We start from the raw sequence: 115,343 nt of genomic DNA, 5'->3' as shown, positions 1-115,343 counted from the left end.
GACGGGGGCATCCAGATCCAGCAACCCTCGCTGGGCCAGCAGGTGCGCGGCGGTCGCGGTGACGCCCTTGGTGGCCGAATAGACCAACTGCAGGGTGTCGCGCTGCCACCGGCGCCCCGCCTCCCGATCGGCAAGCCCACCCCACAGATCCACCACCGGACGCCCGTCGTAGTACACGGCAACGGCCGCACCCACCTCCGCGCCCCGCGCGAAGTTCGCCGCGAATGCCTCCCTTACGGGTTCGAATCCCTGCGCCACCGTCCCGTCGATCATCATGGCCATATAGTCCCCCATCCCCCGACCCCCGCCCCGGCGCTGGCGCGCCGAGGCGGGGAATAAGTGGCCGTGCCCGGCGAGAAATCAAAGGCGGCACCCAAACCGGATCAAAGGCAGCCCCCAGAAAGGGAAGGGGGTACAAGACGACCGGTCAGTGGTGGTGACCGCGGTGGTCGTGCGGGTCGTGGCCATGCTCGGCGTGATCCGAGCCGTGCTCGGTGTCGGCGGCGCCGCCCATCATGCGCAGCATGGGGATGCCGCCGGTGCGCACGAACCGGAGCACCAGCATCGCGGCCAGCAGCAGGAAGGCGATGTTCAGCCAGGTGGTGTAGTTCCAGCGGATGCCCTCCTCCATCACCATGGCGTGCCGGTGTTCCGGGATGAGACCTGTTGCGCCGAAGAGGATTTCGACCACATAGCCGGCGGCGACCATGGCAACGTAGAAGGTGGCGAGAATGGTCAGCATCATGCGGAGGCCGTAGTACTTGCGGTAGATGTTGAGGATCGGCAGGATCAGCAGGTCGGCGAAGATGAAGGCGACCACGCCGCCGAAGCTGATGCCGCCGTTCCACAGCACCGCCGCCAGCGGCACATTGCCGATCGAGCACACGAATGCGGCGACGGCCACCAGCGGACCCACGATCGGCCCCCACACCGCCGACAGCAGCGGGTGATCGGTCAGGAAGAAGTTCTGCCAGAACGTAGTCGGCACCCACGCCCCGATCGCGCCCGCGATCAGCAGACCCACGATCAGATCCCGCAGGATCGCGGCCCACTCCATGACGAATACGTGCGAGACCGCCGTGAAGCCGCGCGGCGACAGCAGCCGCCGCAGGAACGACCCCCCGCCGGTGACCGACATATCCATGGCCGCATGGCCTTCCATCGATCCGGCCAGCCCGCGGTCGGCCTGCGCCCGCGCCGCCTCCACCAGCCGCGATCGCACGAAGATCCGGAACAGCACCGCGATGAACACGATCATGATCGGCCCGCCGACGAATTCGGCGGCGGTGAACTGCCAGCCCATCAGCAGCGCCAGAATGATGCCCAGCTCCACGACCAGATTGGTGGAGCCGATCTCGAACGCCATGGCCGCGGTGAAGTTCGCGCCCTTGCGGAACAGCGAGCGGGCCAGCGCCACCGCCGCATACGAGCACGACGACGACGCGGCCCCCAGCACCGAGGCGAGCGCGAGCGTGCGGGGCCGGTCATCACCCATCAGCCGCACGATCGTCGATTTGCGCACCACCGCCTGCACCACGGCCGACAGCGCGAATCCGAGGATCAGCGCCCACAGGATTTCCCAGGTCATCGACCCCGCCAACGCCAGTGCGTGGGTTATCGCGTGCACCCTGACCTCCCTTCGCGCCTGCGCACGGCCCATGCCGAACGCTCTCGCCGAAGTTATACCCCCTAAGGGTATGAATCAAGGACCGTGGACGTCAGAACGGCCTTGCGCAGGGCAATACCCCTGCCGTGCCGCCCTAGTCAGGCGAATTCCGTGCGATGGGCCAGCACCCACTCGCGGAAGCTCCGTGGCGGCCGACCGATCACCGCCTCGACGGTGGGATGCACCACCGAGGTGAACGATTCCAGCGCGGTGGCGCGCAACGCCATGATGGCATCGGCCATCTCGGCGTCGACCCCGGACCGCAGCAGCGCCGCCCGCGCCTCGGCGGCAGAGGTCTCCACATAGTGCAGCGGCCGCCCGATCACCTCGGCAAGAATGCCGGTCTGCTCACCCGGCCCGAGCGCCTGGGGCCCGCTGAGGGTGTAGACCTGCCCCTCGTGCCCCGGCTCGGTCAATGCCGCGACCGCCACGGCGGCAATGTCGCCGGGATCCACCACCGCGATCCGGCCCTGTCCGAACGGCGCATAGACGGTGTCTCGGTCGCGAATCGTCGCCGCCCAGTGCAGGGCGTTGGACATGAAGCCCAACGGCCGCACCATCGTCCACGCGACCCCGCTCTCCCGCACCGCCCGCTCCCCCGCGCGATGCCAGGTCGGAATCGGGTCGGTTGCGGTGTCGTCTCCGGTGCGCCCGGACGACAGCTTCACGATGTGCACCACCCCGGCCGCCGCGGCCGCCTTGGCGAGATTCGCATCGTGCCGGGGGATTTCGGGCCCGGCCGACAACAGGAACACGCGCTGTATGCCCTCCAGCGCGCCGACGAGGCTGCCGGTATCGCCCAGATCCGCGCCCACCACCTCCACTCCCTCGGGCAGCCGGGCCGTCTCGGGCCTGCGGGTCATTGCCCGGACAGCAACACCCCGCGCCCTCAGCTGCTCGACAACGGCCCGCCCGACGGTCCCGGTAGCTCCGGTCACGAGAATCACAACACCCTCCTCTACTCACTGCCTGCGGAAAATCCGCAGCGCAGTCAGCGTGCTGGTGTGCCACGATTCGAACCACTCAGCTACCGGCAACCCGCCGAAATATTCCACGCTTCGAGGGGAGGCGGCGGGTTTCCTGCACATCCAGCATCATGAACCGATGACTCGCTACGACTCGACCGGACGGACGTACACGCGCACGCGGCAACCCGACCCTCGCATCGCGGCGCGGATCGAGGACGCGCTGCGGGGGATGGCCTCGGTGGCCAATATCGGTGCGGGCAGCGGGTCCTACGAACCGCAGCACACGGTGGTCGCGGTGGAGCCGAGCCGGGTCATGATCGATCAGCGGCCGCCCGGCGCCGCACCGGCGGTGCAGGGCGTGGCCGAAACGCTACCGCTGCAATCGGTTTCGGTGGACGCCGCGCTAGCGGTGCTCACCGTGCATCACTGGACCGACCTGGACCGGGGCATCGCGGAGATGAAGCGGATCGCCCGCCGCCGCATCGTCGTCCTGACCTGGGATCACCGTGTGTACCGCGAATTCTGGCTGCTGCGGGAGTATCTGCCCGCCGCGGCCGAGACCGACGGCATGCTCGCCGTGGAGCTGGACGAACTGGTCGATCGCCTCGGCGAGGTCACGATCACCCCCATCCCCGTGCCCTTCGACTGCGCCGACGGCTTCGGCGGCGCCTTCTGGCGTCGCCCACACGCCTACCTCGATCCGACCGTCCGCGCCGGCATGTCCATGCTCGCCCTCACCCCCGAATCCGAGCTGCGCGAGGGTCTCTCGCGCCTGCGCGCGGACCTCGACAGTGGCGCCTGGGTCGCCCGGCACCCCGACCTGCTCGCCCGGACCACCCTCGACCTGGGCTACCGGCTGCTCACCGTGCGGCTGTAAGGGGCGGTACCACGGCCGTATCCCCGCCCAGCGCCACGTCCCCCGCCGATGCGGCAACGCCGTGCGCACCACCACGCGGGCGAGATTTCCGGACACCAGGATCGTGACGGCGACGGCGGCGGTGCAGACGACGACGGCCGTCACGAACATCGCCTCGCTGTAGCCGTCGACGTTGGCGGCGACACTGCCGGTCGGCGCCGAATCCGGCATTGCGGCCACGATCGGCGCCAGCATGCTCAGTGACAGCCCGAAACCCACCTGCCCCATCGCGAATTTCGCCGCGGCCGCCGAACCCGCCTGGCGCGGCGGGACCGCCGACATGATCAGCACCGCCTGCGCGTTCTGCGCGCCCATGGCCCCGAACCCGATCAACGCACCGGCCACCGCGTACAGCCACACCTCGGTGTGCTCGTCGACGAACACCAGGCCCACGGTGCCCAGCCCGCAGCACATCAGGCCCGACGCCAGCACCGCCCGGGCCGACATCCCGTTCTCCTGCGCCTGCCCGGCCAGCACCGCGCCCAGCAGCATGCCCAGATACAGCGGCACCACCGACAGCGTGACCGTCAGCGCCGAACCGTTCAGATAGTCACCCAGCAGCCGCGCGGTCTGGCGGGTGTAGGCGGCATCGACGAAACCGAACACCACCCCGGCCAGGCAGGCCGCGCCGAAGGGCAGCGAGTCGAACACCTCCGCCGGAAACACCGGCCGCGAAAATCGCCGCTCCGTGCGCAGAAATATCGCGAACGCCGACAACGACACCGCGGCCGCGCCGAGCACCACCGAATTCCCCCACCCGTGCAGCCCGGCGTACTCGATGCCGCCGACCGCGGCCACCAGCGCCACCGTCGCCCACAGCAGCCCACCCACATCGAATCGGCGGGGTGCCGCGCGCGGTGCGTCCGGCACCGTGAGCCAGGCCAGCAGCACGCCCGCCGCCGCGATCCAGGCCGTCAGCAGATATCCGTTGCGCCAGACGGTTTCGACGCTCAGCACGGTTCCGGCGATACCGCCGGACAGAATGCCGACCGCCTCGATGCCCAGCCACACCCCGAACACCCACGGCAGTTCGCGGTGGAAGAACAGGGCCGGAAGCAGCGCCAGGGCCGTGACGAACGCGACGGCGGTCGCCGCACCGGTGATCGCGCGGCCGAGGATGAACAGCTCGGCGGTGGGTGCGTAGGCGGTGATCGTCGCGCCGACCACGACGCCGACACCGCCGTACAGCAGTAGTCGTCTGCGCCCGGTCCGGTCGCCGAGCACTCCGGCGCCCAGGACGCACGCCGCCGCCAGCAGCGTCCCGATACCGGCGGCCAGCGCGGCGGCGCGGGGGGCCATCTCGAACTCCTGCTGCGCCTGCACCACGGCCGACGCATGAGTAACTGTATCAATGCCAAACAGGCAGGAAAGCAGCGCGACAGCGCACAGCACGATGGTCCGACGCTCCCGCCGACCACGCATGTGTACCGGCCAGAACTGCAGAGTCGGCGTTTGGAATGTCGACACGCGCACCCTTTCCGTGAGACTTCACCCCTGTTGCCGACATATTGCCCATAACGACTGCAGATTTCCGGCAAGCGTCGTTGGCGCGTCGTGAATCACCAGGAATGCACGGGGGGTTTCAGCGTGATGTCAGCGCGGCTTCAGGCGCCCCGCGGCCACCAGCACGCGGTAGGCCGCGGCCTTGCGGGCACAGTGGGCCACGGTGCAGTCGAGATGCTGTTGCATCGTGCGGTGCGCCTCGGGGACCGCCAGCGGATGGTCGGGGGCGCTGTGCGGCACGGCCGGCTTCACCGATTCCGCGAGTACGCGCTCCCGGATCTCGGCCACCGTGCGCCCGTGTGGAATTCGCTGGGGCCGCATGCTCATGATCACACCCGCCAGCGCGCCGGCCATGACCATTGTCGCGGCGAAAACCTGCCATCCGCCCATCACTTCACCTCTGCGTGACAGTTGTTCATGACTCTCTCGTGTTGTTGCGAACTTCCTTGGACAGGGAGGTATTACGGGTAGTTGGCCGGTACGAGGTGGACCGAGACGTCGTTGTGGCCCACCCGGGCCGCGCACAATCGACCGGCGACATAGGCGCCGGCCGCCTCGTCGGTGGTCCAGACGCTCGCACACGGTCCGGAAGGATCGTTGGCCAGTGCGATCGCCTCGTCGGCGTCGGCGACCCGGACGACCGGCAGCACCGGCCCGAGGGTCTGGTGGTTCAGCACGCGCATCGACGGATCGACCCCGGCGAGCACGGTCGGCGCGAACAGGTGCCCCGCCCCCGTCCCGCCGATGCGCGCCACGGCACCCTTCGCCCGCGCGTCGCGCACCTGTTCGTGGACCTGGCGCACATGGGCGGAGGAGGTCATGACGTCCACGCGGGAATCGTCCGGATCGGCGGCGCCGAAGGCGGCCACCTCGGCGACCAACCGATCGACGAAGGCGTCGTAGCAGGCGGATTCGACGAAGACCCGCTCGATGCTGTGGCAGTTCTGCCCGGATTCGGCCAAGCCCCCCAGCGCGATCCCCGCCGCCGCCCGGTCCGGATCGGCATCGGCCAGGACGATGGCCGAGGATTTGCCGCCGAGTTCGAGACGGCACGGGACGAGCCGGGCCGCCGCGCGCAGCGCGACCACCTTTCCCACCTCCGGTGAGCCGGTGAAGTACACCTGGTCGACGGCGTCGACCAGCGCCGGTCCCGCCTGATGTCCGGCGACGAAGTCGAGCACCGGCGGCGCGCCGACCTGCGCCCAGCCGGTGATGACCGCGCGCGTCGTCAACGGCGTCACCGCCGACGGCTTGACCACCGCCGCGGATCCGGCCAGCAGCGCCGGAACCGCATCGAACATCGCCGTGGCCAGCGGGTAGATCCAGGACGCGAGTACCCCTGTCACCGCGCACGGCCGGTAGCCGATCGCCAGCCGCAGCGCCACATGCGAGACGCCGTTCGGGCGCGGGCGCTGCCCGCCGAGGAAATCGGCGCCGCGGGTGCGGTGGTAGTCGATCGCGTCGATGGCGAGCCGGAACTCCCGCACGGCATCCGAAACCGACTTGCCGGTTTCGGCGGCCAGCAGTTCGACGAGGACATCCCGGTTGTCCAGCAACCAGTCACGGAACCGGGTCATCCAGTGCACCCGCCCGACGACACCCAGTGAGCGCCAATGCAGTTGCGTCTCGCGCAGGCAGGCCACCACGGCCCGGACCCGGTCGGGACTGTGCATGGGCAACGTTCCCAGCACCGTCCCGTCGGCGGGCGCGGCCACGGTGATCCAGGCGGTGCAGGTGGTATTCGAACGGGCGGACAGCATTCGGGGGCTCACTCCGGCGCATCGAGGGTGGCGGTGCCGCACCGCGATCGCGCAGCGCACGGGCCAAGTGGACGAATGCCCGGGTCGAAAGGGTGCGCCGATCACGATGCGGCATGAGAGAAACCGTATGGCTATCGTGAAGGCTCAACCAGTGCGCAATGGGCCAGAAATCGGCGAATATGGGACGCGCGAGCGGGCGATTCTGGGACGATTTCGGTGTGGATGATGCCTGGGTTACGGATGAGCCACTCCGACTGCGATCCATCACCGGCGCCGCGCTGTTGGCGGACTTCGCGGTGACCCGCGGCCTGCCGGTCCCCGACATCCTGCGGGAGACGGGAATTTCGGAGCAGCAGCTCCAGGATCCCACCGCCGAGATCACCCTCGCCCAGGAAATCACGCTGACCCGCAACGTCGTCACCGGCATCCAGGACGAGCCCGGGCTGGGCCTGATGGCCGGACTGCTGTGCCACGCACCGAGCTTCGGCGTGCTCGGCTTCGCGGTCATGAGCTGTGCCACGCTGCGGCAGGCGGCCGAGGTGGGCCTGCGCTACGCCGATCTGTCGGCCACCCTGGCCCGGCACTGGCTCGAGGATCACGGCGACGAGGTGTGGATCGTGCGCGACGACCGCACCGTGCCCGAGGATCTGCGCCGGTTCGTCCTGGAGCGGGATCTGGCGGCGATCGGGACCATCCAGCAGGATCTGCTGCCGACCAAGGTGCCCACCGCGCGCGTCGAACTCGCCGTGGAGGCACACCCGATCTACGAGATGTTCGGAACCCTGCTGGGCGTGGACACCATCGTCTTCGGCGCGCCGCGGTCGCGGATGATATGGCAGGCCAGCACCCTGGAAATGCCGCTGCCGCAGGCGAATCTGGCCACCCAGCGCTACTACGAGCAGCAGTGCGCGGATCTCATCCAGCGCCGCCGCGGACGCACCGGCATCAGCGGCGAGGTGCGCCGGCTGCTGATCCGCCACGGCGGCGTCACCGACCAATCCCATATCGCCGCCGACCTGGATGTCAGCGTCCGCACCCTGCGGCGCCGGCTCGCCCAGGAGGGCACCACATTTCGCGAGCTGAGCAACGAGACGGTGGGCATGCTCGCCGAGGAATTGCTGATGGCCGGTTTGACCGTCGAGCAGGTGGCCGACCGCCTCGGCTACTCCAGCGTTTCGGCGTTCACCTCGGCGTTCAGGTCGTGGAAGGGTCAGTCACCGGGACAGTTCGCCCGCGCCAACCGGGGCCGTGTCACCGCACGGGTATGAACGAGGTCGATTTCACCCGCGTCGAATCGGCCCGGCAGCGCATATGGACGCGCGACACGTTCGATTTGTAGCTAATGACCCGCTAATTGCAGGAAGAGACTTATTCTTCCTCAATGACAACCAGCAATAGTGTTTACGAAGGGCCGCTGCATCAGCTGGCCCGTGGCGCGTGGCAGTCGTTGCTGGTCATCGGCATCTTGTCGGTGATCGTCGGCATCCTGGTACTGGCCTGGCCCGGGCCGACACTGGCGGTGGCCGGCATTTTGTTCGGCATCTATCTGCTGGTCTCGGGCATCCTGCAATTGGTTGCCGCATTCGGGCCGCACGTCGGCACCGGTTTACGGGTGCTGTCGCTGATCAGCGGTGTGTTGTCGTTCATTCTGGCGTTTTTCTGCTTCCGTAGCATCGGCGACGCCGTGGTACTGCTGGCATTGTGGGTGGGTATCAGCTGGATGTTCCGCGGTATCGCCTCATTGGTGGCGGGGGTCGAGGCGCCGCCGGGCCTGCCGGGCCGGGGCTGGACCATTTTCTACGGCATCGTGCTGATCATCGGCGGTATCGCCCTGGTGGTGTGGCCGATCCACTCGATCGCCGTGCTGACCCTGGTGGTGGGTTGGTGGCTGATCTTCATGGGCATCATGGAGGTCGTCTACGCGTTCTCCATCCGCTCGGCCGCCAAGAACAGCCCGAGCACCCTCTGAATTTCTCCACATCGACTGCGCCCCGGGCCGATATGCCCGGGGCGCAGCGCTTTTCGGGGTCTGGACGCCCTGACTATAGTCGAGTATCGTGCGGTCACGACAGCATCGGCGGAGGGAGGCCACATGCCGCAATTCGACCGCGACGGCGTGCAGGTGATCACCTGCGACATCTTCGGCACGACCGTGGACTGGTACACCGGGATCGGCCAACAGGCCGCGGAGGTCTTCCGTTCCGCCGGTGTGGATCTCGACGCCGAGAACTTCGCCAACGAGTGGCGCGATATGTATCTGCCCGCCATGCAACGGGTTCGCGACGGCGAGCGCGAGTGGGCCTATCTCGACACTCTGCATCGCGAGTCGCTGGACAAACTGTTGGCGGACAAGGGAATCGGCGCGGAACTGGACGAGGCGGCCCGCGCGCGACTGGTGCGGGCGTGGCATCTGCTGCCCGCCTGGCCCGACGCCGCGGCGGGCCTGGCCCGCCTGCGGCAGCGATACACCGTCGCTGCCCTGTCCAACGGCGGTTTTGCGCTGCTGACGCGGCTGGTCAAGGCGGCCGGGCTGCCCTTCGACTGCATCGTGTCGGCCGAGCTGGCGCGGTCCTACAAACCCGCGCCGCAGGTGTACCGGACGGCGGCCGACCTGCTGGACGTCGATCCCGCGCAGGTGCTGATGGTGGCCTGCCACCGCTGGGATATCGACGGCGCGCGGGAGACGGGCCTGCGCACCGCATTCGTCGAGCGTCCCCGGGAAAAGGGCCCGCACCGCACCGCCGACCGCGCCGAAGACACGGTCAGTGATCTGAGTGCGAAGAGTTTCGGCGACCTCGCCGAACAGCTGGGCTGCTGAGGCCGTCCACTCGGTTTCCTCACCCTGGCGTGAGACCCGCGTCGCGGGCGAACAATGCGGCCTGTACCCGATTGCCGACCTCGAGGGCGGCGAGGACGCGGCTCACGTGGGCCTTCACGGTGCTCTCGCGCATGCCGAGTCGCTCGGCGATCTCGGCATTGGTGGCGCCCTCGCCGACCCAGGCCAGCACATCGCGCTCGCGCGGGGTGAGCCGGTCCAACCGAACCCGTGCCGAGACCGCCTGTGGGCGGGTGGTGCGGTGGTAGCGGTCGATGACCCGGCGGGCTGCGCTCGGATGCAGGATGGCCGAACCGGCGGCGACCAGGTGGATCGCGCGCAGAATCTCCGCCGGATCGGTGTCTTTCAGCAGGAAGCCGTCGGCACCGGCGGCGAGCGCGTTGTAGACGTATTCGTCGAGGTCGAAGGTGGTCAGGGAGATGACGCGGGGCGGGTGCGGCAGCGCGCGCAGCCGGGTGATGGCGGCGATGCCGTCCACGCGCGGCATCCGGATATCGACCAGCGCCACATCGATGCGATGCGCGGTGGCCCGCGTGACGGCCTCGGCTCCGTCGGCGGCCTGCGCGACCACCTCGATATCCGGATCGCCGTCGAGCAGGTCGGCCGTCGAGGAAACGTTGGCCGAATACTGGGCCCGCTACGGCACCGACTGCGTCACCGTCAACCGGAATCCGCCACCGGCCCGCATCTGGCGCCTACAGCGCCCCGATTCACCCAACCAAAGCATGGGATACCTGCGTCTGCTCTCCGAGGCGAGACCGTGATCGCGGCCGTCCGCGCCCGCACCTGAAAACCGGTTGCCTTGCCCCCTAGGCTGACTGGGTGAACATCTGCGTCTTCCTCTCCGCGGCCGAACTCGACGAGCGCTATACCGTTCCCGCCCGTGAGTTCGCCGAGATGATCGGCAAGGGCGGGCACACCCTGGTGTGGGGCGGGTCCAATGTGGGCCTGATGAAACTGGTCGCCGACGGCGTACAGGAATCCGGTGGGCGGCTGGTCGGTGTGTCGGTGGAATTTCTGCGAGACAAGGCCCGCGACAATGCCGACGAGATGATCATCACCGCCGACCTGGCCGAGCGGAAGGCGCAACTGCTGGCCCGCGCCGACGCGGTGGTGATCATGGTCGGCGGCACCGGCACCCTGGACGAGGCCACCGACATCATCGAGCTGAAAAAGCATGGCCTGCACGGCAAGCCGATCGTGCTGCTCAACACCGCGGGCTTCTACGACGGCCTGCGCCAGCAGCTCGAGCGGATGGACGCGGAGGGCTTCCTCCCGCGTTCGCTGACCGAGCTGATCTACTTCGCCGACAACGGTGCCGACGCACTGAGCTTTCTCGAGCAGACGGTGTGAATTCCCTCAGCCCACATACCTTTTCCCGTGCAGCATCGTCGTTGTCTTGGCCACCAGCCGGTCGGTCCTCTCGGTGCGATCGAAGGTGGTCAGGGCCATGAGCGGGGCGAAGCGCTGCCGGGCCACGGCGTGGGCGTAGGTGAATTCGCGCAGGCCGTCCGGCCCGTGAATGCGGCCGAAACCGGACGCGCCGACGCCGCCGAACGGCAGCGACGGGATCTGCGGGAAGTTGAATACCGCGTTCACACTGACCATTCCGGTGCGCAGCCGGTCGGCGAGGTCCCGGCCGCGGGCCTTGGCGTACACCGCCGCGGACAGACCGTACCGGCTGGCGTTGGCACGCTCGACCGCCTCGTCCATATCCGCCACGGCGGCCACGGTCAGCGTGGGGCCGAAGGTTTCCTCGGTGACCGCGAGCGCGTCCTCGGGCACATCGACCAGCACGGTCGGCTGCACCACCTGCCCGGCGATCTCACCCACACCGCCGGTGAGCACGCGGCCGCCGCGCACGATCGCATCCTCGAGGTGCCGTCGGATCACCGCGACCTGTTTCGGCATGGTGATCGGGCCGATCTTGGCCTCGGTATCGATACCGGCACGCAGCTCTCGCGCCCGGGCCACCGCCTTGTCGACGAACGTGTCGTAGACCGCCCGGTGCACATACACGCGTTCGGTGGCGATACAGGATTGACCGGCGTTGGCCATCCCCGCCCACAGCGCCGCATCGACGGCGGTATCCAGGTCCGCGTCGGCATCGACGATCAGCACGTCCTTACCCCCGCATTCGGCCACCATGGGCGTCAGCGATTCCGCACAGACGGCCATGACCTTCTTCGCCGTCTCGGTGGATCCGGTGAAGGCGATCTTGTCCGCCCCGGCCCGGCACAGCGCCTCGCCCGTCGAGGCATCCCCGGTGAGCAGTTGCAGCACAGGCTGTTCCGGCACCACCTCCCCGAACATCTCGACCAGCCAGGCACCGACGCCCGGGCTGTATTCACTCGGCTTGAACACCACGGCATTTCCGGCGGCCAGCGCGTAGACGATGGACCCGAGCGGTGTGAACACCGGATAGTTCCACGGACCGATCACGCCGATCACCCCGAGCGGCTTGTACTCCACCGACGCGGCGTGGTTGACGGTGAGCAGCCCCACCCGGGCACGCTTGCGGCCCAACACCTTTCGCGCGTTGCGGCCCGCCCACTTCAGATGGTCGAGCACCAGCGCCGGTTCCAGAACGGCGTCGGAATACGGTTTCCCGGTCTCGTCGTGAATGATCGCCCCGAGTTGCGCCATCCGCCGGGCGAGCACTCCCGCGAATCGGGCCAGCCGTTCCCCGCGTTCGGCGTAGCCGAGTCCGGACCACCAGTCGAAGGCGGTCCGTGCCCGCTCGACGGCCGCGGCCGCATCGCTCTCGTCGTGGATCGGATAGGTGCCGACCAGATCGCCGGTGCCCGGATTGCGCACCTCGAAGGTGGGGCGTGAGGTGGTGCTCTGCACATGACTGGTTGCGGTCATCGGCTGCTCTCCTTCGCAACGGGAACGGCCGCGGCCGCGGCGCGGCGGCCACGAATGAGGTCGGCGGCCTTCTCGCCGATCATGACGGTGGGCGCATTGGTGTTGCCGCGCACGATGCGGGGCATGATCGACGCATCCACTACGCGCAGGCCGTCGATACCGCGGACCCGCAGCTCCGGATCCACCACCGCCCGCTCGTCGGTGCCCATCGCACAGGTGCCCACGGGATGGAACAGGGTCTGGGTCCAGCGCGCGATGTGGGCGCGCAGACCATCCTCGCCGAGGGCGTCGACGGACTCCGGAAGATAGGACCTCTCCAGGTATTTCGACAGCGGCGGTCGATGGGTGATATCGATCAACCGGCGCATTCCGGCCAGTAAGGTCTCCAGGTCGCGGGGATCGGACAGATACGCCGGATCGATCTCCGGCTTCCACAGCGGATCGGCCGACCGCAACCGCAACCGCCCCCGGCTGTGCACCTCGACCAGCGTCGGACCAGCGGTGAACATCGGGGCGATGGCCTCGTGGAACCCGTTGTCGTAGAAGGCCGTCGGCGCGACGTGGAACTGCATGTCCGGCGCCGGCGCCTCGGCCCGGGTGCGGATGAAGCCGCCACCCTCGCCGATATTCGAGGCCAGCGGCCCACGGCCGAATGCCTGCCACTGCGCCAACCGCGGCGGCGTCTCGAACTGGGCCAGATCCGAGGAGTCGCGGGTGCGCCATAGCATCGGCGTCGCGGGATGGTCGTGCAGGTTCTCCCCCACTCCCGGCAGATCCGCCACCACGTCGACGCCGATCTCGCGCAGATGCCCGGCCGGGCCGATGCCCGAGAGCATCAGCAGCTGCGGCGAATTGACCGTGCCACCCGACAGCAGCACCTCGGCCTCGGCGAACACGGTATGTTCCGCGGCGCCGCACACATAGTCGACGCCGATCGCGCGCAGACCCTCGAGCCGCACGCGGGTGACGTGGGCGCAGGTGCGCACGGTCAGATTCGGGCGCGACATCGCCGGGCGCAGATAGGCATCGGCTGTCGACCAGCGGCGGCCGCGGCGATGGGTCACCTGATAGCGGCCGACACCCTCCTGATCGCGGCCGTTGAAGTCGTCGGTGCGGGGCAGGCCCGCGGCCACGGCGGCCTCGATCCACGCGTCGGTGAGTTCGTGGACGAAGCGCGGATTCTCCACGTGCAGCGGGCCGTCGGTGCCGTGATAGGGCGAGCGCAGACCGGTGTTGGTCTCCGACTTCACGAAGTACGGCAGCACATCCTCATAGCTCCAGCCGACCGCCCCGAAATCGCGCCGCCAGCCGTCGTAGTCGGCGCGATTGCCGCGAATGTAGATCATCGCGTTCATCGCCGAGCAGCCGCCCAGCGCCTTCATCCGTGGCCAATAGGCGCGCTGCCCGCCCAACTGCCGTTGCGGAACCGTCTCGTAACGCCAATCCCATTGCGTACGCAGCAATTTCCCCCACGCAGCCGGAATACGAATCTCATCGGCGTCATCGACCGGCCCCGCCTCCAACAGCAGCACGGCAACCGACGGATCCGCACTGAGCCGATCGGCGAGCACACAGCCTGCACTGCCCGCCCCGACGATGATGTAGTCGAACGATTCCCGGTCGATCATCACGACCTCCACTGCAGACCGGCGCATGGGGTGACCCACCCATTGTCACGCGATCGCCCGGGACGGCAGTTCGATTGGTCAGATTCCCAGTCCGGGAAGGTCTCCCGGTTCGGCGCCGTGCGCATGGAAGTGGTCCGGGGCGACCTCGATATACAGGGCCTGTGCCTGCGCGGCGGTGCGGCCGTCCAGTTCGATGTGCGCCGCGATATGCAGTTTGCGGCCCTCGCGATGGTCCAGCCGGGCCGTCACGAGCAGCGGCTTCCCGAGCGGAATCGGTGCGCAGAAGGTCACATTCAGCTGTGCGGTGACCGCGGGCAGGCGCAGGGGCATCAGTGCCATTCCGGCCGCCTCGTCCAGTACGGTGGCGACGATGCCGCCGTGCGCCAGCCCCGGCGCTCCCTCGTGCCGCTTGTCCAGCACCAGAGTGCCGCGGATGCCGTCCTCCGCGCGGTCGAACCGGATTCCCAGGCCGCACTCGTTTCCCGAACCACATCCGAAACAGTTGGCCTGATGCGACGGCAGCCGATCGGGCGCAGGGTTACCGGACGTCATTGCGGTCGTGGTTTCTCCGGTGCCGCCCACGATCTCAGGCCGCCTCGGCCGACGTTCGGACCTGTGCCATGATCCGGTCCCGCCGCCACAGCGCGACCGTGCGGGTGATCATGCGCAGTCGCCGTGGCAACACCCGATCGATCACGCGCACCACCCGGAAGAACAGTCGCAGCAACCGCTCGTCGCGCCGAGTCCACGTGCGGCCGAGCAACTCCCGGACCTGCGGCGGCAGGACACCGGTGTTCACCCACGCCGCGAACGGCCCGACGATCCCCCACATGATCGGCTTCCACACCAGGCCGGGCACCCGCGCAGGGGCCGGTGGCCGTCGCATCACCTCGTAGACGTCGTCGACGGACGGATGATGTTCCAGGCGGGTGGTGAGCACACGCTCGAAGTACTCCTCGAAGCCCGCCAGATCCGCGGGGGCGTCCCGGTCGCGCAGGCCCGCCAGCAGACTCATCTGCCGCCATCCGGCGTACAGCTCTCGCCGCTCGGCAGGGGCCAAGCCGTCCTCGATGCGATCGGCGATCAGCGTCGACGCCCAGTACCCGGTGGCCAGCACCCAGAAATACGCCTCCGGATCCCAGGCGTGATACCGGCGCCCGGCATGGTCGACCCCGCCGATCGGCTTGTGCAGCGCGCGGATGTCGCGTCCGTAGGCGGCGGTGTCGTCACCGTAGAACGCCAAAGCCAATGTGGGCCAATAGGACCGGTCGAACCGGCGGACCGGATCCACCCGATAGATGGAATGCTCCGCCACGCCCGACCCGATCACGGGATGGGCCACCTGCAGCAGCAGCGCGGCCGGCGCGAACAGCATCAGCCGCCAGTCGGCGGCGTACCGGGCCGCCGGGGCATCGGGAGCCAATCCAGGCAGGGTCATCTCGCCCTCCGCATTGAGGAAACATTTGTTTCTCGAAGGTAGGATTTGGGAAACAAACGTGTCAACATGTGCGAGAGGTGACGGGCGACACACGATCATGGGTGAGGCTGCGCGAACCGGACGGCGTTATGGCGGTGTACCCGCGGCTCAGCGGGAGCAGAGCCGCCGCGAGCAACTGCTCGAGGCGGTGATCGCGGTGCTCGAGGGCGAGGGTGCGAACCGGCTGACCGTGCGGCGGGTGGCCGCGCGGGCCGGGCTGTCGACCCGCTTCGTCTACGAGAGCTTCGCCGATCTGAACGATCTGACCGGTGCGGCATTCGACATGGTGTCGGCGGAGCTGGCGCGAGCCCTGGGCCGGGCGGTCCAACGGGCCGGAGCCGATCGTCGCGCCTGCATGACCGCCGTCGTCGAGGCGATCGTGGACTTCTTCCTGGCCGATCCCGCCAAGGGAAAGTTCCTGTCCACCAAGGCCTATGCCCACCCCGGCGTGGCCGGACGCCGGCTGGCCCGCTCGGAGGACTACGTCGGCGCGTTCGCCGGTGTGTTACGAAACCAGTTGGGCGACAAGGCCGACGACCGAGTGGTCGAGTTGACCTCCCGCTTCCTGGTGGCCGGATTCGGCGAGACGGTCACCGCCTGGATCCACGAACCGTCGGCCTACTCACGCGACGAATTCGTCCGTGACAACGTCGAATTGTTCCTGGGGGCCTTGGCCGCGGCGGAAGGGATTGCGGGCTCAGCCGCGGCAGACGGCCGAATGGGAGTTGCCGCCGATTCGGGTGAGTAGGCCACGCGGGAGCAGGATGCCGTAGAGGGATACATCCACACTGCAGGGGTAGGCATTGACGTAGGCCCCTTCCTGAGTGGCGCGACCCAGGTCGGCCAGCATGGCAGGCACGTCGACGGCGGCCTGCTCGAATTTCGCGCCGTTGGCCAGCAGCAGGGTGAGCGCGTCGTGCACCGAGGTCTGCGCCCTCGCCAGCGTCGGCTGTACCCGGTCGACCAGCCCCACCAGACCGTCGGCGTCCGCGGCGATCTGCTCGGTGGACCTCAGCAGCGACTGCCCCTGCCGATACAACCCATCGATCAGGGAACGGGTCTGGGCCACCAGGGTCTCCAACTCGCCGCCGCGCACGGCCAGGCCGTGCATGATCGAACCGAGATTGGTGATCACGTCGGCGAGGATGGCATCGCGGCGATGAAAATCCGTCGCGAGCTCCGCCGCCTGCACGATGAACGCCGACAACGAGATCCCGTCGCCCTGCAGCGCCTGGACCAGGGTGTTCGACAGGCGGTTCACCTGCTCGGGCGACAGCACGGAGAACAGTGGCTGAAAACCGTTCAGCAGACCGGAGAGATCGAACGACGGCTCGGTCCGCTCGAGGGGAATGGATCCGCCCGCGGGCAGCGGCCGGGCGTCGGCGGCGGTCCCCGGCGCCAGGGCCACATACCGCTGCCCGATCAGATTCTGATAGCGCACAAGGGCTTTCGTATCGGTGTAGAGCGTCTGGGCGCGCTGTACGCGGAAGGTCACCTTCGCGACATGCCTACCGCTGCGCCGATCGCGGTCGAGCGCGATCCCGGTCACCTTGCCGACCCGCACCCCGGCCATGCGGACATCGTCTTCCACGCGCAGCCCGAGCACATCGCTGAACGTCGCCGTGTAGCTGTGGGTGGGACCGGCGACGCTGCGCGCCAACGTATTCCACAGCACGGTCGTGACCAGCAGCGACACCAGCGCGAAGACGCCGAAACCCAGCATCGGCCACCGCAGGGCCCTCATGAGGGGAGACCACCGAGCAAACCACGCCTCCAGGAACTTCGCCGCGAAACCCGATCAATGGCAATGATTCAGCTACCGGAGGGACTGTACTGGCAGCCCGCAACGGCGCGGTCACCGCCACGCCGGGCCCCCGAAATAAGGGGCGCAGATCCACGCACATCCGACGAATCCGGCAGCCATAGTCAGGTGATGGCCCGACGGAACACCACGCCCTTCGCCCGCATCGTCGCCGCCGGGATGATCGGGACGACGATCGAGTTCTACGACTTCTTCCTCTACGGCCTGGCCGCGGCGATCGTGTTCGACAAGGTGTTCTTCCCCTCCCACGACCCGCTGACCGGTGTATTGCTGGCCCTGGCCACCTATGCGGTGGGTTTCGCCGCCCGGCCGCTGGGGGGTGTGCTGTTCGGCCATCTCGGCGACCGGATCGGACGCCGCCGCACGCTGTCGCTGAGCCTGATCCTGATGGGCGCCGCGACGGTGGCGATCGGGCTGATTCCCGGATACGCCACCATCGGCGTCGCCGCACCCCTGCTGCTGGTCGTGCTGCGGCTGGCTCAGGGATTGGCGCTGGGCGGTGAATGGGGCGGTGCGGTGCTGCTGGTGGCCGAACACGGGTCGGAGCGGCACCGCGGTTTCTGGAGCAGCTGGCCGCAGACCGGCGGGCCACTGGGCAATCTGCTAGCGACCGGCGTGCTGGCCCTGCTCGGCAGGGGCGTCACGAATGCCCAATTCCTGGACTGGGGCTGGCGAATCCCGTTTCTGCTGTCGATCGTGCTCGTGCTCGGCGGGCTCTGGCTGCGCCACTCGGTGGCGGAATCACCGATCTTCCTGGAGGCGCAGCAGCGCGCCGCCACCGTGCGCGCACCCGTGCGCGTGGTGCTCGAGCGCCACCGCACACAGGTGCTCATCGCCGCATTGGCCGACGTCGGGGAGAAGGCGACCTACTACACCTTCAACATCTTCCTGCTCGCCTATCTGACCAAGATCGTGGACGTGCCGAAGGGCACCGCGCTCGCCGCGCTCGCCATCGCCTCGGGCTGCCAGGCGGCGGCCATGTTGGCGGGCGGCGCGGTGGCCGACCGCTACGGACGCCGGACCTCGAGTATCGTGCTGGCCGTGCTGATCGCGATCTGGGCCCTGGCCGCCCTGCCCTGGGTCGACGACGGCCGGTTCGGCCGGATCCTGGTCGTGGTGGTCGTCGGGCTGACCCTGCACGGCCTGCTGACCGGCGCCCAGGCGGCGTTCTTCGCCGAACTGTTCCCCAGCGAGGTCCGCTACACCGGCGCCTCCCTGGGCTACCAGCTGGCCACGGTGGTCGGCGGATCCGTCACACCGCTCGTGGGAGTCGCCCTGCTGCACCGGTATCCGTCGACGAGGCCGGTCGCGCTGCTGCTGTGCCTCATGCTGGCCGCGACGGTGACGGCGTTCGTGTGGGCCGGTGAGACACGTTTGCGGGACCTGCGCGCGATCGGCGCGCCCGATCCGACGGAGGTGCGCTCATGAGCCGCCCGATTCTGGCCGTCGATCTCGGCAAGACCAATTGCCGCAGTTCGTTGCGCATCGGTGGCCGGGAGGTGCGCACCACCCAGACGGCCGGGACGCGGGGGCTCGCCGATGTGGACGGCACCGCGGCGGCCTACCGCGGGATTCATCGGATCATCGACGAGATCACCGATGCCGCACCGCCTTTCGCGGTCTCCGTCGGCGCCGCCGGGGCCTGGTCGGCACCGAACGCCGCCGCCGACCTCGCCGACCGGCTCGCCGAATTGCCCGCGGTGGCCGAGGTGGCCGTGACCTCGGATGCGGTCACCGCCCACGTCGGCGCGCTGGGCGGAGGCCCGGGCGTGGCACTCGCGGCCGGGACCGGCGTGGTCGCCACGGCCGTCGACGAATCCGGCGAGCTGATCCGCGTCGACGGCTGGGGGCCCCTGCTCGGCGACGAGGGCGGCGGCGCGTGGATCGGCCTGTCGGGCCTGCGCGCCGCACTGCGCGCCTTCGACGGCCGCGGGCCGGAGACGGTGCTGGCGGCCGAGGCCGTCGAGGAATACGGGGTTCCGCTCTCCGATCTGCCGTACTACATGGGCCGACACGACAACCCGCCGCTGCTGACCGCCCGTTTCGCCCCCGTCGTGGCGGCCGTCGCCGCCACCGATCCCGTGGCGGCCGACATCATGCGTGCCGCCGCCGCTGCCCTCGCCGCCACCGTCCGCTCCGCCGCCGCGCGGACCGGGCTGCGGCCGCCGGTACCCTGTGCGATCATCGGCGGATTGGTCAACCTCGGTGCTGCACTCCTGGATCCACTCGACGCGGCCATCGCGCATCTGGTCGAGCGCCGCGCCCCGCTCGGCGGTCCGGTCGACGGTGCCGCGCTCTTGGCCGTCGATACAGATACCGCCGTGGAGAAATTGGTGATCCGCCGTGCTGGCAATTATTGACAGTTCTACTCTCTCAATCGAGAATCACTTGCAATTCGTCCGCGCTATCGCCGGGGAGCCACGATGAACGCACTCAATCTCGCCGTCATCGTCGTGTATCTGGTCGTGGTGGCCTGGGTGGGCTTGCGCGGCTCCGGAAAACAGCGCTCCAGCGACGACTACTTCATCGGCAAGGGCCAGATGCCGTGGTGGGCGGTGTGCTTCTCGGTGGTGGCCACCGAGACCAGCGTGCTGACAGTCATCTCCATCCCGGGCGGCGCCTATACCGATCAGGCATTCGGCAACGTCGAGCTGGCGATCGGTTACATCATCGGCCGCACGGTCGTGGCCTTCGCCCTGATCCCGCTCTACAAGCGGGGCGGATTCGTCAGCGCCTACCAGTACCTGGAGCAGCGATTCGGTCGCTACCTGCAAGGCGTAGCTTCAGTGACCTTCGTCTTCACCCGCCTGCTCGCCGACGGCGTTCGGCTGTTCGCCGCCGCGATCCCGGTGCAGCTTCTGCTCGACGAGTTCGGCGTCAACCTGGGCTACGACGTCATCATCGCCGTGCTGACGCTGGTGACGGTCTTCTATACCTACCTCGGCGGTATCAAGGCGGTCATCTGGACCGACGCGCTACAGATGGCCCTCTACCTCGTCGGCGCCTTCATCGCGATCGGCGTCCTGACCAGCCATGTCGGCGCCTCGGGATATTCGGATGCCTTCCACGCCGGGAAGTTCCAGCTGTTCGACACCAACTTCGATCTCGGGCACATCCTCACCAGCCCCTTCGCGCTGCCGACCGCAATCATCGGCGGTGCGCTGTTCACGATGGCCTCGCACGGCTCCGATCAGCTGATCGTGCAACGCATCCTGTCGACCAGTTCGGTGCGTGACAGCCGCAAGGCGATGATCGGCTCCGGCGTCTTCATCGCCCTGCAGTTCGCCGCCTTCTCGCTGCTGGGTGCACTGCTGTGGGCCTACAACAACGGTCGCAGCGCCAAGGAGATGGGCCTGGCCACCGCCGACAGCCTGTACCCGGACTTCATCCTGCACGGACTTCCGGTGGTGATCTCCGGACTGCTGGTCGCCGGAATCCTCGGCGCCTGCATGAGCACGCTGTCGTCGTCGCTGAATTCGATGGCCAATTCCACGGTGGCCGACATCGTGCGCAGCTTCTCCCGGCGCGAACTCTCCGACCAGATCATGCTGCGGATGGGGCGGATCATGACGCTGGTGTGGGCGGTGCTGATGGCCGGCTTCGCCATGGGCTTCAGCGCGACCACCGGCAACGTGTATCTCACCGCCCTGACCATCGCCGGATACACCTACGGCGCGCTGCTGGGTGCGTTCCTGCTCGGGCGACTCATCAAGCGCGCGAACGAGTTAGACGCAATCGTGGCCTTCGTCGTCACAGTCGCCGTGATGACGTTCGTGGTGCGGGTGATCAAGATAGACGTGACCGCCGGAGGCTCGGTCGTCGAGAAGGGGATTGCTGCGCAGTGGCTGGTCCCGATAGGGGTGCTGGTCACTCTAGCAGTGGGCGGTATAGCCAGCCGACTGCATCCCGCTCCCACCTCCCCCGAACCCGTCAAGGCAAACTGGTGAACCATGGCCGAGGATGACGACGTTCGCACTCGCCTCTTGTCGGCGATGCCGCGGCTCACACCGACCGGGCTGCGGGTTGCCCGCGTGATACTGGACGATCCGCCCGGTGCCGCCCAATTGACGGTGAACCAGCTCGCCGAACGCGCCGATACCAGCACCTCAGCGGTGGTCCGGCTGGCGAAGACGCTGGGCTACGACGGGTACCCGCAGCTGCGCCTGGCGTTGGCCGCGACCGGCGCCGAACCGGGGACACCGGTCTTCGCCACCGATATCGTCGCCGACGACCCGCTGGCCAAGGTCGTGCACAAGCTGACGGCCTTCGAAACCGAGGGCATGCTGGCGACCGCCGATCTGGCCGATCCGATCACGCTGACCGCGGTCGTCGAGGCGCTGGTGCGGGCGCGGCGCGTGCAATTGATCGGCATCGGCGCCTCCGGCCTGGTGGCCACGGATCTGGAGCAGAAGCTGACCCGGATCGGGATGTGGTGCCGCGCCAGCACCTCCGAGGACGACGCCCTGGTGCAGACGAGCCTGCTCGAGACCGAGGACGTGGTGGTCGCCTTCTCCCATTCGGGTGAGACGGCCGCCGTGGTGGAGGCCCTGCGCCGCGCCGGGACGCGCGCGACGACGGTGGCCGTCACCGCGAGCGCCCAGTCGCGGCTGGCCCGCACGGCCGCCCACACGATTCTGGTGGCCGGGCGCGAGGACGGGTTCCGGTCCGCGGCGATGGCGAGCCGGATGAGTCAGTTGCTCGTCGTCGACGCGCTGTATATCGGTGTGCTGCAACGCACTCCGTCGGCGGTGGTCGCCCTGCGCCGCACCCACGAGGCGGTGGCGGACCGCCGCGGCAACAAGGAGGCGACTTGATCGAGATCCGCGACCTCACCACCGAGGCGATCGATCCCGCGACCGTGGACCTGGACACCCTGCCGGTCGAGGAATTGCTGCGCACCATGAACGCCGCCGACTCCGGTGTGGCTTCGGCGGTGGCACAGGCGATTCCGCAGATCACGCGGGCGGTCGAACTGATCGTCGCGGCGCGCGCGACCGGGGGGCGGATGCTGTACGTGGGTGCGGGTACCAGCGGACGGATCGGCGTGCTCGACGCGTCGGAATGCCCGCCCACCTTCGGCACCGATCCGAGCGAGGTACTCGGCATCATCGCCGGGGGGCCGCCCGCGCTGACCCGGTCGGTGGAGGGCGCCGAGGACAACGCCGAACGCGGCGCGCTGGATCTGGCCGCCGTCGATTTGACCGCCGACGACGTGGTGGTCGCGCTGGCGGCCAGCGGGCGCACCCCCTATGCGATCGGGGCACTGCGCTATGCGCGCTCCGTGGGCGCCGCGGCGGTGGCGGTCTCGTGCAACCGGGACGCCGAGTTGAGCGAGTACGCCGATGTGGCAATCGAAATCGACACGGGACCGGAGGTTCTCACCGGGTCGACCCGGTTGAAGGCCGGCACCGCGCAAAAGCTGGTGTGCAACATGATCTCGACGGCGGTGATGGTCCGATCCGGCAAGGTGTACGGCAACCTCATGGTCGACCTGAACCCCTCCAACACCAAGCTGCGCGATCGGGCGCGACGCATCGTCGAGGAGGCCACGGGCGTCGACGCGGCCACCGCCGCCGCGCTGCTGGACGCGGCCGAGGGCCATTCCAAGACCGCCATCGTCATGCAATTGGCCGGTGTCGACGCCGAACAGGCGCGCCGGTTACTGGAGAACGCCCACGGATTCATCCGCAACGCCGTGGAACGATGAATCCAACAGTGCATTTCGCCGGAAACTCCTGTCAAGACCGGTAGCGTGTCCGCAAACGATTTGCGGAGGTATACGTGCACTACGTCATCGGCGGCGTCGGCCTACTGGTGTTTCTGCTGCTCGCGTGGCTGCCCAGCAATGACCGGCGGTCCGCGGTGGGCAAACTCGGAAGAGTCGCGATCCTGCTGATCGCCCAATTCGCGCTGGGGTTCGTGCTGTTGCGAACCGGGGTGGGCACCGCGGTCATCCGGGTGATTCGCGACGGTTTCCAGCACATCCTCGACTATGCCGCGCAGGGTACGGAATTCGTCTTCGGCGATGTGGCCAAGTACGGCGATACCCCGGCGTTCCTGTTCGCGGTGCTGATGCCGATCGTGTTCGTCTCGGCGCTGATCGGCATTCTCCAGCACATCCGGGTGCTGCCGTTGATCATCAAATATCTCGGCCTGCTGCTGTCGTGGGTGAGCGGATTCGGCAAGGTGGAATCGTTCAACGCGGTCGCCGCCGCGATCCTGGGCCAGTCCGAGGTGTTCATCTCGCTGCGCAACATGCTGGACCGCATTCCGCCGCAGCGCATGTACACCCTGGCGGCCTCGGCGATGTCGACGGTGTCGGCCTCGATTCTGGGCGCCTATATGCAGCTGATCGATGCCCGCTACGTCATTGCCGCCATCGTGCTGAATCTGCTGGGCGTCTTCGCGGTGACCTCGCTGATCAACCCCTACCGGGTCACCGCGGAGGAGGATGCCGAACTGCTCGCCGCCGATGTCGGCGATAAGGGCAACGGCGACGGCAATGGAAACGGCAACGGCGGCAACAATGAGCGCAGGCGGCAGTCGTTCTTCGAAATGCTGACCGAGTACATCCTGGTGGGTTTCCGGGTCGCGTTCACGGTGGCGGCCATGCTGATCGGTTTCATCGCCCTGCTGGCCATGGTGAACGGCATCTTCGCGGCGGTGTTCAACGGCACCACGTTCCAGGATGTGATGGGCCATGTCTTCGCGCCGCTGGCGTACCTCACCGGGATCCCGTGGAGCGAGGCGTCCGATGCGGGCACCTTCATGGGCACCAAACTGGTGTCGAACGAGATGGTCGCGATGCAGCAGCTGAACGAGGACCAGGGTGAGCTGTCGTCGCGGTCGATGGCGATCGTGTCCACCTATCTGGTGTCGTTCGCGAACTTCTCCAGCATCGCCATCATCATCGGCGCGGTCCGCAGCCTGAGCGAGAAGCAGGGCCTGGTGGCGGCCCAGCACGGCCTGAAGCTGCTGTATGCGGCCACCTTGGTGAGCTTCATCAGCGCCACGATCGTGGGACTGCTCAGCTGAATCCGGCCGATCCCCGGCATGCTTTTTGCCGGGGACGCGTGTACCTGTGGAAGTGGGTGTACCTAACAGTGCAGGAGACACTATGTGGAAGATCTGCAGCACTTGCGGGGTGGAACACGATGCGGCAGCGGAGATCTGCCGGATCTGCACCGACGAGCGGCAGTGGGTGCCCGCCGACGGTCAGCACTGGACGACGCTCGAGGAACTGTCCGCATCCGGCAGTTCGGTGCGGCTGCGGGAGCTCGAGCCGGACCTGTTCGGCCTCACCGTGGAGCCGAGGTTGGCGATCGGGCAGGAAGCACATCTCGTGCGCACCCCCGGCGGCAATGTGCTGTGGGATGTGAACGGCTATCTGGACGCCGATATCGCGGAGCGGGTACGCGAACTCGGTGAGGTCGTCGCGATCGTGCCCAGCCACCCACACCATTTCGGCGCGCAGGTGGAGTGGAGCCGCGCGCTGGGCGGGGTGCCGATCCTGGTGGCGGAGGCGGATATGCAGTGGGTTGCCCGCCCCGATCCGGTGATCCGGCCCTGGTCCGGCCGGATCGACCTACTGCCGGGCTTCACCGTGCGCCAGGTGGGTGGGCACTTTCCGGGCAGCGCGGTGGGGCACTGGGCGGCGGGGGCGGGCGGTGAGGGCGTGCTGTTCAGCTCCGACACCATCCACGCCAATCCCGACCGCACCACGGTCACCTTCATGCGCAGCTACCCCAACCGCATCCCGCTGTCGGCCGCCGTCGTCGACCGCATCACGAAGACGGTCGAGGAATTCGACTTCGATCGCCTCTACGACAACTTCGGCAAGATCATCGATACCGACGCCCGCGGCACCCTCCGCCGCTCCGCCGATCGGTATATCGGCTGGGTCAGCGGCGATTTCGACCACCTGACCTGACGAGGCGACGCCTATTCGTCGTCGGCGCCCGATCCGTTGGTCGACGCGGCCGAGGCGCGCTGCTGCTTCTTCGCGCGGGCGCGGCGGCGTTCGGCGCGCAGTTCGGCGAGTTCCTGCTCGAGGGTTTCGGCGATGCGGAACTGGCCGGTGTCGTAGAGGCTGAGCGGGTCGGAGTCGCTGTCGGGCTCGGACTTCCCCTTCTTGCCGTTGGTTCCGGCATCCTTGGCGACCGGTGTGTCCTTGAGATCGGACATCCAGCTCTTCGCTGACGAGGTGGACGAGGACTTCGGCAACCAGATATCGGGTTCGACCGTGGTGTCGACGGTTTCGGCGTCGCGCACCTCGGCCTTGGCGCCCTCGGCCGGCGGCTGCTCGGCGGGTGCGGTCGGCAGAGCGGGCAGCGGCGCCGGCGTCGGCCGGGTGTCCGGGGCGGCCTGGCGGATGAAGCTGACGAACGTCGGCAGGGTGCGCCGGATCTGCTCGGCCGGGTCGGGGATGTCCTTCACCTCTTCGGTCGCCCGGGCGATGGCCTGGCCGTAGCGGTGGCTGGCGGAATCGTGCACCAGCAGCGCGACACCGACCATGACCGGCGCGACCGCGTGCACGCCGACGTCGTACCAGGATCCGGACCGCAGGTAGGGGTAGGTGTTCAGGCCGATCGTCAGGGCGAGCAGCGCCAGTTCGGCGGCGACGACCTGCTTGCGGCTGTCCAGGATCCCCCACTCGGCAACCTTGTTGGTGCCGACCATGATGATCACCAGGCAGACGCTGATCATGCCTTCGAGGAAATAGCTGAACCAGTACAGCGGATCGCTCGGGCCGCCCGGCGCGATGTTGTGCTGGACATTCACCGCCGACCACAGCATGCCCGCCACCACGACACCGGCCAGCGCACGCAGCGACCAGGCTCGATGCCGGTACAACGAGGCCAGCTTGGCATGGGGGCTGGACTCACGCCGCTGCGCGGCAATCGCCTTGCGGGCCATCAGGAGATCTCGCATGTCGGCCTTCGCGATCGCTTCGGAGGTCGACCGGGCCCGATCGGACGCCGCGGCCGCCGCCTGCACGTTCTTCCAACGCTGTTCGCGTTCCTGCTCGCGAATCCGTTCCGCGAGTTCGCGTTCGGCCTTGAGCTCGTCCTCCGACAGCGCCTCGGTCAGCGCCGGGTCGAACTGGAAGGCCATCCGCCCGCGGGCCTTCTCGACCCGCCTCGCCAGATGCGTGACCTCGTCCCCTAGCGGATGCTCGACGGTCACCTCGACCACCGCCCGGTGAGATGCGGTGGCACACACGTGATCACGGGTGGAAACGACACAGGACATTAATAGTCGATTCGACCCGCAAGCGAAACTGTAGATTTGCCGAAATGCGTGTCGCATCGGCGTGGCGTGCGCGACACGCCGAGGTCGGCAACTCTAAATCAGCTGACCAGCAGGACAATTCGTCGGTTTGGGGCGGAACGCCCGACCCTGCCCTACCGACCGGTTTGTGAGTCGGCCCACGGCTAGGCCGCAGCGGCCGATGTCAACATGCGCCGGGTCGCGTCCGGGTCTGCCACATCGACGACCAGGCGGGTGAAGTCGGCGCCGGACAGCTCGATGCGCACCGCGCGGCCGTCGAAGAGGGTGTCCCAGAATTCCTTGCGCCCTTTGCCGCGGAAGGTGCCCGCCGCGATCACCCCGGGGAAGAAGGTGCCCGGTGCCCGCACCCAGGGCGGCCGCCGGTCTACCTCGGCGATCGCGACCTCGGTGATATCGGCCAGATCGAAGCTCAGCTGCTCGCGCAGTCCGAGGAACCGGTGTGCGCCGAGCACATGGACCGTCACGGTGGTACCCGAGACCTCGATTTCGACCATCTTGCACCTCACTGTCACCGCGTGCTGCGTCTTCGACAGTGACAGCCCAGCCTTGCCGCAGCCTGTGCTGCGGCTATGTTTTTTCTCAGGAAACGCAGCGGGTCCCCGACACCCCGGCTGACCTGCACACTTCTGCACCCACGGGTGCCTAGGCTCACACCCATGCGACTGAGCACACGTAATCAGCTCGACGGAACCGTGCTGTCGGTCACGCGCGGCGAGGCGATGGCGGTGGTGCGCGTGCGGCTGACCGGCGGGCAGGAGGTCACCTCCTCGATCACCCGCGATGCGGCCGACGATCTGGGACTGGCCGAGGGCTCGTCGGTCAAGGTCTTGATCAAGTCCACGGAGGTGGCACTGGGGGTGGAGTAGCACAACCCCGTTTTCACACACTCGTGTTGAAAACTATTCGACACGGGTGTATGAAATAGACCCATGCCCAAGATCGTCGACCACGCGGCGCGCCGGCGGGAACTGGCCGAGGCCGTCTGGCGGGTCATCGCCCGCGATGGTGTCGACGCCGTCTCGATCCGTGCCGTCGCCACCGAATCCGGCTGGTCGACCGGGGCCCTGCGGTACTACTTCACGACGAAGGCCGAACTGCTGGCCTTCGCGTGCGAACAGGTGATCGATCGGGTGACCCGGCGCATAGCCGCGATGTCGCCCACCGGCAGCGCACGCGAGACGATGCGCGCGGCCCTGCACGAGACCATGCCGCTGGATGAGCAGCGCGGCACCGAGGTCTCGATCGCGTTCTCGTTCGTGGCCCTCGGCCTGAGCGATCCGGAGCTGGCCCGGGTGCAACGCCACCACTTCGCGTCCATGCGCGATCTGTGCCGCCGAACCGTGGATGCGCTGGAGGCGGAGTCGGGACGGCCACGGCCGCAACCGGTTCGCGACCGCATCGCGGCGCGGTTGCACGCCGTGGTCGACGGTCTCAGCCTGCAGAGATTGGCGGGATACCTCGACACCGAACAGGTGATCGCCGAACTCGACGCCTATCTCGACGAGCTCTACCCGTAAAGACACAGACTAGGATTCGATCATGCGGCCAAGCCCTCGGCTTTCCGGTTTCCTCGCGTTCGCGCTCCTCCTGGCCGTCGTCGTCGGCACCGCGTGGGAGCTGCAACCACACGGATATCGGCCGGAATCGGCTCCCCGCAACGTATTCAGCGCCGAGCGGGCACTGCGCACGGTCGAGGCGATCGCCACCCGACCCCATCCGATGGGCACGGCCGAACACGACAGGGTCCGTGATCATCTCGTCGGCGAGTTGCGAAAGCTCGGCCTGGACACCGAGATTCAGTCGGGTATCGGCCGGTATCCGAACGCGGTGCGCCGCGATGTCCTCGGTATGGGCCGTGTCGACAATATCGTCGCCCGTCTCCCCGGTACCGATCCGACGGGCACGCTCTACCTTGCGGCGCATTATGATTCGGTCCCTTCCGGACCGGGCGCGAACGACGACGGTGTCGGTGTCGCGTCGGTGCTGGAGACGGTTCGCGCCCTGCGGGACGGCGGCACCTCGCTGCGCAACGACGTCGTGGTGCTGCTGACCGACGGCGAAGAGGTCGGGCTGCTCGGCGCGGAAGCGTTCGTCGCGGGCGGTGGCTACGACAGGCGTCCGAGCGTGGTGATCAACCACGAGGCGCGCGGGGCGGGCGGCCCGCCGCTGCTGTGGCGAACCACGCATCCCGACGGCGGCCTCATCGCCTCGGTCGCCGTCGCGGCGCCGCGTCCGAACACCGACTCCCTGTCCACCGCGCTGGCCGGAACCCAGACCAGCAGCAATACCGACTTCGCCGCCTTGGAGCCGAGCGGATTGCGGGTCATGGACTGGGCCTACGCGGGGCGAAGCGCCTACTACCACAACATATTCGACGATCCGGCACACGTGAACCCGGCGACCGTGCAGCAGATGGGCGACAACACCCTGGCTCTGACCGAGGAACTGGGCGATCAGGATCTCGCCGCGACGCCCGGCGAGGATCGGTCCTACTTCCAGCTGCCGTTCGGGTTGCTGGTGGTGCTGCCGGTGTGGGTGATGATCGCGCTCGCGGTGCTCACCCTCGTGGCCACGGGCTGGGTGATCCGGCAGGTCCGGCGCAGCGGCGAGGCCACGATCGGCCGCGTCCTCGCCTCGGTGGCGACGGCCGTGATGGCGGTGCCGATAGCCGTGGCCGCGGGGATGGGTGTGTGGGAGGCGGTGCTGGCGATTCGCCCGGAATACCGCCCGCTCTATGTCGATCCGTACCGGCCGGAGCTCTACGGTCTCGCGATCATCGCGGTCTGCGTCACGGTTCTGGTGGCGTGGTATCTGCTGGCGCGGCGGCTGTTCGGTGCGACGGCCGCGGCGGTCGGCGCGCTGGGCAGTGCGGCCGTGCTCGGGGCGGTCTTCGCGGCCCTGGCCCCGGCCGCGAGCCAGGTGCTGGTGGTTCCCGCTTTCGCTGCGGCAGTGGGGGTTTCGGTCACCTTCGCCGTTCCATCCGCCTGGCGATTGCCGGTGCTCACCGTGTTTCTGATCCCCGCGGCGGTCTTTTTCGGCGGTAACGTCTGGGCGACCCTGCAGGCCGGGGTCGCCGGTGCGGCCTTCCTGGTGGGCCCTGTTGTGGTGCTGCTCGGCGGGCTGCTGATCCTGCCGCTCACCCACAGCTGGCCGACGCGGCGCACCGTGCTGATCCCGGTGACCGCCCTCGTCGTCACCGCGGCGCTGGCCGCGGCCGGTCTCGCCGTCGATCGCTTCGACGATCGGCACCCGCGGACCGTTCAGGTCGCCTATGCCTTGAACGCCGATACCGGTGCCGCACAGTGGGTCTCACGGATATCGCCGGACGGGTGGACGAAGGATCTCGTGCACGACGCCGCGCCCGATCCGGCCTTCGCCGCGCTGTTGTCCGATGCCGTCGCGAGCGGACCCGCTCCGGCCCAGGCGCTTTCGGCACCGGTGGCCGAGGTCCTCTCCGACACCACCGATGCCGGGCAGCGCCGCGTGCATCTGCGGTTGCGCACGACGCGCGGCGCCACCTCCATCGCCCTCGACTACGACTCTCCGGTCACCTCCCTGCGCGTGGCCGGGCGCGACCTGACTCCCGTGCCGACCAAGGGCTTCCGGTTCTCCGCTCCCCCGCCGGAGGGCATCGAGGTGGAGCTGACGGCTCCCGCCGGGCCCCTGTCGCTGCGCGTGGCCGATTACACCTGGCTGCCCGATTCGGGTCTGACGGCCTTGCAGAACCTGCCGCGGGATATCTACTTCCGCCAGGACAGCAACGCCATGGTGGTCGCCACGGTGCGGGGGCTGTAGCCGCCCGCGGCCGCACGTCCGAGTAGGGGTTCGGGAATGTTCGGCGTACAAACCCACTGTGCGGGACTGCGCCTTCGTTAGAATACTGGCTGACCCGTAATGTATTTCCTTGCCCGGCAACGACTTCCATCATGAGTGGGTGTCGATAGTCGCGGTGCCGCCCCACCCGACGCCACCGCGCCTCGACGAGTTCACACGACCACGAGGATCGGTGCGCCCATGCGCATACCCGGACCGATCGCCTTAGCGGCGTTGGCAGTAGCGACCTTGACGGCCTCGGGATCGGCCGTGCATCTCCCGACACGTCCCAGCACGGTGGCGGCGCCGGAACTGGCGGCCGTGCTCGTGGCGCAGACGAATGCGCCCGACGAACGGTCGGTCGGCCTCGTTCCGGCCGCGCCCGAACCCTCGCGCAAGCTGCGCGCCATGACCCCACCCGCCGACGGCATGCCCGTCGGCACCGTTTCCCTGCACGACATCTCGCTGCCCGGTGGCGGCACCCTCGGTATTCCCGAGATCGTGCTCGCCGCCTACCGCAATGCCGAACTCACGCTGCAGTCCTCGCTGCCCGAGTGCGGGTTGACCTGGCATCTGCTGGCCGGGATCGGGAAGGTCGAATCCAATCACGCGAGCTTCGGCCGCACCGACGCCAACGGCACCACCGTCGGCGTCATCTACGGACCCGCCCTGGATGGCACCCTGCCCGGCAACGAGATCATCAAGGCCGCCGACGGCGGCTTCGTGCGCGCCATCGGGCCCATGCAGTTCCTGCCGAGCACCTGGTCGCAGTACGCCTCCGACGGCAACGGCGACGATGCCGCCGACCCCAACAACGTCTTCGACGCCACCCTCGGCGCGGGCAAATACCTCTGCTCCGGTGGAGTGGACCTGCGCGACCCCCAGCTGGAACTACGGGCGATCCTGCGCTACAACAACTCCCTCGCCTACGCCACCGAGGTCCTGAGCTGGTCCCATGCCTACAAGACCGGCGGCGCACCGACCGAGGTGGAGATCGCCCCCGGCCTCATCCCACCGAACAGCGTCCCCGATGTCCCCATGCAGGAGGGCGCCGGATCCACCATGCTCACCGATGATGTCGTCGCCGCGGCGTCCACCGAGCCCGCGCCGGGAGCCTCCACCGAACCCACACCTGGTACACCCATCGAGCCCACACCGGCACCGAATGCGACGGGCACCTCGGCCCCGTCGCCCACGATCACTGCCACACTGCAATTCCGCGGCATGCTCATCATCTCCGGCCTGCCCCCGCTGCGCTGCGCCATGGACTGCCCACCCCCTCCCCGCATACAGGACCTCTGCCTGCCGGACGGACGGCAACCCGAACATTCCCAGTCGAGTTCCTGTGCGATACAGGCCCTTCCGTCCGTACACCCGCCCGCCCCATTCCCACTCCCCACGCTGCCACCAACCCTCACACTCCCAACCCGAACCCCCACTCCCACGACACCCACTCCCACAACGGGTCCCACCACGACAAGGCCACCCCAGACCACCCCTTCGACAACCACCCCCAGCCAGCCGACCACACCCCGGCCCACCACCACACAACCGACCACCCCGCCGAGCCCGACAACCCCATCGAGCCCGACCACCCCACCACCCACAACGACCGCTCCAACCACTACCAGCCCCACACCGACACAACCGACCCACCGGCCGCCACCATCTACCACGACCTCACCCCCCGCACCCACCCCGACAAGCCGCGCCGTAACGGCAGACTCGGCCGAGCCCACGTCCCCACCCCCGGCCGAACCAACTACCCGCACCCAACCCCCATCCCCCAGCCCCGAAACCCACCAAGCACCCGCGCCCCCGCCGACAACACCTCCCCCGGCCACGGCCCAAACCCCCGAAGCCGCAACCGAACCCACGCCACCACAGCGAACCAACCCCACACCGCCGCCATCGTCGACACCCCCGCTCACCCAACCCCCACCGAGCCCGGCCCCGAAAACCCCTCCACCACCCCAGAAATCACCTGCACCCACCACCACAACCACCCCGCCACCACCGTGAGCGCAGCCAAACATGGGCGCCCGCACCACTACCGATCGGCCCCCTCGTCGGCGGAGAAGCAATGAACCACGGCTGGCCCCGCTCTGAACGAGCAATACGCCACCACCTCGGCGTCGAACCCATCGATCCGCCCAGGACCGACGATTGATCCTCTAGCAGAATGCTTCTCGGCTACGAGCGAGCGCCCGAACCTACCCCCAGCAGCTCACGCACCGCGCGGACCTCACTGCTGATGGCGTTTGCAGGCTTGACGCTGTCGAGAATTTGGAAGGCGCGGCGCGGTATCTGACCGATCCGATACTCCGACGGCGTACGGTCCCACACCTCGGCGATTATCCGACAGGCCCGATCCAGCTCCCCCTCCACGACTTTAGCGACGGCCTCATCCAGATGCAGCGCCAATCGCCCGACCGGGTCCTGCCGGCTGAACGGCAGCTCGAGAGCCCGTGTCCGCAGGACCTCGGCGTCGGATGTCGCGCCGAGCGCGGTCAAGGAGACGGACTGGTGCCAGCGCAGAAAGTATTCGATGATGTGGCACCCGTCGGCTACCGTCTCGGTTTCGGGGAGCACTGCGTACAGCCGATCGGCCTCGCGTACGGCTGCCAAAGTCTCTCGGCGGCAGGCCATCCTGGCTTGTACGCCCGCCTCGGCCAGGTAGCCGAACACCGCCGCGGCGTTCGGACGGCTACCTCCAGCCGATTGGGCCATGCGCGCGGCCGCGAGGGCGGAATCGAGGAACCGACCGTACCAGGCGCATGAAGTGCAGATATGTCCCGCGATCCACGCCTCTACGCCAACGTCATCTGCCAATTGGCTGGCACGGCGAGCGATACCGAACCATTCGAGGGAATCGTCCAGGCCCGCCACGTCGATGATCCGGATGCCGATGAACCCAGCGTTCTTGGCAAACAGGCGATACAGCCGCCGCCGGATATCCGCCGACCGGACCGACATCAGGCACGCCTTGATTCGAGCCAGATCCGCCATGCGCATCGGGACGAACTCTGTCGGCGCAGCGGTATACAGTACATATCCGGCGCGTTCGGTGAGTTCTTCGAGGTGGTCGAGATACGCCACCGCGGCCTTACCGATCGTCGCGGGATTCGACGGTGCCCTGCGATCTACGGTCTCCTCACAGCCGAACTGCGGGATCGCCCACGAGTCGGAGTAGTCGTGCCCGAAACCGAGCCTGTCGGGCCGGGTACGGTACAGAACGCACAATGCATCGAGATAACGCGACGAGGGCACGTCTCGGCCATTCTCCCACCGCGAGAGTTGCTGGTGCGCTAGCCCTTCGGACGGCACTCCACGGGACCGCAGAATCTCCTTCAGCTGATCGGCCGCACCCACCAGGGTGTATCCGCGGACGATGCGACGCGCGCGCAGCAGCGAAACACCACAGTGCCGGTGGACGGCAAACGCCGCATCACCCTCGGAACCACCTGCTGCCATGATGTTTCGCCCCAAGCGGCGTCCGCAGGAACTGTGATGCCGACCGTCCCCCATCATGTTGACCTTCCCAGCACACCCGCGGATCGATCACGACCGCCAGGTTCACCCGTCGTCCTATCAACTCGACGCTAACGCCAGCCCCACCGCAGGACGATCACACCGCCTCACTTTTCAAGCACCACGTGCACACGATTACAGGTCGGGTATCAAGCCCGTTCGGAGTGGCTTTTGTGCCTTCAGGGCCAGTACCGTCGGGGTCGGGGTGCCGCCTTCGATGAAATTGGCGAGGGTCAGGTCGTTCTCGATGAATGTTCGGAGTAGTTGCGGTAGTGGTAGGTGGGAGGCGCCCACCTTGGCACGGAGTCCTTGGTTCGTCCAGGATGTTGTGGTCCAGTGCTGGTTGGTGTAGCCGGGGCGGATGATGATGGCCTCAGGATTGCTGCGGTCGGCGAAACCGCCGCAGAAGCACGGGTGTACACCGATGTGCACGACGCTGCCTCCCGGGCGGAGCACGCGTGCGACCTCGGCCATCACCGAGGCATAGTCCGGCATGTCGGTGTGGACCATGATCGCCACGGCCACGGGCACGCTCGCATCGCGGATCGGCAGGGCGGTGGCGTCCGCCTGGGCGACGGGGAGGCGGTTCGCTGCGAACCGCAGCATTCGCCCGGACAGATCGACGCCTACGGGTTCCCACCCGAGTCGGCGTATCTGTTCGGCGAAAATCCCGGTGCCACAGCCGATGTCCAGACACGGCCCGGATCCCTCCCCCAACAGCACGTCGAGTGCATTCCGGATACCCAGCGGATCGGTGTCCGCTCCGCCTTGTGCCCGCTGACCGGCGAGAAATGTGTGCTCGTACCACTCGGCGATTTCGTCGTACGCGGCCTGCCTCATGGACCGATGAGATCACCAGTCCACCACTGATTTCCATCCCTTCGGCCATCAGCGAAACCCATCGCGAGATCGGGGAGGCCGTCAGGAATTGAGGTAGGCGAGGACTGCCAGGACTCGGCGGTGGCCGCTGTCGGTGGTGGAGAGGTCGAGTTTGGTGAAGATGTTGCCTATGTGTTTGGCGACGGCGCCCTCGGTGACGACCAGTAGGGCGGCGATGGTGGTGTTGTCGTGGCCCTCGGCCATCAGTGCCAGTACCTCGCGCTCGCGGCGTGTCAAGGCGTCCAAGGGGTCTCGGGATCTGCGGTGGACCAGTAGTTGGGAGATCACCTCCGGGTCCATGGCGGTGCCGCCGGCAGCCACCCGGCGCAGGGCGTCGAGAAATTGGTCGACCTTTCCGACCCGCTCCTTGAGCAGGTAACCGACGCCGCCCGCGCCGTCGGCGAGCAGTTCGGTGGCGTAGCTGCTCTCGACATAGGACGACAGCACCAGCACCGGCAGGCCCGGATGCAGTGTCCGCGCCTGCACGGCGGCGCGCAGGCCGTCGTCGGTGAAGGTCGGTGGCAGCCGGACGTCCACGACCACGGCATCCGGCCGCTCGGCAGTCACCGCGGCGAGAAAGTCCGGCGCGTTGTCGGTGGCCGCCACCACCTCGATGCCCGCGGTGCCGAGCAGCAACACCATTCCCTCGCGCAGCAGCGCATCGTCCTCGGCGATCACGACCCGCATGGCAACTCCACCCGCACCACGGTAGGCCCGCCGGGCGGGCTGGTCAGCTCCATCTCGCCGTCGAAAGCCTCGACGCGCCGCCGGATTCCGGCGAGCCCTCCCTCCGGGTGCTCGGTCGCGCCACCCACACCGTCATCGCGGAGGACGATCGACAGCGCGCGATCCGAGCCGGTGACAGCGAGTGAAATATGGTCAGCGGCCGAATGTTTGGTCGCATTGGCGAGCGCCTCGGCAATCACGAAGTAGGCTGCCGCCTCCACCGCCGCGGGGCGGCGTCCGACATTGTGCAGATCGACCGTGCACGGAATCGGGCAGCGGGCGGCCAGCGCCGAGACCGCGCCCTCCAGACCGCGATCCGACAGCACGGGCGGATAAATACTGCGCACGACCTGCCGGAGTTCGGCCAGCGCCGTCGTCGCGGGCGACAGCAGCCTTCTCGCCGTCAGCACCTGCAGGCGGGCCAACCGCGGGAGTTGTACTGCCAAGGCGCCCACGGCAATGGCGATCAGCACATTCAGGGCGGCCCGCGGCCACGAGTTCACCGCGAAGCCGTTGTTGGAGATCGCCCCGGCCGGAATGTGCTGCCACAGTAGCGAAGTCACCAGCTTGTAAACCGCATCGATAGGCAGCCCGACGGCTACGGCCGCCGCGACCACACCGGTCACGGCGTGCAGGATGAGCCAGCCCGTGTCGCGACGCGTCGCCGGATCGGTCAGCATGGTCACGACCCGGCGCCGCAGCGATCCCGTCGACGGCCGATACGCCTCGACGATCGGCTCCCCCAATTCCCGCCCGGCCCGCCGTCGCTCGAATCCGGCCAGCGCCCGGATCAGCCGTATCGCCTCGGGCACGGCCGGGACACCCACCCCGATCAGACACAGCGCCGCCACCACCGGCAACCCGCACACCACGAGAATCGCCAGCATCGAGGTGACACCACCGATGAGCAGATACCGGATGGCGGACAAGAGTCGTCGGAAACAGTTCATCGGCAAGAATTCTCGGTCGGCAGGCGATCCAGATCAGCGGCGGTGCCGACCCACGGGCTGGACCAGGCGCGATACGTCGAGGCGACCGGTTGCCGCCAGCACCGCCACCACGGTACCCATCACGATCCACCCGGGCCAGCCGGTCATGCCGACCCGCAGGGGGTCGATGGGCGTCTCCGAATCGGACAGGAGAAAGATCAGGCCGATCGAGGCTCCGCTGCTGGCCGAGTGGGCCAGCACCGCGGGCCAGACCGAGTCCGAGCGCATGCGCAGCCACGCGAAGATCGGCAGTATCAGGGTGGTGCTGACGAGGAACGCGCCGATCGATGTCAGCAGGGAGTGACCGGGGTACTGACCGCCCATGATGAGCGTGGGCAGGTGCCACAGCGCGAAGATCGCGGCGGTGAGCGTCAGCGCTCTCGCCGAGCCGAGCGGGGCCAGCCGGGGAAGCAGATACCCCTGCCAGCCGAGTTCCTCACCGAAGAACATCGGCAGCCAGATGATCAGATTGACCAGCTGCACACCGGCCCACGCGGCGAGATTCGCCGACGTCAGGCGCGCGAGGTCCGGCTGATAGGTCCCGGCGACTGTCGCAATGCCCAACGACGCGAGCTGAAGCAGCAGCGGTACGGCCAGCGCGAGCAGGCCATGGCGCAGCGACCGCCCGATCGGGCGCGGCCGGACCAGCCCGATGGCGGCGCGAATACTCTCCGGGCGGTGAACCCATCGCAACACGATCAACCCGGCCAAGGCGGGGGTCAGCATGGTGACGGCGATGGAGCCTTGAACGAACGGCGTCGTATCCGCGGTGGCCTGCGTCCGATGAAAACCGCTGAGCAGCAACGGAAACAAGGCCAACCATGCCCCCGCATACGCGAGAAGGACGAACAGCCCAACAGCGCGCCAAGCCACCCGGGAGCCGGCCCCCGCACTCTTCGAAGTATCGGTCGTCATGCCTCTCGACGCTAGGATTGCGCAACCGCCGAAACGATGACGCAGACTGCCGAACCCGGGGTATAGCCGGCTCCACCATGCCCCCGGGGCCTAGCACGATCAGTGTTGTTCCTGGAGTACCCGCAGGCAGGCCGCGGAGGCCCAGGTCCAGATGGCGATGCCGCCGATGAGCATGAGGCGGTAGTCGTGCAGCGGGAATGCGGCGAAACCGAGCACGAGGTAGGCGAGGACGGCGGTGAAACTGTATGCCGCCCAACGGATCCCGTAGTTGCGGGCGAAGACGAGCGCGGCCGCGATCAGCGACAGGCCCATGGCCACCGGTGCGAGGTTGTGCAGCAGGCCGTGCCGGCTGACCTCGGTCACACCGTCCGGAGTGCCGGGCGGGTAGCCGTCGGCGGGATCGGCAGGGAAGATTCCTGCCCAAATCAGGCTGGCGCCGTAGACACCCAGCAGGGTCGTGACCCACGTGCGGGCCCGGCCGAGTGGAAGGGCACGCCGCAGGCCGATCACACCGGCGACGACGAGAACTCCGCTGAGCAGGAAATTGGCGGTCTGGACCCAGCCGTGCTCGCCGAGCGCCAACAGGCTGAGCGGGTGGCGGCGCGCATCGAATCCGTATCTGGTCATCGCCTGGACGATGATCGTCGCGCTGAACAGCGGCCCGGCCGCGATACCGCAGGCCAGAAGCAGTCGAACCGTGGGGAAGGTGAAGACGGTGCCCGGCACGGGAGTGGAACGGGTGGACATGGAGATTCCTGAGGTGTGAAGAATGGTCACCCACACCGGATTTCGCGGTGTGGGTGACCGTGGAGGTGGGTCAGCCGTAGAGGGAGTGGCCGGTTTCGAGCAGGCTCTTCAGGTCGCTCAGGGTCTGGTTCCAGCCGCCGCCGGCGCCCGGGATCTCACCGGCACACTGGGCGGCGGTCTGCGGGGCGCCGGTCACATCATGGGTGACGGTCAGGATGGAGACGCCGTTGCCCTCGTCCTCGATCTCGTAGGTCAGGCGCGTGTAGTCCTCGCCGAAGAACAAGGCCCGCCAGGTCTGCACCAACCGCCGCGGCGGATCGGATTCGAGAACCTCGCCGTCGATCACGACGTCGTCGGCGCCGTGCTGCTTCATCTCTGCACTGGCCAGTGCCCGGAATGCACCGCCGGGACGGAGGTCGTACTCGACGGCCCCCTGGTACCCGAATTTCACGGTCCACTCCGGGCGGGTGATCGCGTCCCAGATCTGCTGCGGGGCGGCCTTGATGTAGACCCGATAGACCTGAACGGTCCGCTCGGCGGTCTCGGAACCGACGTCGGATGTCGTCATCGCTTGCTCCAGTTCATATTTCAGATCGACGAGCGCCGCGACGGGTCGCTCGGTGAATTTGTCGATCCACCGGTCGTGGATCAGCCGGATCGGAACCGGGTTGAGAAAGTGCAGCTTCTCCCGCCCCGAGCGGCGTGCGACCACGAGCCCGGCGTCCTCGAGAACCCGCAGATGTTTGGCAACACCGAAGCGGGTCATCTCCAACTGCGCCTCCAACTCCCCCAGCGTGCGGCCCTCCCGCGCGAACAGCAGATCGAGCAGAAACCGACGGCTGGGATCGGCGAGCGCCTTGAACACTAGGTCGTCGTCGGTCACGCAGAAAAAATATGTGACCAAATGGTCACGTGTCAAGCCCGAACCGAGCCTTCGTGCACAGCGATGAAAATCGTGAAACGGCCGGTTACTTGCGCGCCCACCACTGGTGCAGAGCGCGCAGTTCGTCACCGCGCGGATCGGACACATCGGTCGACTGCGGGAAATCGAAGGTGTGGACGAGCCGGGTGGCGGGCTCGAAGCGCGGCCAACCCGGATCACCGTTGGTGCCGAAACCGACCCAGGCGCCGTGGGTTTCGTCGGCCAGCCGCTGCGGCGGAGTGGGGCCGGTCAGGGTGTGCGCGTGATCGATCTGATCGAACACGAACGGCACCTCGAGGACGTGGCAGGCGCGCAGGTTGTCGACGCCCGAATGCCAAGCGAATTCGTAAGCGAAGGTCGGAACACCGGCCGCCGCGGTGGCCTCGGCGATCCGCATGACGTCGTAGCGGAACACCAGATCGGTGACGAGTGCCGCGAAGACATCGGCGGCCGAGGCACCGGGCCGGTGGGCGGAGTAGAGCTCGGCGAGCGATATGTCGAGCCCGTAGCGCGACAGCACGATCGGCAGGGTGTCGTCGGTGATCGCATCGGCGATACCGGTCGGAAAGGTGAAGAACCGGAAGTCGTCGGCGGTCCAGCCGACGATCAGGGGAACCGACGAACCGGGCTGGGTGACAAGGGCTTCGGTAGGCGCGATCGGAACCACATCGTCGTCCAGCACCGGATAGAAACTCATGATGCCGAGCCCGTTGGTGATCACCGACGCACCCCAGCGCTCCGGATCCGGATTCGTCATCACCTGCAGGGCGATCGCATTCTGGCCGTCCAGTAGCTGTTTCGCCCCGAGGCCGCCGAAAGCCTCGGCGGTCGGCTCGATCCCGAGTTCGTCGGCCAGCCTCCCGGCCAGCACGCGGGCGTCGGCGGCGGAGGCCACCGCGGAACCGTTGGCGCTCTGCACGATTGCCCGCCGGAACAGTCCCCGGGGGCGCGGCGACGCCACCAAGGCGACCACGCTCATTCCCCCGGCGGACTCCCCGAAGATGGTCACATTGCCGGGGTCGCCGCCGAAGGCCGCGACGTTGTCCTGCACCCACCGCAGCGCGAAGATCTGGTCGTGCAGCCCGCGATTGAGCGGCGCCCCCGGCACCGCGGCGAAGCCCGACGCCCCGAGCCGGTAGTTGATCGACACCACCACCACGCCGTCGCGGGCGAAAGCGCTGCCGTCGTAGATCTTTCGCGCATTGGAGCCGCGGACGAACGCCCCGCCGTGAATCCACACCATGACCGGAAGCCCCGCGCCACCCGGCTCGGGGGTCCACACGTTCACGTTCAGGTATTCGTCGCCCGGAATACCGTCGCTGCCGAGGAGCGCGTGGATCGGCGCCGGATACGGTGCCTGCACGCAGGTGGCGCCGTACTCGGTGGCGTCGCGGATTCCGGCCCAGTCCGGCACCGGCTTCGGCAGCTCCCACCGGGCCGGGCCCACCGGGGCCGCCGCATAGGGGATGCCGAGGAAGGTGCTCACCCCGTCCCGGGTGATCCCCCGCACCTTGCCGCCAGTGACGGACACGATCGCTTCCATGTGAACTCCTCTGTTCCCTCAGACCCGCGGGCGCCTCCCATCATCCCGCCCCGCCCGGCCGCTGTCGCCCCTACCGCGCGGTCCAGCCGCCGTCCATGACGTACGACGAGCCGGTCACCATGGCCGCGCTGTCGGAGACCAGCCAAGCGACCAGCGACGCCACCTCGTCCGGCTCGATGAGACGTTTGACGGCACTCTCGGTGAGCAGGACCTGCTCCAGCACCTGCTGTTCGGCAATGCCGTGGGCCCTTGCCTGATCGGCGATCTGCTTGTCCACCAAGGGAGTTCGGACATAGCCGGGATTGACGCAGTTACTGGTGACTCCGTGCGGAGCGCCCTCGAGCGCCGTCACCTTCGACAGGCCCTCCAGGGCGTGTTTGGCGGTCACGTAGGCGGCCTTGTACTGCGAGGCACGCAGCCCGTGCACCGAGGAGATATTCACGATCCGCCCGAATCCCCGCTCGTACATATGCGGCAGCGCCGCGCGCACCAGCAGGAACGGCGCCTCGACCATGAGTGCGAGCATGGCCCGGAACTGCTCGGGCGGGAAGCTCTCGAGGGGACTGATGGCCTGCACGCCCGCGTTGTTGACCAGGATGTCCACCTCGAGCCGCAGCTCTTCCAGGGCGGTCACCTCGAGCAGATCCACCGCCCAGGCCCGCCCACCGATCTCGTGCGCCATGGCCTTCGCCGCGACACCGTCGATATCGGCGACGGTGACCATCGCCCCGCGAGCAGCCAACTCCCGAGCGCACGCCGCGCCGATACCACTCGCCCCGCCGGTGACCACTGCCGAACGCCCGCTCAGATCTTTCACCGCGCACCCACCTCGACCGTGCCGGTCCGCCCGGACATATCGGCGCGGTCCACAGCCGCCAGCTCCAGACCCCGAGTCTCGCGGGCGAACCCGACGGCGACGAGTGTGACCGCCGCGGCCGCGGCCAGATACCACGCGATCGGCACCGCGGACCCGAACGAATCGAGCAGCCGCACCGCGATGATCGGCGCCAGCGACCCCGCCACGATCGAGGTCACCTGATAGCCCAGCGACACACCGGAATACCGCATCCGGGTCGGGAACATCTCGGCCATGATCGCCGGTTGCGGCGCATACATGAACGCGTGGAACACCAGGCCGATGACGATGGCGGCCAGGATGACCGCATTGTGTTTGCTGTCCATCATCGGAAAGGCGAAGAAGCCCCACGTCGCCGCCGCCACCGTGCCCATCAGATACACCGGACGCCGGCCGATGCGATCGCTCAGCCGACCCGCCAGCGGGATGACCACGAAATGCACCGCGTGCGCGATGAGCAGCCACCACAGGATCGTCGAGGTGTCCACCTTCACGTGCACCTTCAGATAGGTGATGGAGAAGGTGACCACCAGGTAGTACATGATGTTCTCCGCGAAGCGCAGCCCCATCGCGGTGAAAACCCCTCGCGGATAACGCTTCAGCACCTCGACCACGCTGAACGAGGCCGCCTCGAGCTGCTCGACCTCGCGCTGCGCCGCGACGAAGATCGGCGCATCGGTGACCTTGGTCCGCACGTAGTAGCCGACCAGAACGACGACCGCCGACAGCCAGAACGCCACCCGCCAGCCCCATCCGAGGAACGACTCGTCCGACAGCGTGGAGGTCAGCACCAGCAGGACCAGCGTGGCGAGCAGATTGCCCATCGGGACACCCGCCTGCGGCCAGCTCGCCCAGAATGCCCGGTCGCGGCTGGGACTGTGCTCGGCCACCAGCAGCACCGCCCCACCCCATTCACCGCCGACCGCGAATCCCTGGATGAACCGCAGGATCACCAGCATCGCGGGCGCCCAGTAGCCCACCTGCTGGAATGTCGGCAGACAGCCCATGGCGAAGGTCGCGGCACCCACCAGCAGCAGACTGAACTGCAGCAGCTTCTTGCGGCCGTACTTGTCGCCGAAGTGCCCGAACACCACACCGCCCAGCGGCCGGGCCGCGAAACCCACCGCGTAGGTGACGAAGGCAGCGAGGATGGCGTCGAGGTCGCTCGTCCCCTTCGCGAAGAACACCTTGCTGAACACCAGGGTGGCCGCGGTGCCGTAGAGGAAGAACTCGTACCACTCCACGACCGTGCCGGCCATCGAGGCCGCCACCACCCTGCGTAACCCGGTCGGCGCCATCGCGACACCGCTGCCGCCCAGTACTGCCTTGCGCGCCCTCATCGAACTGCTCCTTCATGACCTGGGCCACATCCACAGGTTTCTGTGATGGCCAACACATTCCGCGGTCAGAACGAGTATTGGTGCAGATTTCGATGCCCGCAATGCCCAGATCTGCAGGGCATATCTGCGAGAATGCAGACGTGAACGCCCCGCCGGGCCCGCAGCGCCGCCCGAGTGCGGACGATCTGCTGGTACTGCTCGCGGTCGGCCGCTCGGGCCGATTCGTCTCGGCCGCCGAGGAACTCGGCATCAACCACACCACCATCTCCCGGCGCATCGCCACCCTCGAACAGGCCCTGGGCGGGCGGGTGCTGACCAGGGTGACCGGCGGCTGGGAACTCACCGATCTGGGCCGGGAGGCGCTGGCCGCGGCCGAGGCCGTGGAGTCGGCGGTCCGGTCGTTGAGCGCGGAGGCCGACGGCACGCGGATTCTCGAAGGCGTGGTGCGGATTTCGGCCACCGACGGTTTCAGTGCCTATATCGCCGCGCCCTCGGCCGCGCGCGTGCAGCGCCGCCACCCACGCATCGCCGTCGAGATCGTCGCCGCCACCCGCCGCGCCTCGGTCCAGCGGTCCGGCGTGGATCTCGAGGTGGTGGTCGGCGAGCCGAAAGTTCTTCGCGCGCAGGCAATGCGGCTGGGCGACTACTGCCTGGGCCTGTACGGCTCGCGAGACTATCTGGCCGAGCGCGGAATTCCCGGCACGATCGAGGAGCTGGCGAATCATCCGCTGGTCTATTTCATCGAATCCATGCTGCAGGTCGACGATCTGGATCTGGCCTCGAATTTCGCACCCATGATGCGCGAATCCGTCTCGTCCACCAATGTTTTCGTCCACGTCGAGGCCACCCGCGCCGCCGCCGGGCTGGGCCTGCTGCCGTGCTTCATGGCCGATCGCCACGCCGATCTGGTGCGCGTGCTACCCGAGCGGGTGGCCGTGCGGCTGACCTATTGGCTGGTGGCGCGGGCCGAGACGCTGCGCCGCCCGGAGGTGGCCACGGTCGTGGACGCCATACAGACCACGGTCCACAAGCAGAGCGACGCCCTGCTGGGCATTCGCCGCTAACCATTCGCCCCATTTATCACACCAGCTCATATGGGCAGTGCTGCACATCACAGTATTTTGGGCAAATTTTCGGCAACACATATGGACCGTTGACCGATACCCATCGCGAGCGCAGCACCTCGTGCGCTCGTGCGCGACCCGCCGATGAGGGCGGGTCCCGCACTGCCCTGCGGCCCGTGGCGGCCGCTCGAGCGAAAGGTCCACATCATGCGATCGGTGCGCGGTTCGGTGAAATCGAGCTCGTGGTTGCGGCGGTCGGTCCTGGGCATCGCGGTGGCGATGCTGGCACCGCTGGGCATCTCGGTGATCGGTTCCGGGGCGACGGCCTCGGCGGCCCTCAGCCCCGCGGGATTCGACTTCTGGGTCGACTCCGCCTCGATGGGCCCGGTCAAGACCCGCATCGTGCGTGCGGCCGACGGCAACACCAACAGGGTCGTCTACGCCCTCGACGGGATGCGCGCCGGTCAGGATCTCAACGGCTGGGAGATCGAGACCAACGTCGCCGACGTGCTGGCCTCCTGGAACATCAATGTGGTGATGCCGGTCGGCGGGCAGTCCAGCTTCTATGCCGACTGGAATGCGCCCAGCTCGTTCTTCGGCGTCCCGGCCGGGGCGATCGGATCGTCGAGCGGTTCCGGCGCCACCGCGGCCTTCGCGGGCGGACCGGGTAAGAGCTACCGCTACGACTGGGAAACCTTCCTCACCCAGGATCTGCGCACCGCGCTGCGGGACCGGCTCGGATTCCGCGCCGACCGCAACGGGGTGTTCGGCCTGTCGATGGGCGGCAGCGCGGCGCTGACCCTGGCGGCCTACCATCCCGATCAGTTCAGCTTCGCGGGCTCGTATTCCGGCTACCTCAATATCTCCGCACCCGGTATGCGCGAGGCGATTCGCGCGGCCATGGTCGACGCCGGCGGCTACAACGTGGATTCGATGGCCCCGCCGTGGGGTCCGCAGTGGCTGCGCATGGACCCGTTCGTCTTCGCGCCGCAGCTGATCGCCAACAACACCCGCCTGTGGGTCTCGGCCGCCAGCGGTCTGCCCAGTGCCGGCGACGGTCCCACCGTGAACACCGCCAACGGTATGGCCTTGGAGGCATTGGCTTTGGCCAACACGCGCGCCTTCCAGGCCCGCATGCTCAGCCTCGGCGGCGGCAATGCCGTCTACGACTTCCCCGCATACGGCATCCACGCCTGGAATACCTGGCAGGACGAGGCATACCGGATGATTCCCGACCTGTCGGCGAATATCGGCTAGCGCCACCGCACCGGCAGCTCGGTCATCCCGCGAATGAGGAGGCTGGGCTGCCAGTGCGGTGTGAACGCCGGATCGGCCAGGGCGAGATCCGGAAAGCGGTGCAGCAGTGCGGCGAACGCGATGTGCGCCTCGAGGCGGGCCAGCGGCGCGCCCACACAGAAGTGGATGCCGTGCCCGAATGCCAGATGTCCGCTGGCGTCGGCGGTGATGTCGAGCCGTTCCGGCTCCGGGTGGCGGGCGGGGTCGTGATTGGCGGCAGTCAACACGACGTAGACGAGTTGCCCTTCGGGAATGTCGATGTCGCCGATCCGGACCGGTTCACCGGTGTAGCGCAGAGTGGCCCAGCCGACCGGGCCGTCGTAGCGCAGGAACTGCTCCACCGCCTCGGGTATCCGGGCCGGATCCTCGCGCAGGGCATGCCATTGTGCCTTGTCGCGCAGCAGCGCGTAGGTGCCGTTGCCGATCAGGTTCACCGTCGTCTCGTGCCCGGCAACCAGCAGCAGGAACGCCATCGACACCAGTTCCTCGGCGGCGAGCTGGTCGCCGCCGTCGCTCACCTGAACCAGTCCGGACAGCAGGTCCTCACCCGGCCGGATCCGCTTGGCCGCCACCAGTTCTCGCAGATACTCCGACATTTCGACGGAGGCGGTGTTGCGTTCCTCGAAACCGCCGACCGCGCCGACGAGCACCTTGCTCCACGCCTGAAAGGCGGCACGGTCGGCGAACGGCACACCCAGCAGTTCGCAGATCACCATCACCGGCAGCGGCGTGGCGAACGCCTCCAGCAGATCTACCTCGTCGTGCCGGGCCATCTCGTCGAGCAGCCCGCCGGTGATCTCCTCGATACGCGGGCGCAGGGCCGCCACCCGGCGCGGGGTGAAGGCCTTGGTGACCAGCTTGCGCAGCCGGGTGTGATCGGGCGGGTCGCTGTTGAGCATGTGTGCCGACAGCGCCTCGGCGGCCGGATTCAGGTCCGTGTCGGGATGCGCGCGACGGAATATCTCGTAGAACCCGGCCGCGCTCTTGCACAGTCGAGGATCGGCCAGTGCGGCACGGGCCTCGGCGTAGCCGATGATCACCCAGGCGCCGAACTCCTGACCGCGGAACCGAACCCGGTGCACCGGCCCGCTCTCGCGCCAGCGCCGATAGTACTTGTGTGGATCGTCGTAGATATCCTTGTCGACCACTACGGCCCGGTCCACGGCCTCGGCATCGACCATGCTGCACTCCCCTTCGAGCTGTCGACCAGCGCGCCCGCTGATGTCGCCACGCTACCGAAACCCTTGGCGGTCAGCTGTATCCGCAGCTAGGGAACGTCAACGAGTACCCGCGGACAGGGAACGTCAACGAGTATCCGCAGACAGGGAATGTCAATGCCGCGGAGCGGCCACCGTGAACCCGTCGGACATCGCCGTGACCGTGCGCCGAATCCGGCCCGGCACATCCGATTCGGCGGTGGCGGTGAGCGCGATGTGGTGCACCACGCCGACGAACGCCTGGGCGAGCAGTTCCGGATCGGCCGTCGCAGCAACACGTCCGAGCCGCTGTTCGGCGAAAAGATAGGCCGCGGCCGCGCTTTCGACCGCCTCCAGGCCCGCGGTGCTGTCGCCGAGCACCGCGCGGACGCGGTCGATCAGGTCCGGGCGGGCGACCAGCAGCCGGGTCGAGGCCATCACCGTCACCGGCGGGACCGCCGACACGGCCTCGCACAGATTCGCCACGACCCCACCGGTGCCCGCCCGGTCGGGCAGCGTCGCCGCACGAGCCGAGATGACGAAGGCTCGATCGACGGCATACTGCGCCAGGAATTCGTCCAGGTCGGTGAAGTGGGCGTACAGCAGCCCCGTGGCGACACCCGCCTCGGCGGTGACGGCTCGTCCGCTCAGCTTGCCCGGCCCGTCCCGCACGATCAGCCGCTCGGTGACGGCGAACAGTTGCTGCCTGATCTCGGGAATGGCAACACCTCGGGGCACGGCGTCCAGTGTATGCGCCGGTCAGCGGCGATCGGACAGCGGCTTGACCGAAGTTTGAACACATGCTCATACTCTTCTCGAGCACATGCTCAAACCCGTGCAGCACCTCGAACCACACCAGTGTCAGGAGCGGACAGTGAACGATCCGGAGCAGACCACACGACCCGACGGCACCCGGGACCGCCGAGTGGTGATCGCCGGTGCCGGGATCGCCGGATTGTCCGCCGCCCTGCGGCTGCGGCGAGCCGGATGGGAGGTCCTGGTGGTCGAGCGCGCACCCGGCAGGCGCAGCGGTGGCTATCTGGTGAACCTGAGCGGCTTCGGCTACGATGCCGCGCGACGGCTCGGCCTGCTTCCGGAGCTGACCGCGTGCGATATCGGCTGGTTCACCAGCATTCTCGTGCACGCCGACGGCCGGGAGAAGTTCACGGTGCCGACCGAACTCGCCCGGGCCGTCGTGGGGTCGCGCATGCTGTCGGTGTTCCGCGGCGACGTCGAAACCGCGCTGTACGAGGCGGTTCGCCAGACGGTAACCATCCGCTTCGGCACCACCGTGCGCGCCGCATCCCAGTATCCGAACGGCGTGCGAATCACGTTGAGCGACGGCAGTTCCGTCGAGGCCGACATGCTGATCGGCGCGGACGGTCTGCATTCGCGCGTGCGCGAGTTGATATTCGGCCCCGGCCATCGGGTGGACCTGGGCCACATCGTGACCGCATTTCCCCTGTCGCGAGTGCCCGGCGAGGTGCCGGAGGGCGCGGGCACGACCTTCATCGGCCCGGGCCGCACCGCCGCGGTGATCAATGTGGGACCACGGCGATCCTCGGCCTTCTTCACCTACCGCACCGGCAACCCGGCGGCGGAGCTGTCGCAGGGGCCGGTGTCGGCGCTGCGAGCCACCTTCGCCGATCTGGGCGGCGGCGTGCCGGAGGCGCTGTGCCAACTCGAATCCGACCCGGAAGCAGCGTATTTCGATGCGGTGAGCCAGGTCGTCCTGCCGCGATGGAGCGACGACCGCATCGTGCTGCTCGGCGACGCGGCGTGGTGCGTCACCCCGTTCGCCGGATACGGCGTCGGCCTCGCACTGTTCGGCGCCGACCTGCTGGGGACGCTGCTCGAGGAACACGGGGACGACGTCGCGGCCGCCGCGGCGCACTGGGAGCAGACGCTGCGCCCCATGGTGGGCAAGCGACAGGCGTTGGCGCGCAAGGGAGCCGCCCGATTCGCCCCGCCCACGCGGCTGCACGTGTGGCTGAGCGAGATGACGATGCGGGCCATGGCCGTGCCCGGCGTCCGCGGTGCCATCCGGCGGTCGATCGAGCGGGAGAATGCGTGACAAACATGTCTTGACGCAATGTTGATGTGGCTACTATCACGGCATCCACCCGAGTCCATGCGCTGTACATTTGCTGTACCCGCGCTATTTGCCGTACCAGCTACCGCCTCCCTCCCCGAGGAGAGCCCATGGCTCGGATCGCCCCGGTGTATGTGAACCTCACCGATAGCGCATTTCTGCGGCTCCACCACGGCCTCGGAATGCCCATCGTCACCCAGACCCTGACGGTTCTCGGCCGGCGCCTGGGCACCGATCAGCTTCAGTCGATGCACGCCCTGCTGGCCTCGGGGCCGTTGGCGCGCCGCGTGCACCGGCCGCTGGTGCCCTTCGCCCGCCGCCGGTGGGTGCCCGCCGAAAGCGCGCTGCCCTTGGCCGTGGAGTCCGATCCGATCCCCGACTCCGACGCTCTGACGTGGGCAAATGCCCAAGCGCAGCGTCCGCTCGACCCCGACGCGGGGCACGGGTGGCGACTGTCGGCGGTGCCCACCCGCACCGGTGGGATGGTGGTCTGCCTGACCAAATCGCATGCCGTCGCCGACGGCCACGCGGGATTGATGGCCGAGGCGGGCCTGGTCCAACCGGAACTGGTCAACCTCGACGGGCTCACGGCCACCGTCGGCTTCCGCGACGAACTGGCCGACGGCCTGCGGCGCGGTCTCCGCGTTGCGCGGCAAGCCCTTTCGGAAGCTTCGCGAGCCGCCCGGGATCCCCGGCACCGAGCCGCCCTGTGCGCGGCGGTGTCGTCCCGCGACTCCGAGCCCGCCCCGGATCCGCACGGGTGGCGGGAACGCTCGGTCGTGCTCACTCTCGATGCGGCGCACTGGAAGTCGGTGGCCGAGCGCGGTGGCGGGACGGCCAATACGCTGTTTCTCGCGCTGACCGCCGACGTGTTGCGCTACTGCCCCCTCATCGATGCCATTCCCCCGGTGCTCACCACCGCCGTGCGCATATTGAACGAGGCGGACCAGAACGATTCGAATTCGTTCACCCGCGTGCCGATCGTGGTGCAGCGCGAATGGCTGGACCACCACGACCTGCGGCCGCTGCGGACGACGAGCAAGGCGGCGTTCGCGGCGGCCGCCGGTGTCGGTGGCGGCATGTTCTCCCAGCCCCGGAAGATGCCGCCCGATCTGCTCGACGTCCTGCCCGAGCGAGTGGTCCACCGGCTGCCCGAGATGCCGCCGATCACCGTCGGAATGTGTTCGAACATGGGACTTCTCGACCCGTTCGTCGCTCCCGCGCTGCGTGCGGCCGCCCCGTCGCTGCACGTGAAGCGCGCGGTGCTGCAGGGCCTCGACGCTCCCCGCGCGGCGCGGCAGCCCGTGGCGCTGGCCACCTGGTTGACCGAGTACGACGGACGAATCCATTGGATCCTGGAGGGCTACAAGCCCGAAATGGCCGAGTCCGCCGCGGAATTGGCGCGCCTGGCGGCAGCGGTAGCCGGATCCTGGGGCCTGCGCCCACTGCAGATACACAGCAGCGGCGACCACGGCGCATACCTACCCATCACGGCCTGAGGCTGGGCGGACCGACCATCAGCATCGCGAAACAATGGCCGAAATGCGCCCGGTCCGCGCCGGATACCGCGCATGATGCTCAGGTGACGCCTTCGTTGAATACCGACAACCGTTCCCCCGCGCTGACCTACGGGGCATATCTGGCGTTGGACGAGGTGCTCGCCGCGCAGCGCCCGCGCTCGGACGAGCACGACGAGATGCTGTTCATCGTCATCCACCAGGTCTACGAGCTGTGGTTCAAACAGCTGCTGCACGAACTGGCGCATCTGCAACAGCGCCTGGAGGGCGGTGACACCCCGCATGCCCTGCACACGCTGCGCCGGGCACTGACCATCCTCAAGGTCGTGGTGGCGCAGATCGATGTGCTGGAAACCATGACCCCGCGCCAGTTCACCAGTTTCCGCGACCGGCTCGACGCCGCAAGCGGATTCCAGTCCGCACAGTTCCGCGAACTGGAGGTCGTCCTCGGCCGCCGCGACGACCGCGCCTTCGCGCACTATCCGGACGGCAGCCCCGGCCGCGAACGCATCCTTGCCGCCATGGCGCGGCCGTCGCTGTACGACTCGTTCCTGCGCTACCTGGCCACCCAGGGCTATCCGGTGCCCACCGAAACCCTGAATCGCGATGTGCGACAACCGATCGAGGCCACACCTCGAGTGCAGCAGGTGTTGCTCACCGTCTACACCGACGACGGCGCCGCCGCACAGGTGGCCGAACGCCTCGTCGATCTGGACGAGGGACTGCAGGAATGGCGCTACCGGCACGTCATGATGGTGCGGCGCACCATCGGTGACAAGCCCGGCACCGGCGGCTCCTCGGGCGCGGATTATCTGCGCGGCACGCTGTTCCGGCCCGTATTCGCCGACCTGTGGGCCATCCGCAGCCACCTGTGATGCGGCGAGGTATTTCCCGGACAAATCTGTGACCACCATCACCGTAGTGTCCCGACGTGCACGTGGTTATCGTGAATCAACCCGTGCTTCGCACCTCCTATTCGAGGGGTTTGCCGATGTCGGTACCTACAACCACATCCGCAGGGTTCACCCACCGACAGATCCTCGCAATTATGGGCGGTCTGGTTCTCGGAATGCTCATGGCGGCCCTGGACCAGACCATCACCGCGACGTCGGTCCGAACAATTGCCGACGACCTGGGCGGCTATTCCGCCCAGGCCTGGGTTACGACGGCGTATTTGATTACGGCGACATTGACGATGCCGCTGTACGGAAAATTGTCCGATATGCACGGACGCCGTCCCTATCTGCTCGCCGCCATCGTGATATTCGTCGCCGGATCGCTGCTGTGCACGGTGGCGCAGTCGATTACGACGCTGGCCGTCTTTCGCGCCCTGCAAGGCGTCGGCGCGGGCGGCCTGACCGCGCTGGCCTCGGCCGTCCTGGGCGATATCGTCAGCCCGCGCGAACGCGCCCGCTATCAGGGACACTTCCTGGCCACCTGGGCCGCCGCCAGCGTGATCGGCCCGGTACTCGGCGGCGTCCTGGCCGCACAGCACAGCATTCTCGGCATCACCGGATGGCGGTGGGTGTTCCTCATCAACGTCCCGATCGGCCTGCTCGCGCTCGCGGTGGTGTATCGGGTCGTCCGCCTGCCCGCCCAGCAGCGCATCGACGCTTCGGTCGACTGGCTGGGGACCGCTGCCTTCGCGATCGGCCTGACACCCCTGCTGGTGGTGGCCGAACAGGGACGCACCTGGGGATGGACCAGCCCGTTGGCACTGACCTGCTACACGGTCAGCGTCTTCGGGATACTCGCCTTCATCGCCGTGGAGGCCAGATCCGGCGATGCGGCGTTGCTGCCGCTGCGGCTGTTCCGCAATTCCACCTTCGCACTCGGCGTCGCGATCGCCCTGATCGTCGGCGCCGCGCTGTTCGGCGGCATCATTCTGGTGCCGCAGTATCTGCAGGTGGTGCGCGGTACGAGCCCGGCGGTGGCCGGTGTGCAGCTGCTGCCACTGGTCGGCGGGCTGATGATCGGATCGATCCTGTCCAACCGGCTGATCATGCGCACCGGCCACTATCGGGCGTTCCCGATCGTCGGCTGCGCGGCGGTGGTCGCCGGGCTGTTCCTGTTCCATTACCTGACACCGGATACACCGCTGTGGCAGACCATGACATTCATGGCTATCACGGGATTCGGCCTCGGAAATCTTTTGCAGCCCATCACCTTGGCCATGCAGAACGCCGCCGAACCGCGCGATATGGGCACCGCCACCGCGGCGTCCTCGTTCTTCCGCCAGATCGGCGGCACGCTGGGTGTGGCCATGCTGCTGTCGCTGCTGTTCGGTGTGCTGCCGTCGAATATCGACGATTCGCTCGAGGCCGCATCGTCGCACCCGGCCTTCCGACAGGCCATGGCGACCGCCCTGCACAGCGGCGACACCACCGACGGCGAGTTCGCGCGCGGGGTGATCCACCACGATCGGGGCACGATCGAGCACGTCCTCGACGACAGCTCGGTAATTCAGCGGCTGAACCCCACGCTGGCCGCCCCGTTGAAGTCCGGCTTCACCGACTCCATGTCGACGGTCTTCCTGGCCGCCTCCGGCACGGCACTGCTCGCACTGATTCTGGTGCTGTTCTGGAAGGAGATGCCGCTGCGGAACGAATCGGCGGCAGACTCTGCCGACGATGTTGCGACAAAACGTGCATATCGCGAGATTGCACCGTAGTAATTCCTTGCAGGCGTTGCGAGATTACCTATTTTTCAATACATAGCTGTGGTAACTATCACTGCTACCCGGATTGCCGAACCGCTGGGTTGCTGTAGATTTACTCCATCACTCCCTCAACGTTGTGGGACATGCAGTACGAAATCTCGATGCCGAATTTGATTCCACAGGCTTTCGCTATGGAACACAGCAGGTTTCACGAGGAGTGCTGATGGCTCTGATGGCGCCGAGGCGGTCGGCATGACCACCGCCGAGAAATTGGTCGAGCTGCGCAAACGGCTGGACGCCGCCGCCGAACCGGCCGGTGAGGTCGGCATCCGCAAGCGGGCGGCGAAAGGTATTCCGAGCGCGCGCCGGCGCATCGACATGCTGCTGGATCCCGGTTCGTTCATCGAAATCGGCGCGCTGGTCAAACATCCCGGCAATCCGGACGCACTCTACAGCGACGGCGTCGTCACCGGGCGCGGCCTGATCGACGGCCGCCCCGTCGTGGTCGTCGCCCACGATCAGACCGTGCACGGCGGCAGCGTCGGCGAGATGTTCGGCCGCAAGGTGGCCTGGGCCGCCGAACTGGCCTACCGGGTCGGCTGCCCGATGATCACGATCAACGATTCCGGCGGCGCCCGCATCCAGGACGCGGTGACCTCGCTGTCCTGGTATGCGCGGATGGCACGGTGCGCCGCGCCGCTGTCGGGGCTGGTGCCGCGGATCTCGGTGATGCTGGGCAAATGCGCGGCGGGCGCGGTGTACTCCCCGATCAACTCCGATGTCCTGGTGGCGACGAAGAGTTCGTATATGTTCGTCAGCGGTCCGGACGTCATCCGCGACGCCACCGGCGAAGAGGTGAGCATCGACGAACTCGGCGGCGCCGAGAGTCAGGCCGAGTACGGCAACCTGCATCACATCGCCGAGGACGAACAGGACGCCTTCGACTGGGTCCGGTCGTATCTGTCCTATTTTCCGTCCACCTGCACCGAGAACGCGCCGCTGGTCAATCCCGGACTGGAACCGGAGATTACCGACGCCGACCGGGAACTCGACACGATCATTCCGGATTCGGACAATGCGGCCTACGACATGTACGAGGTGCTGCTGCGCATCTTCGACGACGGCGAATTCCACGAGGTCGGTGAGCCCCGCGCCCGCAACCTCATCACCGGATTCGCCCGGGTCGACGGGCGCCCGGTCGGTGTGATCGCCAATCAGCCGCTGGTGCTGGCCGGTGCCATCGACGCCCGCTGCTCGGACAAGGCCGCCCACTTCATCCAGGTCTGCGACGCGTTCGACATCCCGCTGGTCTTCGTCGTCGACACCCCCGGCGTCCTGCCCGGTGTCGAGGAGGAGAAGATCGGCGTGATCAAACGCGGCGGCCGCTTCTTCTACGCGGTCGGCTCCGCCACCGTGCCGATCGTCACCGTCATCATTCGCAAGGCCTACGGCGGGGCCTATGCGGTCATGGGCTGCAAACAGCTCGGCGGAGACGTCAATCTGGCCTGGCCCACCGCGCGAATCGCGGTGATGGGTGCCGAAAGCGCGGTCGGCATCATCGGCCGCAAGCAGATCGCGGCGGCCGGGGAGAACGCGCCCGCGGTGCGGCAGCAGATGATCGACTTCTACAACGCCACGATTGCCACCCCGTGGGTCGCCGCCGAACGCGGATACATCGACGCGGTCATCGAACCGTCCACCACCCGACTGCAACTGCGGCACGCGCTGACGCTGCTGCGGGACAAGGAAGCTCCGCCCAATCCGCGCAAGCGCTCGATCTTGCCGCTCTGACCTCTCTGCGACAGCGTCGTCGCCGGTATCCGTTCTCTGTCGTCCCGAAGGAATGGCTCAATGGTTGCGTTACTGGATGCGATAGCAGTCGAACAAGTCGGCACGAACATCTTCCGCGGCCGCCCCCGAACCGATACCGTGCTGGCCCGCACCTTCGGTGGCGAGGTGGCGGCCCGGGCGCTGGCCGCGGGATCGGCCGGTAAGCCACCCGAATTTCACGTCAATTCGATCCACGGCTATTTCGTCCGGCCGACGGTTCCGGGCGTTCCCATCGACTACCAGGTCGACACCGTCAAGCACGGACGGTCCTTCCTCGTCCGCTGGATCCGGGCGTTGCAGGACGGCGACGAGAAATTCCTCATGGTCGCCTCGTTCCACTGCGGCGATCAGGGTGTGCGCCACGCCGATCCGATGCCCGCCGCGCCGTCGCCCGACGAACTGGTCACGGTCGGCTCCGCCGATCCGGGCAACGAATGGCCGGGCTGGGATATCCGCCGCGTCCCCGACGCCGAGGTCGGCGGCGGTGCGCGGCAGCAGATCTGGTTGCGCTACACCGAGGACCTGCCCGGCGACATGGTCACCTCCACGTGCGCGCTGACCTACGCCAGCGATATGACGCTGCTGGGAGCAGCTATGGCGCCGTACCCCGGCTTACCCATTCAGACTGCGGCGCTGGACTATTCGATCTGGTTCATGCGGCCGTTCCGGGTCGACGACTGGCTGCTCTACGACGAGGTGTCGCCCTCGGCGGACGGCGGCCGGGCGTTCACTCAGGGCCGGATCTTCAGCCGCGACGGCCAATTGGTGGCCATGGTCGCTCAGGAACGGATGCTGCGGGTGGTCGGCGCCGAATTCGGGCAGAACTCCGCACTGATCGGAAAGGTGGCCTCGTGATGTCTGCACCGGTCTATGTCAATCTCACCGACAAGGGATTTCTTCGTCTCCACCGCGGTAACGGCACACCCGTTATCGGGCAGATACTGGCGGTGCTGGATCATCGCCTCACCGACGAGCAGCTGATCTCGATGTATCGGCTGCGCACGGCGGGGTCCTCGATGCGGCGGGTGTACCGGCCGATCGTGCCGTTCGCCCGATGGCGCTGGGTGCCAACGGATACCGCGCTACCCCTCACCGTCGAACGCGCCGCCATCGACGAGGTCGACGTACTGGCGTGGGCGAACGAGCAGGCGCAGTTCCCCCTCGATCCGGCGGGCGGTTACGGGTGGCGGCTCTCGGCGGTGCCCCTCCGATCCGGAGGCATGGCGGTGTCCATCATCGCCGACCACGCCATCGCCGACGGTCATGCCGGACTGATGGGCTTGACCGGCATGGTCGATCCCGAATTCGCCACCAAGGACGGTCTCGGCAAGGTCGTCGACCTGCGCGGCGATCTGGCCGACGGCATGCGCCGCAGTGTGCTGGTCGCCCGCCAGGCGGCGTCGGAACTGCGGCGCGCGGCCCGCGATCCGCAGCACCGCGCAGCGATCGGCAGGGCCCTGCTCACCAGGGAGCCCGTCGTCGAGCCGGAGCCGATGGGCTGGCGAGAGACCTCCGTCGTCGTCAGTATCGATGCGCAGCACTGGAAACAGGTCGCGGCGAGGCACGGGGGCACGTCGAATACGTTGTACCTCGCCCTCGCCGCGGACACGCTGCGCCGCTGCTCGCTCATCGGCCCCGACACCCCGCTGGTACTGGCGACCGCGGTCCGGCTGCTGCGCGAGCACAACCAACACGATTCGAATTCGTTTTCCCGCGTTCCGGTTCCGGTGCAGCGAGAGTGGTTGGACCGCCGCGAGCTGGACCCGATCCGGCGGATGAGCAAGGCGGCCTTCGCCAATGCCAACGAGGTCGGTTCCGGCGCGGTCTCCCGCCCCCGCAATATGCCACCGGACCTGATCGACGTGCTGCCCGCCGGTGTCGTCGACCGGCTCGTCGAACCGCCGCCGATCACCATCGGAATGTGTTCCAACATGGGCGTTCTCGACCCGTTCGTGCCGAAGGACATGCGGGCGAACGGGGGCCCGTCGCTATTCGTCGCCCGCGGGGCATTCCAGAAGCTGGACACCCGCCGGGCCGCACGTCAGCCGATCGCACTGGCCAGCTGGTACTCCGAGTACGGCGGCCGCGTCCAGTGGGTGCTCGAGGGCCTCAAACCCGAGATGGCACAGTCGGATTCGGAGCTGGCCGCGCTCGCTCGCGACATCGCCGAATCGTGGGGCCTGCAGCCCCTGCGGATCCACACCGGCGGCGCGAACGCCGCCGTAGCGAGCAAGGAGATGCTGTGACCACTCTGCCCCTGCTGGAACTCGGCTCCGACTATCTGTACAACCCGTACCCGATCTACGACGAACTGCGTAGGCACGGGCCGATCCATCACGTCCACCTGCCCAACGGGCTGACCGCCTGGCTCGTGCTGGATTACGACGTGGCCCGCCAGGTCATGACCGACGACCGCATCAGGAAGAATTCGGCGGTCCTGGCGACCATCACGGCCCGGCAGCGCCGCGACACCGACACCTACGGCGCCATGAGCACCGATCTGCTGGAGCATATGCTCAGCTCCGATCCGCCGGATCACACCCGGTTGCGGCGGCTGGTGAACAAGGCCTTCACCGGCCGCACGGTGGAACGGCTGCACCCGCGCATCGATGCGCTCGCCGACGAATTGCTCGACCGCATGGGCGATTCCGAGACGGTCGACCTCATCGATGCGTACGCGTTGCCGATCCCGATCACGGTCATCTGCGAAATGTTCGGCGTGCCCGAGGCCGATCGACCCAGATTCCGGGAGCTGTCGACGACGCTGACCGCCTCGTCGTCGGAGAACGCGCCCGATCCCGAGGTGGCGGCGCGCTCACCGTTCTATGCCACCGCCAGCGAGCGGGCGGGGGCCAGCGTCGAACTGGCGAGCTACCTCGTCGACCTGGTCGCCCGACGCTCCGCCGATCTGGGCGAGGATCTGCTGTCGGAACTGATCCGGGCCAATCACGAGGGCGACAAACTCAGTGACCGGGAACTGATTTCGATGCTGTTCCTCATCCTGGTGGCCGGGCACGAGACGACGGTGAACCTCATCGGCAACGGTTTGCTGACCGTGCTGCGGGACCGCTCGCTGTACCACGAACTGGTGCGGATGCCGGATCGCATCCCCGCGGCCATCGAGGAGTTCCTCCGTTTCGAGGGGCCGGTCCACCTGGCGACGCTGCGCTACACCGCCGAACCGGTCACGGTGGCCGGAGTCGAGATCCCGGCCGACGAACTGGTGTACGTCTCGCTGGCGGCCGCCGACCACGACCCCAAACAGTTCTCCTGTCCGCATGCCGTCCAGATCGCGGACGGTAAACCCAAGAGCCACGTGGCTTTCGGGCACGGCATCCACTACTGCGTGGGGGCGCCGCTGGCCCGGTTGGAGGCCCGGATCGCGTTCGAGAAGATTCTGCAGCGGTATCCGGACATGCGGCTCGACGGTGCGGTGCAGTGGCGGCCGAGCACCTTCTTCCGCGGGCTCGAGGCACTACCGGTGACGCTCGGACACCGCTGAGCAACTGCGCACTATCGCCGACGCCGAGCGTCCGCACGCCACCGCGGCGCGCTCGATCCCCGCGGCACCAGCGGCGGGTCCGGCCAGCGCGGCGGCGTCGCCGAGAATTCCACGGCCGGGCGCGGGGTGTGCAACGCGCCCAACGGAGTCGGCGCATCGTAGGGCGTGGGCTCGCGCGCGGTGGTGTCGTCGCTGCTGCCCGCCGCGGTGGCATCGACCAGGCCGAGCGTCGGATACCACATGGCCGCGCGGGCCAGGCTCACCTCCACCCGCCAGCTACCGCCCTCGGTGACCCGTTTGACCAGTGCCGCAACGGCACCGGCGGCGCCGAGATAGCCGGTGATGAAATCGTTGATGAGGCTCGTGACCGGAAACCGGACGTGTCCGGGTTCGCCTTCGATCGCCATCAGACCGGTGGCCGCCGAGGCGTTCATGTCGAAGCCCCCGTAGTTGCGCCAAGGACCCTGCGAGCCGTAGGGAGTCACCGCCACGCTGATCAGGCCCGGATGCCGGGCGGCCAGCGCGTGCGGATCCAGGCCGAACCGTTCCAGTTTCCCGCGGCGGTGGTTGTCGATCACGATGTGCGCGGTGTCGAGCAGATCCTCGGTGCGGTCGCGCCCGTCGGCGGTGGTCAGGTCGAGATACGCACTGCGGGAACCGATATTGGCCGCATCGTAGATGAAGTCGTGTTCGAAATCGTCGGGGCGGGTGCCGCACAACACATCTGCGCCCTGTTCGGCGAGGGTGCGCCCGACGGTGGGCCCGGCGATGGCATGGGTGAACGAGAGCGCCCGGATGCCGCCCAGCGGCCGATCGCTGTCACCGAGCGCCAAAGGTGCTGCCTCACCGACCTTGTGGAGAGCGATCACAGGGCCGTCTGCCAGCAGGGCGCCCTGCGGATGAGCGAGCCATTCCTGCGGCGTACGCGCCGTCGCGATCGGCAGCCCCGCCTTGTTGGCCTGCTCCTCGAGGGTGTCGGAGTCCCATTCGGCGATGGCCGCCGCGACCCGGTCGCGGGCCGGGGGCACATCGAGGAACACGCACCATTTGCGCATCAGATGCGGATACACCGCCGACGGCACCACCTCGCGTCCGTCGCGGGTGCGATAGATGTCGAGCAGAAACGGATTGCCCTCGACCAAGGGGGCCGGGGCCGGAAACCCGTTGACGGTCGGCTCCCACAGGATTTCCGGGGCGATGTAGTAGACGGCCTGCCGCAGGTCCAGATGCAGATCCTGGCCGTGTCCGCCGCGGTGCCGCCACAGCGCCGCGACGCCGACCGCACCGGCCATCATCGGAATGCCGATGGCCGCGCCCAGCCGCAACCGCGATTCGAGAATCGGATCTCGCCCGGCGAAGTCGACCGCTCCGCCCGCATCGGCGCTGTCGAGGCCGATCGGGGCGAGCAGGTCGTTCAGCGCTACCAGTGGATCGAAAGCGGCGTCTACGGGCATCGCAGGTCCTCTCCGCGTCAATCCCCCGGATCAGCTCGGACGATCAGTGCCCACCAGTGTGCCCGGCTCGGGTCGGGCAGCGGCAACATGGTGGCTATCACACGGCGCCGACCGCCCGGTCGCGGCCAGACGCCGTTCGAATTCGGCGAAGGCCGGAATCGGGCCTCTGCTGTCGAACGGCACGCCGAACGGCTTCAGGGAATTGCCGAAGATCGCCCGGTCGCCGCAGAGATGAATCGGAATCACCAGCAGTGCCCACTCGAATCCGGCTACCAGCACCCACACCCCGACGACCACGGCCTGGGTGAGAAAGCTGTGCGTCACGTTGTAGAGCACGTAGTAGACCTTCGCCACCCGGCCGTCACCGCCGCCGGCCCGGGCCCGCCGCTCGGCGATCGCACCGGGCAGGTACCCGATGAGATCGATGGCCACGAACAGGATCACCGCCGGCAACCACCGCACCTCGCCGAGGTGCCCGACGAACAACACCAGGCAGACCAGCAGCGCCACCAGGTACTCCAGGCGAGCCAGCCGGAAGGTGGCCGGACCCTCGAAGTGGTTGTAGGCGTCCACGGCTCGAAGACTAGCCGCCGGACCTCGATGCCCCGGTTCGCCGCCGCGGTGTGTCTCGTCAGTCCGGTACGCGTTTGGCCAGTTCCACCGAGATCCGCGACCAGCTCTGGGCGCAGCCGCGGGCCAATTCGGCCACCACGCCGACACAGTGCGCGGGCGCGGCCTGGACGACCTTGGAGCAGTCGTCCATATCCACCGCGTGCAGGTGCAGCCAGCGCAGCAGTTCCCGGCCACCGGCATTCAACCGCAGCGACGGATCGCGGCCGAGGGCATGCAACACCTGAGCGACATCGACGGGCGGCTCGGGCTCGGCGCCGGCCGTGGCGGAGGTGCGCGGCCGCGCCGGTTTGCTCGTCCGCTTGCGCGGCACCGGATCCTCGCCGCGGCGCAACCGGTCGCGCACATCGCGCACGGTGCCCGGCGAGATGCCGACGGCCTTGGCCACCTGGCGCAGCGAGGCCTCGGGGTGCGACGCGATGATCTCGGCCGCCATGCGGCGGCTGTGCGCCGACGTCAACGGGCGCACCCGGCCGTCGGCCCCGATGCGGACGTTCGACCGCGCGGATTCGGCATTCGTACACAGCCGGATGGCCCGCACCGTGCGGGCGGACAGGCCGGTCGTCCTGGCGATCATCCGATCCGACCAGGCGCCGTGCGTCTCGATGATGCGCGCGGCGGCGGCCCGCCGATCCGACAGCGACAGCGGCAGCCCGTGCCGGATATTGAGTTCCACCGCGAGCACGAAGGCCGACTCCAGCGTGCCGTCGTAGAAGATCGCCTCGATCTCGTCGCGGCCGCGCTGCACGGCCGCACGCACCCGGTGCAGGCCGTCGATGATCCGCATGGTCGGCCGATGCACCAGGATCGGCGGCAGTTCGTCACCGGCCTCGACCAGCCGCTGCACATGCGCCTGATCGGCGCCGTCGAGCCGGGGCGAATCCATCGCCACCAGACGCCGAATCGGCACCTTCTCACTTCGGCGCCGCCCGTCGATCGCGTGCAGATAGGCGACGACGCGGCGATCGGGCTGGGACTCGGTCGGAATGGCGTCACCAGAATGGGTCAGTTGTTCACAGTCGGCGGCCATGTCGGAACCTCTCGCAATTGCCGATCGAAATATGGTTGTTTCAATCGGGTCGATAGCTTCTGGATACCGAGATATTTACAACGCTGCGATATCCGAAACCAACCGAGCCATTGGTTCGATTCCGACGTTAGCATCGGCTGTTCGGCCTCGAAAGCCCCACAAAACTTGGTGGAAATTGGTTTTCGCCCCCCCGGGTCGGCTTCTCGTGCACTCCGTCCTGCGCATCCGAACCCGAGTATGGCCGCCACCGACCGATGGGCGGCAGCGGGGCTCGCCGTGCCTGCCCGTGTTCGGTTGGGAGACGGTCACTTTCGCGCCTCGGATGCAAGCGAGGACTGGCACAAATGGTACGCGCGATCGGCGAACACTTCTAGTCTTCAAATCCAACCGAGACAGAAAAGACCGCGACCACAGCCGAATCCCCCCGAAAATAGGGGCATCCGGCCGTGGTCGCTCCGGAATCGGCGTTACTCGTTACTCGTCTCGCGTGGTGGACTGCTGCAGGTCGAACTCCTCCTTGGTCATCTCCTCCGGGGACTGCTCGGGCGCGATGCGCCGATCGGGAGCGATGGGACCGATGTCACCGCCGGTGAACACCACCGAGGCCCAGTTGTTCTGGGCCCGCAGGCTGCCGTGGCCGCCGTCGTTGTTGATATCGGCCGCCACTGTGTTGTTCTCGATGCCGCCGTTGCAGTTCCAGTCGATCGGCTGATCCGCCGAACCCCTGGTGCGCCGCCGGGAGTCGTCCGGACAGAAGTACACGGTCCGCCACCCCGCGGCGACCTGGCCGAGACCGCTGCCCTCGTTCAGCGAGGATTCGTTCAATGCCGGCGGGTTGACATTCGAATAGCCGAAGTACGAACTTCCGTCCGCGCGCGGAACTCCCGAGAACTGGAAGCTGTAGTTCATCACGCTCAGATAGTTCGGCTTGTAGTTGACATGATCGACACCGCCGTGCCTGAGCCCGAGGTTGTGGCCCAGTTCGTGGACGAAGGTGCCGACATTGGCGTCGTCACTCGGATTCCAGCCGCAGCGCGGCCCCAGCGTGACGACGAAGGTATCGGCCGGAATTCCGAGGGAGATACCGCTACTGCAGCCATTGTTGTAGGCGTCGGCCCAGAGCATGTAATGGAACACCCGCGTACGGTTGCCGTCGAAATTCCGCCGCTGGATCGCGGCGACCTCGTCGTCGACCGGTGACAGATTGCTGTCGTAGGGAACCTGATTCCCGCCGCCGAGGTTGTACTTACTCCCTCGCGCATCGCCGGCGTCGAGGTGGATGGCGATGCCCGGCGCCCCGTCCGGATTGGCCACCGGCGCGGTGGCGAACACCTCCACGATGCGGTCGAGCACCGCCGCGGACGGTAGTCGCCCGTTCATGTAGTCCATCTCGATGAACACATCCTTGTGATTCGGATTCGCGCCCATGGCAGGCAGATCCACGTCGACCTTGCCGTCCCCGTCGGCGTCGTACCCGTTCTGCTCCCACTGATCGGGCAGCCCGTCCCCGTCGCTGTCGGCCGCGACGGCGGGCTCGGGTTCGGCCACCGCCACCGGCGCAACCACACCTCCCAACCCGGACAGCAGGGCGAGGCAGGCAATCAAGGTTTTGCGAAAAGGCAACACTTGCAACTCCTTCCAATCGGAATAACCGGAGGCAGTCATTGAACACCATTCGCCGGACACTCGAGGCTTTACAGCGCTTGACACGCCTTGTGCCCCAACATATTTAGATCTTGAATCCAACCTTTCCGCTGATACCGCTGCTGCTCAACGGTTTTCATCGGCGCTACCCGACCCAACGATGCCGACCCTCGCCCACCCCTATCGCCGCCGAGAAGCCAACAGCACCCTGGTGCGCCAGGCATGGTCTCGCCGGCCGGCTCTGCCGGGCGAGTCGAAACATGCCTGAAACGCGCATACCGACCGTTCCGATCACAGGGTGATCAGTTGTTGCTGATCGAAAACTCTTGATAGAAGGACGCGTTCATGAGGAACTCCATTTCTCGGCTCGCCATCGGTGCACTGCTGACCGGTGCGACGCTGCTGTCCGTGACGCCCGCTCAGGCGGAGAGCGGGCCCGCCGTGCACGGCCCGTCCGTGTCGCCGATCGGTGCCCCGGGTACCGGTTCGTCCGGCGGCGGCGCTCCGTCGACACCCGAGCCGACTCCCGGGCCGACACCCGGGCCGACTCCCGGCGGAGGAGCGTCCAGTGCCTCCGGAAGCTGTTCCGGGTCGGTGGACCGAGGTTTCCTGGACCGCGGCTACTTCCATGCGTCCACCCGGCAGTGGGCGAGTCCGTACCACGACGGCACCGTCGGCACCTGGGAGGACCACGACTTCACCTTCATGGGATTCCTCGACCGCGCCGAGGATGCGCGGCTGCTGGGAGCCCGGGACGAAAAGTGGATCATCTACCGCGCCGACGACTTCGACCTCGCCGTGCCCTACGTGCCGGGCGCCGGGCTGTTCCTGCTCGAGAACACCGACGAGTGGGGCGACCGCGACACGCGCTACAGCGACCTCGACGATCGCAACGGCACCTTCGAGTGGATCAAGCTCTGCGACTACTGATCGTCGCTCGCCGCCACCCCCACCCCAGAATTGTCGCCCCGACAATTGAGGGGGCTTACCTGCGCTAACGGCGTGCTCGACCCGGCGATCTGAGGATCAGGAAGCTCGGGAACGGGGACAGGTGTGCGTGGTTGGACGAAAAGCGTTGTAGCGGCGGCTGTTGCGGTGGTCGCGATCGCGGGGTGGGTCGCGCCCGCCGCGCAGGCGGCGCCGGAGGGGCTGAAGCGGTGTGAGGTCACCGAGGGGCGCACACCGCAGACCGCGACGGCCGAAGAGGTCGGGCTGGATTCGGAGGCGCTGCAGCGGGCCATCGCCTTCGCTGCGGATCGGACGCGGCTGACCGTGCGCGTGTTCCGCAACAACTGCCTGGTCGCGTCGGGGCCCGACAGCGACCGCCACGGCGGTATCGCCTGGAATATGTGGAGCAGCACCAAGAGCGTGGTGTCGCTGGTGACCGGGATCGCCGCCGACGAGAAGCGCCTGAGCATCGACGATCCGATCGACGCCTACCTGCCTCCGGGTCTCGGCGATGCGGCCCATCGCGCCATCACAATCCGCAGCCTGCTCACCGAGACCTCCGGCATGCAGGTCGCGGTCGCCTCGGAGGGCATCACCGGCCTGCCGCAGCTGGATCCGAATGTGGCGGCGCAGGCACTGGGGATGCCGATCGAATACCCGCAGGGCACCATCTGGCAATACAGCCAGCGCGCCGTCGACCTGCTCGCCTATGTCGTCCAGCGGGCCGTCGGCACGGACTTTCAGGCCTACGCACAACAGAAACTGTTCGACCCCTTGGGTATTCGGCGCTCCGACTACCACTGGGGCCGCGACCGCAGCGGCAACACCTACGGCTATGCGCACCTGATGCTCCCGGCCGACGACTTCGTCAAACTCGGCCTGCTCATCGCCAATCACGGCGACTGGCGGGGCAAACAGGTGATCTCCGCCGGTTATCTGGCCGAGGCCACCCGGCCGACGGCGGCCAATCCCTGCTACGGCTTCCTGTTCGTCGTCAACGGTCCCGGCTGCGAGGTCCACTTCCCCGGCCTCCCGCCGGATGCCGTGCAGATGTCGGGCATGATGCGGCAGGACAATTTCATCGTGCCGAGCCTGGGCCTGCTGGTCAGCTGGACCGGAATCACCGTGCCGGGCAGCGCGCTGAGCTTCCCGCACGACGTGCTGCGCGGAGTCGGCGCCGCCTTCCGCGAACCCCGGCTGCCGGATCCGGGCCCCTATGTGCAGCAACCGGATATCAGCCTGAGCGACCCGATGATCTCCAACCCGGATGCGACGCTAGCGGCGCTGGGAATCGGCCCCGACGCCTACCCGGGCTGCGGGGCGCTGAGCTGCCTCGGCAAACCCCTGTCCCCGCCGTTCGCGGATTGGCCGCCCGGCTGCTTCGTCGTCGGCTGCGTCGGCACGCATCCGGCCACGCCCGGGATCCGGTAGGAATAGGGCCCGAATCCTGCGCCGATAGCCAGCGATGAACACGCTGTAGGCCACCACGATCGCCACGGCGAGCACGCCGACGACGACAGCGATTACCGGCACCGTCGATGCCAAGGACCTCTCCTCCGTCCGGTCTGCGGGGCACCGTCGCCCCGGCTCGAGGCCGACCGGCTCCGCGGTCGGCCTCCCGGCTATAACCGCTCCTCACCCGACCAAACCCACGGCGATTTCTACAGTCCCAGACAGAACAGCGCGGAACCGGTGGTCAACAGGCAGTTGAACGGGTTGGGCAGCAGATCCAGGGGCGAAACCACGGGGGTAATGGGCATGAACGCGATCACAACAACCTCCCGACGAGGACATCCTTGTGCGGGAAATACCCGCTGTCGAGATGATCATTCCCGGCCTGCCGGTCACGTCGCCTCGGTGCTCGACCCTCAGTGACCGAGATCGGCCAGGATCTCCCGTGCGGCCCGCAGCCCGGTCTCGGCGCCCCCGTTCATGTACCCCTGCGAGTCCTGCGAGGTGTGTTCCCCGGCGAGGTGGATGTTGCCCTGGCGCACGCCCTCGTATCCGGCGAACCGGTGACAGTAGCCGACCGGATAGCAGCTGTAGGCACCGTAGGCGTCGGGGTTCAGATGCCACGCCGACAGCGCGGCCTTGCCGTTCCACAGCGCGCCGACGCCGGGCACGACCTTCTCGAACTGCGGCAGTACGGTGTCGACCGCGGCGCGCACGGCAGGGTGATCGCCGGTGAGGAACGGTGCGGGCGGCTGGAACCGCAGCGCACCCAGCCCGCCGCCGTACTGGATGGCGATGCCCTGCGTCCCGGGCTGGCCCGCGGTGGCATCCCAGATCTGCTGGTAACCCAGATCGGTGAAGCTCATGCCGGTGGACATCCCGGGCCACGGACCCGCCCCGACCCACGGGCGGGCGGTGAACTGCATATTCAGTTTGGTGCAGCTGCCCATGGCCAGCGAGGTGATCGCACCGGTCATGCGCGGGTCGAATCCGGCCGCACCGTAGTCGATCCGCTGCAGCACGCCCAGCGGAACGGCCAGGATGGTGTGGTCGGCCTGCACGGTGCGGCGGGAACCGCCCTCGTCGAAGGTCAGGGTCTGGCCGCCGTCGGCGTTGCGGGCGACGGCCTCGAGCCGCCACCCGTGCTGCAGCGTCCCGTCCGGCAGCGCCGCCGCGATCGCCTCCGGCAGTCGCTGGTTGCCGCCGGTGATTTCGAAGCGTTCGTCCGAGGCGTTCCACACCTGCGGATCGTTGGGATCGGCCTGATCGCCCATCAGATACACCAGATTCAGCGCGGTCTGCGCCAGCGTCGGCAGGCCGTACTCCACCACGTAGGCGTCGTCGAGAAACCGTGCGAGCCAAGAGGAGTAACCGCCGGGCACCCTGGTGGCGATCCACTCGGTGAGGGTCATATTGCTCAGCCTCACCGCCCCGGGCGTGGCGCGATCCCAGGTGGGCGCGTCCGGTCCCGCCTCGGCCAGGTCGCGCTGCAGCGCCTGGTACACGGGCTGGAAGTCGGCGACGAACTTGTCCAGGGGAATGTAGCCGCCGTCGAAGTACAGCACGTCGTGGCCGTCGTCCGGGGCGGCCGCGTGAACGTCGGTGAGCGCCAGGCCGAATCGGGCGCACAGATCGCGGATGACCGTATGGCCGGTGTCGATGGCCTCGCCGCCGTACTCGCTGATCTGCCCGCCGTCCCAGTAGCCGCGCTCGGAGAACATGCGCCCGCCCACCCGGTCGCTCGCCTCGTACACGGTCGCGGGCAGCCCGGCGTCGGCCAGGGTCAGCGCCGCGGTGAGACCGGCGATCCCGGCCCCGACGACGGCGATCCGGGGCGCGTCGGCGGCCCGGGCGACGGCGGGCCGCGGCCCCGCGGCACCCCACAGCAGCGCCGCACCACCCACGGCGGCACCGAGTTTGAACAGATTGCGGCGGCTCAGCGTGACCGGTGCGCCCGCCGCGCGGGCCTGACGGAACTCGACCGCCGGCATGCCGAGCCGCTGTGCCGCGGCGTGGTCGGCGACAGTGCGGCGCACCAAACGGAACATCTGGGTCCGTGGCATGACTACCCCTCGTGCTCTGTTCCCGGACGGAAAACAGGCCGATGCTATCGATCAAATGCGCGATCGTTCTCGGAAATGCGCGCAAGTTCTTACGAACCGATCATGTCTGGGCATCCGGCGAAACGGTTTGTAAGGCAGCCTATTTCAAGCATGTTTCGGGGACTACCGGCACGGAGTTCGCGCAACCGCTCGCGTATTTCGGGGGCATTCGCGCAGTGCTTAGTATTGCGAAATAGCAAGCACCAGAATGCATTTCGGGCACATTGTCGGGATGATAGCGGTACCCTGATGCGCACCCAGTCGTGACCCACCCTCCCCGCCCACCGGAGGTGCATCGTGCGGAAGCGCTTATCCCCCTTGGTGTTCTGCGTCCTAGTCGGCCTGGCATTCCTCGGCCTGCCCGGCCGGGCCGTCGCAGACGACCCACCGGCCCTCGAACGCAGCGTCACCGAAATCGTGCCCATTCCCGTTCAGGCCCAGGCAGATCCGGCCGGCTCCTACACCCTGACCGCCGACGCCGTGATCCGCGCCGAATATCAGGCCAAGGAGGTCGCGGAGTACCTGGCCGGCCTGCTGCGACCGGCCACCGGCTTCGCCCTTCCGGTTGTGGATCGCTACGACCTGGACAAGCCCGGCATCACCCTGCAGCTCGGCGACGCCGGTCGAGAGGTCGGCGACCAGGGGTACCGGCTCACCGTCAACAGGGACGGCATCACCATCGACGCCAACACCACCGACGGATTGTTCGGTGGCATCCAGTCGCTGCGCCAGCTGTTCCCGGCGGCGATCAACAAAACCTCTGTCCAGCAGCAGGTGTGGACCGTGGCGGGCGGCACCGTCCTGGACTATCCGCGCTTCCCGCACCGCGGGGCGATGCTCGACGTGGCCCGGCATTTCTTCACCCCGGACCAGGTCAAGCGCTATATCGATCAGATCGCCCAGTACAAGATCAATACCCTGCATCTGCACCTGACCGACGATCAGGGCTGGCGCATCGAGATCAAGAGCTGGCCGAAGCTGGCCGAGATCGGCGGGCAGACCGCGGTGGGCGGTGATCCGGGCGGCTACTACACCCAGGATCAGTACCGCGACATCGTGAATTACGCCGCGTCCCGGCACATTACGGTGGTGCCCGAGGTGGACATGCCCGGACACGTCAATGCGGCTCAGGCCTCCTACGGCGAATTGAACTGTGACGGCAAGCCGGTGCCGCCGCGCACCGATATCGAGGTGGGCTACAGCTCGCTGTGCATCTCGAAGCCGGAAACCTACAAGTTCGTCGAGGACGTCATCCGCGAACTGGCGGCGCTGACCCCCGGCCCCTACCTGAACATCGGCGGCGACGAGGCCCACGCCACCCCGATCGAGGACTACAAGGCCTTCTTCGCGAAGGTGTGGCCGATGCTGTCGACCTACGACAAGAAGCCGACCGGCTGGCACAACATCGTGGTCGCCAACGCGCCGACCTCGGCGCTCCCGCAGTACTGGGACCCGACGCGCACCAATCCGGACGTGGTCGCGGCGGCCGCACGCGGCAACAAGATCATCATGTCCCCGGCAGACAAGGCCTACCTGGACATGAAGTACAACCCCAACACCCCGCTGGGCCTGAAGTGGGCCGGTTACGTGGAGGTCCAGGACGCCTACAACTGGGATCCGGCCACCTACCTGGAGGGCCTGTCGGAATCGCAGATCGCCGGGGTCGAGGCGCCGTTGTGGACGGAGACGCTGCGCACCAGCGCCGATCTCGAGTACATGGCCTTCCCACGGCTGGCCGGTGCCGCGGAGATCGGCTGGTCCCCGGCGGCGACGCACAACTGGGACCGCTACCGCGAGCGCCTGGCCAAGCAGAGCCAGATCTGGTCCGTCCAGGGAATCAATTTCTATCGGTCCCCCCAGGTGGACTGGAAATAGGCAGGTGAACTGAACCAGCAGTTGGACCGAAAAGCCGGATGAGGGCGTGACCGCCCCGCCTGTTTCAGGCGGGGCGGTCACGGGTTTTTCACGCGCTCAGGCCGTGACGGCATGCCCCGTTCGCCAGTGCCGCGGTGCGCTACCGTGTGCGCGGCGGAACACGCGGGCGAAATAGCCGGGGTCCGGCATACCCACGCGGCGAGCCACTTCCGCGATCGGCAGGTCGGTATCGGTCAACAGTCGGCGCGCCTCGGCCATCCGGCGTTCGATGATCCACTCCTGCACCGTGCGGCCGGTGCGGCGGCGCACCACCGTGGTCAGATGTCCCGACGTCATGCCGACCGTATCGGCCACATCCCGCAGCGACAGCGGTTCGCCGTGGCGCCGATCGATGACGGCGAATACCTCGGCCAGCAACGGTTCTCCGCTGCGCCGCAGATCACCCACCACATCGGCGGCCAACCGGACCAACTCGATCAGAAGGACCGTCAGATGTGCCGAGACCGCCTGCCGGTATCCCTCCAGCCGGGTCGACAATTCGGCCTCGATGGCCGCTATCGCGCTGTCCCACACCGGTTTCCGATCTCTCGGCAGACTCAGCCGGAGCAACCCGCCCGCCTGGCCGTGCAGGAACGGGAACAGCAGCGGATGGGTCCGCCACACCGGTCGCGGCACGGCGGCCTCGCTGCCCACCGCGGCGGGATCGAAGAACAGCGCGACGCCGTCGGCGGGCACCTCGATGCCTTCGGGATCGATGACCTCCCCCGCGGCCACCACCCAGACCTCGGCGACACTCTCGGCATACAGCAGCGCCGGGAATTCGTGAATATGCCGATGGTCGGTGCCCAGTCGGTCGGTCTCGTGATGGCGCAGCAGCGTGACCGGCGGCGTGACCGGGTCGGCCCGGTAGCCGAACACCGGGACGCCGCGGCGGTGCCGCACCAGGCGGGCGGCGGTGACACTGTTGGACACATCACCGAAAATAGTCCTACTACTGCCGAATATCACCCAACTTTCCAGGTGAACAACGGCTCACCATGAAGGTCATGACCGAACATCATCCACATTCGATCACCCGCACGATGGGGAACCGGCACGACTATCTGCCCGCCACCGGGCACGACCTACTGCTGCCGGGCTACGACCTGATGACCCGGCTGCTGGGCATGCCCGCCGTCTACGACACCCTCCTCGCACAGGCCGGACTCGCCGACGGCCACCGGGTGCTGGAAATCGGCTGCGGCACCGGAAATCTCACCCTGCGGGCCAAGCGGTCCCGGCCCGCCGCCGAGGTGATCGGCACCGACCCCGACCCGCGCGCCCTGGCCCGCGCGCAGCGAAAGGCGCGCGGGGTGAGCGGGATCCGCTTCGAACGTGTCTACGCCCAGCAACTGCCCTACGGCGACGCCGAATTCGACCGCGTGCTGTCGTCGATGATGCTGCATCACCTCGACCCCGAGGCGAAGGCGCAGGCGGCCGCCGAGGTGCTGCGGGTACTGCGCCCCGGCGGCAGGCTGCACGTGGTCGACATCGGCGGCGCGGTCGGCCCGGAGGACGGCTGGTCGGGGCGGCGGCTGCGGCACAACCGGCATGCCGTGGGCAATCTCGGCGAGGCTATTCCGCGGCTGCTGCGCGAGACCGGTTTCGACTGCACGGAAGTCGCGTCGCAGCGTAAGCGGTTCATCGGGCGGGTCACGTACTACCAGGCCGTGCGCCCGGCCTGACCGTCCTCAGTCGTCGGTGTCCAGCCAGCGACGCAGCGTCTCGTCGTCGGCGCCGAGGGCAGGCGGCGGTGTGACGTAGCGGGCGGGCGTTTCCGACAGGCCGATCGGGTTGGCGACCAGGTCCCACTGGCCGTCATCCGTGCGCACCGGGACGCGGGGCTCGAGGCCCAGACGATCGGCCAGGGCGAAGGCGGCGGCCAGGTCGTTGACCGGCCCGCAGGGAACGCCGACCGGGGTCAGCAGTTCGTACCACTCGTCGGCGGTCCGGCCCGCCAGGATGGTTCCCAGCCTTGTCGCGAGTTCCTCGACGTGGGCGACGCGCTGGGAGTTGGTCGCGAACCGCTCGTCGTCCAGCAGGTCGGCGGCGCCGACGGCCCGGCACAAAGCGACGAACTGGGCGTCGGTGCCGACGGCCAGGGCCAAGGGCTTATCGGCAGCCCGGAAGATCTCGTAGGGCGCGATGGACGGATGCCGATTGCCGAGAATGCCGGGCACGACCCCGGCCAGCGTATACCCCGCGCTCTGGTTGACCAGCCCGGACAGCAGGCTCGACAGTAGATTCACCGCCACCAGCTGCCCCTGCCCGGTGGCGTCGCGATGCCGCAGTGCCGCCAGCACGCCGACCGCGGCGTGCAGGCCCGCGAGGATGTCGACGACCGCGACACCGACCTTGGTGGGCTCGTCGGGGTGCGATCCGGTGATGCTCATCAGCCCGCCGACGGCCTGCAGCAGCAGGTCGTATCCGGGCAGTGCTGCGCCCTCGGCCGTGCCGAAGGCCGAGATCGAGCAGTAGATCACGCCCGGGTTGATCGCGCGGACGCCCTCGTAGTCCAGTCCGAACTTCGCCATGGTGCCGGGCCGGAAGTTCTCCACGACCACATCGGCCCGCCGCGCCAGCTCCCGCGCCCGCCGCCGGTCCTCGGGGTCGCCCAGATCCAGCGTCAGCGACCTCTTGTTGCGGTTGACCGACTGGAAGTAGGTGGCCTGACCGTGCGCGTACGGCGGCCCCCACCCCCGGGTATCGTCTCCGCCGCCGGGGCGTTCGACCTTGATCACCTCCGCGCCGAGGTCCGCCAGCAGCATCGTGGCGTAGGGTGCGGCCAGAACCCTGCTGAAATCGGCCACCAGCAGTCCTGCCAGCGCCGACCGGTCGCGGGGTGCGGACAACGAAGATCACCGCCTCTGTCGAGAAGTATCGAGATCCGACGACAGGTTGTCGACTGCCGTCTGCCCGAAAGTCACTGGACGTTTGCTCCCCCACGGTATGCCATTGGGTAAGGCCGGACGGCCAGCCGTCCGGTCCAGCGGCCACCCGCACCCTACCCGAACGAAACAACCCTTCCCCCTGCAGGATTGGCCCCTCGCAGGGCGGGTATGGCGTCAGCGAAGGCGGTACACGCCTTCGATGCCCGGTGGTGGGCACGGGAGTAGCGCTCAGGAGGACAGAGTGATCGACGAAGTGAACAAGAAGCAGGAAACCGGCAACTTCGGGCGCCCGGTTGTGTGGCCCGACCCGAGCCCGCTCAGCTCGTGGTGGGATGCCGTCATGCGTGGCGACGCCGCGGCGGCCTTCCGGACCCGCCCCGCACTGGGCTGATTCCGGCCGAAAGCACGCCGGAACGACCGGGTCGTCGTCCCGGCGTGCGCGGGGCAGTGAATTGCCGCTTTGGCGAACATCTTTCACCGCGATCGGCTAGTTTTCCGGCTATGAGAACACGCTGGGGTGCCGCCGTCGCCGCCGTCGTCCTGTCGTTGTCCGGTCTGGTCGCCGGGTCGGCCAGCGCCGCGGCTCCCCCACCGGCGGTGTGGTGCGAATTCACGCCCACCCCGGACAATCCCGCGGCCCGCCCGGTCCTGCCCCCGCCGCCGCTCGCGCCGACCATCGGCACCCTCGATGTCACTTTCCGGTTCAACTACGGCCCGGTGACCGTGCGCCTCGATCGCGCCGGGGCCGCACCGTGTGCCGTGCAGAACATGACCAGCCTTGTGCTGCAGCGCTTCTACGACAGCAGCCGGTGCTGGCGGCTCACCGACAGCGCCCGCCTCGGCGTGCTGCAGTGCGGCGACATCTACGAGGTCGAGAAGGGCGGCCCCGGCTACCGGTTCCCCGATGAGGTCGACGGCACCGAGACCTACGAGCGCGGCACCGTCGCGATGGGCAATCAGGGCCCGGGCACCAACGGCAGCGAATTCTTCATCGTCCACTCCTTCGCCCACATTCCGGCCAACTACTCGGTCCTGGGCACGGTGGTGCGCGGCATGGATGTGCTCGACCGCATGGTCGCCGCCGGAATCATCCCGACCGAACGCGGCCCCCGCGACGGTGAGCCCGCCGCACCGGTCACGATCGACCGCGCCGACCTGGGCGGCTGATTCGGCTCAGCGTCGGGTGCGCAGGTAGTCGCTGACGACCGCGGCGCCGAGGCCGTCGAGGTCCGGGGCGACGACTCGGCCGCCGCTGCGGCGGGCGACCAGGTCGACGAAGGCGGCCAGGCGGGGGTCGTCGCCGAGCATGAAGACCGTGATCGAGGCGCCCAGTTTGGCCACGGCCTCGACCTGGGCCATGGTCATGGCCAGGGTGCGGTATTCGGGGGGCCAGTTGAAGTACGCCTCGCCGTCGGGCTCGAGGTGGGCCGTGGGTTCGCCGTCGGTGACGACCAGCACCACGGGTACGGCGTCGGGGTGGCGGCGCAGGTGCCGCGCGGCCAGCAGCAGCGCGTGGTGCAGGTTCGTGCCCTGCTCCCACACCGGCTCGAGCGCGGTCAGTTCGCCGATGTCGACCGTGGTGGCGTGGCGGCCGAAGGTGATCAGGCTCAGGGCGTCGGAGCGGAACCGGGTGGCGATCAGATGCTGCAGCGCCAGGCCCGTGCGTTTCATCGGCACCCAGCGGCCGTCTTGCACCATCGACCAGGAGGTGTCCACGCACAGCGCCACCGCCGCCCGCGACCGCTGCTCGGTCTCCATGATCTCGACATCGGAGACGTCGAGGGTGACCGCGCGGCTGCCGGTAGACGCCGAGCGCAGCACGGCATTGCGCACGGTGCGCGGCACATCCCACGGTTCGGTATCGCCGAACCGCCACGCGCGCGAGGCGCCGGTCGGCTCGCCGGCCGCCCCGGCCAGGGCGGTCTCGCGCTGGCCGCGGCGAGAGCGCAACTGGCCCACCACATCCCGCAGCGCCACCTCGCCCAGCCGCCGTAACGCCTTGGGCGTCAACCGAAGCGAACCGTCGGGGGTCCGCTCGAACAGGCCCTGGCGCCGCAGTTCCCGCTCCAGCTCGGCCAAGCGAGCCGCGTCCACCCGCGCATCCTCGCCGAGATGGCGGGCCAGCGCGTCGAGGTCGATATCCTCGAGCCGGGCACCCGGATAGGACTGGCCGAGCTGTTCGGCCAGGGCATCGAGTTCCGCGAGATCCTGCAGGGCCTGCGCGCCCTCGCCGAGTCCCAGCGGGTCCTGGCCGCGGAAGCGTTGCGCGGACTCCCAGTCCTCGCCCGGCCGCAGCGACTGCAGGTGGGCGTCCAGGGCCTCGATCTGCTGGGCGATGCGCGGATCGCCGAAGGCCTGGCCGATCAGCTCACCCAGCTCCGCGCGCTGCTGCTCGGACATCGAGTTCAGCATGCGCTGCGCGGCGGCGGAGCGGGCGGCGAGCGCATCGATCAACTCGTCGGTGTTGCGCGGGTTCTCCGGGAAGAATTCGCCGTGCGCGGCCATGAATTCGGCGAACTGCCGCTGGGTGTCCTCGCCCCGCGCATGCGCCGCGAGCAGATCGTTCAGGTCCGACAGCATCCGCCGGATCCGCTCGACGTCCTCGGGCGTGGTGCCCTGCAGGGCCTGTTTCATGCCCTGGAAACGCGATTCCAGCAATTCCTGGCCGAGCAGGTCGCGGATCTTGCGGTAGTTCTCGCGGCCGGTGTCGGAGCGCCACTGGTAGTCGGCGAGTTCGTTGACCGCCGCCGCGGTGCTCGTCGGCAGGGCGTCCAGCTGTGCCTCGGCGAATCGGGCGTCGTCGGACGGATCGGGGAACAGGGCACGGCGTTCGGCCTGCACCGCCTCGTCCAGTAATTCGCGGACCTGCTGCAGGGTGCCGTCGAGCCGGTGGCGGCGCGAGATCTCCGCGCGGCGCTGCCACAGCCGGCGGGTCAGCTCGTCCAGCCCGCTCGTGTCGCGCATGCCGCGGCGCAGCAGTTCCTCCAGTGCGGCGCGCGGCGAACTGCCCTCCATCACGTCGCGCCCGATCTGATCCAGCGCCTCGCGCAGGTCGAGCGGGGGCGCCAGCGGGTCGGGCCCGTCGTGATAGGGCCCGTAGGAGTAGCGGTCGGGGGCGGTCATTGTCCGTAGATCGCCAGTCCGTCGTCGGAGTCCTTGGCCACTTGGCGCGCCAAATACAGTGACTCCAGGGCGAATTCGACGGCGGAGGCGATCCGGGCCGGTGGGTCGGCCGGGTCGACGCCGAGCCGGGCCGCGACCTCGTGCAGCACGGGCAGTTCGGGCAGGGCCGACAGCACATCCTTACCCGGCACGCGTTCGCCCGTGGTGACCAGATGGCCGTCGGCGACGGCGTCGGCCAGCGGCCGCAGGTTCACCCCACCCAGCAGCGCCCGCGCGGTCTCGGCGAACGAACGCCGCAGCAGATGGGTGAGATGCTCCTGCTCCCGTCCCTCCTCGCCGGATTCGAACTCCAGCTTGCCGCGCAACACCGCGGGCACGGATTCCAGATCCACCGGGCGGGCCACGGCCGGGCGCTCCGCGGTGAGTGCCGAGCGCCGCAATGCCGCTGCCGCAACGGTTTCCGCGGCGGCGACCGCGAAACGCGCCGAGACACCGGATCGTTGGTCGATCGCGGTGGATTCGCGCAGCTGCCGCACGAACCGGGCCAGCACCTCGATCAGCGGGTCGCCCACCTCCGCCACGAGGTCGGCCTCCTGCCGGACCAGTGCCACCTCGGCCTGCACATCGAGCGGATAGTGGGTGCGGATCTCCGCGCCGAACCGGTCCTTCAGCGGTGTGATGATCCGGCCCCGATTCGTGTAGTCCTCCGGGTTGGCGGTGGCGACGAGCAGCACGTCCAAGGGCAGGCGCAGCGTGTAGCCGCGGACCTGGATATCGCGTTCCTCCATCACGTTGAGCAGGGCGACCTGGATGCGTTCGGCGAGGTCGGGCAGCTCGTTGACCGCGACGATCCCGCGGTGCGCACGCGGCACCAACCCGAAGTGAATGGTCTCCGGATCGCCGAGGCTGCGGCCCTCGGCCACCTTCACCGGATCGACGTCACCGATGAGGTCGCCGACGGAGGTATCGGGTGTGGCCAGTTTCTCCGCATACCGTTCGGACCGGTGCCGCCAGGCGACGGGCAGGTCGTCGCCGAGTTCGGCCGCCCTCCGCCGCCCCGCCGGGGTGATCGGGTCGAGCGGATGCTCACCCAGTTCCGCACCCGCGATCACCGGCGTCCACTCGTCGAGCAGGCCGATCAGGGTGCGCAGCAGTCGTGTCTTGCCCTGACCGCGCTCACCCAGCAGCACCACATCGTGGCCCGCCAGCAGCGCCCGCTCCAGCTGCGGCAGCACCGTCCGGTCGAATCCGACGATGCCGGGCCACGGATCGCCGCCGGAACCCAGCAGGGCCAGCAGATTCTCCCGGATCTCGGTCTTGACCCCACGCGGCAGATACCCGGCCGCGCGCAACTCACCCGCGGTCGTGGGTAGATCTTGTGGAACAGTCACGACATCGACGCTACGACGATTCGGGGCCGCGGTCGACGTGGAGTGCACTCCACCTCGTTACGCCCTGAGCGAGCGGCGGTTACGTTGGCCGTATGAGTCGAATCGAGTTGCAGGGCGCGATCAACGTCCGAGATTTGTCCGGTATGACCACTTCGGACGGTCACCGCATCCGGGCGGGGCGGCTGCTGCGCGCGGACGCCCTGCACAAACTCACCGACAGCGATGTCGCCGTGCTCGGCGATCTCGGCGTGCGGACCGTCATCGACTTCCGCAGCCCGCAGGAGATCGAGCACGACGGGCCGGATCGGCTGCCGGACGGCGCCACCTGGATCGACCTGCCGATCGCGGGCGGCAACCTCACCGAGATCCTGCAGGCCGTGCACGGCCAATTCGGCGGTCCGGCAACCGATCTCGGCAACGGGCGAGCCGCGGAACTGATGCGTGAGATCAACCGGCAGTTCGTCGCCGAACCCGGCTTCCGCACGATCTTCGCGCGAGCGCTGCACCTCGTCGCCGATCCCGACCGCGGGCCGGTGCTGTTCCACTGCAGCGCGGGCAAGGACCGCACCGGCTGGATGGCCGCGGTGGTCCTCACCGCCCTGGGCGTGCCGCGCGCCGACATCACCGCGGACTACCTCGCCACCAACGACTACGTCTGGCCCGCCTACAGCGACTGGCTGACCAGCGCCGTCGAAACCGGCGATATCGCCGACCCGGAACCGATCCGGCAGCTGATCCACCAGGACCCCACCTATCTCGACGCCGCCTTCGACGAGGTGACCGCCCGCTACGGCAGCTTCGACCAATTCCTCTCCGAGGGACTGAATTTCACCCCCGCCGACCGCGACCGCCTGCGCCGCACGCTACTCGAGTGACACAGCCACCTGGCGGCGTCACTGGACCGCGCTCTGGCGCGAGAATATCCGCCCGGCCCAGACGGCGCCGACCAGAGCGATACCGCAGCACCAGATGATGGCCAGCCAGGCGTGATTACCCATCGGCCCGCCCAGCAGCAGACTGCGCAATGCCTCGATGACCTGGGTCATCGGCTGGTTGGCGGCGAATGCCCGCAGCCAGCCCGGCATGCTGTCGGTCGGCGCGAAGGCACCGCTGAGGAACGGGAGCAGCGCCAGCGGAAATGTCATGCTGGACGCTCCCGCCGGATTCTTCGCGAGCAGGCCGAAAGCCGTCGACAGCCAAGCGACAGCGAACAGGGCGAGTGCGACCAAACCGATCGCCGCGACCCACTCCACGACATTGGCGGTGGGCCGGAAACCGATCGCCAGCGCAACCACCACGACGATCGCGACGCCGATGAGTTGCCGCAGTGTGCTGCCGACGACATGGCCGATCAGCACCGAGGACCGCGCGATCGCCATCGTCCGGAATCGGTCGATGATGCCTTCGGTCATATCCGTGTTGACCGCGATGGCGGTGCCCTGCGCGGCATAGCTCACGGCCATGAGAATGATGCCCGGGACGACAAAGTCGATGTATCTGATCCCCCTGGTGTCGAGCGCACCGCCGAACGCATAGTTGAACAGCAGCAGCATGATCAGTGGCACCACCATGGCGAGCAGGAGCTGGCCCGGATTACGCGAGGTGTGCCGCAGTTCCCGGCGCACCATGGTCGACGAATCGACGACCGCACTGGCAACAGAACTCATGACGAACCCACTTTCTCGTTCCGGGACTGGGCATGGCCGGTCAGGGCGAAGAAGACATCGTCGAGATCCGGAGTGTGGACCGACACCCTGTCGACCGGAACGGCATGGTCGGACAGCTCGTCGAGGACCTGCTTCACCGCGGCGGCACTACCGTCGCTGGCGATCTGCAGGGTGAGCTCCTCGCCGTTGCTCGACGTCGCGCCGAGCGTGCGGGCGCCTCGCTCGAGGGCATCGCCGTCGGGGAACTGCAGACTGATGTGCCCGCCGGGAACACGCTGCTCGAGCTCGGCCGGGGTGCCCTGCGCGACCAGCTTGCCCTGGTCGAGCACCGCGACGTAGTCGGCCAGCTGGTCGGCCTCCTCCAGATACTGGGTGGTCAAGAAGATCGTCACGCCGTCGGCGACCAATTCCCGGATGATCTGCCACAGGGTTCTCCTGCTGCGCGGATCGAGGCCGGTGGTCGGTTCGTCGAGGAAGATGATGCTCGGCCGGCCCATCAGACTCATCGCCAGATCCAAGCGGCGTTTCATACCACCGGAATAGGTGCGGCTGACCTTCTTCGCCGCATCGACCAGATCGAATCGCTCCAGCAATTCGCTGGTGCGCCTGCGTGATTCGCTGCGGGACAGGTGGTTCAGATCACCCATGAGCAACAGGTTCTCTTCACCGGTGAGCCATCGGTCCACCGCCGAGAACTGCCCGGTGACACCGATCGTCGCGCGTACCGCCTCTCCTTGGTCGGCCACACTGTGGCCGCCGACCCACACGTCCCCGCCGTCGGCCGGGATCAGGGTGGTGAGGATCTCGACCGTGGTGGTCTTGCCGGAGCCGTTGGGCCCCAGCAGTGAAAAGACTGTTCCCGGAGCCACATTCAGGTCGATCCCGTCGAGCACGGTGTGCTCGCCAAATGATTTGCGCAGACCGATCGCTTGTATCGCCATCTGAGAGATGTCGGCCACCTTTCCCCTCCTTTACCTGTCGTCGTATGCAGGATCAGTTGTCCGTGGGGGCACTGTCGTCGACGGCGCGCCGAATGAGGATGTCGCCGGTTCGGGTGCGGGCATTGATCTCGACCGTGTTGTCGAACTCGTCGGGATTCTCCTGCGGCGCAAGGGTGCTGTGCACCGAGCCCTTCGTGCTATTGGCATCCACCCACGCGGCGGTGCCCTCGCTGACGCCGATCTCGATGTTGCCGGCGCTGTTCATCAGGCCCGCCTGGCCGCGGGTCAACCGGCCGACCCGAATGGCACCGTTGACCGTCTTGGCGATGACGTTGCCGTCGGCGCGGCCGAGTTCGATGCCGCCCTGCGCCGTGGCCAGATCGAGGTCGTCGGAGGCGTCGCCGATCCAGATCCCGCCCTCGGAGCTGCGGAACCGGACGATGCCCGCGACCTCGCCGATACGCACCGAGCCCGCCGCACCGTCGATGTCGGCGGGTCCGGTGATCTGCCCGACCTCGAGGTCGCCGTCGGAGATGTGCGCCTCCAGCGTGCCGATGCGATCGAGCCGCACCAGTCCCGATTCCATGTGCACCTCACACGAGCCGAGGGGGCCGTCGGAGCGCACCTGCGCATGCGCCAGCTTCGCGACAAGGCCGGAATCGGTGGGCAATTCGATGGTGATGATGGCCGAACTTCCCCCGTTCACGCTGCCCACGGAGGGTGTGTGGACCGACAGTCGACCGGCCGAGAAGTCGACCCGGGTCTGCTCGGCCACCTTGACGTCCGTGCCATTGGCCTTGTTGACGGGCTCGATCCGCACCACGGTGTCGGCGCGGTCGCTCGCGGCAAGGCGCACCTCGGCGCCGCTGACGGCGACCGTGACCCCGATGGGCCCCGGCGTATCGAATGCGTGCATGACGAAATCCCCTCTCGTGCTTATGCTTTCGTGTGGATTCGACCGGAGTGTGGACTCAGCCGACCCAGCCGGTGAAACTTCCGGAGCGGCCGCCGCCCCGGCGCCCCCGCCTCGACCTCTGATCACCCGCGAGGGCCGAACCGACCACCTGGACCAGCCAGGCGTTGACCGACAACCCGGCCTCTCCGGCCGCCGCCTCGATGCGCTGTTTGAGCTGCTCGGGCGGGCGAAAGTTGATCCGCGACACGGCGCCTTCCTTGCCGTTGAACACTGGCGCGGGGTTGTCCCGCCCGGCACCCGTCGGGGAGATCCACTCGTCGTCCAGCTCCTCGTCCTCGTCGCCCGAGGTGACCACGAAGTACGGGTTACGACCGCGCAGCCGAACCTCGACCGATCCGGGAACCAGGTCCCGGGTGATCTCGTCCGCGGCCGCGGACAGCACGTCGAGCATGGTCAGCCGCGTGGCGGACGCGACCGCGGAAGCCAGACGCTGAGCCAGCGCGCTGGCCTCGCCCGGCTCGGCCGCCGCCAGAAGCTCCTGCTGGAGGTTGTCGACATAGGGCGTGAGGTCCATGGCGTTAACGGTAACGCCATTGTGGCGCCAGGGTCAATCTTCTTGACGCCAAGGTGGCGCCAATCTGGCGAGACGTCAAACCACGGGCGAGGACACGCTCCGCGCCATGAAGTCCGTGGCTGCTCGCAGCACCGTCTCGTCGGCGCTGAATCCGGAGACGTGGTCGCCGGGTGGGCGGTGTGGTCGTCCCGGCTGGTCACCACGAGCGTCGGCTGTGGCACCTCGGCCAGGTACCGGCCGACATCGGTGTTCGGGAGACCGATGTCGAGTCGGCAGTACCGGTAGAGAAGGATTTCCTCGGCGATGAATCACCTGTCTTCAGGACGGAGAACTCGAGGTAAGGCCGAGTTGGTTCAATTCACGGTCGATTGTCCGTGCGGCGTAATGATGTCCACGTGCGCGCAGCATGGCGATGCGTACGGCTACTTCCTCGGCCCCGTAAACCGCAACAATATCGCGCAGACTTACTCGGCGATCGAAAGCTTCACGCCCAGCTCCTGCGAATGACCTGGTATTCATATCATCTCCGCAAATATAGATAGCAAACCTTTATTCTGCGCTATGTCCTGTCGCCGACAGCACTTCCGAACGGTAAGCCGATCGCTCCCCTCCATATCATTGAGATCGGCTCACCGCACCGAAGTGCTGTCGAATGGAAGCCTTGCCTGCCTGCAGTATTGGGTCCTCAGCGAGGCCGCCACGATCGCTTGGAAGCTCCGCGAAAGTCATGCACCTCGCTTTCATGAGCTCCCAAATTCGCACCCTTTGTGACGATTAGGATGGTGTCCCATCAACGAAGCCAATGTCTCAGTCCAGCCGGGCACAGACAAGACATGCCGCAGACCCGATCGCCTCTACCCCTGGACTGGTGGTACTCCTCGCCGGTGGTAGTGTCGACCGGTGGTACCACTGGATAGTGTCACGACATCGAGTAGGCATCGGGTCGCGCAGTGATGAGTTCCCTGGGGGATGGATTGAGCGAACTTCAGATGCCTACGCTGGCCGAATTCGTCCGGACTCGTCGTACGGAATCCACCACGTCCGCACCATCAGGAATGAGTCGGCAGCAACTCGCCGCGGCAATCCACTCCAGCATCGGGTATGTCGCCAAGATCGAACAGGGCGATGCGCATTGCCCCAGCCCAGGGGTGTTGGATGCGCTTGCCGCCGTGTTCGGCCTCGACGCCGACGAGCGGGTCTACCTGTATCGACTTGCCGGGCAGAAACCACAGGAACACCCGGGAGACTCAGCGCCGACCTCACTCCAGCCGATGCTCGACGCGCTCGCGCCTCATCTCGCGGCCGTGCTGGGCGAGGGCGCGGAGCTCGTGGCGTGTAATCATGCCTTCGATACCGCGCTTCCGGGTGTCCGCGCATCGGGCAGCCTGCTGCGTTGGTACTTCACCGACCCGTACGCCCGACTGGTGGTCGAGGAGTGGGAGAAGGAAGCGCGTGTGGCGGTCGGACGGTTACGCCACTATGGCGCCGGAGCGCCCGAGTCGGACACGCTGCGGCGTCTACTCGACGAGTTGGGTGACCAGCCAGATTTCCGGCGGTTGTGGACCTCGCAACGGGTTGCTACGCACCGACACGATCCGGTGATGCGATTGCGCAATCCGGAGACCGGGGAGGTGTACACCGTCAGAGTCTACGAGTTCGACGCCGCCGGGCGTAGCCGAGGGCAGCGAATGATCGTCGGCCTGCTGGTCGACACCGACTCCGCTCGACCTCAATAGATCTCGTCGAGGAATGCCAGCACGAGATCGTTCACCTCACGGGGATGGGTGATGTTCACCGCATGGGTGGCGCCGACCACCGCGTGTAACCGGGCGTGGCCGCCTAGCTGATCGGCCAACGCCGCCATATCCTCGTGGCTGAATTCCTGGTCGCCGACGCCGCGGATGAGGATCGCCGGGCAAGTGACACGGCCGACCATCTCGGTGATCGATTCACGGTCGATCAAACAGTGTGCCGCCTGCCGGATTCGGGTGCGGTCGCTCGCGAACCACTTGTCCAACCACGGCTGTTTGTCCTCATCCGTTCCGCCGATCATCACCGAGGCCACGGCGATCGGCGCCAGCGGCGCCGTGCTCATCCAGCCGTCCATCACCTCTCGGTGGCTGATCTTCTGCTTGGGGCTGTAGGCGTCGGCCGAAGTGCCGATCAGGATCAGTCCGTCGACCCGTCTCGGGCAGAGCAGCGCCATCCGCAGTGCCGTGAACCCACCCTGCGACACGCCACCGACCACCGCACGTTCGATACCCAGCTCGTCGACAACCGACCAGGCGTCGCGGGCCAGATCCCAGTAACTGAACGGTTCCTCGGCGTCCTCGGTCAGTCCGTGACCGCGTGCGTCGATCGAGACGACTCGATAGCGCGGCGCGAGCGCGGCCGCCTGCGCGGCGAACATCTCCTGGTCCAGAAAGAAGCCGTGGCCGAGCACCACCGCAGGCCCGTCCCCACCGGTATCGGTGAAATAGACCTTCGCCCCAGCCGTCATCGTGTAGGGCACGGCAAATCTCCCCTCTCCCTGGATACCCGCAGCACACCATAACAGGAATACATTTCAATGAACACGACGGCAAGCGCATCCAACACCCCTGGGCTGGGGCAATGCGCATCGCCCTGTTCGATCTTGGCGACATACCCGATGCTGGAGTGGATTGCCGCGGCGAGTTGCTGCCGACTCATTCCTGATGGTGCGGACGTGGTGGATTCCGTACGACGAGTCCGGACGAATTCGGCACTACGCGACCCGATGCCTACTCGATGTCGGTGACACTATCCAGTGGTACCACCGGTCGACACTACCACCGGCGAGGAGTACCACCAATCCAAGGGTGGAGGCGATCGGGTCTGTGGCATGTCTTGTCTGCGCCCGGCTGGACTGAGATATTGGCTTCATTGATGGGACACCATCCTAATCGTCACAAAGGGTGCGAATTTGGGAGCTCATGAAAGCGAGGTGCACGACTTTCACGGGACTTCCAAGCGATCGTGCCGATTGACCAGCTTGACGCGGAAATCTTTGGGTACCAAGAAATCGAGGGCGGAATGCTCATTTGGGTACAGCCGCCGGAGAAAATGGACAGCCTCGAGAGAGCGCTGAAGGAATGACTCGTTTCAGTGGAGCCTTGAACTCTTGTTGATAGCCGCTCCGCACGTGGGTCGATATCCGAATTGATCACCCATACATCCATGTTGAACGCCGAACGGCGGCCCACGCTCATCAAGCCCCTGTTCGCGCTCAGGCTCGCAAAAGAAGCCGTCAACGCCGCCCAGGACACGCAAGGGCGGATCTCCGCGATGCAGACCGCCTCGGCCCTGCACCGCGCATGCATGGACCAATGACAGAACCGTGAGGAGAACCGATGGCAGAGCCGCGCGTCCTGGACGCCCTCGCCGACCATTATTCGTTCATGACGCCAGATGCCTCCTTGGAAGAGCTGCGCGTCCGCTTCGAGCAGAGCATGGCCAGGGTCGACCTGCCTGCGGGCGTGACACGGGAGGAGGGGGAGGTTGCCGGTGTCCCAGGGGCCTGGTTCCGCCTCGGCCACAGAACGGGCAAGACCATCGTGTTCCTGCACGGCTCGGGCTTCATCGCCGGGTCGAGCCGCAGTCACGGCGTGCTCGCGGCGTACCTCGCACGCGCCTCTGCTGCGGAGGCCTTCGTGCTCGACTATCGATTGGCGCCCGAGCACCCATTCCCGGCGGCGGTCGACGACGGGCTGACCGTTCTCGAGGCGATCGTCACCGAACGAGGCGCGCACAACGTGGTCATCGCCGGAGAGTCGGCCGGTGCCGGCCTGGTACTGGCCACACTCTTGGCTGCCCGGCAGAACGAGGTCGCGATGCCGGCGGCAGCCATCACCATGTCCGTCTGGGCAGATCTCACGCAGAGCGGCGACAGCATCCTCTCCCGAGCCGACGTCGACCCGTTCGTCACCAAAGAGCAACTGGACGCCAGCGCGTCGGCGTATCTGGCCGGTGCCGACGCCACGAATCCTCTTGCGTCACCTGCACTCGCTGACCTGCACGGGCTCCCGCACGTGTACATGCAGGTCGGTACCGAGGAGATCCTCTACGACGACACCATGCGCGTCCGTGAGAAGATCCGCGCCGCGGGGGGCAAGGTGACTGTCGACGTCCAGGATGGCATGCCACACGCCCACCAGCTCCTCGTGGGCCGACTCCCGGAGGCCGAAACCGCGATCGAGCAGGCGGGCGCCTTCGTCCGATCCCTGCCATGAAGACCACCGTCGGCGTCGGTCGAGTGCGGCGGCACGGATTCCCTGATGGACGGACGGTGGAGGGCGGTGACCCGACATCGGCTGCGGTCACCACCCACACGCACGCATTTCAGGCCAGTCCGCTTCCCCGATACCCGCGATCAGGCAGCGGCGGGGAGGGGAGGAAAACGACCGGCAGCTCCACCAGTGCCCGGTGGAACGGGCCCGGCCGCCAGACCAATTCATCGGGTCGGCAGGCAAGCTCTATTTCGGGCAGGACGTCGAGCAGCTGATCGATGGCATCGACGGCGATGGAGTAGGCGGGATAACGAGCTGGGCAGGCGTGCGGGCCGGCGCCCCACGCCAGGTGGGAGCGGTTACCGGTGCGGTCGTCAGCGGTCACGGCAGGGTCGTTGCCCGCCGCCGCCATACTGATCACTACCGGCTGGTGAGCGGGTAACCAGACACCATCGTCCTCGAGGAACACCGGTTGCCGTGGGTAGGTGATGCAGTGGTTGGCCATCGGCGGGTCGATGGCGAGCACGGTGTCGAGTGCATCTCGTGTGGACAGGCTGCCGCTGCGCAGGTCATCGGCGTAGCCGTCGTTGACGAGCATGGATCGCAGGGTGTTCCCGATGAGATTCACGCACAGCTCCACCCCGGCGCCATACACCGTCATCAGCTGGTGCACCATCTCTTCGTCGTCCAAACCCACGGGATGGGCAAGCATCCGACTGGTGATGTCGTTGCCGGCTTCGGCGCGCTTGGATGCTATGTGTTCCAGCAACGCATGGACCACAATGCTGTTGCCTGCCTCCGCATCACCCTGGGCATCGACCATCATCGCCGAACCCGTCGCGATCCGCTGCCCGATCTCGGCCGTGCAGCCCAGCATGTGGTCGAGCGTGTGCCCCATGAGAGGGCGAATGTACTGTCGGAGCAGGTCGGCCTTGCCGTGTTCGCAGAAGGTGTTGATCAGCGGGATGGCGATCCGCTCGACGACGTTGTGCATCGCGAACAGGTCGACCCCGTCGATGGCTTCGACCGATGGGGACCGGTAGCGGTAATGAAGCGGCCCAGCGTTCCACAATGCGTTGGGACGCCACTCGAGCATCGGCAGGATAGGACTGTCCTGTGGAACAGTTGTCTGCCAGTCCCGAGGATCGGCGGGAAAATGCCCGGGATCGTTGAGGATCCGCAATGCGGTTCGGTAGCCGATCACCAGCGTGGCAGGGACACCCGGCGCCAGCTCGACCGGAACGAGCGACCGATGACTTTCCCGCATCTTCCTGTACATGGCGTGTGGATCAGCGGCGAATTCCTCGGAGTACAGCAGGAATCTCGGTCCGCCGAGGTGCATCGCTGAATCCTGCGCGACACGCCGGCCGACCGGTGACGATGGAATCACGGCGGGCGGCTCAGGCGTAGCGGTCACAAGTGATCACCAGACATAGGCAAGACATGACATGACCGTCGGCAGCAGAATTCGGCACCGACCTCCCCCTTCCGACCAGGATGAAATAAACCGCCCGGACGCAACCGCCGGACGCAACACCGGCTTGTTGGAGTGAGGATAACCGCTCGTTGAATGCTTCGGCGGGTGTTTCAGCCGAGGGTTTTCGAGATCCTGCCGCGCAACCATGTCAGTCGAGAGTCTGATCCCGGTTGCGGTAACGATCTCGCTGTCTGGGTCGATCGCGGTGTGGTCCTTGGAGCCGCCTGAACCACACGCGCCGGTCTAGTTTCCTTGCGGTGCATACTTTCCGCCCGCCATTACCTGATCGACAATGCCGTAGGCGACCGAGTCGGCGGCCGAGAGGCGGTGCTGGTTGCGAAGATCTCGGGCGATAGTGTCCGATCCTTTCCCGGTCCGCACGGAAAGAAGCCGCACCATTTCATCGAGCCATCGCCGATAAACTTCCGTCGTCGGCTTCGGGGTCTCTTCGTCGAGACCCTCGTCAGCGCCGGGCTGTCGCAGAATTATGTCCGAGCCCGGAAGTGCATATCGCTTACCGACAGCTCCGGAACACAGCACGAGGGTCGCCACCGATCCCACCGCGCCGATCGCCCAGGTCGAAACCTCGGGATTGATCAGGTTCATCGTATCGCAAATGGCGAACCCGTCCGACAGAGATCCGGCAGTACTGTCGATATAGAGCCTGATCCCTTCCTCGCGATCTGCGGCGTCCAAAAGCAGCAACTGCGACACCACAGCATTCGAGACACTTCTCCCCAACTCGCCACTGATGAGTATGGTCCGCTCATCGAACATATCGCTCATCACCTTGTCCATCGCCCAACCGTCCGCGGACATCTCGGTTGTCACTTCCCCCCGATGTGATATCCGGATACCCGCGAAGCTGGTTTCAGCGATGAGCGAAGCATCGAACGAGCGGACAGAACACTCAGTGCGCGGGGTTTATCGGGTTGCTCTCGGTGGTTTCGCTCGACCGAGTGATCACATGGTCGACGAGACCGTATTCCTTGGCCTCCGCGGCACTGAACCAGCGGTCACGCTCCGAATCCTCCCGAATCTGCTCGGGCGTCTGCCCGCTGAATTCGGCAATGAGTTCGGCCATTCGCTTCTTCAGCCGGCGCAGTCGTTCGGCCTGAATATTGATGTCGGACACACTGCCACCGACCCCACCCAGGGGCTGGTGCATCAGGATCTCGGCGTTGGGCAGAGCGTAGCGCTTACCGGGCGTTCCGGCCGACAGCAGGAACTGGCCCATCGAGGCGGCCATACCCATGGCGTAGGTGGCCACATCGCAGGAGATCAGTCGCATGGTGTCGAAAATGGCCATACCCGAGCTGATGGAACCGCCGGGCGAGTTGATGTACAGCGAGATGTCGGCCGTCGGATCCTCCGCAGCCAGCAACAGCATCTGAGCGCAGATCTTGTTACCGATCTCGTCGTTCACTTCCTGGCCGAGGAAGACGATCCGCTGAGCAAGGAGGCGATCGTAGAGTGACTCACCCCAAGAGAGGCCGGCCGGGGGGGTGGCGGCCACAGCGGGGAAGCCGGCCCCGACCATGGGCGCAGCCGCAACCTGCCTGGGCTGGTACATATTCACGTGGTGCTCTCCTTCTCTCGCCGCGTCCTCTTATGCGGAGCCCACTGTAGTCGCGATCGCGCGGGCGCGGGCCTCCGGCACCACGGGTTCGCGCAGAGCGTACGTCCCCGGCGCTGACCCGGGCATTCCCAGAAGACCGCGATCGTTTCGCTGGTCGATGTGTTGCGGGACAATGCCGAGCGCGCGCCGAGTGGCCACCGCGCTCCGGTTTCTGCTTCCCGGCCACCCCGGCGGGCGACCGTGGCGAGGTCCTCAGTCGGCGGGAGCTGGACCTGCGGGCGCGCTCCGTCGCGGCGGCGCTGCAGCAGGCGGGCATCGCGGGAGAGCGGATATTGCTACTGCTCCCGCCCGGCCCGGATTTCCTCGTCGGACTCCTCGCGGCCCAGATCGTCAACTTTTGCGCACTCACCGAACTGCCGGGAGGCGGCAATGTCGTGTGCTGGATGTCGTCCCTGCACGCGCTCGGGCTCGGGCATGTGCTGCTTGCGCAGTTGGCGGGTGGCGAGCGCTGGGTGTTTCGGTCGATGCCGCCGAGTTGGAGCAGGGTCGGGCCAGGCCGCCGGTGTCGGCGACGGACGCCGCGCGTACGCAGGAACTCGTGGGGTGCGGGAACGCCGGACCGATGGGGCGCGTGCTCGTCGTGGACACCGAGTCCCGCACCGGGTGCGCCGCCGACCGGGTGGGTGAGGTCTGGGTGAGCGGCGCCCGCCGCAGAATCCGCCGACGACCGGTCGGCAGCCGACACCGCCGACGTCGCCACGGAGCTGCGCCGACGAATCGGCGCCATGCTCGGCGTGAGCCGGCAGACGCTCCCCGACGACAAGCCGCTGATCGGTTTGGGCATGGAGTCGGTGCGCATGATCAGGCTGCGCCACGACGTCGAACAGGACTACGGGGTCTCCATTCCCATGTCCGAATTCGTACACGCCACCGTCGACGACCTGTGTGCGGCGGTACTGCGTGAAGTCGACGACCGAGACGGCGCGCACAGATAGGTTGGGAGCCATGGACATTGCGGAGGAATGGCTGCTGGCCGACTCTGCCTGGTGGGGCACCCGCCGACGCTTCGGCCGGTGCGCCCTGCGCCTGCGTCACGGTGCGCCCGCCGATGCCACGCCCGTCGCGCCCGAGGATGTTCCGGCGGGCGCTCGGGTGAGACGACTCCGCGGCACCGTCCTTCCCGGACTGCGTGACGCACACGTGCACTGCGCCCTGGTGGATCTGCGTTCGGTTCGCGCCGGTGGGATCGCCGAAGTGCACGATCTCGGCAGCGCCCCCGATGTTCTCGAGGCCCTGCCCGCCGACGACCCGACCCTGCCGAGGATGCGGGTGGTCGGCGCCTTCCTGACGGCTCCGGGTGGCTATCCCGGTGATCGGTCCTGGGCCGCTGCCGGGAGTGTCCGCGAGGTGCGCTCCCCGCTCGACGCCGAGGGCGCCGTGGGTGAGCAGCGGCAGGTGGGCGCGTGCGCTATCAAGGTCGCATTGAACTCCGATGCGGGACCGGTGCTCGCAGACTCCGTGCTCGCTGCGATCGTCGGCGCCGCCCACGACGCCGGTCTCCCCGTCATCGCCCACGTCGAAGGCGAGGGCATGACACGTCTCGCCTACGACAACGGCATCGACCGGCTGGCGCACACCCCGTGGACCGAGCGCGTCGACGACGGGCTCGTCGCCGATGCAGCGCAGTACATGAGCTGGATCAGCACTCTGGACATCCACGGTTTCGGCACCGACACCCCGCAGCTGCGGACGGCGACGGACAACCTGCGGCGCTTCGTCGAGCACGGCGGCACGGTCCTCTATGGAACGGACCTGGGCAACGGACCGCTGCCGCCGGGCGTGAACACTCGTGAGGTCACCGCGCTGCTGGCCGCCGGGCTCACGCCCGACGACGTGCTCACCGCCATGACCGATTCACGCAGTCCGGTCCCGCCGTGCTGGGTGCCCGGCGGGCTCGACTCGACCCCTTCGCGCTTTGCCGGCTCACTCGGCCTCGCACAGGTCGTCGATCCGGTCACGCAGAGCGACCCGCGTGATACGTCACGGGAAAGGTGAAACACATGGTCGATCTTGCCGATCTGCTGGACAAGGCGCACGCTCTGGACGATGCCGATCCGCTGCGCGGTTTCCGGGACCGGTTCCTGACTCCGGACGGCAGTGACATCGTCGCCTACCTCGACGGCAACTCACTGGGACGCCCCGCCCTGGCCACCGCCGAACGGATGGACCGGTTCATCCGCGAGCAGTGGGGACGGCAGCTGATCCGGGGCTGGACGGAGGGATGGTTCGACTGGCCCGAAGAGGTCGGGAACCGCCTCGGCCGAGTGGCCCTCGGCGCAGACCCCGGCCAGGTCGTCGTCGCCGACTCGACCACCGTGCTGCTCTACAAGCTCGCCCGCGCCGCCGTGGACGCCCGGCCCGGCCGCACCGAAATCGTCCTCGACACCGACAATTTCCCCACCGATCGCTACCTCCTCGAAGGCATTGCCGCCGAACGAGGCCTGACCCTCACCTGGATCGACACCGACCCCGCCGAGGGCATCACCGACGACCAGGTCGCGGGCGCGGTCGGCCCGAATACCGCACTCGTCGTATTCAGCCATGTCGCCTACCGATCCGGGTACCTGGCCGACGCCGCGGCGATCACCCGCACCGCCCAGGACGCGGGCGCCCTGGTGCTCTGGGACCTCAGCCACTCCGTCGGCTCCGTCCCCGTCCACCTCGACTCCTGGAACGCCGATTTCGCCGTCGGCTGCACCTACAAATATCTGAACGGTGGCCCCGGATCCCCGGCATTCGGCTATATCAACCGGCGTCACCACGGCCATGTGCGACAACCCATTTGGGGCTGGATCGGCCACCGCGACCCGTTCGCCATGGGACCCGGATACCAACCCGCCGACGGTGTTCGCAGCATGCTCAGCGGCACTCCCCCGATCCTGGCCATGGTGCCGCTGCTGGCCGGCCTCGACATGCTCGAAGAGGCCGGCATCGACGCAGTCCGCGCCAAATCGCTGCGGCTGACCGACTACGCCCTCGAACTGGTCGACGCCTGGCTGCTCGCCCACGGCGTGGAACTGGCCTCACCACGCCACCCCGACCGCCGAGGCGGCCACATCACGGTGCGCCGAAACGATTTCCGCGAAATCAACACCCACCTCTGGCACCGCGGCGTCATCCCCGACTTCCGCGCCCCCGACGGCATCCGCCTCGGCCTGGCCCCACTGAGCACCAGTTTCACCGAAGTCCACCATGGCCTCTCGACACTCGCCGAACTCGTCGCCAGCAAGCGGTGATCGGTATTGCAACGCAGTGAAAAGCCCTCAACTCCAAGAAAATCGAACCCCTGACCCGCACACTGCCAGGGGTGCACGAACGCCCCGACCAGGTAGGACGATAAGCCCGACTGCGTTACTGCGAAGTACCCCGGCGCTCGACCGTCGTCGCAGTTGCCGCCGGAGTGCCCTCATACCGGTTGGTCTAGTTATCAGGCTCAGGCGACGCCATAAAGTCACCCAGGAATAAATCTACATAAATACCAAGAAGACGACGTAGTACGGCTGCTAGCGAAACGATAAGGTGCACTAGCATCGCCACGCAGAGACCTGATGCGATATTTGCCGCACGACCACCCGCCGTAAGCAACGGCCATGACGTTACAGTTGCAAGGAGAAGAGACAAAAGCATCGCAACCAGGGAAACATGCAGAGCACCCACCGCCGAGGACGCCACCAATCTTTTCAGACCAGGGCGAACTCGGTAATTATCAGATTCTTCAATCTTAATGCGAAGGTTTGCCAGGAAGACAAAAGTGCTCAACATTGCCCCCACAAGAAGCGATATAGCTGAAAGGAGTTGAGTTACGCCACCGAGCTGCCAGCGCATCAGCGTAAAGAGGGCAAGGCTGCCGATTGGCACGCCATACAGCAACAGCCTCTCCGATAACGATGCCGATCTACGCCCATCGAGCTCTCGAACAGCTCTGCTATTGTAAATGAATATTGGCCAGGGGTTGAACCTTTGCAATTTGTCCACCCGAACCACCGCTCTAATTAACGAAATGTGGCCGCCAGTTCGACGCAAGATCGACGTTAAGTAGTTTCAATGTGTCCGACACAGTACCGCGAACGAGGTTCACAAACTCAGGACCGGTGGGGTGTTCCGTTGCGTCGAGCGTGTAAACGAACTTGGGCCAGGAGGTAGTGACATTTATCTTTCTGGTTTTTCCGTCTTTGACGGTTACAATACGCTCCTCATCAAAATCGGAATCCCCGAACTCCGTCAACCCAACGACTCCTGCAAGACGCGGGGCTTGCCGTCTCCCTTCACGCATTGCATTCAACACACGGATAACCCGCTGCTTAACTTCGGAACCCTCCAGAAGGTCGATTTCCAATCGGGCACTCTTTACATTCTCATTTGTGAATCTCGTACGGTCCGACGATGGATATTTCTGGACCAGCTCGACGGACTTTACTCCGACAGTTTCGTCTGAAAAGTAGGCATTCCACGCCGATGCATCGACTAGGTCCCAAGACAATCGCAGCTTGATACCATGAGCGTCCAGTTTCAAATTGATCTGCGCCAGAGTCTCTACGGTCCAGTGACTACGGCCTTTTACTTCCGTTACGAGCAACCCGGTATCACCATAAGGGGGCACGATGAAAAGGGCATGAAAATCGCTAATCACCGCATCGGACGGATTAATTGGGCGAGATTCAACATCTGGATCGTCGTACACATCAACCAGCTCTCGAGATTCCCCCCATTCCCCGCCCTTGGCAGTGAGTAGGATCCCCCAATTGTCATCGCGCACTTCTGCAAACTTGATATATTTGTTTCGGTTCTCATCCAACTTTCCAGTGTCCAGTGCCAATCTAGCAGCCTTCAGCACTAGAGTGCGCAGACCACCTTCGACATCTACCGGTTGATCAAAAGAGATACGGTCCCTCGGCTTCCCCGGCGGAGTGGCGTACAACTCCATCACCCGATACCCATAGGTCGTCATAGCAACTACCCCCTGTCAGTGATCTTGGACACAGAGCCTCCCGCATGAGGGCGTCCCCGTCAAGGCACATCCAGGATGTAGAACGTGTGTTCGATTCTACCTGAAAGAGCGCACGCCGCGCCGTTCTGTTGTGGCTGAGTCATCGCGCGGCCAGAGGTTGCGATCACCATTCACCTGACCGGGGCCTTCGTCGCCCTCGATCGGTAGCCGGTCGGCTACAGTGCCCTCGCAGACTCAAAGTACGCCGCCCCTCCTCCGCCTCGGTGTTCGATGGAAAGAGCGAGACGGGTACCGGAAAGCGACGATAGCCCGCGACCACCGTGACACTCGTGCCGTCGGATGAAGCACGCTGTCCCCGTGGACCGGGAGAGATTCCTCGGCACGGACCGGGCGACGGTGGTGACCTCGATCGGGTTGGGGCTCAGCAACGACGAGGCCACCAAGGATCTGCCCGCGGTGAAGGACGATCTGGTCGATCGCGTCGCCCCCGGAGCCTCGACGTCGCGCTGGTGAATGCGCAGATCTTCCAGGGCGCGGCCAACGAGAATTCAGTCGAGGAAAGCTGTGCCACATCGTGGGCGTACCTTACGGCGCCGATCCGGAAACCGGTCGCGGCGTGCGGGTGACCCGGCCCGCCGTGGTGATGCCCCTGGGGCGTGAATGTCAACCTCACGCCGGTAATCGGCGGCTGGGCCATGCGCAGATCGGGCGGCGAGGTGTCGACCTCCGCCGAGGTGCGGCGCCTGCGGGGCGACGACGGTCGGCTCACGGCGCGGAGCTTTCCAGGAACGGCGCCGAATTCGAAATCGACTGCGCCGCGGCGATCAGCGACGCCGGACCGCGGGCGACGTGGAATCATTTGAGCCGCACCACTTCCCGCAATGCTCAAGGATATGAGTGCGGTGCCCGAATTCGCTACCGCGTACGTACTTTCGACGAAGGTGAGCCGGGAAGACTGGCTGGGCCAGCGCGCGGCCCCGATACACGGCCGTCGACGCGATCCTGCGGGGCATCGCTCCGGACCCGGGCCGAGGCGCCCATCCCGAGTGGACCGGACGGCCGTCACCTAGGTCCACACGTCGTCGAAGCTGGAATTCTTCGGCAACGCGGCTGAAAAGCCCTCATTGTTGCGCAACAAGTTCACAGGTGCTGTTCCGGCTGCTGGATTGCACTCTGACCGACAATTCGGCAGCAAGTAGTATGCCCTTCCGTCCCCAGGGCCAGGAGGCGAATAGCCGTGGGCGGATCGTACTGTGGGTCGGCTGGAGTGATCACAAAGCCGACCACCCCGTCGACAGATTCGGCCGCATCGGCAACCACATCGGACAAGTCCGCTTCATAGACCGCGCCATCCGTTTCGGGCGTCTCCGCCCGGATCATGAGAGCGCTCCCATAATCGCGCCACACCTGGTTCAACATGCCGGGCAGCGGCGAGTTGTGCAGCGCAACCGTCTCCGCATGGTCGAGCTCCACAGCGTAGATGCCGAGCTCAGGCACGATCGTCGGGGTGAACGCGGCGCCCTGCCCCGCCCCGGACGACACGGCGATCACCGCAAGCCCCGTCGCCGCGGCGGCATCACGAAGACGCATGACATGCACTCCAAATCCCCTACACGCCAACGGCACTGGCGTCGGCCACAGTCGCGCCCAGATCGACGAGACGGCCACAACATAGCAACGAAGCCGGGCGAATGTGCCATTTACACAAGAAAAGTTCGACAAGTGCCGAGCGAACGACTCAGCACGACCAGCCGACCGCATCGGCTGCTGCTGGGTGCCTTCAACACCGACCCGCAGCCGTCGAATGTGGTGCAGTGGTACGACATTGCCGACGACCGCTACATCGAAACCCGCAGCGAGCACATCATCGTCCGCCCCGGCAGCACCCAAGACCTCGCGACCCGATTCCTGACCTGGATCGAGCACGCCCTGCAACGAATCCGAGAAGATGAGTACGAGACCTGGTAGCTGCGGACGAGCATGGCACGGAAGCCGGATCCCACGTGATCGGCATGGAGTTGCCCGGGGTGGATGCCGCTGGCCGTGAGGTGATGACCGCGGCCACCGCAGTCAAGAACGAGTTCGTGCGTGCGGAAGCGACGATCACAGCTTTGATGACCGAGTGGCGCGGGGTGACCGCCGCCAGTTTCGGCAGCGAGTGGGACACCATCCACAGCGAAGGACTGGCTTGCACCGAGCGACTCCACAATCTCGGCGAGTTTCTCCGTACAGCCGCTAGTGCGTTCAATGAGATTGAAACCGACGTAGTCGCCGCGTTCCGCCACACGACGTGACATCCGCCGACACCGACCTCGTCCGAGGAACCGCAATGACAAACGTCTCTAGCAACGACCGAGACAATGGACTGCTCGAACACGCCGACACACTGCTGACCGCAGCACAACACAACTGGACAGGTGCCACCGCGGACTCCTTCGGCCGCTTCCACACCGATTGGCAGACCACCGCAGCGCAGCTCCGCGACGGCCTGGACCGCATCTACGCCGCCGCCACCACTGAACTCGAAGTTCACCACTCGAGGAAGCGAACCGACAACCGTTAACAGCAAGTGCCGGGGCCAGGTGAATTCGTTCCGTATGCGTCGATCGGTGAAATGGGAGTTGCCCGCGGGCCGAAACGTATCCCTGTGGAGTCTTCACCGTGTCACCCGTCTGAACGACTTGCGCGACAACGACTCTGCGATGCAGCCGGTTCGAAGGTGGCGCCTCTGAGGGTGTATCTGTAATCATCAGGAGCTTGGCCCGTCTCCTGGCGGGGTGTGGAAGTAGTCGGAGATCGGAGATGAGGAGGGGTGGGCCGTGCGACTGGTTCCGGAGGCGGTGCTGGGGATGGCGCGGACGATCGAGCCGACGGCCGACGCGACGAAAGCACATGCGACACGGATCGCGGATGTCGGCTTCGAACCGGCTCATGCCGGGCAGGACTACCTGGAACAGGGCCAGAAGCTCGCCGCAGGGGTGGAGGGGATTGTCACGATGCTGCAATCGTGGTCGGAGGCTTCCGCCGCGACCGCACAGGCGATGCGGCAGACGGTGACCGCGACCGTATCCAAGGACCAGGAGAACCGGGACCGGATCGCGGCCGCGGGTGAGCAGGGTCCGGCATGACGACTCCCCCACATTCGCCTCAGCAGTATCTGCAGCAGTACCGAGACGGTATCCGCCGGCAACGTGATCCCCTCGAGCGTTCCCTCAGAGACGATAAAAGCAACAACAACGTCTTCGTCCAGGAGGCGTGGAATCCCAAGCCGCCGGATCTCACCGGCCTCGATGTCAACAGGATCTTGGATGCGGCCGCTCCCGGGTTGGAGTGGTTCAAGCTCGCGCTGGTGCGCTACCACCGGGTGTATCAGCGCCTGGGTTCGGAGTTGCCCGGGTTCGATCGCATCGTTGTACCGCAGCCGAATTTTCCGGGTTTCACCGGGCCTGTGGCACTCGACCCCGATGCGATCATCCACGCGGACCAGGAGCCGGACGTCGAGATGCAGCGTCTGGAAGGCCGGTACTACGACCAGCAGCGCCGCATGAACATCGCCAACCTGCGCGGCCTGGCCGCCCGGATCACCGGTGCCGCGCTGGGACACGACACGCACCCCGGCGCCACCGACATCACCGGCAGTCTGGCTGGTGTGGCCACCGCGGTGCCGGAATATTGGGAGGGGCAATCCGGCCGGGCCGCAGGTGATCATCTGGCCGGGTTCCACGCGCATGCCGATCAGCAGACGCAATACCTGCAGGCGGTCGCGGCGGCGTTGAACGGGCTGCCGGATGTGCTGGAAGACATCGTGAGAGACAAGGCGAGTTTCGTCGCCGGTTTCGACAGCCCCCAATGCCCTGTCGCGGGACATGCGATGCGGCTGCACGGCGCCGAGGACCCGGTCAGCGTGATCATCACCGCAGCGGCGGATGACGACTTCTTCCGCAGCTACCTCGACGACGTCAAAGATCAGCTGAACCTGCACGGTGTCAACGACCGTGAGGTCAGGGAGGCATGCAAGGCTTGGTTGCAGGACTGCTTCGGTCCTGCGGTGCGGGCGGCGTTCACCGCTTTCGTCCAGCAGTGTCAGCTGGCCGACTACTTCATCAAGCAGGCGTACAAGCCGGTCATCGAGCTGCTGGACAGTCACGATCCGACACCGTTTCCGAAACCGCAGGACCAACCGATTCCTCCGCAACAGGGGCAGCCGACGGTACCGGTATCCACGGTTTCGGCCGGGGTGACCGGTGGCGATGCGGGTGCCGCGGTCCAGACCGCAGGTGTGGATTCGACCGCACCGTCGACGGTGACCCCGCCCCCGCAGCAGGCCCCCACCGCCGTGAATCCGGCTGCGGTGCAAGGTAATCCGTTACAAGCCCTGGCCGGTCTCGCTAGCCAGGCGAGTCAGCCCCTGCAGCAGGGTCTCACCCAAGTGGCGAGCACGGTGTCGCAAGGGCTGGGTGGGCTCGGCGCCTCCCCCTTCGGCGCCGAGGTGCCGGTGGCCGACACAGGCGCGACGGCCGGATCGAAGACGCTGGCGAATCTCAACCTCGCCGGAGGGAACCTCGCCCTCACGCAAGCGCCCAACGGTACCGTCACAGCAACGGTTACCGGCCCCGACGGGAAATCGCAGCGCTACTCGATGGGCATCAGAAATGGTGTGCCGTTCTTCACCCCGGACGCGGAACCAGCCGCAAAGCCACCGGTAACCGCGAACACCCACGACTCCGGACTGCCCGCAGCCGCGACCGGTGCAGGCAGCAGCGCCGGCTTCGGAGGCACACCGGCGCAACACCCGTCGCCGATCACAGCGTCGGGAACACCCGCGGGGCGGACACCGAATCTCGCCGGAGCTGACAACCCCTCCGTCTCGCTCGCGGGTAATCCGCAGTCCACCACGGGAACGTCGGCCGGTGATCCGTCGACAAGCGCCATGCCGATGGGCGGCATGCCCATGGGGGGCATGCCGGCCGGCGGCGCGGCCGGCGGAAAGGGCGCACCGGACGGGGAGCGCAATTCCAGCGGGATCGTGCCACCCCGACCGTTGTGGAGCGACCTACCGGGCCGTGACGGGCCCACCATCGATGCACCCGGCGCCGCCGAATTGGCGTCCGTCGGGAACCTGGACGACGCACCCGGCGCCCCCGAACTGGCGGTAGCGGGGCCGCTGAATGACGGCGCGACCCTCGCACCACGACCCATCGCCGCCCTCGCCGACCACCCCATGTCCGAATCACCCCCACCCCAGCCTGCCCCGCGAACCGACGGCGTGAAAATCGAGATCGACATGGGTGATCAACGATGAGGGACTACCAGGCCGAGATGGACCGCATCCTCGCCGACTACCGGGCGGCCTCCGGCACGCTCCGCGAGCAGTTTCTCGAAGCCGACGCACGAACGACCCGCGACGGGGCCCAAGTGTTCGCCGACCTCCGCAAGGAACAGAACCGGAGAGACCAACAACAGCAACCGGCCCCCGAGCAAACGGCAGACCGCGAAACACAAGCCGAACACGACCGCTTGCTGCGCGAAATCGCAGCACGCAAGGCGGCCCGCGAGCACGCCGCCGAACACAGCAGGCAGACGTCTGTACTGCCGTCGGATTGGACCGAGGAGGACGAGGCCAGGGCCCAAGGCTACGGCCCACCCAAATCCTGGCTCACCGAATGATGTTTCAGTAGGCAGGAAAAGCTTTGGTGGGCAGCCGGCCCGCACGGCAAAAGCATTTGGTCACAAGGAGGGGTTGAACAGTTGATCCTATCGAATCGGCTATGGAACGCGGTCGCGGTCTGCGGCAATGACGGGGAGCAGCCATGATTCTGAGCAGTCGGGATATAGGGGAAGGGCTGCATATCTCCGACTATCCGCATGCCGGGGTCCCGGTGCTGCCCGAGCCGAAGGAGGAGGATTTCGCGTGGGCGCGCGCGAATCCGGGTGAACGGCGATACTTCGTGGATCCCAGGGCCGACAAGTCTGCCCTCAGGGAAACCAACGTGATCGGTGGCTGGTTCGTCGACGACAACGGAGGGATCGAGTCCTGGCTCAACCCCGACTTCGTGCCCACTCCGCAATACGCGCAACGAGATATCGCAAGCGAGTTGGAGTTGGTGATCTGGCGGCTCGAGTACGGGTTCAACAATATCGGCCGATTCATCGATGCGTTCAGTCGCAGCGAGCTCATCATGGTTCTGCCCGCCGATGACGCGCTGGGGCAGCGGGGCTGGCCGCTGCGCTACAGCCCTAGCGGCGATGACAGAGCGTTGGAGGTCTACACCTCTGCGGGCATGCTACCGAAAGACGTGAATCCGTGGCTGCGGCGGACGGTTTCGGGCCGGACGGTGCTCGAGCAGGTGTGCCCGCAGGAGCGGATGGATATTCTTCTCAACCCCGAAGCCGAAAGGTTCACTCTGGTGCGTGGTTCGCAATTGCTCGACTGGTGGCATGAGTGGGCCGAGCTCCAACGCGCTGATGCCGTACCGAACTCCGACGGGAACTGATCGCATGGAGCAGTGGGAGCGGGATCAGATTCGGTCGGCCAACGCTCGCTTGCGGTCCGAATTGGACGCTATTCAAACGGATTTCGACCGCGAGATCGGTCAGCTGAGTGAGATCCACGGCAAGCTGGCGGCGATGAAGGTGCACGCGACGTCTCCGAACAAGCTGGCGCGGGTGACGGTGAATGCGTCCGGGATGGTCACCGAGATCACCATCGCCGACGACGCCTACCGCCGCAGCACACCCCAGCAGCTGACCGAGGATCTCAACGCCGCGATCCGCGGTGGCGTCGAGGCAGCGGCCCAGGCCCGCGAAAAGGTGCTCGAACCCGTGAAATCGATCGCGGACGGGATGGCCGATCTCAGTGAAATGGTGCCCGGCGCACCGAGTTTGCGGGACCTGCAGGCTCAACTGTCCGACTCGCCGCAGACGCCGCCTCAGCAATCGCGTTGACCTGACCGAAATTCGTAGAACCAGCAGCGCTGCTGCTGCGTCCAAGGTAGAAGACCGCGCCGAAACCTGATGAGGGAGTGTGACTGTGACCCAGTTCTGGGCTGACCCGGACCGGCTACGTGCGACAGCGCCGAAGTTCGCGCAACTGGGCGCGGATGTGAACACCGCCCTGACGAAGCTGCGGCAGGGCATCGACTCCGAAGGCCGCTGCTGGGGCGCCGATGAGCCCGGTAAGCAGTTCGAGAAGAACTATCCGCAGGAGGGCCCGGGCAGTGTCAAGGAAGCCCTTGCGGCACTGGCGATTCTGGCCGACAAATTGAAAGCGACCGGCGACAAGATCACCGGCTCCGCGAATGCCGTGCAAGTCCAGGATCAACACAACGCCGACCAGATCCGCCGCGTCTAGCCGAGGAGTAGACGCGTGACCCTGTGGCGCCCGCCTATTCCCGGCTTCCTGATGGATTTCGTTCTCGGGCATTGGCCCGAGGGCGACGAAGACGCCATGCGCCGAGCGGCCCAGCACTGGTCGGACATGGCCAAGGCATTACGAGAGCTGCGGCAGCCCGCCGACGCGGCCATGGACACGGCGTTGTCGGCGATCGACGGCCGGACCCACGCCGCGATGGACAGCTACTGGCACGAGATCACCGGCGGCGACGGCAGCGACCTGGAGGGCCTGATCGCGGTCTGCGACAGCTTCGCCAAACAACTCGAACACGGCGCCACCGATATCGAGCACGCCAAACTCACCATCTACATTTCGCTGGGCACGCTGGTCATCACCTTCATTCCCGGTTTCGGGACGGTCGCCGGTGCCGCGGCCGCCACCGCGGTCAAATTCGTCATCCGCAAGGCCGCGATGGAGCTGCTCGAGAACCTCGCGAAGAGAGGCGCAGCCTTTCTTGCTGAGCGCGCCGCGCTGCGGGTGACCACCCGACTGGGAACGCAAGTCGCAGCAGGCGCGGCGTTCGGTTCGGCCTTTGGTGCCGGTACAGATCTGGCCGCGCAGGGCATCGAAATCGCCCAAGGTCACCGCGAGGGCGGTGTCGACTGGGGTTCGGTGGGCGCAGCCGCCGGCGCGGGTGCCTTGGCGGGCGGGGTCGCCGCACCGATCAGCGCCGGCGCCCAGCACCTGGTCGGCAAGATCGGCGGCGACGCCGTCGCCGATCTCCTCGAATCCAACAAGGTCTCCGGTGTGGCCGCCCGCGCCGTGGCCGAGATCCCCGGCAACGTGGCCGGCAACGCCGTCGCCGGGGCCGCCACCTCCGACGGACCCCTCACCCCCAGCTCCCTGCTCGAGGGCGCCGGCGGCGGGATCAGCCGACACGACCTCAAACCCCCCGCCGGGGTACCGCACACCGAGAACACGCCACACCCGGATACCACTACCGCCGCGAGCACCCCCACCGAATCCACCACTGGACACGAGCAACCATCGACCGCGACGTCACCGTCGTCAATCCTCACCGATACAGCCGCAACCAGCACAACACACCCGGACACGATCGCCGCATCCGCGACCACCGCTGCCTCGGTCGCCGCCCCGGACGCCCCTGGACAAACCTCCGTCACCGCTGCACACGCAGCTTCGATTGCGCCCCAACAAGATCAAGCCGCAACCGGCCAAGCCACCGATACCCGCACCATAGGGTCCGATCCACGATCCGGATCCGCGGTCGGCACGGGTGAGCCCGGGACATCCGACCGTGGCCCGGCAGCACAGGCACCGGCAGCGAGCACAGCCGCTCCCCTCCCAGACCGATCTGCCGCACCACCACCACACCCCTCCCCGGCCAACGGACCCACACCCCCGGGAGATCGCGCAACACCGACACGCCCCACACCGGCACCCGGCGATATCTCCCACCGCCCGGAGCCCTCTCACCGATCCGAATCCGTTGCTCCGCCAGCCGACCGCGGCGCCACGCCCCAGCGCGCAGCCGATCTGCCTCGCTCAACCGGCGATGTCGACACACCAGAACGCGCGACCGCAGCGCCACGAGATGCCACCAGCAGCACACCGCAACGTCTCGACGCTGCCTCCCAACCTCTGTCCGATCGCGGCACGGTCCCGCCACGACCCACCGGCACTCCTCCCGTGCCCGGCAGTGTCGGTACACCGGATCGGCCGGTCACGACACCGGCACGTGACACAACCGCCGGACCACAGCACCCCGACACCCCACACCCATCGACTCACCACTCCCCCGCTGGGCCACAACATACGGTCGGCTCTCCGCACGCGCCCGGCCATCGCGCCCCTGACGGCGAGACTGCCACCCGGACACGGGCTTCCGGCTCGTCCGGTGACCCAACCGTCAGCCCTACGCCCAACCCTCGCGACGCGGCCGCGAAGCCAACCCACGATGCGTCGAGCCAACAGCAGCCACACACCGCTGCCCCGGGACACAGCCCCGAACCCACCGCCTTGCACGGCCAACCGCTGAGCAGCCGCTCGAACCCCGGTGATCCCACTCCACCGAAGAGCCCGCATCAACTCGGACGGCACGGCGCTGATCGTGACGCCCATGTCCCTTCGTCGACTCGCGAGAAGGCCGCAGATCACCCCTCACGCGTGCCCGACCCCGATCGTCGGCAATCCGGCACGGCAGCGCGACCTCCTGTTCACCGGCCGGACGAACCCGCGCCCCCTGGCCCGCGCGTCGATATGTCGCGACTCATGCCATCTGACGGTCCACCCGATATCGGCAGAGACCCAGGCGACGGCCAGTCGTTCGATTGGACCCGCCCGGTCGATTGGCTCCACCCCGCCTGGTCTCGGGTGGAGAAATTTGCCACCAAGCACAAGATCCCGACTGAGGAGGTAGCACGCGGTCTCCGGGACGGCACGCTCGGAATCAACTCTTACTTCGTCTACAAGAACGTTGAGGCGCCGCCGCTGCGGGAGTCGCCCGATCAACTCGACCGGCACTACCTCACCGAGGTAGTGGACCACAAGCTCCGCAATCCTCTGGATCGGCGGTACTACGCGAACGCCGAGCCCGACGTCTTCACCGCCGGTGGCGATTTGCCCGGCCACCTCACCCGGTCTATGCCCGGTCACGCGCTCGACAGCGCCGTGGCACCGGTCGATCCCACCAAAATCATCGTCGGCCGCGAAGGCGACGGCCTGACCCCGGTGTGGCGCGATCTCAGCGCCGACGACGCATACCTGGACGCCAAAAACGCCCTGTTCCGCATGGATTCGCGAGGACCGGAGATCTTCGGCCCCGGCTTCGCGGCCCGCGACCCCGGCAACCTCAACATCGGCGCACACGTCGGCAACACCGGTGGCGGCCAAGCCGACGGGTTCGTCTCACTGTCGAAAAGCCCGGAACGCACCATCGTCCGCGACCACAAGTTCGACACAGACAGCAGCCTCACGCCACTGCCCGACGGCACCTTCCGGCAAATCCGCTACATGCACGAGCTCTACCACCCGTACGGCATCGACGTCGACGCCACCTTCCACGACGCCACCGCCCACAGCGACACACACGGCGGTAGCCATCACGAAGCCGAAATCCTCGCCCCCGGAGGCATTTCCGCCGACACCATCTACCGCATATGGCCGCGTGAAGTCATCCTCGACGCCGACGGCAACCTGCTTTCCGTCGAGGTGGGCGAACCGATCTACAACCCCCGCTTCGCCCACCTCGACAACCCCCGCTTCGCCGAAACTCACGATCTCCCCCCGCACGGGCAGAAACAAGATCTCGAAAACAGTCACCCCGCAGGACACCACGCTCCCCAGCGCGAACAATCCCCGTACTTCCCGGCCCTGGACCCGTCACTGCGGGCACCTGCATCCGAGCCGCCGACGCAACATGCGTCGTGGGCGCCCTCGCGGGCGCCGGAGTCGGGTTCGCCGTGGAACCCGTCACAAGCATCGGAATCGGTTCCTCCGCACCAGCAATCGCCGCGTACTCCGTTCGAGGCTCCAGAATCAATTCCATCGCCAACCCACGCCCCGACACATCACTCCCCGGCAGCGCCGCGGGATCTGCCTCCGCGGCCAGCGACCCCCCATGCACCTGCGCCGCGCCATCCGACTGTGCCGCCGGAACACCCGCCCACGTCACCACGGCCGGCACCGCACGCACCCGAGCCGCCGCTACCTCATACAGCATCGGCACCACGTTCCGCTCAACCGCACCAACCGGTCACACCTGCGCCGCACCTCGCACCCACGAATGTGCCGCCCACACCGCACATTCCGACCACACATACCCCCGCACCACCGCACCAGCCGCTGCCACAGCACCCTGCGCCCGCACCGCGGATCGCGGAGCCGCATCAGTCCGTGTATCCAGCGGCACCGCCCCACACACCGACGCCGTCGCACCCCCCGGCACCGCACCAGGCAGCCACACACGACTCCGCACGGCCGCCCCATCGCGAACCACAGCACGGCCCCGTCCCGCCACGCCCGGACACCTCGCTTCGCCGACCACACGAGAGTTCTCCCAGCGCCGCTCCGGTGCGGCCACATCAGTCGGATTCGCCTGGCAGCCACCAGGATTCGCCACGTCCGCAGGCAAGCGAGACCAGGTATCCCTCAGGTCCGCACCGGCAACCGACAGCGGAGCGGCCGAACCGACTCACCGGCCCAGAGTTGCCCTACCAGGTACGGCGTTCGATCGACCAATCCGGCAACCCGGTCTCGGACCTGGTGGTCCGCGTGTATCTGGACCAAGGCCCCGGGGTATCGGACGCACAGATGCGGCAGCTCGCCCAGGCCACCTGGGCCGCCGCAGCCGATATCGTGCCTCCGAACCAGCGGTTGCCGTGGGGTGATCGGCTCGGGATCGAGGTCCAATTCGTCGACAATCCCGCTCACGCCGACCTGCACGCCGCGGTCGACCACACCGGCACTCTCGCGCGCGGATCGTGGCCGGTCGGCTCCTCTCCCGCCGACCTCGCCCGGCACCTGCGTGAGCACCTGGGCCTGCCCGCCGAGCACGCCCACGGGATCGGGTTGGACGGCAACGATATCGGCCATCTCGGTGACCGCATCGCCGAAGCGAACACCAACGCGCCGCTGCGCGGTCTGCCGGAAACCCGCGAGACCGGGCCCGGCAAGCTGGCCCCGCTCGAACATCCCTCTTATCAGGAGTACGTCAAGAACGCACTGCGCGAGGGCGATCGCTACGCCACCTGGTTCGACCCGCGCAGCCACCCCGCCGGCCAGCTGATCAACGACGGCGGCCCCGAGGTCCCCGGCCGCCGCAGCTCCTGCGGCGACAACATCGTCGCGGGCCTGTCCTCGTTCTACGGCGACCCCCAGATCTCCCACCCCCGTCACCCCGATCTCCTGCCCGACGGCAGCCGCGACGACCACACCGCCGAAGTCGGCGTCAGCGCTCGCATCAGCACCTGGCTCGGCGCCGACTGGCAGTCCTTCAGTCGCCACGACCCATCTCGCGGTTTCCAGGAACTGCACCAGCTCGTCGCCTCACTCGGCCCCGGATCCTCGGCCGCAGTCGCGGTCGGATTCCACGCCCAAGACCCCGCCACCGGCCAACCGCTCCACCACCCCGACGGCCGACCGGTCATCGAGGAAGGCCACGGCGTGCTCGTCGTGTACCCGCGCGGAGCCGAGGGCCCGGTCTGGTGGGACCCCACGATGTCGCGCGCCTCCGACCGCCCATTCGAGCACCTCGTCGACCGCGCAGCCAGCCTGCATGCCATACCCCTCACACCGGATGCGAGACCACATGTCACCCCAACCCATTCAGAGCCCGGACGAAGCGAAGCAGTATCTGATCGAGGCATTCGGCACCAGCCGGGAATACCGGATGTACCCGTTCGACCTCGGCTGGGTGATCTACCCGATCCTGTCCGAGGAGGAGATCAGCCAAGGCCGCCACATCGGCCTGACCAAGATGGTCCTCGACGCCCACACCCGAGTAATCACCGAATTCCCCAGCCTGCCCGTCCCGACGGTCGCCCAGATGTACACCGAGGCAATCCAACACGGCACCCCGATCCCCGGCGGCCAGATCTACCCCCGCCGCACCCGCCTACACCTACACCTCATCCGGGACACCCCGACCACCGTGGAATACCTCATCCGCCCCGAGTCGACCACGGACCCACACCAGCCGACCGCGAACTACCTGCTGGTGATCGACAAAAGCACCCGGCTGTACCAACCCCCGGGCACCATGACCACGATGGCGGCCTCGTGGATCCAATGGAGCTACCGCATGAACGGGGCCTGGCCGGAACACGGGACCACGGAGTACTAGGAGCGCATCGGGACCTACCGCCAGATCTCGGACACCTCCCCGACGACCCAGAAGCCGGTCATGGCGACCGTCCGGACTCCCCGAGAAACGATTCACACAGCCCTCAGAGACCCGGATTCCAGGTACCCCGGGATCACGTCGAAACACCTCCCCGGCAACGCAACAATGCCGACAACTCGTGGAACGCTATCCAGCGAACACCTGAATGGCAGCAGCGGGAGACCCTCGGGACACCCGGACAGCGCGGCAATTCAGGCAGTTCATGGAACGCGTTCCTGCAAACACCTGAAGGACGGCATTACCAGAGCCTCGGAACGCCCGAGTATCGCGAGCGGTCGCACATCGACCGCCACCCCGAAGACCGCTACACCTGGAAGCCAACACACGATCATCCGAGCCTCGCCCAGCCTGATCGTTTTCAGCAGCCCGCTCGGGCGTGGCGCGATGCCGGAGGCCATCAGACATACCATCCAGAAAAGCAAGCGCTGGCTCGCGATGCGGAAATTGTCGACAATGTCCGGGCGAAAATTGCTAAAGACCCCGATCGGTTCGCACTCACTTACACCGATAAAGAAATACGCGCACTGATTGATCAAGGGCAACGGCTCGGACTAACCGATCGCAATATCGCCGACCTACTACATACTGGATCCCGCATTAAGAAACCCATAGCTGCCGACAATCTGACGCGCCAGATGCATAACTGGGCCAAAATTGTCGCAGAACGTGGCTACCCATATCGATTCGAAAACTCCGATCATTTCAACATGTTCGCCACCGACCTCGAACGGGCTTTGCGTGAAGTCGGACTCGGAGATGTTGACCCGTTTATCCAGGGATCGTCGTTGCGGAAGCCCGAAGCCGACGACGTAGACTTCGCGATCGCTATCGACCGCGACCGATTCAATGAGATTCTCATTGATCGATACGACGGCCGAATCGCCCCCAAAACCGCCGACGGTAAACCCGGGGAACCAATGCCCCTCAGGGGCCTTGGCCGCGACGAAATCCGAGAACTGTCCGACCGGATCTTGGCAGCCGGCAAGACTGGCTACACCAATCAAGCGCTCACCTTCGCGAATGCCGTAAGAAGTGGCATCATCAAGTCTACACACGACATTTCAAAGGGCTTGAAGCAAGTCGGGAAGGAGATTAAACAAAAGTACCCAGAACTAAATATCGAAGATATTTCTTTGGTCGTTCCGGGGAGTCTGTTCGATTCCAGCCCAGATCTTCCTGTCGTCGAAACAACCGATAAAGCTCGAGCGCAGGAGCTCATCCACCGACTGAAAGAGGCCCGAGAGCTTGAATCCCAGCGTGGCCACCCTGACAGCGAACGCGCTTCATCCCCCAGCAAGACCGATAACCTCTATCGAATCCCCGGTGAGCTTCCAAGCGACAAACCGGCTCCCGCCGTTCCCGAGCGCGATGACCTGCCGCCAACGAAGGGCGATCTTGCCACGGAACGTGGACCGGAGCTGGTCCGAGATCTCGCAGAGCAACGCGCCAATTCCCTGGAGGGCTTGGAATCGCGTCAGCGGGATGTCGTTGAGTTGGCCGTAGATATCGCTAACAGTCGATTGCCGAATATCGAGGCCACACTCGAACACAACCAAGCTCGGGAAGCACTCAACCGGGCAATGAGTGCACTCGAGCGAGGAGCTCCTCTTCCGGAGGTGAGCAAGGACCTCAGCCTGGCCAGAGAGCATCTGACCACCGGTCAACGGCTCGAGCTCGAGAGCCGACTGACTACAGTGCGTGACCTGGAGCTGGGCGAGTCAGCCCGAATTGCCGAGCGAATATTGAACATCGACATGCACACGCGGGACTATTCGGTTACCGCACAACTCGAAGTCGCCGAGCGACAGCTAGTCGACGCAGCAACCCAGAAAGTGCTGGAATTTCGTGAGGAGCACCTAAAGGAACGGAATCTATTCGTTCAGTACAATCTGGACAGAACTCGTCAGTTGGAGCGGGACATTGCTCAGGGTAAGGTTCCGGAGCTGGCCGATGTGCTGCAGAATTTCGACGCGGCCGAGCAGGTCATTCAATACGAGCGAGAAAGGGAGGCCCGAGAGCTCGGGAAGCTGGGCCTGGATCGGGAACATAGGCGGCTTGTCGTCCAGACGCTCGAGGCCGAGCGCGCTCGCACCCTCGGCAAGGCGAGGGACGCCTTCAAGGATGAAATCGTCCGGCAGGCGACGGACAGGGTGTTGGCGATCCGCGAGCCAGAAGAGCGGGCGCGGGCGCAATTCCTCGAACGAGTTCATGAGCAGACCAGAGAACTTGAGGCTACCGTTAAGCAAGGTAGAGAGCCCGACGCCGAATACGTGCGGCAAACCCACGACCAGCTGCAGCGCGTCATTCGATATGAGCGGAGTCTCGAATCCCGGGCGCTTGAGCCTTTCGGGCTGAATCCGGAGCAAGCCCGGATCGTGACCGCGACGCTGGAAGCCCAACGGCTCCAGACGTACGGAAGGGCACTGGAAGTTTTCGGTCGGGAGGCTGTTCGACTCGAACACAACCAGATCGTCGGATCAACGAAGGCTCTCCAGTTGACACGCGAGCAGGTACGCACGCTCGACCCGAAGCTGTATCAACTGATCCGCACTCATGATCCAGTGAGTCGCAACCACGAAAAGGGTGTGCTCATATACCGAGTGCCCGGACGAGATCCCGTCGAAGTCCCCTATAACTCTCTGACCCGATACTATGCGGACGCCGCGAAAGCCATCGAACGCAAAACGCCACACGACCAAGTCCTGACCTCATTTCTATCGAAACTCAGCCAGGGCAAGGACCCGCACGAGGTAGTCCGGGAGCCGCCCATCGAACCGCCGCATGTAACGAGGGCAAGGGAGTTGGACGAACGTGCACGAATCCGACTGCGTAATGCACCCGTAAAGGAGACAAAGTAGTCCGCGTCTTCGGCAACCGGCTCCACAACGACTATGGTGGTCACATGACGGCAGGCATCGACGCGCACAGCCGAGAGCAAGCGTACGACGTATTCGCGCAGATAGCTGCCGCAGCGGGCACCTTCTTCAGCAAACCGACTGCGCGTAACCTAGTGAATCTGCCGAAACCCGGTGGGCAGGTTCAGGCCCCACAGTGGGATTGATCCTGTGACCGATTGGGAGGAAATCGCAGAAAGGCTCGCGAAGCAGCTGGCTGTCTTGCCGTTCGAGGGGCCATCTTTTGGGTCGAACTCCCGCTGGCCAGTCGTGTCGGCCACCCAGCATCAGCGTGCGGCCATAGTGGTTGCCGGACCCCGTGAGGGCTTCGGCATCCCGAGTCCCGCGGATCTGATCTACGACGCGTGGAACGACAAGGCTGATAACGAACCATTGACCTATCCGTGCCCGACCTGACCAGGATCGATGCCCCGTGAAGTTCCTGAAACGACAACTCACCCTCGTCCTACGCGGTCCACTCGACCAGTCTCACCTCGATCAGTTGCAGGAATGCCTGGGCATGCAGCCATCCGGAACGGCTGTCGACTCGGTCGGCACCGTACTGGGGCGGCGTACCCAACAGCACCCCAAATATCACACGATTACCGCCATGGTCCTCACCCTGTCGCGAACCACTTCCGACTCATGGACCATCACACTCGATGCCGTACCGACCACCAATTTCGCCGAGTGGCAAGGTCTCGCCGAAACCGGTTGCCGCGCAGCAGGACTCACCGTCGCCCAACGCCTACAGCAACCCGCTGAGCAAGTGCCCGAAGAGTCGGCATCCGTGCCACAGCCACGCACAACTCCCCGCCCTGCGACCAGCCAGGACACCACAACCGCAACCTCGGCAGCCGACAACCGTGTACCGCCGTTGGATCCCTCCATCTACGCAATACCCAACCCCACACCGTGGCGGACCACGCCGCGCACGGAAACCCGCAGACGAGCAGACGAACTGATCGACCAGATCTGGCCCGACGGGATATCGATGCCGAGGTGGGAATCACTCCACTCCGATGTCGACACCTATCTGGACCTGCTCGACGCGCAGCGGCCGACACCATTTCCCCCGCCGCCGGCACGAACCGGCTGGCCCGCGTTGGACGACAACGAAATCGTCGACCTGGCTACGAGACTGCGTAGCCTGGTGTGGTCTTGGCGCATGGACGACACGCTCGGACTCATGGCCGCATTCGGTTGGACCGTACGAAAATTCGAACCCGACCGAATCACCCTCGACACCAAGTTAGCGACGGCTGACGGGTACATGCTTGGCGACGGCTCACAGGCAGACTGTATCGACGTGGTAGTAACCGGGCCAACCACAGACGATCAAGCCGGTCGAACCCGGTTGGAAGACACCTTCGCTCGCATGACCACAGCATTGACCGATTCGCTCGGCGGGCCAACCGAACGGATCTTCGGTGACGTGCCCCGAATCCGCTGGGCCGGACAGGAAACAGTACTGACCCTGACTCACGAACCGCCCTACATCCATCTGCTCCTAACGCAACTGTGACTCCACATCAGATGACCCCATTATTGAGTCCTCATGGGCCTGTAGCCCCATATGTACAACAAGCCAGAAGCGCCAGTGAAATCGAGACCGGTCGAACCCGCTAGCAGAGGAAGAACATTTCGCTCCACCGCCCTGGGCAGCTATGGTTTCGGCGCATCTGAGTGTTCACCAAGCGGGTTCGATCGAGTAGAACCTGTTAGCAATGCCGTCATTGACGAGTAGGATAGGGACCTATGTCGCGAATATCATTCCATGGAAGCTTCGAAACCAGCAGTCCGGAGGTTGTCGAACAGGTGCTGAGGTCGTGGCTGTCGGTGGACGACCTTCGAATGAGGCTGCGGCACGGATACGAAACGCATTACGAGACAGAAGACTTCGAACTTCTTTGCTACGAAGCCATGGTTCCGAAAGAATCAGCTTTCTTTCTACTAGAAGGTCATATCGACGGAGTTCCCGAGGATGCCATCACCAGGCTACAGACACTTGCTGAAAAGTGCAGGCTGATTGGTGTCGAATTCAGTGGCGAATATGAAGAGGTCGATGAGGATGGCAATTCTTTGAGCAGAGAAAAGAGCATCACCTGATTGAATCCACCACTACCCGCCGACCGCTGCCGCCTACGGCTGGTACTGGGCGGTCGGGCTTTGCCGGTGAAGACCGGTAACCCACGAGGTTGCGTGAGTGAGGCAGATAGTAACGAATGGGTCATGACACTCGACGCTATACCCGGCACGAGATTCGCCAGATGGCAAGGACTTGCCGAGATAGGCTGCCGGGCCATTGGGCAGACCGTTGCCCACTCCCACCCTCCGAACCTGCACGCGCTGCTACCGAGGGCTTGCAACCACGAGCGACAATTCCATTCGACACATGACCCGCCACGACAATACTAATCGAGAGGTCAAGAATCAGTCGTTACTATGCCTGATCCGGCTATCTGTGCGGATCTGGATCTCACACCTGAGTGGTCGACGCTCCATGACATCGACCCCGAGCTTCGCAAACGCGCTGATGATACCGTCGACCATGTGGCGGACGGCAGTACGACGACATTCGGTCTCGACCTCAGTACGGCGCCAAATCAGAATACATCGGGCATGCACTGCCATTTTCTGGTCTATTGAGAAGGAAGAACCTGGTAGAATCACCCTCGACACTCATTCTGTTCCCGGCTACTGCTACATCAAGGGCAGCAGTTCGAAGGTGGAATGCATAGATCTTCCAGTGGCGACGTTCAGCCAGGAAGATGATATCGGAGCGAAATTGCATGAAGTATTCGATCGGATGTGTAATGCTCTTAGCGCAGCTTTTGGGAAGCCGAGAATCTGTCGCTCCGAAGCATTTCCACAGGCGCGATGGACAGGGATCGAGAACACGATGATACTCGTCATCCAGCCGCCCTCCGTCCGAATGATCTTGCAGCTGAACCCAGGCGTCACGGTAATCTATGGCGAGGACGAGGCCAGGCGCTGTTCCCAGATCAGGGCCTAGTATAATTGATACAACCACAGCGCCAGCCATTTTAGCCGCAGAGGAGCACAGTGCCAACAACCTCATACCGAGGAACCATCTCTACTGACAACCCGGAGATTGTCGAACGAATACTGAGGCTCTGGCTCTCCGCCGATCTACGCATGAAACTACGCCACGGTTGGGAGACCCGGTTTGAAACCGAGGACTTCGAATTATTCTGCTATGAGGTAACACCACGAACTGCCCGCGAATTCTTTCTCCTCGAAGGCGACATCCACGGCACGCCAGAATCTGCGGTCTCCAAGCTCGAGGGCCTTGCCGAGCAGTGCAGAAACGCAGACATTAGATTCAGCATTGAATACGAGGAAGTCGATGCAGACGGCAATCCCCTAACCGAAGAGAAGACCATTAACTGACAATTTATCCCCCGTACCGGATTGACGATTGCCTCGCGGGTCGTTGCTCAGCTGCGTCCGTCGCCCCACGGCAAAACTGGCTGGTCCGGCGCGTTGCCCACAGCAGGCCACCATCGCGCGCCAGTTGCAGTAACTCGTCCCGCAGGTCGGTTTGTCCGCTATCGACCGTGCCCGCCGCCGTAGTTGTTGCGGGTCTTGGCGAGGTTCCGGGCGCCAGAGCAGCTATCCGTGAACGCATCGTTGAACCTCCGCATGTGACCAGGGCACGGGAGATCGAAGAACGCGCATGACCGACTGGCAGCAGTTGACCGACGCTGAGATCGTCGATCTGGCAACGCGATTACGCACGATCGACTGGTCCTGGCGTATGGAGGACGTCACGAAGCTAGCCGATCAGTTCGGCTGGCGTGTCCTCAGGGCACGCCCGGATTGGGTCATGCTCGACAATGGGTTCGGAATGGCCAGCGGGCGTGTGGGAGGTCGCCGCGGACACGCCGAGGACATCGACCTGAGGGTTACCGGCTTCGCCACCGACGATTCCGACGGTCGGGCGCAAGTGCGTGATGCCTTCACGCGGATGGTGGCTGCGCTGACCTCCTCGCTGGGCGAACCAACCTTGCGCAAACCCGGCAAGGCACCTGAAGTGCGCTGGGCAGGAACGACTACAACGCTGCGACTGGTCCAGCTGTCCGCAAGCGTAAAGCTGCACCTGGTGACCAATGCCGCCCTCGCTTCTCACGACGAGACCGTAGAGCTCGAGGAACAAGGACTGCTTTGACCGACTGGACCGAATTCAGCGCAGGCCTGGCAGAGGAACTGGCGACCCTGCCCGCGGGAGCGCTCGTTGTCATCACCGAAGCGGACAAGCCCGCCGGGAACTGCCGCTACACGCAGTTCCGGCAAACCGACGATCTGCTGGAAGCACAACTGACCGGTGATACCTACCTGTCCCCCGAATCCCGCCCCTCCGGCCCTGGCCGTCAACGCATCATCGACGCCGGCTGGCAGCAGCCCGACAGCCGCCACACCGACAACTGGTGGATCGAGCTGCCCTGGCCCATCACCACAGCCCTCTACCGTCAACTGGCCGACATGGTGGTCACCGGGTTACGCGACGGCTTCGGTATCACCGACCCCACAACCTTGGTCTACGACGCCTGGAATGATCGGGCAGGCAACCGTCGCCTCCCGCTGCCACGGCTCGGCCTCGGCTGGGACAGAGTTCAATGACACTGGCACAACCACAGCTCACCTTGACCCTGCACGGCCGACTCGACCAGGAACAACTCGATCAACTGTGCGCGAACCTGGGCCTGACCGTTTCGACCGCAGCGAGCGCCCCCACCGGCACCGAATTGGGCCATCGCACCTACCGCCACCCGAAGTATCAGACAATCACCGAGGCCGCATTCACCCTGGTCCGCACGGCCGACCACGCCTGGACTCTCACGCTGGCCGCAATCCCCGGCCACGACGCCGACAAGTGGCGGTGCCTCGCCGAAATGAGGTGCCGCGCAGCGGGACTTACCATCGCCGAGCGAACACACCTGGCACCACAATCACCAGACAGCGAGGAATAGGGACTCCGCTCGACTACCTCGAACTGCTCGACCATCCGCCCGGACCTCGCCCAGCACGCGTCCCGCGCGCAGACCCCGCGACGGGATGGCGAGCCTTGGACGATCACGAACTCATCCACTTGGCCACCGCATTACGGAAACTCGTTTGGTCGTGGCGGATGGACGACATGCTCGGGCTCGCTGCCACATTCGGCTGGGAACCAAAACGAGGCGCCGACCCCGACAGAATCGACCTGGATCCCAAGTTGGGAACTACCAACGGCTATGTGCATGGCCGACGAGGCGTTGCCGAGTACATCGATGTCCCTGCGACCACAGCTTCGACCAACGACACAGCCGGGCAGGCACGGCTGCAAGAGGCCTTCGCCGGAATGTCCGAGACACTCATCAGCGCGTTTGGTGAGCCAACAGCCCGAACCGACGATGACACTCGGTGCATCCGCTGGGAAGAGGCGCAAACCGAGCTAGCGCTGATCCTCCAGCCGCCCACAGTCCGACTACGTCTGGCTAGCTCGCATCCCTCCTAGAGCAACGCTGGTCCCAGATGCGTCTGTAATCGCCGCCGCTCCTGAAAGCTGCCGTCGGCCTGGTCTACCGTGACTTGCGAACGAGTCTCAGAAGGTCCTTCTCATGGGGGCCGGTGCAGGTGTCGATTCCGGTCCAATACTGACCTGGTAGTTCCGGGCGAACCTTGACCCACCTGGTGACGAATCATGAGGTGCTCAACGTGGAGGACTGGGCGGAGATCCGCAGGTTGCATCGGGCCGAGGGGATGCCGATCCGGGCGATAGCCCGGCATCTGCAGATCTCGAAGAACACTGTGAAGAAGGCCCTGGCCGCGCACGAACCACCGAAGTATCGGCGCGAACCGCGAGGTTCGGCGGTGGATGCGTTCGACCCAGCGATCCGGGCGTTGCTAGCGGAGTTCCCGGACATGGCTCCCCTTTAGGTCAAGACCTTGTTGGGGTTAGCCTGTGTGGTGGGTCCGGGTTGTGGTTTGTCCGAAGGATCGGTGTGCGGGTTGGAGCCGGTCACGCTGGAGTCAAGAGTCGTTCCCGA

Annotated in this window: 112 protein-coding genes and 4 pseudogenes (1 of these 116 running past the window's edge); 64 read left to right on the top strand and 52 right to left on the bottom strand. The window is 66.7% G+C overall.

Annotated elements, in window-relative coordinates; genetic code table 11:
* The 3 genes from IU452_RS30720 to IU452_RS30710 form a co-directional block, all read right to left on the bottom strand.
* Window positions 1-294: the 5' end (the start) of a serine hydrolase domain-containing protein gene (locus IU452_RS30720; protein WP_228819046.1), read on the bottom strand. The gene continues 891 nt to the left of window position 1, outside the view; 294 of the gene's 1,185 nt are visible here — the first part of the coding sequence; it begins with the start codon at window positions 292-294; the stop codon falls past the left edge of the window.
* Window positions 295-427: 133 nt separating this feature from the next.
* A complete protein-coding gene (locus IU452_RS30715; protein WP_324192918.1) occupies window positions 428-1,627 on the bottom strand; it encodes a permease in 1,200 nt (399 codons plus the stop codon).
* 137 nt (window positions 1,628-1,764) lie between these two features.
* Window positions 1,765-2,613: an NAD(P)H-binding protein gene (locus IU452_RS30710; RefSeq protein WP_195112704.1), complete on the bottom strand. Its 849-nt coding sequence runs from the start codon at window positions 2,611-2,613 to the stop codon at window positions 1,765-1,767.
* Between the two features lie 157 nt (window positions 2,614-2,770).
* Here IU452_RS30710 and IU452_RS39335 point away from each other — a divergent pair.
* Window positions 2,771-3,049 (top strand): annotated as a pseudogene (locus tag IU452_RS39335) (SAM-dependent methyltransferase); the annotation flags it as partial.
* Here IU452_RS39335 and IU452_RS38625 read toward each other — a convergent pair.
* The 3 genes from IU452_RS38625 to IU452_RS30695 form a co-directional block, all read right to left on the bottom strand.
* Window positions 3,038-4,972, bottom strand: a complete 1,935-nt coding sequence (locus IU452_RS38625) for an MFS transporter (protein WP_228819079.1) — start codon at window positions 4,970-4,972, stop codon at window positions 3,038-3,040. The pseudogene IU452_RS39335 and the gene IU452_RS38625 overlap by 12 nt on opposite strands.
* Window positions 4,973-5,143: 171 nt before the next feature.
* Window positions 5,144-5,443: a hypothetical protein gene (locus IU452_RS30700; protein ID WP_195112703.1), complete on the bottom strand. Its 300-nt coding sequence runs from the start codon at window positions 5,441-5,443 to the stop codon at window positions 5,144-5,146.
* A 71-nt stretch (window positions 5,444-5,514) separates the two neighbouring features.
* Complete coding sequence (locus IU452_RS30695; protein WP_195112702.1) at window positions 5,515-6,813, bottom strand: aldehyde dehydrogenase family protein; 1,299 nt, start codon at window positions 6,811-6,813, stop codon at window positions 5,515-5,517.
* Window positions 6,814-7,031: 218 nt separating this feature from the next.
* Here IU452_RS30695 and IU452_RS30690 point away from each other — a divergent pair, with 218 nt between their 5' ends.
* The 3 genes from IU452_RS30690 (at window position 7,032) to IU452_RS30680 (ending at window position 9,631) form a co-directional block, all read left to right on the top strand.
* Window positions 7,032-8,081 carry an AraC family transcriptional regulator gene (locus tag IU452_RS30690; RefSeq protein WP_195112701.1) on the top strand — a complete coding sequence of 350 codons (1,050 nt, stop codon included), beginning with the start codon at window positions 7,032-7,034 and terminating at the stop codon, window positions 8,079-8,081.
* A gap of 113 nt (window positions 8,082-8,194) precedes the next feature.
* Entirely contained in the window at window positions 8,195-8,782 is a 588-nt protein-coding gene (locus tag IU452_RS30685; RefSeq protein ID WP_195112700.1) for an HdeD family acid-resistance protein, read from the top strand.
* A gap of 123 nt (window positions 8,783-8,905) precedes the next feature.
* Entirely contained in the window at window positions 8,906-9,631 is a 726-nt protein-coding gene (locus tag IU452_RS30680) for a haloacid dehalogenase type II (protein WP_195112699.1), read from the top strand.
* A 19-nt stretch (window positions 9,632-9,650) separates the two neighbouring features.
* Here the strand turns inward: IU452_RS30680 and IU452_RS39330 are convergent, their stop codons facing one another.
* Both IU452_RS39330 and IU452_RS39325 read right to left on the bottom strand, forming a co-directional pair.
* Window positions 9,651-9,851 carry a helix-turn-helix transcriptional regulator gene (locus IU452_RS39330; RefSeq protein WP_324192938.1) on the bottom strand — a complete coding sequence of 67 codons (201 nt, stop codon included), beginning with the start codon at window positions 9,849-9,851 and terminating at the stop codon, window positions 9,651-9,653.
* A gap of 120 nt (window positions 9,852-9,971) precedes the next feature.
* Window positions 9,972-10,253, bottom strand: a pseudogene (locus tag IU452_RS39325) (response regulator); the annotation flags it as partial.
* A gap of 218 nt (window positions 10,254-10,471) precedes the next feature.
* Between IU452_RS39325 and IU452_RS30670 the strand changes: the two are divergent.
* Window positions 10,472-11,002, top strand: coding sequence for a TIGR00730 family Rossman fold protein (locus IU452_RS30670; RefSeq protein WP_195112698.1), 531 nt, complete (start codon window positions 10,472-10,474; stop codon window positions 11,000-11,002).
* 6 nt (window positions 11,003-11,008) lie between these two features.
* On the opposite strand, the gene IU452_RS30665 is transcribed toward IU452_RS30670, so the two are convergent.
* The 4 genes from IU452_RS30665 to IU452_RS30650 form a co-directional block, all read right to left on the bottom strand.
* Entirely contained in the window at window positions 11,009-12,517 is a 1,509-nt protein-coding gene (locus IU452_RS30665; RefSeq protein ID WP_195112697.1) for an aldehyde dehydrogenase family protein, read from the bottom strand.
* Window positions 12,514-14,145 (bottom strand): GMC family oxidoreductase, encoded by a 1,632-nt coding sequence (locus IU452_RS30660; RefSeq protein ID WP_195112696.1) that lies wholly within the window; start codon window positions 14,143-14,145, stop codon window positions 12,514-12,516. The genes IU452_RS30665 and IU452_RS30660 overlap by 4 nt, the downstream gene beginning before the upstream one ends.
* A 78-nt stretch (window positions 14,146-14,223) precedes the next feature.
* A complete protein-coding gene (locus IU452_RS30655; protein WP_195112695.1) occupies window positions 14,224-14,697 on the bottom strand; it encodes a PaaI family thioesterase in 474 nt (157 codons plus the stop codon).
* Between the two features lie 34 nt (window positions 14,698-14,731).
* Window positions 14,732-15,583: an oxygenase MpaB family protein gene (locus tag IU452_RS30650; protein ID WP_195112694.1), complete on the bottom strand. Its 852-nt coding sequence runs from the start codon at window positions 15,581-15,583 to the stop codon at window positions 14,732-14,734.
* A 97-nt stretch (window positions 15,584-15,680) separates the two neighbouring features.
* Here IU452_RS30650 and IU452_RS30645 point away from each other — a divergent pair, with 97 nt between their 5' ends.
* Window positions 15,681-16,370, top strand: a complete 690-nt coding sequence (locus tag IU452_RS30645) for a TetR/AcrR family transcriptional regulator (RefSeq protein ID WP_195112693.1) — start codon at window positions 15,681-15,683, stop codon at window positions 16,368-16,370.
* On the opposite strand, the gene IU452_RS30640 is transcribed toward IU452_RS30645, so the two are convergent.
* Complete coding sequence (locus IU452_RS30640) at window positions 16,320-17,366, bottom strand: MCE family protein (RefSeq protein WP_195112692.1); 1,047 nt, start codon at window positions 17,364-17,366, stop codon at window positions 16,320-16,322. The genes IU452_RS30645 and IU452_RS30640 overlap by 51 nt on opposite strands.
* Window positions 17,367-17,555: 189 nt before the next feature.
* Here IU452_RS30640 and IU452_RS30635 point away from each other — a divergent pair, with 189 nt between their 5' ends.
* The 7 genes from IU452_RS30635 (at window position 17,556) to IU452_RS30605 (ending at window position 25,374) form a co-directional block, all read left to right on the top strand.
* Window positions 17,556-18,872 carry an MFS transporter gene (locus tag IU452_RS30635; protein WP_195112691.1) on the top strand — a complete coding sequence of 439 codons (1,317 nt, stop codon included), beginning with the start codon at window positions 17,556-17,558 and terminating at the stop codon, window positions 18,870-18,872.
* Window positions 18,869-19,804, top strand: a complete 936-nt coding sequence (locus tag IU452_RS30630; RefSeq protein ID WP_195112690.1) for an N-acetylglucosamine kinase — start codon at window positions 18,869-18,871, stop codon at window positions 19,802-19,804. Before IU452_RS30635 ends, IU452_RS30630 begins: the two co-directional genes overlap by 4 nt.
* Before the next feature lie 63 nt (window positions 19,805-19,867).
* On the top strand, window positions 19,868-21,391 hold the full coding sequence (locus tag IU452_RS30625; protein WP_195112689.1) for a sodium:solute symporter: 1,524 nt from the start codon (window positions 19,868-19,870) through the stop codon (window positions 21,389-21,391).
* Window positions 21,392-21,394: 3 nt separating this feature from the next.
* Window positions 21,395-22,258: a MurR/RpiR family transcriptional regulator gene (locus tag IU452_RS30620; RefSeq protein ID WP_195112688.1), complete on the top strand. Its 864-nt coding sequence runs from the start codon at window positions 21,395-21,397 to the stop codon at window positions 22,256-22,258.
* Complete coding sequence (murQ, locus tag IU452_RS30615; RefSeq protein ID WP_195112833.1) at window positions 22,258-23,151, top strand: N-acetylmuramic acid 6-phosphate etherase; 894 nt, start codon at window positions 22,258-22,260, stop codon at window positions 23,149-23,151. The genes IU452_RS30620 and murQ overlap by 1 nt, the downstream gene beginning before the upstream one ends.
* A 74-nt stretch (window positions 23,152-23,225) precedes the next feature.
* Window positions 23,226-24,479 carry a NupC/NupG family nucleoside CNT transporter gene (locus IU452_RS30610; protein ID WP_195112687.1) on the top strand — a complete coding sequence of 418 codons (1,254 nt, stop codon included), beginning with the start codon at window positions 23,226-23,228 and terminating at the stop codon, window positions 24,477-24,479.
* 82 nt (window positions 24,480-24,561) lie between these two features.
* Complete coding sequence (locus IU452_RS30605) at window positions 24,562-25,374, top strand: MBL fold metallo-hydrolase (protein ID WP_195112686.1); 813 nt, start codon at window positions 24,562-24,564, stop codon at window positions 25,372-25,374.
* Window positions 25,375-25,385: 11 nt separating this feature from the next.
* On the opposite strand, the gene IU452_RS30600 is transcribed toward IU452_RS30605, so the two are convergent.
* The gene (locus tag IU452_RS30600) at window positions 25,386-26,630 is read right to left on the bottom strand and encodes a hypothetical protein (RefSeq protein ID WP_195112685.1); all 1,245 of its coding nucleotides are present in this window, start codon (window positions 26,628-26,630) and stop codon (window positions 25,386-25,388) included.
* A gap of 248 nt (window positions 26,631-26,878) precedes the next feature.
* Entirely contained in the window at window positions 26,879-27,229 is a 351-nt protein-coding gene (locus tag IU452_RS30595) for a hypothetical protein (RefSeq protein WP_195112684.1), read from the bottom strand.
* A gap of 162 nt (window positions 27,230-27,391) precedes the next feature.
* Here IU452_RS30595 and IU452_RS30590 point away from each other — a divergent pair, with 162 nt between their 5' ends.
* The 4 genes from IU452_RS30590 to IU452_RS39035 all read left to right on the top strand — a co-directional run bounded on the left by IU452_RS30590 (window position 27,392) and on the right by IU452_RS39035 (window position 32,570).
* Window positions 27,392-27,601: a TOBE domain-containing protein gene (locus IU452_RS30590; protein ID WP_195112683.1), complete on the top strand. Its 210-nt coding sequence runs from the start codon at window positions 27,392-27,394 to the stop codon at window positions 27,599-27,601.
* A gap of 63 nt (window positions 27,602-27,664) precedes the next feature.
* Window positions 27,665-28,252 (top strand): TetR/AcrR family transcriptional regulator, encoded by a 588-nt coding sequence (locus IU452_RS30585; protein ID WP_195112682.1) that lies wholly within the window; start codon window positions 27,665-27,667, stop codon window positions 28,250-28,252.
* A 22-nt stretch (window positions 28,253-28,274) separates the two neighbouring features.
* The gene (locus tag IU452_RS30580) at window positions 28,275-30,530 is read left to right on the top strand and encodes a M20/M25/M40 family metallo-hydrolase (RefSeq protein ID WP_195112681.1); all 2,256 of its coding nucleotides are present in this window, start codon (window positions 28,275-28,277) and stop codon (window positions 30,528-30,530) included.
* Window positions 30,531-30,818: 288 nt separating this feature from the next.
* Window positions 30,819-32,570 (top strand): lytic transglycosylase domain-containing protein, encoded by a 1,752-nt coding sequence (locus IU452_RS39035; RefSeq protein WP_324192917.1) that lies wholly within the window; start codon window positions 30,819-30,821, stop codon window positions 32,568-32,570.
* Window positions 32,571-32,741: 171 nt separating this feature from the next.
* On the opposite strand, the gene IU452_RS30570 is transcribed toward IU452_RS39035, so the two are convergent.
* The 10 genes from IU452_RS30570 to IU452_RS30525 all read right to left on the bottom strand — a co-directional run bounded on the left by IU452_RS30570 (window position 32,742) and on the right by IU452_RS30525 (window position 42,996).
* A complete protein-coding gene (locus IU452_RS30570; RefSeq protein ID WP_195112680.1) occupies window positions 32,742-34,022 on the bottom strand; it encodes a helix-turn-helix domain-containing protein in 1,281 nt (426 codons plus the stop codon).
* Window positions 34,023-34,214: 192 nt separating this feature from the next.
* Window positions 34,215-34,919, bottom strand: a complete 705-nt coding sequence (locus tag IU452_RS30565) for a class I SAM-dependent methyltransferase (protein ID WP_195112679.1) — start codon at window positions 34,917-34,919, stop codon at window positions 34,215-34,217.
* Between the two features lie 81 nt (window positions 34,920-35,000).
* Window positions 35,001-35,645 carry a response regulator transcription factor gene (locus IU452_RS30560; protein ID WP_195112678.1) on the bottom strand — a complete coding sequence of 215 codons (645 nt, stop codon included), beginning with the start codon at window positions 35,643-35,645 and terminating at the stop codon, window positions 35,001-35,003.
* Window positions 35,633-36,634, bottom strand: coding sequence for a sensor histidine kinase (locus tag IU452_RS30555; protein ID WP_195112677.1), 1,002 nt, complete (start codon window positions 36,632-36,634; stop codon window positions 35,633-35,635). The genes IU452_RS30560 and IU452_RS30555 overlap by 13 nt, the downstream gene beginning before the upstream one ends.
* A 33-nt stretch (window positions 36,635-36,667) precedes the next feature.
* Window positions 36,668-37,588: a CPBP family intramembrane glutamic endopeptidase gene (locus IU452_RS30550; RefSeq protein ID WP_195112676.1), complete on the bottom strand. Its 921-nt coding sequence runs from the start codon at window positions 37,586-37,588 to the stop codon at window positions 36,668-36,670.
* A gap of 99 nt (window positions 37,589-37,687) precedes the next feature.
* Window positions 37,688-38,335: a DUF998 domain-containing protein gene (locus IU452_RS30545; RefSeq protein WP_195112675.1), complete on the bottom strand. Its 648-nt coding sequence runs from the start codon at window positions 38,333-38,335 to the stop codon at window positions 37,688-37,690.
* A 70-nt stretch (window positions 38,336-38,405) separates the two neighbouring features.
* Window positions 38,406-39,218 carry a metalloregulator ArsR/SmtB family transcription factor gene (locus IU452_RS30540; protein ID WP_324192916.1) on the bottom strand — a complete coding sequence of 271 codons (813 nt, stop codon included), beginning with the start codon at window positions 39,216-39,218 and terminating at the stop codon, window positions 38,406-38,408.
* An 85-nt stretch (window positions 39,219-39,303) separates the two neighbouring features.
* Complete coding sequence (locus IU452_RS30535; protein WP_195112673.1) at window positions 39,304-40,800, bottom strand: carboxylesterase/lipase family protein; 1,497 nt, start codon at window positions 40,798-40,800, stop codon at window positions 39,304-39,306.
* A gap of 70 nt (window positions 40,801-40,870) precedes the next feature.
* A complete protein-coding gene (locus IU452_RS30530; protein ID WP_195112672.1) occupies window positions 40,871-41,617 on the bottom strand; it encodes a 3-hydroxybutyrate dehydrogenase in 747 nt (248 codons plus the stop codon).
* The gene (locus IU452_RS30525; protein ID WP_228819044.1) at window positions 41,614-42,996 is read right to left on the bottom strand and encodes an MFS transporter; all 1,383 of its coding nucleotides are present in this window, start codon (window positions 42,994-42,996) and stop codon (window positions 41,614-41,616) included. The genes IU452_RS30530 and IU452_RS30525 overlap by 4 nt, the downstream gene beginning before the upstream one ends.
* A 101-nt stretch (window positions 42,997-43,097) precedes the next feature.
* On the opposite strand from IU452_RS30525, the gene IU452_RS30520 reads away from it, so the two are divergent.
* Window positions 43,098-44,060: a LysR family transcriptional regulator gene (locus IU452_RS30520; RefSeq protein WP_195112671.1), complete on the top strand. Its 963-nt coding sequence runs from the start codon at window positions 43,098-43,100 to the stop codon at window positions 44,058-44,060.
* 207 nt (window positions 44,061-44,267) lie between these two features.
* Window positions 44,268-45,317 (top strand): alpha/beta hydrolase, encoded by a 1,050-nt coding sequence (locus IU452_RS30515; RefSeq protein ID WP_195112670.1) that lies wholly within the window; start codon window positions 44,268-44,270, stop codon window positions 45,315-45,317.
* Here the strand turns inward: IU452_RS30515 and IU452_RS30510 are convergent.
* Complete coding sequence (locus tag IU452_RS30510; protein WP_195112669.1) at window positions 45,314-46,537, bottom strand: cytochrome P450 family protein; 1,224 nt, start codon at window positions 46,535-46,537, stop codon at window positions 45,314-45,316. The two genes, IU452_RS30515 and IU452_RS30510, sit on opposite strands and share 4 nt — an antisense overlap.
* Window positions 46,538-46,687: 150 nt before the next feature.
* Complete coding sequence (locus IU452_RS30505; protein ID WP_195112668.1) at window positions 46,688-47,290, bottom strand: TetR family transcriptional regulator; 603 nt, start codon at window positions 47,288-47,290, stop codon at window positions 46,688-46,690.
* A gap of 136 nt (window positions 47,291-47,426) precedes the next feature.
* Between IU452_RS30505 and IU452_RS30500 the strand changes: the two genes are divergently transcribed.
* The 8 genes from IU452_RS30500 to IU452_RS38600 all read left to right on the top strand — a co-directional run bounded on the left by IU452_RS30500 (window position 47,427) and on the right by IU452_RS38600 (window position 58,152).
* The gene (locus IU452_RS30500; protein ID WP_324192913.1) at window positions 47,427-48,626 is read left to right on the top strand and encodes an FAD-dependent oxidoreductase; all 1,200 of its coding nucleotides are present in this window, start codon (window positions 47,427-47,429) and stop codon (window positions 48,624-48,626) included.
* Window positions 48,627-48,754: 128 nt separating this feature from the next.
* Window positions 48,755-50,143, top strand: coding sequence for a hypothetical protein (locus IU452_RS38615; protein WP_228819043.1), 1,389 nt, complete (start codon window positions 48,755-48,757; stop codon window positions 50,141-50,143).
* Between the two features lie 83 nt (window positions 50,144-50,226).
* Window positions 50,227-51,036: a tryptophan 2,3-dioxygenase gene (locus tag IU452_RS38610; protein WP_324192912.1), complete on the top strand. Its 810-nt coding sequence runs from the start codon at window positions 50,227-50,229 to the stop codon at window positions 51,034-51,036.
* A 116-nt stretch (window positions 51,037-51,152) separates the two neighbouring features.
* Window positions 51,153-52,832 carry an MDR family MFS transporter gene (locus IU452_RS30490; RefSeq protein WP_195112666.1) on the top strand — a complete coding sequence of 560 codons (1,680 nt, stop codon included), beginning with the start codon at window positions 51,153-51,155 and terminating at the stop codon, window positions 52,830-52,832.
* Between the two features lie 240 nt (window positions 52,833-53,072).
* Window positions 53,073-54,611 carry an acyl-CoA carboxylase subunit beta gene (locus tag IU452_RS30485; RefSeq protein WP_195112665.1) on the top strand — a complete coding sequence of 513 codons (1,539 nt, stop codon included), beginning with the start codon at window positions 53,073-53,075 and terminating at the stop codon, window positions 54,609-54,611.
* A 60-nt stretch (window positions 54,612-54,671) separates the two neighbouring features.
* Complete coding sequence (locus tag IU452_RS30480) at window positions 54,672-55,505, top strand: acyl-CoA thioesterase (protein ID WP_195112664.1); 834 nt, start codon at window positions 54,672-54,674, stop codon at window positions 55,503-55,505.
* Entirely contained in the window at window positions 55,505-56,896 is a 1,392-nt protein-coding gene (locus tag IU452_RS38605; protein ID WP_228819042.1) for a hypothetical protein, read from the top strand. The genes IU452_RS30480 and IU452_RS38605 overlap by 1 nt, the downstream gene beginning before the upstream one ends.
* A complete protein-coding gene (locus IU452_RS38600) occupies window positions 56,893-58,152 on the top strand; it encodes a cytochrome P450 (protein ID WP_324192911.1) in 1,260 nt (419 codons plus the stop codon). The genes IU452_RS38605 and IU452_RS38600 overlap by 4 nt, the downstream gene beginning before the upstream one ends.
* 11 nt (window positions 58,153-58,163) lie before the next feature.
* Here IU452_RS38600 and IU452_RS30470 read toward each other — a convergent pair whose 3' ends face one another.
* The 4 genes from IU452_RS30470 to IU452_RS30455 form a co-directional block, all read right to left on the bottom strand.
* On the bottom strand, window positions 58,164-59,606 hold the full coding sequence (locus IU452_RS30470) for a CoA transferase (RefSeq protein ID WP_195112663.1): 1,443 nt from the start codon (window positions 59,604-59,606) through the stop codon (window positions 58,164-58,166).
* 30 nt (window positions 59,607-59,636) lie between these two features.
* A complete protein-coding gene (locus IU452_RS30465; protein ID WP_324192910.1) occupies window positions 59,637-60,179 on the bottom strand; it encodes a hypothetical protein in 543 nt (180 codons plus the stop codon).
* A gap of 58 nt (window positions 60,180-60,237) precedes the next feature.
* Complete coding sequence (locus IU452_RS30460; protein ID WP_195112662.1) at window positions 60,238-61,266, bottom strand: ParB/RepB/Spo0J family partition protein; 1,029 nt, start codon at window positions 61,264-61,266, stop codon at window positions 60,238-60,240.
* A gap of 474 nt (window positions 61,267-61,740) precedes the next feature.
* Window positions 61,741-62,892, bottom strand: a complete 1,152-nt coding sequence (locus IU452_RS30455) for a hypothetical protein (protein ID WP_324192909.1) — start codon at window positions 62,890-62,892, stop codon at window positions 61,741-61,743.
* 363 nt (window positions 62,893-63,255) lie between these two features.
* Here IU452_RS30455 and IU452_RS30450 point away from each other — a divergent pair, with 363 nt between their 5' ends.
* Complete coding sequence (locus IU452_RS30450; RefSeq protein WP_195112661.1) at window positions 63,256-63,840, top strand: hypothetical protein; 585 nt, start codon at window positions 63,256-63,258, stop codon at window positions 63,838-63,840.
* A 165-nt stretch (window positions 63,841-64,005) separates the two neighbouring features.
* Complete coding sequence (locus IU452_RS30445) at window positions 64,006-65,289, top strand: serine hydrolase (RefSeq protein ID WP_324192908.1); 1,284 nt, start codon at window positions 64,006-64,008, stop codon at window positions 65,287-65,289.
* Between the two features lie 437 nt (window positions 65,290-65,726).
* Here the strand turns inward: IU452_RS30445 and IU452_RS30440 are convergent, their stop codons facing one another.
* Window positions 65,727-67,373, bottom strand: coding sequence for a flavin monoamine oxidase family protein (locus IU452_RS30440; protein ID WP_195112659.1), 1,647 nt, complete (start codon window positions 67,371-67,373; stop codon window positions 65,727-65,729).
* 336 nt (window positions 67,374-67,709) lie between these two features.
* Between IU452_RS30440 and IU452_RS30435 the strand changes: the two genes are divergently transcribed.
* Complete coding sequence (locus tag IU452_RS30435; RefSeq protein ID WP_324192907.1) at window positions 67,710-69,287, top strand: beta-N-acetylhexosaminidase; 1,578 nt, start codon at window positions 67,710-67,712, stop codon at window positions 69,285-69,287.
* A 96-nt stretch (window positions 69,288-69,383) separates the two neighbouring features.
* On the opposite strand, the gene IU452_RS30430 is transcribed toward IU452_RS30435, so the two are convergent.
* Complete coding sequence (locus IU452_RS30430) at window positions 69,384-70,259, bottom strand: helix-turn-helix transcriptional regulator (protein ID WP_195112658.1); 876 nt, start codon at window positions 70,257-70,259, stop codon at window positions 69,384-69,386.
* A 74-nt stretch (window positions 70,260-70,333) separates the two neighbouring features.
* Here IU452_RS30430 and IU452_RS30425 point away from each other — a divergent pair, with 74 nt between their 5' ends.
* Window positions 70,334-71,011 carry a class I SAM-dependent methyltransferase gene (locus IU452_RS30425; RefSeq protein WP_195112657.1) on the top strand — a complete coding sequence of 226 codons (678 nt, stop codon included), beginning with the start codon at window positions 70,334-70,336 and terminating at the stop codon, window positions 71,009-71,011.
* Window positions 71,012-71,017: 6 nt separating this feature from the next.
* Here IU452_RS30425 and IU452_RS30420 read toward each other — a convergent pair whose 3' ends face one another.
* Complete coding sequence (locus tag IU452_RS30420) at window positions 71,018-72,178, bottom strand: CaiB/BaiF CoA transferase family protein (RefSeq protein ID WP_228819041.1); 1,161 nt, start codon at window positions 72,176-72,178, stop codon at window positions 71,018-71,020.
* A 280-nt stretch (window positions 72,179-72,458) separates the two neighbouring features.
* On the opposite strand from IU452_RS30420, the gene IU452_RS30415 reads away from it, so the two are divergent.
* Both IU452_RS30415 and IU452_RS30410 read left to right on the top strand, forming a co-directional pair.
* A complete protein-coding gene (locus tag IU452_RS30415) occupies window positions 72,459-72,608 on the top strand; it encodes a hypothetical protein (protein ID WP_195112656.1) in 150 nt (49 codons plus the stop codon).
* A gap of 110 nt (window positions 72,609-72,718) precedes the next feature.
* Window positions 72,719-73,384 (top strand): peptidylprolyl isomerase, encoded by a 666-nt coding sequence (locus IU452_RS30410; protein WP_195112655.1) that lies wholly within the window; start codon window positions 72,719-72,721, stop codon window positions 73,382-73,384.
* Between the two features lie 6 nt (window positions 73,385-73,390).
* Here the strand turns inward: IU452_RS30410 and IU452_RS30405 are convergent, their stop codons facing one another.
* Together IU452_RS30405 and IU452_RS30400 are read right to left on the bottom strand one after the other, a co-directional pair.
* Complete coding sequence (locus IU452_RS30405; protein WP_195112654.1) at window positions 73,391-75,340, bottom strand: vWA domain-containing protein; 1,950 nt, start codon at window positions 75,338-75,340, stop codon at window positions 73,391-73,393.
* Complete coding sequence (locus IU452_RS30400) at window positions 75,337-76,731, bottom strand: sigma 54-interacting transcriptional regulator (RefSeq protein ID WP_195112653.1); 1,395 nt, start codon at window positions 76,729-76,731, stop codon at window positions 75,337-75,339. The genes IU452_RS30405 and IU452_RS30400 overlap by 4 nt, the downstream gene beginning before the upstream one ends.
* Before the next feature lie 92 nt (window positions 76,732-76,823).
* On the opposite strand from IU452_RS30400, the gene IU452_RS30395 reads away from it, so the two are divergent.
* A complete protein-coding gene (locus IU452_RS30395; protein WP_195112652.1) occupies window positions 76,824-77,606 on the top strand; it encodes a tyrosine-protein phosphatase in 783 nt (260 codons plus the stop codon).
* Between the two features lie 18 nt (window positions 77,607-77,624).
* Here IU452_RS30395 and IU452_RS30390 read toward each other — a convergent pair whose 3' ends face one another.
* The 4 genes from IU452_RS30390 to IU452_RS30375 are packed head-to-tail and all read right to left on the bottom strand — an operon-like array spanning window position 77,625 to window position 80,829.
* Window positions 77,625-78,398, bottom strand: coding sequence for an ABC transporter permease (locus IU452_RS30390; RefSeq protein ID WP_195112651.1), 774 nt, complete (start codon window positions 78,396-78,398; stop codon window positions 77,625-77,627).
* Window positions 78,395-79,339, bottom strand: a complete 945-nt coding sequence (locus IU452_RS30385) for an ATP-binding cassette domain-containing protein (protein WP_195112826.1) — start codon at window positions 79,337-79,339, stop codon at window positions 78,395-78,397. Before IU452_RS30385 ends, IU452_RS30390 begins: the two co-directional genes overlap by 4 nt.
* A 52-nt stretch (window positions 79,340-79,391) precedes the next feature.
* Window positions 79,392-80,255, bottom strand: a complete 864-nt coding sequence (locus IU452_RS30380) for a DUF4097 family beta strand repeat-containing protein (RefSeq protein ID WP_195112650.1) — start codon at window positions 80,253-80,255, stop codon at window positions 79,392-79,394.
* Window positions 80,256-80,310: 55 nt separating this feature from the next.
* On the bottom strand, window positions 80,311-80,829 hold the full coding sequence (locus tag IU452_RS30375; protein ID WP_195112649.1) for a hypothetical protein: 519 nt from the start codon (window positions 80,827-80,829) through the stop codon (window positions 80,311-80,313).
* A gap of 953 nt (window positions 80,830-81,782) precedes the next feature.
* Between IU452_RS30375 and IU452_RS30370 the strand changes: the two genes are divergently transcribed.
* A complete protein-coding gene (locus tag IU452_RS30370; RefSeq protein ID WP_324192906.1) occupies window positions 81,783-82,565 on the top strand; it encodes a helix-turn-helix transcriptional regulator in 783 nt (260 codons plus the stop codon).
* Here IU452_RS30370 and IU452_RS30365 read toward each other — a convergent pair.
* Together IU452_RS30365 and IU452_RS39670 are read right to left on the bottom strand one after the other, a co-directional pair.
* A complete protein-coding gene (locus IU452_RS30365) occupies window positions 82,559-83,341 on the bottom strand; it encodes an alpha/beta fold hydrolase (protein WP_195112647.1) in 783 nt (260 codons plus the stop codon). The genes IU452_RS30370 and IU452_RS30365 overlap by 7 nt on opposite strands.
* Window positions 83,326-83,589 (bottom strand): helix-turn-helix domain-containing protein, encoded by a 264-nt coding sequence (locus IU452_RS39670; RefSeq protein WP_195112825.1) that lies wholly within the window; start codon window positions 83,587-83,589, stop codon window positions 83,326-83,328. The genes IU452_RS30365 and IU452_RS39670 overlap by 16 nt, the downstream gene beginning before the upstream one ends.
* Window positions 83,590-84,027: 438 nt before the next feature.
* Here IU452_RS39670 and IU452_RS30355 point away from each other — a divergent pair, with 438 nt between their 5' ends.
* Window positions 84,028-84,180 carry a hypothetical protein gene (locus tag IU452_RS30355; RefSeq protein WP_228819039.1) on the top strand — a complete coding sequence of 51 codons (153 nt, stop codon included), beginning with the start codon at window positions 84,028-84,030 and terminating at the stop codon, window positions 84,178-84,180.
* A 20-nt stretch (window positions 84,181-84,200) separates the two neighbouring features.
* Window positions 84,201-85,079: an alpha/beta hydrolase gene (locus IU452_RS30350; protein ID WP_195112646.1), complete on the top strand. Its 879-nt coding sequence runs from the start codon at window positions 84,201-84,203 to the stop codon at window positions 85,077-85,079.
* Between the two features lie 109 nt (window positions 85,080-85,188).
* Here IU452_RS30350 and IU452_RS30345 read toward each other — a convergent pair whose 3' ends face one another.
* The 3 genes from IU452_RS30345 to IU452_RS30335 form a co-directional block, all read right to left on the bottom strand.
* Window positions 85,189-86,259 carry a cytochrome P450 gene (locus IU452_RS30345; RefSeq protein ID WP_324192905.1) on the bottom strand — a complete coding sequence of 357 codons (1,071 nt, stop codon included), beginning with the start codon at window positions 86,257-86,259 and terminating at the stop codon, window positions 85,189-85,191.
* A gap of 537 nt (window positions 86,260-86,796) precedes the next feature.
* The gene (locus IU452_RS30340) at window positions 86,797-87,351 is read right to left on the bottom strand and encodes an ATP-dependent Clp protease proteolytic subunit (RefSeq protein ID WP_195112644.1); all 555 of its coding nucleotides are present in this window, start codon (window positions 87,349-87,351) and stop codon (window positions 86,797-86,799) included.
* Between the two features lie 112 nt (window positions 87,352-87,463).
* Complete coding sequence (locus IU452_RS30335; RefSeq protein ID WP_195112824.1) at window positions 87,464-88,093, bottom strand: ATP-dependent Clp protease proteolytic subunit; 630 nt, start codon at window positions 88,091-88,093, stop codon at window positions 87,464-87,466.
* Between the two features lie 803 nt (window positions 88,094-88,896).
* On the opposite strand from IU452_RS30335, the gene IU452_RS30330 reads away from it, so the two are divergent.
* From IU452_RS30330 to kynU, 3 genes are read left to right on the top strand one after another with little or no spacing between them, the layout of a single operon-like run.
* A complete protein-coding gene (locus IU452_RS30330; RefSeq protein WP_267467687.1) occupies window positions 88,897-89,127 on the top strand; it encodes an acyl carrier protein in 231 nt (76 codons plus the stop codon).
* A 10-nt stretch (window positions 89,128-89,137) separates the two neighbouring features.
* The gene (locus IU452_RS30325) at window positions 89,138-90,187 is read left to right on the top strand and encodes an amidohydrolase (RefSeq protein WP_195112642.1); all 1,050 of its coding nucleotides are present in this window, start codon (window positions 89,138-89,140) and stop codon (window positions 90,185-90,187) included.
* Window positions 90,188-90,192: 5 nt separating this feature from the next.
* Entirely contained in the window at window positions 90,193-91,428 is a 1,236-nt protein-coding gene (kynU, locus tag IU452_RS30320; RefSeq protein WP_195112641.1) for a kynureninase, read from the top strand.
* A gap of 184 nt (window positions 91,429-91,612) precedes the next feature.
* On the opposite strand, the gene IU452_RS30315 is transcribed toward kynU, so the two are convergent.
* Window positions 91,613-92,167, bottom strand: coding sequence for a hypothetical protein (locus IU452_RS30315; RefSeq protein ID WP_195112640.1), 555 nt, complete (start codon window positions 92,165-92,167; stop codon window positions 91,613-91,615).
* Between the two features lie 13 nt (window positions 92,168-92,180).
* On the bottom strand, window positions 92,181-93,140 hold the full coding sequence (locus IU452_RS30310; protein WP_195112639.1) for a hypothetical protein: 960 nt from the start codon (window positions 93,138-93,140) through the stop codon (window positions 92,181-92,183).
* Window positions 93,141-93,497: 357 nt separating this feature from the next.
* Here IU452_RS30310 and IU452_RS30305 point away from each other — a divergent pair, with 357 nt between their 5' ends.
* On the top strand, window positions 93,498-93,653 hold the full coding sequence (locus tag IU452_RS30305) for a hypothetical protein (RefSeq protein ID WP_195112638.1): 156 nt from the start codon (window positions 93,498-93,500) through the stop codon (window positions 93,651-93,653).
* 627 nt (window positions 93,654-94,280) lie between these two features.
* On the opposite strand, the gene IU452_RS30300 is transcribed toward IU452_RS30305, so the two are convergent.
* Entirely contained in the window at window positions 94,281-94,730 is a 450-nt protein-coding gene (locus tag IU452_RS30300) for a hypothetical protein (protein WP_195112637.1), read from the bottom strand.
* Window positions 94,731-94,862: 132 nt separating this feature from the next.
* Here IU452_RS30300 and IU452_RS30295 point away from each other — a divergent pair, with 132 nt between their 5' ends.
* From IU452_RS30295 to IU452_RS30255, 9 genes are all read left to right on the top strand, one after another.
* The gene (locus IU452_RS30295; RefSeq protein WP_195112636.1) at window positions 94,863-95,108 is read left to right on the top strand and encodes a hypothetical protein; all 246 of its coding nucleotides are present in this window, start codon (window positions 94,863-94,865) and stop codon (window positions 95,106-95,108) included.
* A gap of 44 nt (window positions 95,109-95,152) precedes the next feature.
* Window positions 95,153-95,434: a WXG100 family type VII secretion target gene (locus tag IU452_RS30290; RefSeq protein WP_228819064.1), complete on the top strand. Its 282-nt coding sequence runs from the start codon at window positions 95,153-95,155 to the stop codon at window positions 95,432-95,434.
* Window positions 95,435-95,469: 35 nt separating this feature from the next.
* Window positions 95,470-95,703, top strand: coding sequence for a hypothetical protein (locus IU452_RS30285; RefSeq protein ID WP_195112634.1), 234 nt, complete (start codon window positions 95,470-95,472; stop codon window positions 95,701-95,703).
* 256 nt (window positions 95,704-95,959) lie between these two features.
* Window positions 95,960-96,268, top strand: a complete 309-nt coding sequence (locus IU452_RS30280) for a hypothetical protein (RefSeq protein WP_195112633.1) — start codon at window positions 95,960-95,962, stop codon at window positions 96,266-96,268.
* A complete protein-coding gene (locus IU452_RS30275) occupies window positions 96,265-98,442 on the top strand; it encodes a hypothetical protein (protein ID WP_195112632.1) in 2,178 nt (725 codons plus the stop codon). Before IU452_RS30280 ends, IU452_RS30275 begins: the two co-directional genes overlap by 4 nt.
* Window positions 98,439-98,807, top strand: a complete 369-nt coding sequence (locus IU452_RS30270; RefSeq protein WP_195112631.1) for a hypothetical protein — start codon at window positions 98,439-98,441, stop codon at window positions 98,805-98,807. Before IU452_RS30275 ends, IU452_RS30270 begins: the two co-directional genes overlap by 4 nt.
* Before the next feature lie 143 nt (window positions 98,808-98,950).
* A complete protein-coding gene (locus IU452_RS30265; protein WP_195112630.1) occupies window positions 98,951-99,634 on the top strand; it encodes a hypothetical protein in 684 nt (227 codons plus the stop codon).
* Window positions 99,579-100,085, top strand: coding sequence for a YbaB/EbfC family nucleoid-associated protein (locus IU452_RS30260; protein ID WP_195112629.1), 507 nt, complete (start codon window positions 99,579-99,581; stop codon window positions 100,083-100,085). Before IU452_RS30265 ends, IU452_RS30260 begins: the two co-directional genes overlap by 56 nt.
* Before the next feature lie 79 nt (window positions 100,086-100,164).
* On the top strand, window positions 100,165-100,491 hold the full coding sequence (locus IU452_RS30255; protein WP_195112628.1) for a WXG100 family type VII secretion target: 327 nt from the start codon (window positions 100,165-100,167) through the stop codon (window positions 100,489-100,491).
* Between the two features lie 138 nt (window positions 100,492-100,629).
* On the opposite strand, the gene IU452_RS38595 is transcribed toward IU452_RS30255, so the two are convergent.
* The 3 genes from IU452_RS38595 to IU452_RS38585 all read right to left on the bottom strand — a co-directional run bounded on the left by IU452_RS38595 (window position 100,630) and on the right by IU452_RS38585 (window position 103,815).
* Window positions 100,630-101,412: a hypothetical protein gene (locus IU452_RS38595; RefSeq protein ID WP_228819037.1), complete on the bottom strand. Its 783-nt coding sequence runs from the start codon at window positions 101,410-101,412 to the stop codon at window positions 100,630-100,632.
* A gap of 1,242 nt (window positions 101,413-102,654) precedes the next feature.
* Entirely contained in the window at window positions 102,655-103,386 is a 732-nt protein-coding gene (locus IU452_RS38590; protein ID WP_228819036.1) for a hypothetical protein, read from the bottom strand.
* Window positions 103,387-103,401: 15 nt separating this feature from the next.
* Complete coding sequence (locus IU452_RS38585; protein WP_228819035.1) at window positions 103,402-103,815, bottom strand: hypothetical protein; 414 nt, start codon at window positions 103,813-103,815, stop codon at window positions 103,402-103,404.
* Window positions 103,816-104,805: 990 nt separating this feature from the next.
* Between IU452_RS38585 and IU452_RS39665 the strand changes: the two are divergent.
* Window positions 104,806-105,648: pseudogene (locus tag IU452_RS39665) on the top strand (toxin glutamine deamidase domain-containing protein); the annotation flags it as partial.
* Here the strand turns inward: IU452_RS39665 and IU452_RS38575 are convergent.
* Complete coding sequence (locus IU452_RS38575) at window positions 105,541-105,771, bottom strand: hypothetical protein (RefSeq protein ID WP_228819033.1); 231 nt, start codon at window positions 105,769-105,771, stop codon at window positions 105,541-105,543. The pseudogene IU452_RS39665 and the gene IU452_RS38575 sit on opposite strands and share 108 nt — an antisense overlap.
* 31 nt (window positions 105,772-105,802) lie before the next feature.
* On the opposite strand from IU452_RS38575, the gene IU452_RS38570 reads away from it, so the two are divergent.
* From IU452_RS38570 to IU452_RS30205, 13 genes and pseudogenes are all read left to right on the top strand, one after another.
* Entirely contained in the window at window positions 105,803-106,336 is a 534-nt protein-coding gene (locus tag IU452_RS38570; RefSeq protein ID WP_228819032.1) for a hypothetical protein, read from the top strand.
* Window positions 106,273-109,254 (top strand): hypothetical protein, encoded by a 2,982-nt coding sequence (locus tag IU452_RS38565; RefSeq protein WP_228819031.1) that lies wholly within the window; start codon window positions 106,273-106,275, stop codon window positions 109,252-109,254. Before IU452_RS38570 ends, IU452_RS38565 begins: the two co-directional genes overlap by 64 nt.
* 207 nt (window positions 109,255-109,461) lie before the next feature.
* On the top strand, window positions 109,462-109,707 hold the full coding sequence (locus IU452_RS30245) for a hypothetical protein (protein WP_195112626.1): 246 nt from the start codon (window positions 109,462-109,464) through the stop codon (window positions 109,705-109,707).
* A 193-nt stretch (window positions 109,708-109,900) separates the two neighbouring features.
* On the top strand, window positions 109,901-110,815 hold the full coding sequence (locus IU452_RS39320) for a DUF6301 family protein (protein WP_195112625.1): 915 nt from the start codon (window positions 109,901-109,903) through the stop codon (window positions 110,813-110,815).
* 314 nt (window positions 110,816-111,129) lie between these two features.
* Window positions 111,130-111,399 (top strand): hypothetical protein, encoded by a 270-nt coding sequence (locus IU452_RS30235; RefSeq protein WP_195112624.1) that lies wholly within the window; start codon window positions 111,130-111,132, stop codon window positions 111,397-111,399.
* A gap of 336 nt (window positions 111,400-111,735) precedes the next feature.
* The gene (locus IU452_RS30230; RefSeq protein ID WP_195112623.1) at window positions 111,736-111,939 is read left to right on the top strand and encodes a hypothetical protein; all 204 of its coding nucleotides are present in this window, start codon (window positions 111,736-111,738) and stop codon (window positions 111,937-111,939) included.
* The gene (locus IU452_RS39660) at window positions 111,842-112,306 is read left to right on the top strand and encodes a DUF6301 family protein (RefSeq protein WP_416382393.1); all 465 of its coding nucleotides are present in this window, start codon (window positions 111,842-111,844) and stop codon (window positions 112,304-112,306) included. Before IU452_RS30230 ends, IU452_RS39660 begins: the two co-directional genes overlap by 98 nt.
* 50 nt (window positions 112,307-112,356) lie before the next feature.
* Window positions 112,357-112,704: a hypothetical protein gene (locus tag IU452_RS30225; RefSeq protein WP_195112622.1), complete on the top strand. Its 348-nt coding sequence runs from the start codon at window positions 112,357-112,359 to the stop codon at window positions 112,702-112,704.
* A gap of 286 nt (window positions 112,705-112,990) precedes the next feature.
* Entirely contained in the window at window positions 112,991-113,482 is a 492-nt protein-coding gene (locus IU452_RS30220) for a DUF6301 family protein (RefSeq protein ID WP_195112621.1), read from the top strand.
* Window positions 113,479-113,934, top strand: coding sequence for a TY-Chap domain-containing protein (locus IU452_RS30215; protein WP_195112620.1), 456 nt, complete (start codon window positions 113,479-113,481; stop codon window positions 113,932-113,934). The genes IU452_RS30220 and IU452_RS30215 overlap by 4 nt, the downstream gene beginning before the upstream one ends.
* Entirely contained in the window at window positions 113,931-114,284 is a 354-nt protein-coding gene (locus tag IU452_RS30210) for a hypothetical protein (protein WP_195112619.1), read from the top strand. Before IU452_RS30215 ends, IU452_RS30210 begins: the two co-directional genes overlap by 4 nt.
* A complete protein-coding gene (locus tag IU452_RS39655) occupies window positions 114,188-114,811 on the top strand; it encodes a DUF6301 family protein (RefSeq protein WP_416382389.1) in 624 nt (207 codons plus the stop codon). The genes IU452_RS30210 and IU452_RS39655 overlap by 97 nt, the downstream gene beginning before the upstream one ends.
* Window positions 114,812-115,002: 191 nt before the next feature.
* Window positions 115,003-115,221: pseudogene (locus IU452_RS30205) on the top strand (helix-turn-helix domain-containing protein); the annotation flags it as partial.
* Window positions 115,222-115,343 lie beyond the last annotated feature (122 nt).

The organism is Nocardia transvalensis, from assembly GCF_015477765.1.
Lineage (GTDB): Bacteria > Actinomycetota > Actinomycetes > Mycobacteriales > Mycobacteriaceae > Nocardia > Nocardia transvalensis_A.
Note: the sequence above shows the minus strand (reverse complement) of the source record. Positions and strands in the feature narration are given on the sequence as shown.

Excerpts from the sequence above, each read along its gene's own strand:
- IU452_RS38625 (WP_228819079.1), bottom strand. The coding sequence starts at position 4,972 with ATGCGTGGTCGGCGGGAGCGTCGGACCATCGTGCTGTGCGCTGTCGCG.
- IU452_RS30700 (WP_195112703.1), bottom strand. The coding sequence starts at position 5,443 with ATGGGCGGATGGCAGGTTTTCGCCGCGACAATGGTCATGGCCGGCGCG.
- IU452_RS30695 (WP_195112702.1), bottom strand. The coding sequence starts at position 6,813 with ATGCTGTCCGCCCGTTCGAATACCACCTGCACCGCCTGGATCACCGTG.
- IU452_RS30685 (WP_195112700.1), top strand. The coding sequence starts at position 8,195 with ATGACAACCAGCAATAGTGTTTACGAAGGGCCGCTGCATCAGCTGGCC.
- IU452_RS30680 (WP_195112699.1), top strand. The coding sequence starts at position 8,906 with ATGCCGCAATTCGACCGCGACGGCGTGCAGGTGATCACCTGCGACATC.
- IU452_RS30665 (WP_195112697.1), bottom strand. The coding sequence starts at position 12,517 with ATGACCGCAACCAGTCATGTGCAGAGCACCACCTCACGCCCCACCTTC.
- IU452_RS30660 (WP_195112696.1), bottom strand. The coding sequence starts at position 14,145 with ATGATCGACCGGGAATCGTTCGACTACATCATCGTCGGGGCGGGCAGT.
- IU452_RS30655 (WP_195112695.1), bottom strand. The coding sequence starts at position 14,697 with ATGACGTCCGGTAACCCTGCGCCCGATCGGCTGCCGTCGCATCAGGCC.
- IU452_RS30650 (WP_195112694.1), bottom strand. The coding sequence starts at position 15,583 with ATGACCCTGCCTGGATTGGCTCCCGATGCCCCGGCGGCCCGGTACGCC.
- IU452_RS30645 (WP_195112693.1), top strand. The coding sequence starts at position 15,681 with ATGGGTGAGGCTGCGCGAACCGGACGGCGTTATGGCGGTGTACCCGCG.
- IU452_RS30640 (WP_195112692.1), bottom strand. The coding sequence starts at position 17,366 with ATGAGGGCCCTGCGGTGGCCGATGCTGGGTTTCGGCGTCTTCGCGCTG.
- IU452_RS30635 (WP_195112691.1), top strand. The coding sequence starts at position 17,556 with ATGGCCCGACGGAACACCACGCCCTTCGCCCGCATCGTCGCCGCCGGG.
- IU452_RS30630 (WP_195112690.1), top strand. The coding sequence starts at position 18,869 with ATGAGCCGCCCGATTCTGGCCGTCGATCTCGGCAAGACCAATTGCCGC.
- IU452_RS30625 (WP_195112689.1), top strand. The coding sequence starts at position 19,868 with ATGAACGCACTCAATCTCGCCGTCATCGTCGTGTATCTGGTCGTGGTG.
- IU452_RS30620 (WP_195112688.1), top strand. The coding sequence starts at position 21,395 with ATGGCCGAGGATGACGACGTTCGCACTCGCCTCTTGTCGGCGATGCCG.
- IU452_RS30605 (WP_195112686.1), top strand. The coding sequence starts at position 24,562 with ATGTGGAAGATCTGCAGCACTTGCGGGGTGGAACACGATGCGGCAGCG.
- IU452_RS30595 (WP_195112684.1), bottom strand. The coding sequence starts at position 27,229 with ATGGTCGAAATCGAGGTCTCGGGTACCACCGTGACGGTCCATGTGCTC.
- IU452_RS30590 (WP_195112683.1), top strand. The coding sequence starts at position 27,392 with ATGCGACTGAGCACACGTAATCAGCTCGACGGAACCGTGCTGTCGGTC.
- IU452_RS30585 (WP_195112682.1), top strand. The coding sequence starts at position 27,665 with ATGCCCAAGATCGTCGACCACGCGGCGCGCCGGCGGGAACTGGCCGAG.
- IU452_RS30580 (WP_195112681.1), top strand. The coding sequence starts at position 28,275 with ATGCGGCCAAGCCCTCGGCTTTCCGGTTTCCTCGCGTTCGCGCTCCTC.
- IU452_RS30570 (WP_195112680.1), bottom strand. The coding sequence starts at position 34,022 with ATGGCAGCAGGTGGTTCCGAGGGTGATGCGGCGTTTGCCGTCCACCGG.
- IU452_RS30565 (WP_195112679.1), bottom strand. The coding sequence starts at position 34,919 with ATGAGGCAGGCCGCGTACGACGAAATCGCCGAGTGGTACGAGCACACA.
- IU452_RS30560 (WP_195112678.1), bottom strand. The coding sequence starts at position 35,645 with ATGCGGGTCGTGATCGCCGAGGACGATGCGCTGCTGCGCGAGGGAATG.
- IU452_RS30555 (WP_195112677.1), bottom strand. The coding sequence starts at position 36,634 with ATGAACTGTTTCCGACGACTCTTGTCCGCCATCCGGTATCTGCTCATC.
- IU452_RS30550 (WP_195112676.1), bottom strand. The coding sequence starts at position 37,588 with ATGACGACCGATACTTCGAAGAGTGCGGGGGCCGGCTCCCGGGTGGCT.
- IU452_RS30545 (WP_195112675.1), bottom strand. The coding sequence starts at position 38,335 with ATGTCCACCCGTTCCACTCCCGTGCCGGGCACCGTCTTCACCTTCCCC.
- IU452_RS30535 (WP_195112673.1), bottom strand. The coding sequence starts at position 40,800 with ATGGAAGCGATCGTGTCCGTCACTGGCGGCAAGGTGCGGGGGATCACC.
- IU452_RS30525 (WP_228819044.1), bottom strand. The coding sequence starts at position 42,996 with ATGAGGGCGCGCAAGGCAGTACTGGGCGGCAGCGGTGTCGCGATGGCG.
- IU452_RS30520 (WP_195112671.1), top strand. The coding sequence starts at position 43,098 with ATGCCCAGATCTGCAGGGCATATCTGCGAGAATGCAGACGTGAACGCC.
- IU452_RS30515 (WP_195112670.1), top strand. The coding sequence starts at position 44,268 with ATGCGATCGGTGCGCGGTTCGGTGAAATCGAGCTCGTGGTTGCGGCGG.
- IU452_RS30510 (WP_195112669.1), bottom strand. The coding sequence starts at position 46,537 with ATGGTCGATGCCGAGGCCGTGGACCGGGCCGTAGTGGTCGACAAGGAT.
- IU452_RS38615 (WP_228819043.1), top strand. The coding sequence starts at position 48,755 with ATGGCTCGGATCGCCCCGGTGTATGTGAACCTCACCGATAGCGCATTT.
- IU452_RS30490 (WP_195112666.1), top strand. The coding sequence starts at position 51,153 with ATGTCGGTACCTACAACCACATCCGCAGGGTTCACCCACCGACAGATC.
- IU452_RS30485 (WP_195112665.1), top strand. The coding sequence starts at position 53,073 with ATGACCACCGCCGAGAAATTGGTCGAGCTGCGCAAACGGCTGGACGCC.
- IU452_RS30480 (WP_195112664.1), top strand. The coding sequence starts at position 54,672 with ATGGTTGCGTTACTGGATGCGATAGCAGTCGAACAAGTCGGCACGAAC.
- IU452_RS38605 (WP_228819042.1), top strand. The coding sequence starts at position 55,505 with ATGTCTGCACCGGTCTATGTCAATCTCACCGACAAGGGATTTCTTCGT.
- IU452_RS30470 (WP_195112663.1), bottom strand. The coding sequence starts at position 59,606 with ATGCCCGTAGACGCCGCTTTCGATCCACTGGTAGCGCTGAACGACCTG.
- IU452_RS30460 (WP_195112662.1), bottom strand. The coding sequence starts at position 61,266 with ATGGCCGCCGACTGTGAACAACTGACCCATTCTGGTGACGCCATTCCG.
- IU452_RS30450 (WP_195112661.1), top strand. The coding sequence starts at position 63,256 with ATGAGGAACTCCATTTCTCGGCTCGCCATCGGTGCACTGCTGACCGGT.
- IU452_RS30440 (WP_195112659.1), bottom strand. The coding sequence starts at position 67,373 with ATGCCACGGACCCAGATGTTCCGTTTGGTGCGCCGCACTGTCGCCGAC.
- IU452_RS30425 (WP_195112657.1), top strand. The coding sequence starts at position 70,334 with ATGACCGAACATCATCCACATTCGATCACCCGCACGATGGGGAACCGG.
- IU452_RS30410 (WP_195112655.1), top strand. The coding sequence starts at position 72,719 with ATGAGAACACGCTGGGGTGCCGCCGTCGCCGCCGTCGTCCTGTCGTTG.
- IU452_RS30405 (WP_195112654.1), bottom strand. The coding sequence starts at position 75,340 with ATGACCGCCCCCGACCGCTACTCCTACGGGCCCTATCACGACGGGCCC.
- IU452_RS30395 (WP_195112652.1), top strand. The coding sequence starts at position 76,824 with ATGAGTCGAATCGAGTTGCAGGGCGCGATCAACGTCCGAGATTTGTCC.
- IU452_RS30390 (WP_195112651.1), bottom strand. The coding sequence starts at position 78,398 with ATGAGTTCTGTTGCCAGTGCGGTCGTCGATTCGTCGACCATGGTGCGC.
- IU452_RS30385 (WP_195112826.1), bottom strand. The coding sequence starts at position 79,339 with ATGGCGATACAAGCGATCGGTCTGCGCAAATCATTTGGCGAGCACACC.
- IU452_RS30380 (WP_195112650.1), bottom strand. The coding sequence starts at position 80,255 with ATGCACGCATTCGATACGCCGGGGCCCATCGGGGTCACGGTCGCCGTC.
- IU452_RS30375 (WP_195112649.1), bottom strand. The coding sequence starts at position 80,829 with ATGGACCTCACGCCCTATGTCGACAACCTCCAGCAGGAGCTTCTGGCG.
- IU452_RS30370 (WP_324192906.1), top strand. The coding sequence starts at position 81,783 with ATGAGTTCCCTGGGGGATGGATTGAGCGAACTTCAGATGCCTACGCTG.
- IU452_RS30355 (WP_228819039.1), top strand. The coding sequence starts at position 84,028 with ATGTTGAACGCCGAACGGCGGCCCACGCTCATCAAGCCCCTGTTCGCG.
- IU452_RS30350 (WP_195112646.1), top strand. The coding sequence starts at position 84,201 with ATGGCAGAGCCGCGCGTCCTGGACGCCCTCGCCGACCATTATTCGTTC.
- IU452_RS30340 (WP_195112644.1), bottom strand. The coding sequence starts at position 87,351 with ATGGACAAGGTGATGAGCGATATGTTCGATGAGCGGACCATACTCATC.
- IU452_RS30335 (WP_195112824.1), bottom strand. The coding sequence starts at position 88,093 with ATGGTCGGGGCCGGCTTCCCCGCTGTGGCCGCCACCCCCCCGGCCGGC.
- IU452_RS30325 (WP_195112642.1), top strand. The coding sequence starts at position 89,138 with ATGGACATTGCGGAGGAATGGCTGCTGGCCGACTCTGCCTGGTGGGGC.
- kynU (WP_195112641.1), top strand. The coding sequence starts at position 90,193 with ATGGTCGATCTTGCCGATCTGCTGGACAAGGCGCACGCTCTGGACGAT.
- IU452_RS30310 (WP_195112639.1), bottom strand. The coding sequence starts at position 93,140 with ATGACGACCTATGGGTATCGGGTGATGGAGTTGTACGCCACTCCGCCG.
- IU452_RS30300 (WP_195112637.1), bottom strand. The coding sequence starts at position 94,730 with ATGCGTCTTCGTGATGCCGCCGCGGCGACGGGGCTTGCGGTGATCGCC.
- IU452_RS30290 (WP_228819064.1), top strand. The coding sequence starts at position 95,153 with ATGGAGTTGCCCGGGGTGGATGCCGCTGGCCGTGAGGTGATGACCGCG.
- IU452_RS30285 (WP_195112634.1), top strand. The coding sequence starts at position 95,470 with ATGACAAACGTCTCTAGCAACGACCGAGACAATGGACTGCTCGAACAC.
- IU452_RS30275 (WP_195112632.1), top strand. The coding sequence starts at position 96,265 with ATGACGACTCCCCCACATTCGCCTCAGCAGTATCTGCAGCAGTACCGA.
- IU452_RS30270 (WP_195112631.1), top strand. The coding sequence starts at position 98,439 with ATGAGGGACTACCAGGCCGAGATGGACCGCATCCTCGCCGACTACCGG.
- IU452_RS30265 (WP_195112630.1), top strand. The coding sequence starts at position 98,951 with ATGATTCTGAGCAGTCGGGATATAGGGGAAGGGCTGCATATCTCCGAC.
- IU452_RS30260 (WP_195112629.1), top strand. The coding sequence starts at position 99,579 with ATGAGTGGGCCGAGCTCCAACGCGCTGATGCCGTACCGAACTCCGACG.
- IU452_RS38575 (WP_228819033.1), bottom strand. The coding sequence starts at position 105,771 with ATGCAGGCTGGCTGCGCGGTCGACGAGGTGCTCGAATGGGCGGTCGGA.
- IU452_RS38570 (WP_228819032.1), top strand. The coding sequence starts at position 105,803 with ATGTCACCCCAACCCATTCAGAGCCCGGACGAAGCGAAGCAGTATCTG.
- IU452_RS39320 (WP_195112625.1), top strand. The coding sequence starts at position 109,901 with ATGGTCCTCACCCTGTCGCGAACCACTTCCGACTCATGGACCATCACA.
- IU452_RS30230 (WP_195112623.1), top strand. The coding sequence starts at position 111,736 with ATGCCTGATCCGGCTATCTGTGCGGATCTGGATCTCACACCTGAGTGG.
- IU452_RS39660 (WP_416382393.1), top strand. The coding sequence starts at position 111,842 with ATGTGGCGGACGGCAGTACGACGACATTCGGTCTCGACCTCAGTACGG.
- IU452_RS30220 (WP_195112621.1), top strand. The coding sequence starts at position 112,991 with ATGACCGACTGGCAGCAGTTGACCGACGCTGAGATCGTCGATCTGGCA.
- IU452_RS30210 (WP_195112619.1), top strand. The coding sequence starts at position 113,931 with ATGACACTGGCACAACCACAGCTCACCTTGACCCTGCACGGCCGACTC.